General features: G+C 70.1%; 91 protein-coding genes, 2 tRNA genes and 2 pseudogenes (1 of these 95 cut by a window edge). 62 read left to right on the forward strand and 33 right to left on the reverse strand.

The features are described 5' to 3' along the window. Positions 1 to 266 carry the 5' end (the start) of an adenine deaminase C-terminal domain-containing protein gene (locus K338_RS0111655; protein ID WP_022918354.1) on the reverse strand. The gene continues 1,498 nt to the left of window position 1, outside the view, so only the first 266 of its 1,764 coding nucleotides appear in the window; the start codon lies at positions 264 to 266; the stop codon falls past the left edge of the window. Position 267: 1 nt separating this feature from the next. Continuing rightward, positions 268 to 1,680 (reverse strand): purine-cytosine permease family protein, encoded by a 1,413-nt coding sequence (locus K338_RS22220; protein WP_022918355.1) that lies wholly within the window; start codon positions 1,678 to 1,680, stop codon positions 268 to 270. A gap of 234 nt (positions 1,681 to 1,914) precedes the next feature. On the opposite strand from K338_RS22220, the gene K338_RS0111665 reads away from it, so the two are divergent. After that, complete coding sequence (locus tag K338_RS0111665; RefSeq protein ID WP_022918356.1) at positions 1,915 to 3,213, forward strand: uracil-xanthine permease family protein; 1,299 nt, start codon at positions 1,915 to 1,917, stop codon at positions 3,211 to 3,213. Positions 3,214 to 3,320: 107 nt separating this feature from the next. On the opposite strand, the gene K338_RS0111670 is transcribed toward K338_RS0111665, so the two are convergent. Then, positions 3,321 to 3,974 carry a response regulator gene (locus K338_RS0111670; RefSeq protein WP_027286752.1) on the reverse strand — a complete coding sequence of 218 codons (654 nt, stop codon included), beginning with the start codon at positions 3,972 to 3,974 and terminating at the stop codon, positions 3,321 to 3,323. Then, on the reverse strand, positions 3,971 to 5,137 hold the full coding sequence (locus K338_RS22225; RefSeq protein ID WP_022918358.1) for a sensor histidine kinase: 1,167 nt from the start codon (positions 5,135 to 5,137) through the stop codon (positions 3,971 to 3,973). Before K338_RS22225 ends, K338_RS0111670 begins: the two co-directional genes overlap by 4 nt. Positions 5,138 to 5,324: 187 nt before the next feature. On the opposite strand from K338_RS22225, the gene K338_RS0111680 reads away from it, so the two are divergent. Beyond that, the gene (locus K338_RS0111680; protein WP_022918359.1) at positions 5,325 to 5,741 is read left to right on the forward strand and encodes a DUF6069 family protein; all 417 of its coding nucleotides are present in this window, start codon (positions 5,325 to 5,327) and stop codon (positions 5,739 to 5,741) included. A gap of 89 nt (positions 5,742 to 5,830) precedes the next feature. On the opposite strand, the gene K338_RS0111685 is transcribed toward K338_RS0111680, so the two are convergent. The 3 genes from K338_RS0111685 to K338_RS22230 form a co-directional block, all read right to left on the reverse strand. Further along, a tRNA-Pro gene (locus K338_RS0111685) sits at positions 5,831 to 5,907 on the reverse strand. Between the two features lie 139 nt (positions 5,908 to 6,046). After that, complete coding sequence (locus tag K338_RS0111690) at positions 6,047 to 7,045, reverse strand: metallophosphoesterase (protein ID WP_027286754.1); 999 nt, start codon at positions 7,043 to 7,045, stop codon at positions 6,047 to 6,049. A gap of 15 nt (positions 7,046 to 7,060) precedes the next feature. After that, complete coding sequence (locus tag K338_RS22230; protein WP_022918360.1) at positions 7,061 to 9,550, reverse strand: transglycosylase domain-containing protein; 2,490 nt, start codon at positions 9,548 to 9,550, stop codon at positions 7,061 to 7,063. A 188-nt stretch (positions 9,551 to 9,738) separates the two neighbouring features. Here K338_RS22230 and K338_RS26615 point away from each other — a divergent pair, with 188 nt between their 5' ends. From K338_RS26615 to K338_RS0111710, 3 genes are read left to right on the forward strand one after another with little or no spacing between them, the layout of a single operon-like run. After that, positions 9,739 to 10,164 (forward strand): WhiB family transcriptional regulator, encoded by a 426-nt coding sequence (locus K338_RS26615; protein WP_022918361.1) that lies wholly within the window; start codon positions 9,739 to 9,741, stop codon positions 10,162 to 10,164. Positions 10,165 to 10,174: 10 nt separating this feature from the next. Further along, entirely contained in the window at positions 10,175 to 10,330 is a 156-nt protein-coding gene (gene sp36, locus K338_RS25570; protein WP_022918362.1) for a Sp36 family protein, read from the forward strand. Then, a complete protein-coding gene (locus K338_RS0111710) occupies positions 10,327 to 10,794 on the forward strand; it encodes a RidA family protein (protein ID WP_022918363.1) in 468 nt (155 codons plus the stop codon). The genes sp36 and K338_RS0111710 overlap by 4 nt, the downstream gene beginning before the upstream one ends. Before the next feature lie 21 nt (positions 10,795 to 10,815). Here K338_RS0111710 and K338_RS0111715 read toward each other — a convergent pair whose 3' ends face one another. The 4 genes from K338_RS0111715 to K338_RS0111730 all read right to left on the reverse strand — a co-directional run bounded on the left by K338_RS0111715 (position 10,816) and on the right by K338_RS0111730 (position 16,011). Continuing rightward, on the reverse strand, positions 10,816 to 11,493 hold the full coding sequence (locus K338_RS0111715; RefSeq protein ID WP_022918364.1) for a Crp/Fnr family transcriptional regulator: 678 nt from the start codon (positions 11,491 to 11,493) through the stop codon (positions 10,816 to 10,818). Between the two features lie 182 nt (positions 11,494 to 11,675). Then, positions 11,676 to 12,581 (reverse strand): alpha/beta fold hydrolase, encoded by a 906-nt coding sequence (locus tag K338_RS0111720; protein ID WP_051154796.1) that lies wholly within the window; start codon positions 12,579 to 12,581, stop codon positions 11,676 to 11,678. A gap of 140 nt (positions 12,582 to 12,721) precedes the next feature. Beyond that, positions 12,722 to 14,701: an acetate--CoA ligase gene (gene acs, locus K338_RS0111725; protein WP_022918366.1), complete on the reverse strand. Its 1,980-nt coding sequence runs from the start codon at positions 14,699 to 14,701 to the stop codon at positions 12,722 to 12,724. Positions 14,702 to 14,895: 194 nt separating this feature from the next. After that, entirely contained in the window at positions 14,896 to 16,011 is a 1,116-nt protein-coding gene (locus tag K338_RS0111730) for an ABC transporter permease (RefSeq protein WP_022918367.1), read from the reverse strand. Between the two features lie 500 nt (positions 16,012 to 16,511). Between K338_RS0111730 and ssd the strand changes: the two genes are divergently transcribed. The 8 genes from ssd to K338_RS0111765 all read left to right on the forward strand — a co-directional run bounded on the left by ssd (position 16,512) and on the right by K338_RS0111765 (position 23,788). Then, positions 16,512 to 17,510, forward strand: a complete 999-nt coding sequence (gene ssd, locus K338_RS22240; protein WP_022918368.1) for a septum site-determining protein Ssd — start codon at positions 16,512 to 16,514, stop codon at positions 17,508 to 17,510. Further along, positions 17,510 to 18,682, forward strand: a complete 1,173-nt coding sequence (locus K338_RS22245) for a TadA family conjugal transfer-associated ATPase (RefSeq protein WP_051154785.1) — start codon at positions 17,510 to 17,512, stop codon at positions 18,680 to 18,682. Before ssd ends, K338_RS22245 begins: the two co-directional genes overlap by 1 nt. Then, the gene (locus tag K338_RS22250; RefSeq protein WP_157612377.1) at positions 18,679 to 19,419 is read left to right on the forward strand and encodes a type II secretion protein F; all 741 of its coding nucleotides are present in this window, start codon (positions 18,679 to 18,681) and stop codon (positions 19,417 to 19,419) included. Before K338_RS22245 ends, K338_RS22250 begins: the two co-directional genes overlap by 4 nt. Beyond that, positions 19,419 to 19,973, forward strand: a complete 555-nt coding sequence (locus tag K338_RS22255) for a type II secretion system F family protein (protein WP_040653731.1) — start codon at positions 19,419 to 19,421, stop codon at positions 19,971 to 19,973. Before K338_RS22250 ends, K338_RS22255 begins: the two co-directional genes overlap by 1 nt. Before the next feature lie 187 nt (positions 19,974 to 20,160). Next, positions 20,161 to 20,394 carry a DUF4244 domain-containing protein gene (locus K338_RS0111750; protein ID WP_022918369.1) on the forward strand — a complete coding sequence of 78 codons (234 nt, stop codon included), beginning with the start codon at positions 20,161 to 20,163 and terminating at the stop codon, positions 20,392 to 20,394. 1 nt (position 20,395) lies between these two features. After that, complete coding sequence (locus K338_RS25990; RefSeq protein ID WP_022918370.1) at positions 20,396 to 20,812, forward strand: TadE family type IV pilus minor pilin; 417 nt, start codon at positions 20,396 to 20,398, stop codon at positions 20,810 to 20,812. 95 nt (positions 20,813 to 20,907) lie between these two features. Further along, positions 20,908 to 21,276, forward strand: a complete 369-nt coding sequence (locus tag K338_RS0111760) for an Rv3654c family TadE-like protein (RefSeq protein ID WP_022918371.1) — start codon at positions 20,908 to 20,910, stop codon at positions 21,274 to 21,276. Positions 21,277 to 21,370: 94 nt separating this feature from the next. After that, positions 21,371 to 23,788 (forward strand): DEAD/DEAH box helicase, encoded by a 2,418-nt coding sequence (locus K338_RS0111765; RefSeq protein ID WP_022918372.1) that lies wholly within the window; start codon positions 21,371 to 21,373, stop codon positions 23,786 to 23,788. An 82-nt stretch (positions 23,789 to 23,870) separates the two neighbouring features. On the opposite strand, the gene K338_RS0111770 is transcribed toward K338_RS0111765, so the two are convergent. The 3 genes from K338_RS0111770 to K338_RS22265 all read right to left on the reverse strand — a co-directional run bounded on the left by K338_RS0111770 (position 23,871) and on the right by K338_RS22265 (position 26,493). Beyond that, positions 23,871 to 24,620, reverse strand: a complete 750-nt coding sequence (locus tag K338_RS0111770; RefSeq protein ID WP_022918373.1) for a nucleotidyltransferase domain-containing protein — start codon at positions 24,618 to 24,620, stop codon at positions 23,871 to 23,873. 161 nt (positions 24,621 to 24,781) lie between these two features. After that, positions 24,782 to 25,990 carry a hypothetical protein gene (locus K338_RS0111775; RefSeq protein ID WP_022918374.1) on the reverse strand — a complete coding sequence of 403 codons (1,209 nt, stop codon included), beginning with the start codon at positions 25,988 to 25,990 and terminating at the stop codon, positions 24,782 to 24,784. Beyond that, entirely contained in the window at positions 25,987 to 26,493 is a 507-nt protein-coding gene (locus K338_RS22265) for a sigma-70 family RNA polymerase sigma factor (protein ID WP_022918375.1), read from the reverse strand. The genes K338_RS0111775 and K338_RS22265 overlap by 4 nt, the downstream gene beginning before the upstream one ends. A gap of 327 nt (positions 26,494 to 26,820) precedes the next feature. Here K338_RS22265 and K338_RS0111785 point away from each other — a divergent pair, with 327 nt between their 5' ends. Continuing rightward, positions 26,821 to 29,136, forward strand: a complete 2,316-nt coding sequence (locus K338_RS0111785) for a sodium-translocating pyrophosphatase (RefSeq protein WP_022918376.1) — start codon at positions 26,821 to 26,823, stop codon at positions 29,134 to 29,136. Between the two features lie 124 nt (positions 29,137 to 29,260). Beyond that, positions 29,261 to 30,064 (forward strand): SDR family NAD(P)-dependent oxidoreductase, encoded by an 804-nt coding sequence (locus tag K338_RS22270; RefSeq protein ID WP_022918377.1) that lies wholly within the window; start codon positions 29,261 to 29,263, stop codon positions 30,062 to 30,064. Here the strand turns inward: K338_RS22270 and K338_RS22275 are convergent. Next, positions 30,039 to 31,439: an MFS transporter gene (locus K338_RS22275; protein ID WP_022918378.1), complete on the reverse strand. Its 1,401-nt coding sequence runs from the start codon at positions 31,437 to 31,439 to the stop codon at positions 30,039 to 30,041. The genes K338_RS22270 and K338_RS22275 overlap by 26 nt on opposite strands. A 176-nt stretch (positions 31,440 to 31,615) precedes the next feature. On the opposite strand from K338_RS22275, the gene K338_RS0111800 reads away from it, so the two are divergent. The 3 genes from K338_RS0111800 to topA all read left to right on the forward strand — a co-directional run bounded on the left by K338_RS0111800 (position 31,616) and on the right by topA (position 36,762). Next, positions 31,616 to 33,184, forward strand: coding sequence for a DUF7059 domain-containing protein (locus tag K338_RS0111800; protein WP_027286757.1), 1,569 nt, complete (start codon positions 31,616 to 31,618; stop codon positions 33,182 to 33,184). Beyond that, entirely contained in the window at positions 33,181 to 33,858 is a 678-nt protein-coding gene (locus K338_RS22280) for a phosphatase PAP2 family protein (protein ID WP_051154787.1), read from the forward strand. The genes K338_RS0111800 and K338_RS22280 overlap by 4 nt, the downstream gene beginning before the upstream one ends. 231 nt (positions 33,859 to 34,089) lie before the next feature. Then, positions 34,090 to 36,762 carry a type I DNA topoisomerase gene (gene topA, locus K338_RS0111810; RefSeq protein WP_022918380.1) on the forward strand — a complete coding sequence of 891 codons (2,673 nt, stop codon included), beginning with the start codon at positions 34,090 to 34,092 and terminating at the stop codon, positions 36,760 to 36,762. Positions 36,763 to 37,243: 481 nt separating this feature from the next. On the opposite strand, the gene K338_RS0111815 is transcribed toward topA, so the two are convergent. Further along, entirely contained in the window at positions 37,244 to 37,717 is a 474-nt protein-coding gene (locus tag K338_RS0111815; RefSeq protein ID WP_022918381.1) for an SRPBCC family protein, read from the reverse strand. Further along, positions 37,714 to 38,049 carry an ArsR/SmtB family transcription factor gene (locus tag K338_RS0111820; RefSeq protein ID WP_051154798.1) on the reverse strand — a complete coding sequence of 112 codons (336 nt, stop codon included), beginning with the start codon at positions 38,047 to 38,049 and terminating at the stop codon, positions 37,714 to 37,716. The genes K338_RS0111815 and K338_RS0111820 overlap by 4 nt, the downstream gene beginning before the upstream one ends. A gap of 192 nt (positions 38,050 to 38,241) precedes the next feature. Here K338_RS0111820 and K338_RS0111825 point away from each other — a divergent pair, with 192 nt between their 5' ends. The 6 genes from K338_RS0111825 to K338_RS0111850 all read left to right on the forward strand — a co-directional run bounded on the left by K338_RS0111825 (position 38,242) and on the right by K338_RS0111850 (position 44,549). Beyond that, complete coding sequence (locus tag K338_RS0111825) at positions 38,242 to 39,264, forward strand: Gfo/Idh/MocA family protein (RefSeq protein ID WP_022918383.1); 1,023 nt, start codon at positions 38,242 to 38,244, stop codon at positions 39,262 to 39,264. Positions 39,265 to 39,316: 52 nt separating this feature from the next. Next, a complete protein-coding gene (gene tmk / locus K338_RS22285) occupies positions 39,317 to 40,009 on the forward strand; it encodes a dTMP kinase (protein WP_022918384.1) in 693 nt (230 codons plus the stop codon). Beyond that, positions 40,006 to 41,142 carry a DNA polymerase III subunit delta' gene (locus K338_RS0111835; protein WP_022918385.1) on the forward strand — a complete coding sequence of 379 codons (1,137 nt, stop codon included), beginning with the start codon at positions 40,006 to 40,008 and terminating at the stop codon, positions 41,140 to 41,142. Before tmk ends, K338_RS0111835 begins: the two co-directional genes overlap by 4 nt. A 37-nt stretch (positions 41,143 to 41,179) precedes the next feature. Further along, positions 41,180 to 42,691 carry an alpha/beta hydrolase gene (locus tag K338_RS0111840; RefSeq protein ID WP_022918386.1) on the forward strand — a complete coding sequence of 504 codons (1,512 nt, stop codon included), beginning with the start codon at positions 41,180 to 41,182 and terminating at the stop codon, positions 42,689 to 42,691. Between the two features lie 167 nt (positions 42,692 to 42,858). Beyond that, a tRNA-Thr gene (locus K338_RS0111845) sits at positions 42,859 to 42,934 on the forward strand. A gap of 412 nt (positions 42,935 to 43,346) precedes the next feature. Then, positions 43,347 to 44,549 carry an NAD(P)/FAD-dependent oxidoreductase gene (locus K338_RS0111850; RefSeq protein WP_022918387.1) on the forward strand — a complete coding sequence of 401 codons (1,203 nt, stop codon included), beginning with the start codon at positions 43,347 to 43,349 and terminating at the stop codon, positions 44,547 to 44,549. A 96-nt stretch (positions 44,550 to 44,645) separates the two neighbouring features. On the opposite strand, the gene K338_RS0111855 is transcribed toward K338_RS0111850, so the two are convergent. Further along, positions 44,646 to 47,054, reverse strand: a complete 2,409-nt coding sequence (locus K338_RS0111855) for a ligand-binding sensor domain-containing protein (RefSeq protein WP_022918388.1) — start codon at positions 47,052 to 47,054, stop codon at positions 44,646 to 44,648. A 516-nt stretch (positions 47,055 to 47,570) separates the two neighbouring features. Here K338_RS0111855 and K338_RS0111860 point away from each other — a divergent pair. Genes K338_RS0111860 through K338_RS0111880 form a run of 5 tightly spaced genes read left to right on the forward strand, consistent with a single transcriptional unit; the run spans position 47,571 to position 54,142 of the window. Next, entirely contained in the window at positions 47,571 to 49,166 is a 1,596-nt protein-coding gene (locus K338_RS0111860) for a peptide ABC transporter substrate-binding protein (protein ID WP_169579548.1), read from the forward strand. Between the two features lie 45 nt (positions 49,167 to 49,211). Further along, positions 49,212 to 50,264 (forward strand): ABC transporter permease, encoded by a 1,053-nt coding sequence (locus K338_RS22290; RefSeq protein ID WP_022918390.1) that lies wholly within the window; start codon positions 49,212 to 49,214, stop codon positions 50,262 to 50,264. Continuing rightward, on the forward strand, positions 50,261 to 51,148 hold the full coding sequence (locus tag K338_RS0111870; protein ID WP_022918391.1) for an ABC transporter permease: 888 nt from the start codon (positions 50,261 to 50,263) through the stop codon (positions 51,146 to 51,148). The genes K338_RS22290 and K338_RS0111870 overlap by 4 nt, the downstream gene beginning before the upstream one ends. A 43-nt stretch (positions 51,149 to 51,191) precedes the next feature. After that, positions 51,192 to 52,814: a dipeptide ABC transporter ATP-binding protein gene (locus K338_RS0111875; RefSeq protein WP_169579549.1), complete on the forward strand. Its 1,623-nt coding sequence runs from the start codon at positions 51,192 to 51,194 to the stop codon at positions 52,812 to 52,814. Beyond that, positions 52,811 to 54,142, forward strand: a complete 1,332-nt coding sequence (locus K338_RS0111880; protein WP_157612379.1) for an enolase C-terminal domain-like protein — start codon at positions 52,811 to 52,813, stop codon at positions 54,140 to 54,142. The genes K338_RS0111875 and K338_RS0111880 overlap by 4 nt, the downstream gene beginning before the upstream one ends. An 11-nt stretch (positions 54,143 to 54,153) precedes the next feature. Here K338_RS0111880 and K338_RS24515 read toward each other — a convergent pair whose 3' ends face one another. From K338_RS24515 to K338_RS0111900, 4 genes are all read right to left on the reverse strand, one after another. Further along, a complete protein-coding gene (locus K338_RS24515; protein ID WP_022918394.1) occupies positions 54,154 to 55,050 on the reverse strand; it encodes an alpha/beta hydrolase family protein in 897 nt (298 codons plus the stop codon). Between the two features lie 7 nt (positions 55,051 to 55,057). After that, complete coding sequence (locus K338_RS0111890) at positions 55,058 to 55,942, reverse strand: carbohydrate ABC transporter permease (protein ID WP_022918395.1); 885 nt, start codon at positions 55,940 to 55,942, stop codon at positions 55,058 to 55,060. Continuing rightward, entirely contained in the window at positions 55,942 to 56,865 is a 924-nt protein-coding gene (locus tag K338_RS22300) for a carbohydrate ABC transporter permease (RefSeq protein ID WP_022918396.1), read from the reverse strand. The genes K338_RS0111890 and K338_RS22300 overlap by 1 nt, the downstream gene beginning before the upstream one ends. Before the next feature lie 74 nt (positions 56,866 to 56,939). Further along, positions 56,940 to 58,193, reverse strand: a complete 1,254-nt coding sequence (locus K338_RS0111900; protein WP_022918397.1) for an ABC transporter substrate-binding protein — start codon at positions 58,191 to 58,193, stop codon at positions 56,940 to 56,942. Between the two features lie 382 nt (positions 58,194 to 58,575). On the opposite strand from K338_RS0111900, the gene K338_RS0111905 reads away from it, so the two are divergent. Further along, complete coding sequence (locus K338_RS0111905) at positions 58,576 to 59,568, forward strand: LacI family DNA-binding transcriptional regulator (RefSeq protein WP_027286762.1); 993 nt, start codon at positions 58,576 to 58,578, stop codon at positions 59,566 to 59,568. Positions 59,569 to 59,681: 113 nt separating this feature from the next. Here K338_RS0111905 and K338_RS0111910 read toward each other — a convergent pair whose 3' ends face one another. Genes K338_RS0111910 through K338_RS0111920 form a run of 3 tightly spaced genes read right to left on the reverse strand, consistent with a single transcriptional unit; the run spans position 59,682 to position 62,220 of the window. Next, the gene (locus K338_RS0111910; RefSeq protein WP_022918399.1) at positions 59,682 to 60,353 is read right to left on the reverse strand and encodes an SGNH/GDSL hydrolase family protein; all 672 of its coding nucleotides are present in this window, start codon (positions 60,351 to 60,353) and stop codon (positions 59,682 to 59,684) included. Beyond that, entirely contained in the window at positions 60,350 to 61,360 is a 1,011-nt protein-coding gene (locus K338_RS0111915) for a Gfo/Idh/MocA family protein (protein WP_022918400.1), read from the reverse strand. The genes K338_RS0111910 and K338_RS0111915 overlap by 4 nt, the downstream gene beginning before the upstream one ends. Next, positions 61,357 to 62,220 carry a Gfo/Idh/MocA family protein gene (locus tag K338_RS0111920; protein ID WP_022918401.1) on the reverse strand — a complete coding sequence of 288 codons (864 nt, stop codon included), beginning with the start codon at positions 62,218 to 62,220 and terminating at the stop codon, positions 61,357 to 61,359. Before K338_RS0111920 ends, K338_RS0111915 begins: the two co-directional genes overlap by 4 nt. Before the next feature lie 369 nt (positions 62,221 to 62,589). On the opposite strand from K338_RS0111920, the gene K338_RS0111925 reads away from it, so the two are divergent. From K338_RS0111925 to K338_RS0111935, 3 genes are all read left to right on the forward strand, one after another. Further along, positions 62,590 to 63,615, forward strand: a complete 1,026-nt coding sequence (locus K338_RS0111925; protein ID WP_022918402.1) for a Gfo/Idh/MocA family protein — start codon at positions 62,590 to 62,592, stop codon at positions 63,613 to 63,615. Continuing rightward, complete coding sequence (locus tag K338_RS22305) at positions 63,612 to 64,613, forward strand: Gfo/Idh/MocA family protein (RefSeq protein WP_040653735.1); 1,002 nt, start codon at positions 63,612 to 63,614, stop codon at positions 64,611 to 64,613. The genes K338_RS0111925 and K338_RS22305 overlap by 4 nt, the downstream gene beginning before the upstream one ends. A gap of 227 nt (positions 64,614 to 64,840) precedes the next feature. Next, complete coding sequence (locus K338_RS0111935; RefSeq protein ID WP_022918404.1) at positions 64,841 to 67,360, forward strand: NHL repeat-containing protein; 2,520 nt, start codon at positions 64,841 to 64,843, stop codon at positions 67,358 to 67,360. Between the two features lie 267 nt (positions 67,361 to 67,627). Here the strand turns inward: K338_RS0111935 and K338_RS0111940 are convergent, their stop codons facing one another. Next, positions 67,628 to 68,401 (reverse strand): 6-phosphogluconolactonase, encoded by a 774-nt coding sequence (locus K338_RS0111940; RefSeq protein WP_169579550.1) that lies wholly within the window; start codon positions 68,399 to 68,401, stop codon positions 67,628 to 67,630. A gap of 239 nt (positions 68,402 to 68,640) precedes the next feature. On the opposite strand from K338_RS0111940, the gene K338_RS0111945 reads away from it, so the two are divergent. Next, the gene (locus tag K338_RS0111945) at positions 68,641 to 69,879 is read left to right on the forward strand and encodes an AGE family epimerase/isomerase (protein ID WP_022918406.1); all 1,239 of its coding nucleotides are present in this window, start codon (positions 68,641 to 68,643) and stop codon (positions 69,877 to 69,879) included. A gap of 42 nt (positions 69,880 to 69,921) precedes the next feature. On the opposite strand, the gene K338_RS0111950 is transcribed toward K338_RS0111945, so the two are convergent. After that, complete coding sequence (locus K338_RS0111950; RefSeq protein ID WP_022918407.1) at positions 69,922 to 72,351, reverse strand: hypothetical protein; 2,430 nt, start codon at positions 72,349 to 72,351, stop codon at positions 69,922 to 69,924. 143 nt (positions 72,352 to 72,494) lie between these two features. Here K338_RS0111950 and K338_RS22310 point away from each other — a divergent pair, with 143 nt between their 5' ends. From K338_RS22310 to K338_RS0111975, 4 genes are all read left to right on the forward strand, one after another. Beyond that, positions 72,495 to 73,472, forward strand: a complete 978-nt coding sequence (locus K338_RS22310; RefSeq protein WP_022918408.1) for a hydroxyacid dehydrogenase — start codon at positions 72,495 to 72,497, stop codon at positions 73,470 to 73,472. A 176-nt stretch (positions 73,473 to 73,648) separates the two neighbouring features. Continuing rightward, positions 73,649 to 76,564 (forward strand): FAD-binding and (Fe-S)-binding domain-containing protein, encoded by a 2,916-nt coding sequence (locus tag K338_RS0111960; RefSeq protein ID WP_022918409.1) that lies wholly within the window; start codon positions 73,649 to 73,651, stop codon positions 76,562 to 76,564. A 55-nt stretch (positions 76,565 to 76,619) separates the two neighbouring features. After that, positions 76,620 to 77,687: a hypothetical protein gene (locus K338_RS24520; protein ID WP_022918410.1), complete on the forward strand. Its 1,068-nt coding sequence runs from the start codon at positions 76,620 to 76,622 to the stop codon at positions 77,685 to 77,687. A 268-nt stretch (positions 77,688 to 77,955) separates the two neighbouring features. Beyond that, entirely contained in the window at positions 77,956 to 78,951 is a 996-nt protein-coding gene (locus tag K338_RS0111975; protein WP_022918411.1) for a Gfo/Idh/MocA family protein, read from the forward strand. Between the two features lie 129 nt (positions 78,952 to 79,080). On the opposite strand, the gene metX is transcribed toward K338_RS0111975, so the two are convergent. Both metX and K338_RS0111985 read right to left on the reverse strand, forming a co-directional pair. Beyond that, positions 79,081 to 80,289 carry a homoserine O-acetyltransferase MetX gene (gene metX / locus K338_RS22320; RefSeq protein ID WP_211218226.1) on the reverse strand — a complete coding sequence of 403 codons (1,209 nt, stop codon included), beginning with the start codon at positions 80,287 to 80,289 and terminating at the stop codon, positions 79,081 to 79,083. A gap of 17 nt (positions 80,290 to 80,306) precedes the next feature. Next, entirely contained in the window at positions 80,307 to 81,662 is a 1,356-nt protein-coding gene (locus tag K338_RS0111985) for a bifunctional o-acetylhomoserine/o-acetylserine sulfhydrylase (RefSeq protein ID WP_022918413.1), read from the reverse strand. A 537-nt stretch (positions 81,663 to 82,199) separates the two neighbouring features. Between K338_RS0111985 and K338_RS0111990 the strand changes: the two genes are divergently transcribed. Next, a complete protein-coding gene (locus K338_RS0111990) occupies positions 82,200 to 83,735 on the forward strand; it encodes a C40 family peptidase (RefSeq protein ID WP_157612381.1) in 1,536 nt (511 codons plus the stop codon). A 184-nt stretch (positions 83,736 to 83,919) separates the two neighbouring features. Here the strand turns inward: K338_RS0111990 and K338_RS0111995 are convergent, their stop codons facing one another. After that, positions 83,920 to 84,435 carry an inorganic diphosphatase gene (locus K338_RS0111995; protein ID WP_022918415.1) on the reverse strand — a complete coding sequence of 172 codons (516 nt, stop codon included), beginning with the start codon at positions 84,433 to 84,435 and terminating at the stop codon, positions 83,920 to 83,922. 93 nt (positions 84,436 to 84,528) lie between these two features. Here K338_RS0111995 and dacB point away from each other — a divergent pair, with 93 nt between their 5' ends. The 20 genes and pseudogenes from dacB to K338_RS0112090 all read left to right on the forward strand — a co-directional run bounded on the left by dacB (position 84,529) and on the right by K338_RS0112090 (position 105,596). Further along, positions 84,529 to 85,989: a D-alanyl-D-alanine carboxypeptidase/D-alanyl-D-alanine endopeptidase gene (gene dacB, locus K338_RS0112000; protein WP_157612382.1), complete on the forward strand. Its 1,461-nt coding sequence runs from the start codon at positions 84,529 to 84,531 to the stop codon at positions 85,987 to 85,989. A gap of 251 nt (positions 85,990 to 86,240) precedes the next feature. Then, positions 86,241 to 87,707: a collagen-binding domain-containing protein gene (locus K338_RS25995; RefSeq protein ID WP_051154790.1), complete on the forward strand. Its 1,467-nt coding sequence runs from the start codon at positions 86,241 to 86,243 to the stop codon at positions 87,705 to 87,707. Positions 87,708 to 87,878: 171 nt separating this feature from the next. Next, positions 87,879 to 88,958: a zinc-dependent metalloprotease gene (locus K338_RS0112010; protein WP_022918418.1), complete on the forward strand. Its 1,080-nt coding sequence runs from the start codon at positions 87,879 to 87,881 to the stop codon at positions 88,956 to 88,958. Next, positions 88,958 to 90,070, forward strand: coding sequence for a tRNA lysidine(34) synthetase TilS (gene tilS, locus K338_RS0112015; RefSeq protein ID WP_027286766.1), 1,113 nt, complete (start codon positions 88,958 to 88,960; stop codon positions 90,068 to 90,070). The genes K338_RS0112010 and tilS overlap by 1 nt, the downstream gene beginning before the upstream one ends. Beyond that, the gene (gene hpt, locus K338_RS0112020; RefSeq protein WP_022918420.1) at positions 90,071 to 90,625 is read left to right on the forward strand and encodes a hypoxanthine phosphoribosyltransferase; all 555 of its coding nucleotides are present in this window, start codon (positions 90,071 to 90,073) and stop codon (positions 90,623 to 90,625) included. A 112-nt stretch (positions 90,626 to 90,737) separates the two neighbouring features. Beyond that, positions 90,738 to 93,032 (forward strand): ATP-dependent zinc metalloprotease FtsH, encoded by a 2,295-nt coding sequence (gene ftsH / locus K338_RS22330; protein ID WP_022918421.1) that lies wholly within the window; start codon positions 90,738 to 90,740, stop codon positions 93,030 to 93,032. 50 nt (positions 93,033 to 93,082) lie between these two features. Continuing rightward, positions 93,083 to 93,655 (forward strand): GTP cyclohydrolase I FolE, encoded by a 573-nt coding sequence (gene folE, locus K338_RS0112030; RefSeq protein WP_027286767.1) that lies wholly within the window; start codon positions 93,083 to 93,085, stop codon positions 93,653 to 93,655. A gap of 27 nt (positions 93,656 to 93,682) precedes the next feature. Beyond that, complete coding sequence (gene folP / locus K338_RS22335) at positions 93,683 to 94,507, forward strand: dihydropteroate synthase (protein ID WP_040653738.1); 825 nt, start codon at positions 93,683 to 93,685, stop codon at positions 94,505 to 94,507. Continuing rightward, positions 94,497 to 96,206 carry a 2-amino-4-hydroxy-6-hydroxymethyldihydropteridine diphosphokinase gene (gene folK, locus K338_RS25575; protein WP_022918424.1) on the forward strand — a complete coding sequence of 570 codons (1,710 nt, stop codon included), beginning with the start codon at positions 94,497 to 94,499 and terminating at the stop codon, positions 96,204 to 96,206. The genes folP and folK overlap by 11 nt, the downstream gene beginning before the upstream one ends. Beyond that, positions 96,206 to 96,691 (forward strand): DUF3180 domain-containing protein, encoded by a 486-nt coding sequence (locus tag K338_RS0112045; protein ID WP_157612384.1) that lies wholly within the window; start codon positions 96,206 to 96,208, stop codon positions 96,689 to 96,691. Before folK ends, K338_RS0112045 begins: the two co-directional genes overlap by 1 nt. A gap of 72 nt (positions 96,692 to 96,763) precedes the next feature. Further along, positions 96,764 to 97,252 carry a PH domain-containing protein gene (locus K338_RS0112050; RefSeq protein WP_022918426.1) on the forward strand — a complete coding sequence of 163 codons (489 nt, stop codon included), beginning with the start codon at positions 96,764 to 96,766 and terminating at the stop codon, positions 97,250 to 97,252. A gap of 119 nt (positions 97,253 to 97,371) precedes the next feature. Further along, entirely contained in the window at positions 97,372 to 98,967 is a 1,596-nt protein-coding gene (locus K338_RS22345) for a PH domain-containing protein (RefSeq protein WP_051154792.1), read from the forward strand. A 45-nt stretch (positions 98,968 to 99,012) separates the two neighbouring features. Beyond that, positions 99,013 to 99,918: pseudogene (locus K338_RS25845) on the forward strand (Rossmann-like and DUF2520 domain-containing protein); the annotation flags it as partial. A gap of 144 nt (positions 99,919 to 100,062) precedes the next feature. Continuing rightward, positions 100,063 to 101,001: pseudogene (gene panC, locus K338_RS25850) on the forward strand (pantoate--beta-alanine ligase); the annotation flags it as partial. Beyond that, the gene (panD, locus tag K338_RS22355) at positions 100,998 to 101,429 is read left to right on the forward strand and encodes an aspartate 1-decarboxylase (RefSeq protein WP_022918429.1); all 432 of its coding nucleotides are present in this window, start codon (positions 100,998 to 101,000) and stop codon (positions 101,427 to 101,429) included. The pseudogene panC and the gene panD, both read left to right, overlap by 4 nt. A gap of 35 nt (positions 101,430 to 101,464) precedes the next feature. Further along, complete coding sequence (gene lysS / locus K338_RS0112070; RefSeq protein WP_022918430.1) at positions 101,465 to 103,018, forward strand: lysine--tRNA ligase; 1,554 nt, start codon at positions 101,465 to 101,467, stop codon at positions 103,016 to 103,018. Further along, positions 103,018 to 103,191, forward strand: a complete 174-nt coding sequence (locus K338_RS25585; protein ID WP_022918431.1) for a hypothetical protein — start codon at positions 103,018 to 103,020, stop codon at positions 103,189 to 103,191. The genes lysS and K338_RS25585 overlap by 1 nt, the downstream gene beginning before the upstream one ends. 94 nt (positions 103,192 to 103,285) lie before the next feature. Next, positions 103,286 to 103,612, forward strand: a complete 327-nt coding sequence (locus K338_RS0112080; RefSeq protein ID WP_022918432.1) for a histone-like nucleoid-structuring protein Lsr2 — start codon at positions 103,286 to 103,288, stop codon at positions 103,610 to 103,612. Positions 103,613 to 103,702: 90 nt separating this feature from the next. Continuing rightward, a complete protein-coding gene (locus K338_RS22360; RefSeq protein WP_022918433.1) occupies positions 103,703 to 104,716 on the forward strand; it encodes a lactonase family protein in 1,014 nt (337 codons plus the stop codon). A gap of 142 nt (positions 104,717 to 104,858) precedes the next feature. Continuing rightward, a complete protein-coding gene (locus tag K338_RS0112090) occupies positions 104,859 to 105,596 on the forward strand; it encodes a phosphoglyceromutase (protein WP_027286768.1) in 738 nt (245 codons plus the stop codon). Positions 105,597 to 105,800: 204 nt separating this feature from the next. On the opposite strand, the gene phoU is transcribed toward K338_RS0112090, so the two are convergent. Then, complete coding sequence (gene phoU / locus K338_RS0112095) at positions 105,801 to 106,457, reverse strand: phosphate signaling complex protein PhoU (RefSeq protein ID WP_022918435.1); 657 nt, start codon at positions 106,455 to 106,457, stop codon at positions 105,801 to 105,803. A gap of 151 nt (positions 106,458 to 106,608) precedes the next feature. Here phoU and K338_RS22365 point away from each other — a divergent pair, with 151 nt between their 5' ends. Together K338_RS22365 and K338_RS0112105 are read left to right on the forward strand one after the other, a co-directional pair. After that, positions 106,609 to 107,829 carry a sensor histidine kinase gene (locus K338_RS22365; RefSeq protein ID WP_051154801.1) on the forward strand — a complete coding sequence of 407 codons (1,221 nt, stop codon included), beginning with the start codon at positions 106,609 to 106,611 and terminating at the stop codon, positions 107,827 to 107,829. Continuing rightward, positions 107,826 to 108,512: a response regulator transcription factor gene (locus tag K338_RS0112105; RefSeq protein ID WP_022918437.1), complete on the forward strand. Its 687-nt coding sequence runs from the start codon at positions 107,826 to 107,828 to the stop codon at positions 108,510 to 108,512. Before K338_RS22365 ends, K338_RS0112105 begins: the two co-directional genes overlap by 4 nt. Positions 108,513 to 108,594: 82 nt before the next feature. Here the strand turns inward: K338_RS0112105 and K338_RS22370 are convergent, their stop codons facing one another. Continuing rightward, a complete protein-coding gene (locus K338_RS22370) occupies positions 108,595 to 109,074 on the reverse strand; it encodes a hypothetical protein (RefSeq protein WP_022918438.1) in 480 nt (159 codons plus the stop codon). A gap of 252 nt (positions 109,075 to 109,326) precedes the next feature. On the opposite strand from K338_RS22370, the gene K338_RS0112115 reads away from it, so the two are divergent. Continuing rightward, positions 109,327 to 109,809: a CarD family transcriptional regulator gene (locus K338_RS0112115; protein ID WP_022918439.1), complete on the forward strand. Its 483-nt coding sequence runs from the start codon at positions 109,327 to 109,329 to the stop codon at positions 109,807 to 109,809. Positions 109,810 to 110,137: 328 nt separating this feature from the next. On the opposite strand, the gene K338_RS0112125 is transcribed toward K338_RS0112115, so the two are convergent. After that, positions 110,138 to 111,327, reverse strand: a 1,190-nt coding sequence (locus K338_RS0112125) for an IS4 family transposase (RefSeq protein ID WP_027286769.1), incomplete at its 5' end; no start/stop codon positions are given.

The raw sequence follows: 111,327 nt of genomic DNA on the forward strand, positions 1-111,327 counted from the left end.
ATGGTCACCGACAGCTTGCTGCACTCGATGTGCAGGTGCCCGTCGATGAGGCCGGGCACCAGGTACTGGCCGGAGGCGTCGATGATCTCGGTGTCCGGTCCGCGCCGGTCGGCCACGTCCCCGGTCGCGGCGATGCGGCCACCGGTGATCGCCACGTCCGCGGCGTAGATCTCCCCGCTGAGGACGTTGACGAGCTGGCCGCCGGTGATCAGCACGTCAGCTGGCGCGCGCCCGAACGCGGTGTCCAGGAGTGCGGTGTCGGTCATGTCAGTGTGCTCCTTCGGTCTGCAGGGCAGAGGGGTCGATGCTCGGCTGCTCGCGCTCGCGGCGGGCGAGCATCCCGTAGGTGAGGGCAGCGACGGCGATGCTGGCCGGGATGCTCAGGTCGGCACCGCCGGTGAGGGTGGCCAGCGGGCCCACGTAGGTGGTGGTGTTCACCCACAGCGCGGCCACCACCATGCCGAGCGCCTGGGCGACCAGGCCGGAGGTGCGGTAGCCGCCGCGGCCCCAGTACCGGCCGCCGGTCTCGCTCGCCAACGACGGCAGGTCGTAGCGGCCGCGGCGCATCAGCCAGTCGGTCACGTAGATCGCTACCCAGGGCGCCAGCCAGATCACCAGCAGGCTCAGGAACGCGTTCAGCAGGTCGTAGAAGGACTGGCCGACCACGGCGATGTAGGTGATGATCGCGCAGATCGCCGTGTCGATGACCACCATGGTCACTCGGGAGACCCGGATCCCGGCGGTCTGCAGGTTCAGCCCGGAGGAGTACAGGTTGGTGCTGTTCTGCACCAGCAGGGAGACCATCGCCAGCACCAGGTAGGGCACCACGAACCAGGCAGGCAGCACCGCCGGCAGCCCGGAGATCGGGTCGGCCACGTCCAGCGTGATCGACGCGGTGGCCGCACCGAGCACCTGCAGCAGCACGTAGGGGACGAAACCGCCGACCGCGGCGTAGGTCCCCACGGCCCGCTTGGAGGTACGCACCGGTAGGTACCGGGAGAAGTTCGACCCTGCCGGGGCCCAGGACAACCCACCGGAGGCCATGATCAGCGCGATGCCGATGATCATCGTGGAGGCCGAGGCGCCCGAGCCGGTCGTGGCGCTGAGGTCCACCTTCGGCAGCACCAGGATCGCCATCACCAGGAACGCCAGCGCGAAGAGTGCGGAGAAGTACTTCTGCGCCTTCATCATCACCGAGTGGCCGAACAGGGGGAGCAGCAGCTGGACCGCGGCGAGCACCACGATGGTGATGATCTGGACCGGTGCGGTGGAGGCCACCCCGGCACCGTCGAGCAGCGTGAGTGCGGCGAACACCACCAGGATCAGCCCGCCGGCCTCGAAGCCGACCAGCGTCAGCCAGGCGAAGACGCCCAGGATCCTGCCGCCGCGCGGACCGTAGGAGGAGCGGGAGATGGTCAGTGTCGTGGTGCCGGTGACCGGTCCCTGCACGCTGGCCAGACCCAGGAGCGGGTAGGCGAGCAGGTTCCCGAGCACGATGACGACCACGGACTGCACGAAGCTGAGCCCCAGGGCCACCACGAACGCGCCGTAGACCACGGTGAAGACCGTCGTCGTGGTGCCCGCCCACAGGAACATCAGGTCTCGAGGCTTGCCGTAGCGGGCGGACTCGGGGACGAGGTCGATGCCGCGCCGCTCGATGTGTCCTTGGGTATCGGTCATCCGGGCTCCCTTGCCGTGACTGGTTGCGGCGAGGCTAGGTGAAGAAACGTTTCGGCACAAGCGTAGACGACTGCCGGCCGGGCCGTGCTCCGCGCCCTCGCCGCAGCGTCAATCAGCGTCGATCAAGGTCGGGCACCGATGCCCGATCCTTCGCGACCTGACGGATGGCCGCTACGATGCCGGGCGGGTCACCAGGGAGTGGTCGACCTCTGCACACTTCGAGGAAGGTGAGCCGTGGCGCTCTGGACGCTGTACCGAGACGGCAGGACGATCGTTCCCGGTGAGGTGGTGGCGCCGGGGCAGCGGCTCTCCTGGCCGCGGACCATCGGGATCGGGGCCCAGCACGTGGTGGCGATGTTCGGTGCGACGTTCCTGGTGCCGCTGCTCACCGGTTTCCCACCGGCCACCACGCTGTTCTTCTCCGCGATCGGCACCGCCGGGTTCCTGCTCATCACCCGCGGCCGGGTACCCAGCTACCTGGGCTCCAGCTTCGCCTTCCTCGCCCCGATCGGGGTGGGCTCGGCGGCCGGGCAGCTGCCGATGCCGGTGGCGCTCGGCGGCATCCTGGTCACCGGTGTGCTGCTGGCGGTCGTCGGCCTGGTGGTGCACCTGGCCGGGGCGAGATGGATCGACATCGCCATGCCGCCGGCGGTCACCGGTACCATCGTCGCGCTGATCGGCCTGAACCTGGCCCCGACCGCCTGGGACAACGTGCAGGCCGCACCGGTGACGGCGCTGATCACCCTCGCTGCGATCGTCCTGATCACCGTGCTGTTCCGCGGCCTGATCGGCCGGCTGGCGATCCTGCTGGGCGTGCTGGTCGGCTACCTGGTGGCCGTGCTGCGCCACGAGGTGGACTTCACCCGGGTGAACGAGGCCGCCTGGGTGGGCCTGCCAGAGTTCACCACGCCGACCTTCGACGTGACCGTCCTCGGCCTGTTCCTGCCGGTGGTGATGGTGCTGATCGCCGAGAACGTGGGGCACGTGAAGTCGGTGGCTGCGATGACCGGTGAGAACCTGGACGACGTCACCGGCCGTGCGCTGATCGCCGACGGACTAGCCACCACGTTGGCGGGCTTCGGCGGCGGGTCCGGCACCACCACGTATGCGGAGAACATCGGAGTGATGGCCGCGACCCGGGTGTACTCCACCGCCGCCTACGCGGTGGCTGCGGCGTGCGCGTTCCTGCTCAGCCTGTCCCCGAAGTTCGGTGCGCTGATCGCCACCGTGCCGGCCGGGGTGCTCGGCGGTGCGGCTACCGTGCTGTACGGCATGATCGGCATCCTCGGTGCCCGGATCTGGGTGCAGAGCAAGGTGGACTTCTCCGACCCGGTCAACCTCACCACGGCAGCGATCGCCCTGGTGGTCGGGATCGCCAACTTCACCTGGGTGGCCGGTGACCTGCGTTTCGAGGGCATCGCGCTCGGCACCGCCGCGGCGTTCGGTGTCTACCACGTGATGCGGGCACTGGCCCGGTGGCGCGGCACCAGCATCGAGGCCGCCTCCCCGGCGTCCGTCCCCGACCCCCAGTAGCCACTCCTCTCCTCGCGAACGCTCGGTTTTACCGATTCACCGGCCGCCAGCGCCGCGAACCAGAGCGTTCGCGAACAGGGCGTGGGGGGGGGGGGGGGGGGGAGGGGTCAGTCCAGGCCGGCGTCGCGCACCAGCAGTGCCACCTGGGTGCGGTTGTTCAGGTCGAGCTTGGTCAGGATGCGGGAGATGTGCGCCTTGACCGTGGCCATGCTCATCAGCAGCGACGCCGCGATCTCCGCGTTCGACCGGCCCTGACCGACCGCCACCGCCACGTCGTGCTCCCGCGGCGACAGCCCCGCCAGCGCCGCCCGCGCATGGTCGGCGGACCCGGAGGAGACGATCGCGGCGTCCATCAGCCGGCGCAGCACCGCGGGGGAGAGGATCGGCTCCCCGGCCGCGGCCCGGTGCACCGCCGTCACGATCTGCTCCGGCGGTGCGTCCTTGACCAGGAACCCGCTCGCCCCGGCGCGCAGCGCACGCAGCACGTTGTCGTCGGAGTCGAACGTGGTCAGCACCACCACCTCCGGCGGGTTCGGCCGCGCCCGCAGCCGGGCAGTGGCCCGGATACCGTCCACCCCAGGCATCCGCAGGTCCATCAGCAGCACGTGCGGGTGGTGGGCGTCCACTGCGGCCGGAACCTCGGCGCCGTCCCCGACCTGGGCGACCACCTCGACCCCGGGCTCTCCACCGAGCAGCATCGCCAGCCCGGCCCGCACCAACGGGTCGTCGTCCACCAGCAGCAGCCGCACAGGTGTGCTCACGGTGTCCACGGTAGCCGCGCCTCCAGCTGGAAGCCGTCCGGGCCTGCCGCGTGCTCCAGGTGACCACCGACCAGGCGGGCGCGCTCGGCGAGCCCGACGAGACCGGTACCGCTGCTGGGCAGGTGAGCTCCGCCGTCGGCGGCACAAGGGTTCTTCGCGGTCACGGTGAGCCAGCCGGCCTCGGTACCCCCGGCCAGGGTGAGGGTCACGGGGGCTCCGGGGGCGTGCTTGCGGGCGTTCGTCAACGCCTCCTGCACGATCCGGTACGCGGCTCGTCCGATGCTCGACGGCGGAGCCTGCGTGGTCTGGTCCGTCACCGTGATGCTCATCCCGGCCCGGGTGCACTCGGCGACCAGGGTGGGTATGTCGGCGAGCGTGGGCTGCGGGCGGGTGCCGGTGCCGTGGTCGGCGTCGGCGGGGTCGTCGCGGAGCACGGCGATCACCTGCCGCAGCTCCTCCAGGGCTTCGTGCGCGCCGGTGCGGATCACGTCCGCCGCCTGGGTGCGCTGTGCCACAGGCGCGTCCGGCCGGTAGGCCATCGCACCGGCGTAGGTGGCCAGCAGGGACAGCCGGTGGGCGAGCACGTCGTGCATCTCCCGGGCGATCTGAGTCCGTTCGGCGATGCGGGCCTCGGCGACCCGCTGCTCCTGGTCGGCCTCGGCGCGACGGGCCCGCTCAGCCAGCGAGCCGATGAGCCGCTCCCGCGCGCGTGCCTGGGCGCCCCAGCCCAGCAGCGCTGCATACACGGCGAAGGCCACCACCACCCACCAGGAGAAGCTCAGACCCGGGAACGGCCGCCACAACCAGCGCAGCAGGTGCGCGCCGACCCCGGCAGCCGCCAGGACTGCAGCGGGAGTGAACCGCTCCCGCCAGGCCACCTGGATGGTGGCGATCGTCGACCCGGGGGTACCGGTGGGGGAGACGGCTGCCAGCACCGCCTGCAGTCCGGCGCCGAGCACCCGGTGCCGGCTGACCAGCGGCATCAGGCCCGCCGAGGCCGCCAGGGTGGCCACATCGACCACCAACCACGAGGTGGAGGTGTGCGGCCACTCGCCGACGAGGGTGAGCACACCGAGCAGCAGCGTGGCACCGGTGAGGATGAGCGCCCCGGCGCCGGGCTGGTGACGGGGACGACGCGCAGGTGGCAGGCGGGGTTCGGACATGACGGACCGAGAGTACGGCGGGTGCGCGCCGGCCACCACCGACCAAAGTCGGTACCGGCCCGGTCGACAGGCGCGCAGCCATCACCGGGCGGCCGATGCCGCCCACCCGCACCGCCGGGCACGGTGAGTCCTCGTCAGCACCGGACGGGCCGCCGTCGACGGTGCCCGAAGAGAGAGGAGAACATCGATGACTGCAGCGACGAACCCGTCGGTGGGTGCTGCCCGGAGGGCAGAGCGCGGCAGGCGCCGGCTGGCTGTGCTCGCCCTGGCTGTGCTGGCCGGGTTGGCGACCTGGGCGGTGGCGGTATTGCTGCTCGGTGTGCCGCTGGCGGCACGCACCGGTCCGACGGTGACCGCGATCGGCCCCGTCTCGGTGACCGTGGTGGCGGCCGTGGTCGGCGGTGCCGGATGGCTCGCTCGCGCCATGCTGGAGCGGGTCACAGTGCATGCGCGCCGGGTCTGGACGGTGCTGGCCAGCATGGTGCTGGTGCTCTCGCTGCTGGGGCCCCTCACCGGCGTGGGCGGTGCGGCGATCGGCAGCCTGGCGGCGTTGCACCTGGTGGTGGGCCTGACGATCCTCCTCGGGCTGCGCGGCCGTGGCTAGGTCCAGACCCCCGATGAGTCATGGCTCCTGGCCGCAGACAAGTGAGGTGTGTGGCCCGCCCTCGTTCCTCAGGCGGTCCACACACCTCATGGTCGGGGTGACAGGATTTGAACCTGCGACCTCTTCGTCCCGAACGAAGCGCGCTACCAAGCTGCGCCACACCCCGATGCAGCCTGGTCAGGATAGCGCCTTCACCGGCCCGGAGTGAAACTGGCGCTGTGGGCGCGGTCACACGACGATCTGGTGTGGAAGGTCGCTGGTGTTATAGCACCAGCAACCTTCCACACCAGAGGCTGCCGAGCAGGTCACCGCGGCGGGGTCAGCGTCAGCAGGGTCACGCTCGGGCGGCAGGCGAGCCGGACCGGGGTGTAAGGGTTGGTGCCCATCCCGTTGCTCACGTGCAGCCATAGGTTTCCCGGCCCGGGCGCATCGCCGGGCCACGGGTGCAGGCCGCTGGCCCGGCCGGTGTCCAGGTCGCAGTTGGTCACCAGCGCCCCGTAGCCGGGCAGGCACAGCTGCCCGCCGTGGGTGTGCCCGGCGAGCACCAGCTCACAACCCAGGCTCTGCATACCGCGCAGCACCCGCAGGTATGGTGCATGGGTGACACCGATGCGCACACCGGACCCAGCAGACGACACAGCACCCGAGGAGCCGGGAGCGCTCTGCTCGGCAGGTGACCCTGCGCCGTCGGCGACCTGGTGCTGAGCCGGCCAGGTCTCCGGCAGCTCGTCCCGGTCCAGGTGCGGATCCTCCACACCGACCAGGTCCAGCCGGGTGCCGCGCACCTCGAGGCTCGCAGTCTGGTTGGACAGGTCCCGCCAGCCGCAGGCGGCGAACGCGTAGCCGAGCTCGCGTCCGGGCAGGTCCTCCGGGCGCTCGTCGGGATCGTGGCGTCGAGCATCGGGGAGCAGGTAGCGGGCCGGGTTCCGCAGCAGCGGCGCGAAGTAGTCGTTCGAGCCCATCACGAACGCGCCGGGCACCTCCAGCAGCGGTTCCAGGGCTGCCAGCACGGCAGGCAGTGCCTCTCGGTGGGCCATGTTGTCGCCAGTGTTGACCACCAGGTCGGGGGCCAAGGCCGCCAGGTCACGTAGCCAGCCGATCTTGCGGCTCTGGCGGGGCAGCAGGTGCAGGTCGGACAGGTGCAGCAGGCGGATCGAGGCCGCGCCGGCCGGTAGTACGGGCGCCTCCACCCGGCGCACGGTGAAGGCTTGCGCCTCGGCCAGCGACCAGGCCAGGCCGGCCGCCCCTGCAGCACCCAGCAGGCGGGTGGCGCGGCGTAGCGGCCGCGTCGTGGTCTCGCTCACTCAGTCAGCCTGCGGCTAGTCATCATCGTCGTTGTTGCCGCCGCCGCGGTCGTTGTTGCCGCCGCCGCGGTCGTTGCGGTTGCCACGGTTGTCGTTGTCGTTGTCGTCGTTGTTGTCATCACCCTCGTCGTCATCGTCGTTGTTCGGCTCGGGACCGGAACTGAGGGTCATCGTGACAGTGCTGCCGGGCCGCACCTCGGATCCGGCCGACGGGGAGGTGGAGACTACGTCGCCTTCAGACACGCTGTCGCTGTGCGAGCTGCCGCCGGTCTGGGCGTTGAACCCGCGGCTCTCCAGCGCCTGCTCAGCATCGTCCTGCGACATCCCGTTCACGCTCGGGACGGAGACCCGTTCGCCGTAGATCTCCCGGTCCCGCGGCTCGTCGAAGTCCTGGACCTCCATGCCGTCGGTGGCGTGGCTCATGTAGTCCTGCCAGATCGGGGCAGCGATCCGGCCACCGTAGACCAGGCGGTAGTACTGCCCGTTGATCGTGGTGTTCATCATCGGCTTGGTGCCCTCGGAGTGGCCGACCCACACCGCGGTGGCCATCTGCGGCACGTACCCGACGAACCACGCCGCGGTGTCGTCGTTGGCGGTACCGGTCTTGCCCGCCACCGGCCGGTCGTCCAGCACCGCCTGCTCGCCGGTGGCGCCCGGGGAGGCCACGTGGTTCAGCGCATAGTTCATCGCGTTCGCGACCCGCTCGTCCAACGCCCGTTCACAGTTCGCGTCCGGGACCTCGAGCTCCTCACCATCAGCGGTGGTGATGGAGTCGATCGCGATCGGCGAGCAGTGGATGCCGCCGGAGGCGTAGGTGGCGAACGCTTCGGCCATGGTCAGCGGGGCGACCTCGTTGGCACCGAGCGTCATCGACGGCACGATCTGCATCGAGTAGTCACCGTAGGGCTGGTTGCCGTTGGCGTCGGTGTAGGGCTCGCCCGGGTTCACAGTGGCGTGGTGGTAGCCCATCGACTCCACGGTGTCGGCGATGTCGCACAGGTTCATCTGGTTCGCCATGTTCACGAACGCGGTGTTCACCGACTGCTCGGTGGCCCGCAGCACCGACATCCGCCCGCTGATCACGCTCTCCAGGTTGTTCGGCTCGTACGGCGGGCCGCCGATCCGCACACAGCTGTCCCAGGAGGAGGACGGGAAGCTCTGCCCGGTGGAACCGTTGACGCTGTCGTTCAACGAGTGCCCGTCGATCAGCCACTGGGTCAGCACGAACGCCTTGAACGTCGACCCGGTCTGGAACCCTCTCGACCCACCGTGCGCCTGGTCGCCGTTGAAGTTGACCATGGTCGCCCGTGGTTCGTCGTCCGTAGGTGAGCCGTAGCGGGTGTTCTGGGCCATCGCCAGGATCTTGCCCGTACCTGGCTCCACGGTGGACAGCGCGTTGGAGATCCCGGAGGAGTCGTCCACCGGGATGGCTCGCCGCAGGGCGTCCCAGGCGTCCTTCTGCTTCTCCGGGTCGAGCGTCGTGTGGATCTGCAGGCCACCGGTCTGCAGCAGCTGGACGCGGTCGGCTCGGGTCTCGCCGTAGATCGGGTTGGACAGGATCTCGGAGCGCACGTAGTCACAGAAGTACGCGGCGCTGCCGGCCATCGAGCAGCCCTCGGAGGCCGGGTTGACGTTGAGCATCTCGTCGATCGAGGTGTCGATCGCCTCGTCGTACTCCTCCTGGGTAATCATGTCCTGGTTGAGCATCAGCCCGAGCACGGTGTTCCGACGGTTCTCCGCATCCTCCGGATGGCGCACCGGATCCCACTTGCCCGGGGAGTTGGTGATGCCGGCGAGCATCGCCGACTCCGCGACCGACAGGCTCGCGGCCCGGTGGTGGAAGTAGTAGCGGGAGGCAGCCTCCACCCCATACTGGGACGGGCCGAACTGGGCCACATTCAGGTAGCCCTCCAGGATCTCGTCCTTGCTGCGGTGCTGCTCCAGTGCGATCGCCAGCTTGGCCTCGCGAAGCTTGCGCCCGAGCGTGTCTGCGGTGGCCTCGCGGATGGCCTCCGGGTCGTCGGCGCGGCGGCCTGCCTCGATGAGCACGTTCTTCACGTACTGCTGGGTGAGGGTGGAACCGCCCTGCTGGCTGGTGCCGATGAGGTTCAGCACCGCCGCGCGCATGATGCCCTCGGGGTCGACGCCACCGTGCTCGTAGAACCGCTTGTCCTCCACGGCGATCACTGCGTTGCGCATGTTCTCGGAGATCTCGTCCAGTGGCACCACGATGCGGTTCCAGGCCCAGATCCGAGCGAGCACGGAGTCGTCGGACGCGTAGATGACGGTCTGCTGGGACATGTCCTCGCTGCCCAGCTCGGTAGGCAGATCCTCGAAGAGCTGGTCACCGGCGTCAGTGGCCGCACCGAGAGTGGCTACAGCAGGCATCACGAACCCTGCAGAGAGCACACCGCCGATGCCTGCGACCAGCAGGAACGCGAGGAACATCGACACCAGCTGTGCGGCGTTGACCGTACGGGAGGTCGATCGGGACGGTGAGGGCATGGCTACCAGGGTACGGCGCAAAACCGGGTGAGACACCCACGACCTGACAAACTCGCCAAAGAGGTGTATAACGCAAAGACCATCACGGGGGCAGTTGCACGAAACGGCATCTCATCCCCTAGTATCGGTCAAGAAGTTGCCAAGGAGGGGCCTTGGCACAGAAGCCGCTCAGTGTAGAGAGGTGGGGAATGAACGCCAAGTTCGATGAGGAGTGGACCCTTCGGGCCGCGTGCGCCAAACGATCACCGGACGAGCTGTTCGTCCAGGGAGCAGCGCAACGGCAGGCTCGGGAGGTCTGTTTCGAGTGTCCGGTGAGGCTGGAGTGCCTCGTGGACGCCCTGGACAACCGCATCCAGTACGGTGTCTGGGGCGGGATGACGGAGCGGGAACGTCGGGCGCTGCTGCGCCGTGCGCCGTCGGTGGAGTCCTGGCGGACCACGCTGGACGATGTGGATCGCGACGAGATCACCGAGGAGATCGGCCGACGGTGGCCGGCGCCTCGACCACGGCGACGCACGAGCAGCCCAGCTGTGCTCCACACCTCTGCGCCGTCGGAACCAGCGGCTGCTCAGACGGGTGGCACTGCCCCGGCAGCCGTTGTGCGAGGTGCGTAGTATCAGTGCCATGACACGCTGGGAGTACGCAACGGTTCCGCTCATCGTCCACGCCACCAAGCAGATCCTCGACCAGTGGGGTGACGACGGGTGGGAGCTTGTGCAGGTCGTGCCGGGGCCCGACGGGCAGGGGCTGGTGGCCTACCTCAAGCGAGAGAAGCAGTGAGCGTCGCCCAGCGACTGGCCGAGCTGGGCCTGACGCTGCCTGATGTGGTGCCGCCGGTAGCGGCCTACGTGCCGGCAGTGCGTCAGGGTGACCTGGTCTACACCGCCGGGCAGCTGCCCATCATCGACGGGCAGCTGCCCGCGGTGGGCAAGGTCGGTGACGGACCCGGACTGGTGGACCCGGGCACCGCGCACGACCTGGCGCGGCAGGCGGCACTGAACGGTCTGGCCGCTGCGGTCTCGCTGGTCGGTGACGTGGAGAAGGTGCGCCGGGTGGTCAAGGTGGTCGGCTTCGTGGCCTCCGACCCGGCCTTCACCACCCAGCCGCAGGTGATCAACGGCGCCTCGCAGGTGCTGCAAGAGATCTTCGGCGACGCCGGCGTGCACGCGCGCTCCGCAGTGGGTGTGGCGGTGCTGCCGATGGACGCCCCGGTCGAGGTGGAGCTGATCCTCGAGGTCGCCTGACCGGGACGCACCGACGCAGGTTCAGCGGGCGCGGTGGGTGAGTCGGTCGATGTCGATCAGCACCACGGAACGGCCCTGCAGCTGCAGCCAGCCGCGGTTGGAGAACTCCGCCAGTGCCTTGTTCACCGTCTCCCGGGTGGCGCCGACCAGCTGGGCCAGCTCCTCCTGGGTCAGGTCATGGGTGACCCGCAGCCCGGACTCGGTGCGCTCGCCGAACCGTCGGCCCAGGTCGAGCAGCGCCTTGGCGACCCGGCCAGGTACGTCGGAGAAGATCAGGTCGGCGACCTTGTTGTTGGTGCGACGCAGGCGGAGCGCCAAGGACCGCAGCAGGTGCTGGGACACCTCTGGGCGGGCGTCCAGGATCTTCAGCAGGCCCTGGTGGGAGAGCTCGACCAGCTCGCTGGTCGCCAGGGCGGTGGCCGTCGCGGTGCGCTTGCCCGGATCGTAGAGGGACACCTCGCCCAGGATCTCCCCAGGCCCGAGGATCGCGAGCAGGTGCTCACGGCCGTCGGGCGCCATGTGGCCGAGCTTGACCTTCCCGGAGCCGATCACGAACAACCGGTCGCCCTGCGCGCCCTCGTGGAAGATCTCCTCGCCACGACGGAACGTGAGCTCAGTGGTGCGCTCCCGGACCGCGCGATAGCTCTCGTCACTGAGCTCGGCGAAGAGCGGAGCAGATCGGACCACGGCCTCGTCCATCGGGGGTTCCCTTCATCTCGGTGTGAGGTCAGCCACAGTCTGCCATTCTTCTGGCGGGCGGACCGTACGCAACGCGGCTCACGGTACAGGCCGGCCGAGAGTCCGTGGCTCGGTTTCTCAGCGTGGACAGGTTGGGCAGCAGCACAGTGGCCCAAGAGGCGGCGTGACCTGCCGCCGGGCCGCTACAGCTCGGCGAGCCACTCGGCGAGCAGCCCGGTGACCTCCTCCGGCGCCTCCTCCGGCAGGAAGTGCCCAGCACCGTCGATGCTCACCTGGGAGTAGCGGGCGCGCACGTAGTCCCTGTCCCGGCGGTAGGCGCCACGGTGATAGACCGGGTCGGCCGTCCCGGACAGGCTCAGCACCGGCACGGTGACGGGTCGGTTCACCCGGGCCAGGTAGCGGCGCCCGTCCAGCCGTGGCGTGGAGCGCACCGACCAGCGCAGCTGCTCCATGGCGCTGTGCGCCACGAACGGCAGCCGCATCGCGTCGGTGTACAGCGCCACGTGCGGACACTGCCAGCCCGGGGCGCTCCAGGAAGCTAGCAGCCGGGCCACCCGGTCCCCATGGGTGAACGAGCGCTCCGGGAACCACGGCACCTGGAAGTAGGCGAGGGTCTTCAACGTGTCGGTGGTGGCTACCCGTGTGGCCTGCCGGTGCAGCGGTACCGGGTGCGGGGCGGCCAGCACCGCCACAGCGCGGGTCACCTGCGGGGCGATCGCCGGCATCGACCAGGCCACCTGCCCGCCCAGGCCGTGCCCGACCACCACGGCCGAGGCCGCCCCCAAGGAGCGGATCACCCCCCGCACATCGGCAGCCATCGAGGGGACGGCGTACGCAGCAGGTGGCTTGTCGGAGCCGGCATACCCGCGCAGGTCCATCGCGGCGACCCGGAAGCCCAGGGCGGCCAGACCGTCCAGCTGGGCCCGCCATGCCCACCAGAACTGCGGAAACGCGTGCAGGAGCACCACGAGGGGAGCAGCGCCGTCGTCCGCACCGGAGATCGCGAGGTGGAACCGGCCCCCGTTCGCGGCCACCATGCGGTGCGTCCACGGACCTTCCTGCAGGATGATGGACGGATCGACTCTCACGCCCACCGAGGCTACCGGCGGCCCTGGCCGGGCGGATCAGCCGAGAGGTGGATCTGTCCTCGACCCTGCGCCCGACACAGCGACGGCCGGTGGCCGAGGCACCGCGCCCCGACCACCGGCCGTCCAGCTCTGCTCGCGGGTCAGTCGCCAGCGCTGGCCTGCATCCCGGCGGAGATGGAGTCCATCACCGAGGAGTCCGCCAGCGTGGTCACATCGCCCACGGGGCGGTTCTCGGCCACGTCCCGCAGCAGACGGCGCATGATCTTCCCGGACCGTGTCTTCGGCAGCTCGGAGACCACCAGGATGGAGCGCGGCTTGGCGATCGGGCCGATCTCGTGCGCTACGTGGTTGCGCAGCTCACCGACCACCTTCTCGCCCTCGGCCTCAGCGGCCTCCAGGGCATCGCTGCGCAGGATCACGAACGCCACCACGGCCTGACCGGTGGTGGCATCGCTCGCGCCGACCACAGCTGCCTCGGCCACCCAGTCGTGGGAGACCAGTGCGGACTCGATCTCCGTGGTGGACAGCCGATGGCCGGAGACGTTCATCACGTCGTCCACCCGGCCGAGCAGCCACACGTCGCCGTCCTCGTCGAACTTGGCGCCGTCACCGGCGAAGTAGGTGCCGGGGAAGCGTGCCCAGTAGGTGTCCTTGAACCGCTCGTGGTCACCCCAGATGGTGCGCAGCATCGCCGGCCACGGCTCGTTGATCACCAGGTAGCCGCCACCACCGGGACCCACCGGCTGGCCGGCGTCGTTCCACACGTCCACATGCACACCGGGGACAGCGACCTGCGCGGAGCCGGGTTTGGCGTCGGTCACCCCGGGCAGCGGGGAGATCATGATCGCGCCGGTCTCGGTCTGCCACCAGGTGTCCACCACGGGGGTGCGGTCGCCGCCGATCACCCGGCGGTACCAGATCCACGCCTCCGGGTTGATCGGCTCACCCACGCTGCCCAGCACGCGCAGGGAGGTCAGGTCGTACTCGCCCGGGATGTCCGCTCCCCACTTCATCATCGTGCGGATGGCGGTCGGTGCGGTGTACAGGATCGTCACGCCGTACTTCTGCACGATGTCCCACCAGCGGCCCTTGTGCGGGCTGTCCGGGGTGCCCTCGTAGAGCACCTGGGTGGCACCGTTGATCAGCGGGCCATAGGTCACGTAGGAGTGCCCGGTGACCCAACCGACGTCGGCGGTGCACCAGTACACGTCCGTCTCCGGCTTCAGGTCGAAGACGTACCAGTGCGTGTAGGCGGACTGCACCAGGTAGCCACCGGTGGTGTGCAGGATGCCCTTCGGCTTCCCGGTGGTGCCCGAGGTGTACAGGATGTACAGCGGGTGCTCGGCCTCCACCGGCACCGGGGTGTGCTCCTCGGAGGCGCCCTCGAGCGCCTCGTGCCACCACTGGTCCCGGCCGTCGGTCCAGGCGACGTCCTGACCGGTGCGGCGGACCACCAGCACAGTGGACACGTCCGTGTCGTCGTGGCTGAGGGCCTCGTCCACGGCCGGTTTGAGTGCGCTCGGCTTGCCGCGCCGGTAGCCGCCGTCGGCGGTGATGACCACCTTGGCGTCGGCGTCCAGGATCCGGGAGTGCAGCGCCTCGGCAGAGAATCCTCCGAAGACCACGGAGTGCGGTGCGCCGATCCGGGCGCAGGCGAGCATCGCGATCACCGCCTCCGGGATCATCGGCAGGTAGATCGCCACCCGGTCGCCGGTCCTCACCCCGAGGGACTCCAGGGTGTTGGCGGCCTTGGACACCTCACGCTTGAGGTCGGCGTAGGTGATCGTGCGGGTGTCACCGGGCTCACCCTCGAACAGCAGCGCGACGCGGTCGCCGTTGCCGGCCTCCACGTGCCGGTCGACGGCGTTGTAGGTGGCGTTCAGCTTCCCGTCCGCGAACCAGCGGGCGGTCGGGGCGCCGGAGTTGTCCAGCACCTCCTCGAACGGAGTGTCCCAGCTGAGGAATCGCCGGGCCTGCTCCGCCCAGAACGCCAACCGGTCCGCCTCCGCCTGCTCGTACAGCTCCGGCGAGGCGTTGGAGCTCGCGGCGAACTCCGGGCTGGGCTGGAACGAGCGGGTCTCGGTGAGCAGATTCTCCAGAGTCGTATCTTGGTCAGTCACAGTTCCTCCGAGCAGCTTCGGTGGTGCAGGTACGTTCTCAGCCTATGCCTCCGGGCGCAGTGACCGAAGCCCGTCCGGTCGGGCGGGGGCGAGACTGCGACCGGTGGCCCCGTGGCTGCGACCGACGGTAGTAGCCACGGGGCAGCGTCGCGAAACGTCTGCGGCCGGTGCGGTCTGACCGGCCAGCGGGATGGTCAGGCGCCGAGAGCGGCCTTGCGGCGTTCTTCCCGCCGTCCCTGACGTCGGGCACCGTGCGAGATCACCCCGATGAAGATGAAGGTGATCCCGTACAGGAGCAGCCGCCCGGAGTGACCATCGGAGACGAGGTGGTCGTGGACGTTCGTGCCGAACTGTCCGAGCCGGTCGAAGATCATCGACTGGGACGCAAGGAAGTCCGCGACGATCTGCGGCACAGCGAGGAAGGCCGCACCGATCAGGGTGGCGATCGAGCCGATGATGATCGACCCCACCGAGGACCACCGTGCGGCCATCAGCATGATGATCAGCGTGATCAGCCCACCGCCGAGCTCCACCAGCCCCATCACGTTGACCGCTTCCAGGTTCTGGCTCAGCGAGTAGGAGATGCGCTCACCACCATCGGCGACCAGGTACCAGGTGACCGGGCCGAACACGATGGCGATCAGGATGCCCCACCAGTGCGCCGCAGCGCGGGACGCCGGCCCCTCGTCGAAGTCGGCGAACGGGTCGTCCTCCACCGGAGGCGGGGCCGCACCGGTGGTGTCGGTGGCCGTCGTGGTGGTCGGCTGCGGCTCCGCGGGATCACCAGCGGCTGCTCCAGCGCCGACAGCGGCACCAGCGGCCCCGGCACCTGCTGCGGTGCCGTCCGGACCGGGCCGGCCAGGGTCCGCCGGCTCAGCCCCGGAGGAGGCGACCCGGCCGAACCGCCGGGCACGCTCGGCGCGCAGCGCCTCGTCCTCCTCCTCAGTGGGCAGCTGGCGGGTGGCTGGTTCTTCGCCCGTGCCGAATGTCTGGGTCGGTGGTGCAGGCTCCGCAGCCCCGTCAGCAGGCGGTTCGGCGGCCGGCGGCTCGGCCGCCGGCTCGTCGGGGGCGCCCGGAGCGGGCGGCGATGCCGCGCCGGCCAGCTCCTCCACCGGCACGTCGGAGCCGGTGGGTCCGGGGTCGCCACTCTCTGGGACCGGGGGAGCGGCGGGGGCGTCCGCGGGGCCTGCGTCGCCTGGCGCTGCGCCCGGAGGGGGCGTACCTGGGACGGCAGCCTGGTCGGCGGAAGGGGCCGGTGCGCCGGGCGTGGCGTCGCGGTCGTCGTTGCTGTTCGGCGGGACGGTGCTCACAGTGTCCTCCACGATGGGTGATGGATTCACGGTAGCGACGCATCCGCCCTGGACGTGGTGGGGCGCGCCGGTACTCCGGCAGGACGTCGGTGGCGCTGCGCACACGGCTTTGACGGCAGCGGACGGGTCCCGGAGGGCGATCCCAGGGGCAGACGCAACGACGGCGCCTCCGCAGAGGCGCCGTCGCCACCTTCACCGGTGTGGGGTATCAGGCGTGCATCCTCAGGTAGTCGCTGCGGGCAAGCCCGGTCGACCAGTCCTTCACGTGGACTAAACGCGCGTGGGTTCCCACTCCCGATGAAGTTGTTCTCTCTGTATACACCTTCTGTGCCGGGGGCGAAAGAGGAACGACCTGAGCGATGCGCCCGGTGCGGCGGGCACGCCCGGGTGCGCACCGCCGTCATGCCGCATTGTCCACAGCCCCCTCCCCGGGCGCCGGCAGCCCGATCGCCAGGGAGGGATGCTCAGTTGACCCGAACAGCGCACAGGACGGAGGCGTGATGGACCAGACGGTACGCGCGGTGGCGCTGCGCTCCGGAGACGCCGAGCTGATCGAGGAGGTGCGGGCGGTGCTCGCAGTGGCGGACCTGCCGCTGGTGATCCACCCGCCGGGGGCGTCCCCGCCGCGGGCCACCTTGCTGCTGGACAGCGCTGTGGAAGCGCAGGCGGACGACGTTCCCTGGGTTGCTCCGGGGCAGCGTGCCGTGTGGGTGGGGTGTGCGCCAGTGGCCACGCCCGACGGCGGTCGCTGCCTTGCGCTCCCGGCTCAGGCGGAGGAGCTGCTCACCCGGGCACGGACAGCCTGCCAGCCGCGTCGGGCGCGGGTCGTCGGGGTGGTCGGGGCGCGGGGCGGTGCCGGAGCGACGTCTCTTGCTGCGGTCCTCGCGCGAGCCTGTGCGAAGGAGAGCCTGGCGGTGGCGTTGGTGGACCTGGACGGTGCCGGGCCCGGTCTGGACCTGACGTTGGGTATCGAGCACGAGGGCGGGCTGCGCTGGGCCGACCTGGACGGTGCAGAGGGCACGGTGCCGGATCGGGCGCTGGAGGAGGCGCTGCCGAGCTGGTGCGGTGTGCACGTGCTCTCCGCGGACTGGCGAGGTGGGCCCGCCGGTTCGTTGGCACTCGGCGCCGTCGACGCTCTGGCCGTTGGGCACGACGTGGTGGTGCTCGACCTCCCCCGGGTGCACGCGCACTGGGCGATGCACTGCACGGTCGTGCTGATCGTCACGACCTGCGACGTGGTCGGCGCGGAGGCGGTCCGAGCCACCCGCAGCGCGTGGGAGGGGGTGGAGACGCGACTGGTGGTGCGCGGACCCGCACCGGGCGGCCTGACCCCGGAGGAGATCGCCGAGGCTGCCGGGCTGCCGCTGGCCGTCACCATGCGCTCCGAGCGGGGGCTCGGTGCAGGGGTGGAACGCGGTGTGGCACCGGGGGACAACCGGCGCGGGGCGCTGATCCGGGGTGCGCGCCGACTGGTCACCGACCTCGGGCTGGCGTCGTGATGTCTGCCGGTGTCGACGAGGTCCGTCGCGCTGTGGTCGAGGCGCGCCGGACGGGGAAGGGCGAGGAGATGGTGTCGCCGGGGCTGGTCAGCCGGGCGGTGCGCACCTCGCCAGGCGTACGCACCGATGCTGCTCGGCTGCGCCTGGAGCGGGCGGCCCGGTCCGAGCTGCTCGGTGCGGGTCCGGTGCTGCAGCCCTTGCTGGACGACCCGGCTGTCACCGACGTGCTGGTCAACGGTGATGGTTCGGTGTGGGTGGACCAGGGGCACGGGCTGGTCGTGCGCCGGGAACGGTTGCCGGACCCGCGGCGGCTGGCCACCCGGCTGGCCGCGGCAGCCGGTCAACGGCTGGACGATGGTGCCCCGGTGGCCGAAGGGCGGTTGCCGGACGGGACCCGGTTGCACGCGGTGCTCGGCCCGCTGAGCGCCGAGGGAGCGACGATCTCGCTGCGCACGGTGCGCCGGCGAGCGTTCGAGCTTGCCGAGCTGGCTGCTGCCGGGCTGACCGGCCCGCGTGGGGTGCAGGTGCTCGAGGCGCTGGTGGCGTCGCGGGCGAACGTGCTGGTCAGCGGCGCCACCGGGAGCGGGAAGACCACGCTGGTGGCGTCGATGCTCTCGCTCGTGCCGGCAACTGAACGGATCCTGTGCATCGAGGAGGCTACCGAGCTGGCCCCCACCCATCCGCACGTGCTGCACCTGCAGGTGCGCCGAGCCAACGTGCAGGGTGCCGGGGAGATCGACCTGGCCCAGCTGGTGCGTACAGCGATGCGGATGCGCCCCGACCGGCTGGTGCTCGGCGAGTGCCGTGGTGCCGAGGTGCGGGAGGTGCTGGCCGCGCTGAATACCGGGCACGACGGTGGCTGGGCCACTGTGCACGCGAACGCGGCTGCGGACGTACCCGCGCGGTTGATCGCGCTGGGAGCGATGGCCGGGATGCCCCCGTCGGCGGTCGCGGTGCAGGCGCTGGCCGCTGTGGACGCGATCGTGCACCTGGGCCGCGATGGCAGCGGCCGGTACGTGGCGCAGGTGGCGGTGCTTCGGGACGACGGCGCAGGCGGCATGCGTAGTGATCTTGCCCTGGTCCGGGGTGCTGGCGGCGACCTGGCGCCGGCCGAGGCCTGGCCGCACCTGGCCCGCCGGCTGGATGGCGCCGCCGGGGCGGGGCAGCCGTGAGCGCCTGGTTGTCCGTGCTGCTGCTGGTGGCGGCTGCGGCGCTGCTGGCCCAGCCTGGGCGGCGTCCGCGAGGCGCTCGCGGGAGGAGCGCAGCGGCGGGTGTGGCCACGGGCGCCTGGCGCGCTTCTGGTGCCGGGCTGCAGCAGAGCAGAGGCCGGCCCGTGCAGGCGGGTGGCGCTGCAGGTACGGCGCAGCGCAGCGCGCTGACGGGGCGCGGCCGGCGGCAGGCCGGGGCCGCTGCTCTGCCGCTGGGTGCGGCCCTGGTCGAGGTGGCCGCCCGGCTGCGCACCGGGATGGATGTGCCCCGCGCGTGGCGGGCCACCCTGGCCGGGCAGCCTGGTGCGCCGGCGACCCTGGCAGAGCTGGCCGCTTCCCTGCCCTCTGGGCCGCGGGCCGATGCTGTCGCCGGCGCCCGTGCCGCCGTGGCGGTGGCCGAACGGCTCGGCGCTCCGGTGGCGGATGTGCTGGAGTGCTGCGCCCAAGGGCTGGCCGAGGCGGAGGAAGGTGCCGGGCAGCGCCGCACGGCGATGGCGGCCCCGCGGGCCACAGCGCGGCTGCTGGCGTGGCTGCCGCTGGCCGGCCTGGGGCTGGGGGTACTGCTCGGGGTGGAGCCGCTGGTGGTGTTCACCGACGGTGGCGCCGGGACGGCGAGCCTGCTGCTCGGGCTCCTCCTGCTGCTGCTGGGCCGGCGCTGGTCGGCGCTGCTGGTCCGCCACGCACAGCGGGCCGGGTCCTGATGTCGCTCGCCGCTGCGGTGACGGTGCTGCTGCTCAGCGTCCTGGCGCCCCTGCCCTGGGCGCTCGGTCCCCGCCCCGTGCGCAGGTCGGGCAGCACACCGGACCAGGCGCAGGCGGCGGACCGCAGGGTCGACCCCGCTGTGCTGCTGGACATCACCCGTTCGGCGATCGTGGCAGGAGCGAGCGTCCCCAGCGCGCTCGGTGCGCTGGCCGCAGCGCTCCCTCGGGAGCAGGGCCGGCCGTTGCACCGGGCGGTGACGGCGTTGCGGCTGGGTGCCCCGTGGCGGGAGGCCTGGCAAGGCGCACCGGCCGAGTATGCGGACCTGCAGCGCGCGCTGGAGCCGGCCTGGGTGGACGGCGTCTCCCCGGTGCCGTTGCTGCAGCAGGCCGCCGAGACGATCCGCGCTCGCCGTACGGCCACGGCCCGGGAGGCTGCCGCACGGTTGGGCGTGCGCCTGGTGCTGCCGCTCGGGCTGTGCCTGCTGCCTGCGTTCGTGCTGCTCGGGCTGGTTCCGGTGCTGCTGTCCACCGGCACGGACCTGTTCGGCGGCTGAGCGTGGAGCGCGCGCCCGCCCTCGAGCCTGCGCGACCACCTGACCGCGTCGCACTGAACAATGCCGACGCTCCCGAGGTGCCCGGCTGTCCACACCCCGGGGGCGGGTGTCCCACGGCAGTGGTTCGGGTTGGTCGAGGCTCGAGTGACGGGGCCCGCACCGGGACCCGACGAGGAGAGGAGAGCAGATGAAAACCGATTGCGGACGTTCTGCGTGGCGTCGCCGGATCCGGGCGGCCACCCAGCAGCGGTGGGCGGCGGTACGCCGCACTGCCGAGGCCGGGATGGCCACTGCCGAATATGCGATCGCGACGTTGGCCGCAGTGGCGTTCGCCACGCTGCTGCTGACGATCCTGCGCAGCGACGAGGTCCGTGGACTACTGCTGGACCTCGTCCGCCAGGCGCTGTCGATCGGCGGCTGAGATGAGACCCGTCCGCGCACCGCACCCGCCCCTGCACCGGCACGGCACCGAGGCAGACCAGCAGCGAGGGTCGGTCACCGCCGAGCTCGCCGTGCTGCTGCCGGCGGTGGTGCTGGCGATCGTGGTCATCCTCGCGGTCGCCTCTGCCGGGGTGATGCAGGTGCGGTGCGCGGACGCGGCCCGTGCCGGTGCCCGAGCCGCCGCGCTCGGGCAGGACGACGCCCAGGTCGCAGCGGTCGTGCACCAGCTGGCGGGCGAGGATGCCACCGTGACGGTCACCCGCTCCGAAGAGTGGGTGGACGTGCGGGTCGCGGCCGAGGTGCCGCTCGGCCCGCTCAGCGGTGTGCTGCACACCGACGTCGTCTTCTCTGCGCTACCCGAGCCCACCGGTGCGGCCGAACCGGGGGAGGGGACGTGATCGGTCTGCGGTCGGCAGGCCGCCGCCCACGGTGCCCGGGCGGGCGTGCCGGCCGCATCCGAGGGCGCCGCGTCGTCCGGCGGCACCGTGCTGCGGTGCGGCGGCAGGGGTGGGGCGGCGACCGGGGCTCGATGACTGTGGTCATGCTCGGCGTGATCGCCGGGGCGCTCCTGCTGGCCGTGCTGGTCGGCGGGCTGGTGCGCGGGGTCACCGCGCGCGGGCACGCACAAGCCGCTGCCGACCTGGCAGCGCTCGCCGCGGGCGAGGTGGCAGCCGTCGGTGGGCCGGCGCCGTGCCAGACCGCCGATCAGGTGGCTCAGCGCAACGGCGCTGGCCTGGTCTCCTGTGAGACGAGCGACGGCGGTATGGTCGACCTGGCCACCGAGGTCGCCGTGCAGCTGCTACCGGGCTGGCAGCAGAGTGCCAGCGCCACAGCCCGAGCGGGCCCGGTGGGCCGGTCCTGATCGGTGCGTGCGCACGGCCGAACCGGCACATGCGCACCGGCCGCTCGGTAGCAGCGCACGGCCCGTTGACACTCCTGGCTGCCAGAATGTCGGTGTGGACGGCGGCAGCAGCACGAACGAGCGGGACACGCTCACCGCTCTGCTCACCCCGCAGCGCGTCCAGGACTGCTTGGTGCACACCCACCACATCCAGCCCAGGCCCGGCGAGCAGGGTGAATGGCCGGACTGGGCCGACCCGGATCTGGTGGCCGCCTACCGAGCCCGCGGCGTCGAGCGGCCCTGGCGGCACCAGGTCACCGCTGCTGAGGCCAGCTGGGCCGGGCGGCACGTGGTGCTGGCCACCGCCACCGGATCCGGCAAGTCCCTGGCCGCCTGGCTGCCCGCGATCACCGCCATCCGCACCGCCCAGCTGGGCACCAGCATCGCCACCCTGCAGCGCCGCCCCACGGTGCTCTACCTCAGCCCCACCAAGGCCCTTGCCGCCGACCAGCTGCACGGGCTGCAGACAGTGCTGACCTCCGGGGACATCACCGATGTGCGGGTAGCCACCTGCGACGGCGACACCCCCACCGACGAGCGCACCTGGGTGCGTGAGCACGCCGACGTGGTGCTGTCCAACCCCGACTTCCTGCACTTCTCCCTCCTGCCCGGCCACCGCAGGTGGCAACGCCTGCTGCGCGGCCTGCGCTACGTCGTCGTGGACGAGTGCCACGCCTACCGGGGCGTGCTCGGTGCGCACGTGGCCCTGGTGCTGCGCCGCCTGCTCCGCCTGGCCGAGCACTACGGTGCCACCCCGGTGGCCATCCTGGCCTCGGCCACCACGGGGGAGCCCGAGGCGAGCGCCGCCCGGCTGCTCGGGGTGGACCAGGCCGATGTGACCGCCGTCGGGCAGAGCAGCGCACCCCGCGGACACACCACGGTGGCGCTGTGGCAACCGGCGATCCTGCCCGGTAGCGAGGAGCAAGTGTGGGTGCAGGAGAGCGTCGACCACCAGCCGGCGTGGCGGCCCAGCGGCACCCCGCAGGACGCCCCGCGCCGGTCCGCGCTCGCCGAGACCTCCGAGCTGCTCACCGACCTGGTGCGGGCCGGTAAGCGCACGCTGGCGTTCGTGCGCTCCCGGGTGGGTGCCGAGGCGATCGCCGACCAGACCCGCTCCCGGCTCGCGGACCGAGACTCGACCGAGCTCGCCATACGGGTGGCCGCCTACCGGGGCGGATACCTGCCCGAGGAACGCCGCGAGCTGGAACGCGCCCTGCGCACCGGGGACCTGCTCGCCCTGTCCTCCACGAACGCGCTCGAGCTCGGTGTGGACATCTCCGGTCTGGACGCGGTGCTGATCGCCGGATGGCCCGGCACCCGGGTGTCCCTGTGGCAGCAGATCGGCCGGGCCGGGCGGGCCGGTGCCGATGGTCTCGCTGTGCTGGTCGCCAGCGACAACCCGTTGGACACCTACCTGGTGCACCACCCGGAGGCGATCTTCGAGGCCGGTGTGGAGGCCACGGCGTTCGACCCGGGCAACCCGTACGTGCTCGCCCCGCACCTGTGCGCCGCTGCGTCGGAGACCCCGCTGGTGCAGGCGGACGTGGACCGGTTCGGGCCGGGAACTCCGGCGCTGCTGCGAGACCTGGTCGCCCGCGGGTTCCTGCGGGAACGCCCGAACGGCTGGTACTGGAACTACTCCCGCCCGGAGTCGCCGCAGGACCTGACCGACCTGCGCGGCGGATCCGGGGCGCCGGTGCAGGTGGTGGAGGCCGGCACCGGCCGGGTGCTGGGCACCGTGGACGCCGCCCGGGCTGATGCCACTGTGCACACCGGTGCGATCTACGTGCACCAGGGCCGCACCTTCCGGGTGGAGTCGTACGAGGACGACGTCGCCGTGGTCACCGAGGCCTCGGTGGGCTACCGCACCCGCCCGCACGTGGACAAGCACGTGTCCATCGTGCGTACCGGCACCGAGTCCGCCTGGGGGCCTGTGACGTGGGGGTACGGGGTGGTGGACGTGACCGAGCAGGTCACCGGGTACGACCGGCGGCGCATCCCGGGCATGGACCTGATCGGCACCTACCCGCTGGACCTGCCCACGCACACGCTGCGCACCACCGCCTGCTGGTGGCACGCCGACGCTGCCGTGCTCGCCGAGGCGGGTGTCGCGCCCGGCGACCTGCCCGGGGCGCTGCACGCCGCCGAGCATGCGGCGATCGGGTTGCTCGGGCTGATCGCCACCTGCGACCGGTGGGACATCGGCGGGCTGTCCACCGCGGTGCACTCCGACACCCTGGAGCCGACCGTGTTCGTCTACGACGGGTACCCGGGCGGCGCCGGCTTTGCCCAGCGCGGCTACTCCGCAGCCGCCCGGTGGATGGCGGCCACCCGGGATGCGATCGCGTCCTGCCCGTGCGCCACCGGCTGCCCGAGCTGCGTGCAGTCACCCAAGTGCGGCAACAACAACTCCCCGCTGGACAAGGCCGGTGCCCTGCTGTTGCTGACCATGCTCACCGGCTTCGCCCCCTGAGTGTCGCGAACGCCCGGGTTCGCGGCCGCTGAATCGATCCAGGTCGCGAAGGCCAGCGTTCGCGATGAGGTGGGGGCGTGGGTCAGTGCTCGGGGAGGGCTGCCAGCTCGCGCAGCGGGGCGGCCAGGCGGGACGCCAGGGTCGGATCGTGCCCGGTGACCTCGTCGGCGAAGACCTCCAGGAGCGCGCGGTGCGAGCGGGCCAGCTCGGCGCCGTTGACCGCGCCGGCGCGAGCCTTGCCGAGCGCGTCGAGGAGGGGCTCAGCCAGGCGGTCCGCCTCGCGGCCGTGGTGCGGGTTCAGCCCGTGGCGTGCGCAGGCCAGCGCGAGCACCTGGTCGCGCAGCTGGTCGAGCATCATCACTGCCTGCCAGGGGCGGGAGCGGGCGATCGCCGAGCGCGCGTGCAGGGCGTGCAGCCAGCCCATGCCGATCAGGTGGCCGGTGTCCGGGTCCTTCGGCGTGGTGGCCGGCTGCGGAGTGCCGAACAGCAGCTCGAAGCCGGGTTCGGTGCCGCGAAAGGTGTCTTCCGGCCAGAAGGAAAGGTCGACCTGGAGGGTGGAGGCCAGCAGGAACACCCGGTACAGCACGCCACCGGCGATCACGTCCAGGTGGTCGACAGCCCCGCGCTCGTAGAGCCTCTCGGTCCACCGGGCAGCCACGGTGTCCGGGTCGACGTCCCGGGCGATCTGCAGCACCAGGTCGATGTCGGACCAGGCATCCTCGCGGCCGGTGGCCGCTGAGCCGACCAGTGCGGCCCCGACCACGTCATCGTCACAGCGGGCAGCGGCGATCAGCTCCTCGCGCAGCCTCGCTCGACCGGTGGGCGTGAACATGTCGGCAGACTACCGAGTCGCGCGTGCGGCGGACGCCCCTCCAGCGGCCGCCGCACGCGCCTTCATCCCCCTGGTCTGTGCCCCTTGACGCGAACGCTCGTCCTAGCGGCGCTCACCGCGTAGCGAGCCGCGGAAGCGGGCGTTCGCGATGGGGTGGTGGGCTACTCGCTCACCTCGATGGTCTGGCCGTCGCTGATCGCGAGCACCGCCCGCTCTCCGTTGGCCCAGTAGGGGCCGGCGTCCAGCACCAGCACGTAGGCGGTGTACTCGCCCGCCGGCACGCTCGGGCCGACGCCGGTCCAGGACTCGTCGCAGTAGTCCCAGATATGGTGCCCGGCAGTCTGTGTGGTCTCCTCCCCGGGCGCCAGCGTGGTCTCCCGCACGTCGTCGCTGCCGAGCAGCTCGGGGGAGACGATCGCGCCGTCCTGGACGAGCACCACCTGGGTGTAGGTGTCCGCGGTCAGCTCCTCATCGGAGGTGTTCGCCAGCGTGACGTCGGTGCTCAGTCCGCCGGTCGCCCCGTCCGGGGAAGCCTGGAACGGCCCGCCGCCGAAGTCGGCGCTCACCTGCCAACCGGTCTCGGCCGACGGCGGCTGCCACGGCTGCCCGCAGGTCGGCTCATACGCCTCCGGTGCAGACAGCTGCCCGTCCCCGTCCGGGGACTCCTCGTGGTCCTCTCCCTCCGGGTCGGTGGACTCCTGCCCGTCGGTGGCGTCCTGGTCCGGGGTGTCCTCCACGGGACCGATCGCGCCGTCGGTGACCTCCACGGCCGCCGGTTCGGTCAGCCAGGAGAGATCGTCTGCGCGGAAGTCGCCGGCGTAGGCCTCGGCCGGTCCGGTGAACGCAGCCGTGCACCACGTCACGCTCACCGAGCGGCCGGTGTCGGCCTCGCCACCGGCCGGGACGAACAAGTTCGCATCTTCCCGGTCGGCTTCCCGGTCGTCCTCGCTGTAGCCCACCACCTCCCCGGTGTCCGGGTCGGTGAACAGCACGTCCACCAGGGGAGAGAGCTCCAGGTCGGTCTCTGAGGAGATCGTCACGGACACGGTCAGCTGCTCGTCGGTGCTCTCCAGCTCAGCAACCCCCAGGTCGGGGTGCGCCACGCTGCCAGCCACCTCCTCCAGCGGTTGGCCGCACCACTGCTCGTCCGGTGGATCGGTGGCCGGTGGCGGAACCGGCCGGTCCCACGGCCCACCGACCTGCCAGACCACCAGCCCGGCCGCCACGGCGGTCACCACCCCAGCCACCTGCGCCCCGGCCCGGCGGCGGCGCCGCCGGCGTACCCGCTGCACCAGGCCACCCAGGTGCGGCTCCAACGGGTTGCCGGTGTGTCGGTGGGCGTCTGCTCGCAGCAGATCCTCGATGTTCATGCCCGTTCTCCTTCCGGCTGCAGCACGGCAGCCAGCCGCTGGTTGGCCTCGTGCAGGTACCGCTTCACGGTGCCGGTGGCCAGCCCCAGCTCGTCCCCTGTCTGCTCGATCGTCAGGTCCGCGTAGTACCGCAGCACCACGCAGGCCCGTTGCCGGGGCGGCAGCGTTGTCAGCGCCCGGGCCACATCCACACGCGCCGACGTGGACTCGTCGTGGTGCACCTGGGCCGGTTCGAACAGGTGCTGTACCGCGCGCCAGCGCCTGCCCCGGCGGTAGGAGTCCAGGTAGAGGGTGACGATCGTCCGCCGCACATAGGCCTCCGCGTACTCCGGCCCCTCCTCGCTGTGCGACCGGCGGAACCGGCTGAACACCTTGGTCAGGGCGTCCTGGACCAGGTCCTCACCGTCGCTGGCGTTCCCGCACAGCAGCGTGGCGTACCGGGCCAGCGCCGCCCCACGACTGCGCACCAGCTCGGTGAGCACTGCCTCCCACGGTGCCACCATCCCCCTCCTTCTCCTCCTCGACGGGGTTCTACCCATCTCAACGCTCGCCTCGTCGCGATGGTTGGGTACGAGTTTTCGACAAGTCTTCACCAGGTGCCTTGCAGGAGCCTTTCCGCCGCCGAGCCCAGCGTTCGCGAACGCCCCCTTCCGCGGCGACACGCCGGGCAGTGGCCGCGAAGGCGGGCGTTCGCGACCAGGTGGGCGGGTGGGCAGGTTCTGCGAGGTCTGTCGGTCAAGAGTGCCAGCACACCGGTCGCGGACAGATAGACTCACCGCGTTCGTCGGATACCCCGGCGGTAAACCCATCCTGTTCGTCGAGGAGGACGGATGCTCACGCTCGGAACCACGAGCCTCGTCATCGTGTCGGTCATCGCCGCCATCGCGGTCGCAGCCCTGGTCTTTGCCGTCGTTCTCCGCAGGCAGGTGCTCGCCGCCGGCGAGGGAACCAGTGCGATGCAGACGATCGCCACCGCCATCCAGGAGGGCGCATCCGCCTACCTGAACAGGCAGTTCCGCACCCTGGCGATCTTCGCCGTCGTGGTGTTCGGGCTGCTGTTCCTCCTGCCCGGCGACACCGGCATCCGGCTGGGCCGCTCCATCGCCTTCCTCTTCGGCGCCGCCTTCTCCGCTGCGATCGGCTACCTGGGCATGTCCTTGGCCACCCGGGCGAACCTGCGCGTGGCCGCGGCCGCCACCGCACACGACGGCCGGCCCGAAGGTGCGCGCATCGCGTTCCGCACCGGCGGTGTGGTCGGCATGTGCGTGGTCGGGCTGGGCCTGGTCGGTGCCGCCGCCGTGGTGCTGATCTTCCGCGGTGACGCTCCGGCCGTGCTGGAGGGCTTCGGCTTCGGCGCCGCCCTGCTGGCCATGTTCATGCGGGTCGGCGGCGGCATCTTCACCAAGGCCGCCGACGTGGGCGCCGACCTGGTCGGCAAGGTCGAGCAGGGCATCCCCGAGGACGACCCGCGCAACGCCGCCACCATCGCCGACAACGTCGGTGACAACGTCGGCGACTGCGCGGGTATGGCCGCCGACCTGTTCGAGTCCTACGCCGTCACCCTGGTGGCCGCACTCATCCTCGGCAAGGCCACGATGGGCGAAGCAGGGCTGGTGTTCCCGCTGATCGTCACCGCCATCGGCGCACTGGTCGCCGTCCTCGGCGTGTTCATCACCAAGGTCCGGGGCAACGAGGATGGTCTGACGGCGATCTACCGCGGCTTCTACATCTCGGCTCTCGTGGGTGCCGTGCTCGCCGCGGTCGCCGCCTTCGTCTACCTGCCCTCCAGCTTCGGGGCGCTCGAGGGAGTGGGTGAGGCGCTCACCGACCACGGCGGCGACCCCCGCCTGGTCTCCGCCCTGGCCGTGGTCGTCGGCGTGGTGCTCGCCGGGGTGATCCTGGCACTGACCGGGCACTTCACCGGCACCACCGCCAAGCCGACCCGCACCGTGGCCGCCACCTCCAAGACCGGAGCCGCGACCGTGGTGCTCTCCGGCATCGGCGTCGGATTCGAGTCCGCCGTGTACACCGCCGGCATCATCGCCGCCGCCCTCTGCGCGTTGTTCCTGCTCGCCGGCGGCTCGGTCTGGCTGGCGCTGTTCCTCATCGCACTGGCCGGCTGCGGCCTGCTCACCACGGTCGGGGTGATCGTGGCGATGGACACCTTCGGCCCGGTCAGCGACAACGCCCAGGGCATCGCCGAGATGTCCGGCGACGTGGACGAAGAAGGCGCACAGATCCTCACCGACCTGGACGCAGCCGGCAACACCACCAAGGCGATCACCAAGGGCATCGCGATCGCCACCGCCGTGCTGGCCGCCACCGCACTGTTCGGCTCCTATGGGGACGCCGTCTCCACCGCGATCGCCTCCGCAGGCGCGAACGTGGCCGACATGACCGACGGGGTCGTAGCGGCGATGGTCAACTACGAGATCATCTCCCCGGTCACCCTGGTGGGCGTGATCCTCGGCGCCGCTGTGGTGTTCCTGTTCTCCGGGCTGGCCGTGGACGCGGTCACCCGGGCCGCCGGTGCGATCGTGCTCGAGGTGCGCCGCCAGTTCCAGGAGCACCCCGGCATCATGACCGGCGAGACCCGCCCGGAGTACGGCCGCGTGGTGGACATCTGCACCAAGGACTCCCTGCGGGAGCTGATCACCCCCGGTCTGCTGGCCGCCTTCTCCCCGATCGCCGTGGGCTTCGGCCTCGGCGTGGGACCGCTGGCCGGGTTCCTCGGCGGCGCGATCGCTGCTGGGGTGCTGATGGCAGTGTTCCTGGCCAACTCCGGTGGTGCCTGGGACAACGCGAAGAAGATCGTCGAGGACGGCCACTACGGCGGCAAGAACTCCGAGGCACACGCGGCCACCGTCATCGGCGACACCATCGGCGACCCGTTCAAGGACACCGCCGGTCCGGCGATCAACCCGCTGATCAAGGTGATGAACCTGGTCTCGCTGCTGATCGCCCCCGCGGTGGTGGTGATGAGCGTGCCGGCCGACGCCAACCACACGCTGCGGATCGTGATCGCCGTGGTCGCCGGGCTGATCGCAGTGGGTGCGATCATCGCCTCGAAGTTCCGCTCCTCCTCGGTGGTGATCGAGGACGGCGAAACCCAGCCTGCCGAGCAGAAGGTCGACGCCCACCGCTGACCGATCCCCGCCCGCGGGGGTGCCCTGGTGGTTGTGATCCGGCCCGATCGCAACCACCAGGGCACCCCCGTGCCACCATCAGCGCACCCTCGTGTGGTTCGGGGACGTCGGGGAGACTAGGGGAATGAGCGCACCAGTTCCCGCTGCCCGTACCGCCCTGGTCACCGGCGCCTCCCGAGGTATCGGAGCCGGTCTGGCCACCGCACTGGCCGCTGCCGGTCTGGACGTGGCCCTGCTCGCCCGCGACGGGCAGCGGCTGACCGCCGTCGCCGAGCAGGTCGAGGCGCTCGGGCGCCGCGCCGTGGTGCTCGCCGCCGACGTCACCGACCAGGTCGCGGTCGACGCTGCCGCCCGGGAGGCCCAGCTCGCCCTCGGCTCGGTCGACCTGCTGGTGAACAATGCGGGCCTGGTGGACGCCGAGGTGCCGCTGTGGGAGGCGGATCCGGACCAGTTCGCCGAGGTGCTGACCACCAACGTGTACGGCCCGTTCCTGCTCGCCCGTGCCCTGGTCCCCGGCATGCTCGCCCGCGGTGGCGGCCGTGTGATCGACCTCAGCTCCGGGGCTGGGACCCGCGACTCGGACGTGATGGCTGCCTACAACACCGCCAAGACCGCGCTCTTCCGCATCGGCGGCGGGCTGCACGCGGCGGGGTTCCACCGCGGGCTGCGCGCCTTCGAGCTCGCCCCGGGGGTGGTGGCCACGGACATGGCCACTGGGATGCAGATGCATGCCGACCGCACCGACTGGACCCCGCTGGAGGCGGTCGCCGAGCTCGCCGTGGCAATCGCCGCCGGTGAGCTGGACGCGTTGTCCGGCTGCTACCTGCGCGCCGGCACCGACACCCTCGCAGGTCTTCGCGACCGGGCTGCGACCGGTCCTCCCGCCGGACGGCGCCTGGTGGTCACCGACTGGGATGGTCGGAGCTGACCCGTACGAAGAGCATCAGGGCGGCCCCCACGGCCAGCACCAGCACGATCCCCAGGATCCCCCAGTACTGCGCCTCTCGTGCCGTGGCCAGTCCGGTGACCGCCATCCCGGCCGTGATCGCCACCGACCACATACCCGGCGCCATGAAGCTCACTGCCCGGCCAGTGGTGGCGTACAGCCCGAACACCTCGCCCTCCCGGCCGGCCGGGATGAGCCGGGCGAGGAACGTACGGGAGGCGGACTGGGCGGGCCCCACACAGATCGCCATGACCAGGCCGAGGGACCAGAACACCGTCGCTCCGCCGTCGTGCAGGAAGAAGATCGCCGTACCCAGCGCCACCATGAGGAGCAGCGACACCAGGATCACCACGCGTGGTCCCAGCGCGTCGTCCAGCCGGCCGGCCAGGATCGTGGCGATCCCGGCCACCACGTTGGCCACCACCCCGAAGATGATCACGTCTCCCGGGCTGAACCCGAACGTGCTGGCAGCGATCACCCCGGCGAAGGTGAACACCCCGGCCAGGCCGTCGCGGAACACCGCCGAGGCGAGCAGGAAGTAGACCGTGTTCCGGTCCGCCCGCCACAGGTCGGCGATCGTGCGGCCCAGGTGCACGTACGCACCGCCCAGGCGCCGCAGCCAGCCGAGCAGCGTCGCCGGCACAGCGCGCAGGCCGCGCCCACCCGGTGCGTGCTCCCGCGCGCGGGACTTCTCCCGCACGTCCCGCACCACCCGCAGCACCGGGATGGAGAAGACCAGCGTCCAGGCCGCGCAGAACAGCATGCTCACGCGCACATCCAGCCCGTCCGCACCGGTCACCCCGAACAGCCCGACCTCGGGGTTGATGAAGCCGAAGTACACGAACAGCAGCAGCACGATGCCGCCGAGGTAACCCATGCCCCAGCCCAGGCCGGAGACCCGGCCCACGTTCTCCCGGGTGGAGACCTGGGAGAGCATCGCGTTGTAGTTCACCCCGGCGAACTCGAACGCGATGTTCCCACCGGCCAGCAGCACCAGGCCGAGCCACAGGTACTCCGGGGCAGGCAGCACGAAGAACAGCCCGGCGGAGGCGAGGATCACCAGCCCGGTGTTCACCCCCAGCCACAGGGTGCGCCGCCCGGCCCGGTCCGCGCTCTGCCCGGCCACCGGCGCGAACAGGGCGATCAGCAGCCCGGCGACGGCCAGCACCGAGCCGAGCCGGCGGCCGGCCTCCGGTCCGAATGCGTCCGAGGTGATGTACACGGTGAACACGAAGGTGGTGATCACCGCGTTGAACGCCGCCGAGCCCCAGTCCCACAGGGACCAGGCGAGCACCGGCACGGACAGCAGCCGGGTCGGCCGAGTCGCCTCGGCGCCGGCCGGAGAGGGGGTGGTCATGGCCTCACCGTAGGGACTCCCCGGCTGCTCAGGGCCGATATGCCCCGGTGCGGTGAAACTGCTCGTCGAAATGGCTACGCTCAGCGACCATATCGACGAACGATCTCCGGGTAGTGGGTGGTCACCAGGCGGCGGGCACCGACCGACCCGGTGGACAGCGGCAGAAAGGGGCGGTGATGACCGCCTGGCGCACCCGCCCCACCCGACAGGTGCAGGCCCTGCGGGAGGACCTGCACGCTGCCAGGTACACCGTGGACCATCTCACCGAGCTGCTCGGCCCGGAGGCGATCGCTGCGATGGGCCGCGAGCAGGTCGTGCCCGCCGTGCGCCGCGCCCGCACCTGCACCGCCCCGGCCGCCGTGCTGGCTCGGCTGTTCGTCCTCGGCGACCAGGTGACACCGGCCGAGGTCGCCGCGGCGCTGCCCCGCTGCGCCGAGGATGCCGCGGAGCTGGGCCTGCTCGCCGCGACGCCGGGCGGGACTGTGCGGGCACTGCTGGACCTGCGCCCCGTGGACCTGGGCACCGGCCCGCTGCACCTGGCTGCCGACCTGGGCGAGGCCACCACCGGTCGCGCGGTCCAGGCCGACCACGTGCTCGGCCTGGGCGGCGCTTCCCGCACGCTGGCCGAGCTCACCGTGCCCACCCCAGCGGCGCGTGCCCTGGACCTGGGCACCGGTTCCGGGGTGCAGGCGCTGGCCCTGGCCGGTCGGTGCGCCACGGTCACCGCCACCGACATCTCTACCCGCGCGCTGGAGTACGCAGCGCTGAACGCAGATCTGAACGGAGCCAGGCTGGACCTGCGTGCTGGGTCGATGCTGGAGCCGGTGGCGGGGGAGACGTTCGACCTGATCGTGTCCAACCCGCCGTTCGTGATCACCCCACGAGCCGAGGGCGCCCTGCCTGCCTACACCTACCGGGACGCCGGCGGCACCGGGGATGCGATGGCCGAGGCGCTGGTCACCGGCCTGGGTGCGCACCTGGCTCCTGGCGGTGTGGCACAGCTGCTGCTGAACTGGGAGGTCCACGACGTGGCCGACCCGTTCGCCCGCGTGCGGGACTGGTGCGCCCGCTCCGGCCTGGATGCCTGGGTGGTCGGCCGCGAGGTCGCCGACCCGTGCGAGTATGCCGAGACGTGGCTGCGCGACGGCGGCATCACCCCGGACCGGGACCGGCAGGCCTGGGACCGTGGCTACGCCGCCTGGCTCGAGGACTTCCAGATCCGCGGGGTGCACGGTGTCGGCTTCGGCTACCTCACCCTGCACCGCCCCGCAGGCCCGGGGGACCGCCCCGCAGGCCCGGGGGACCGCCCCGCAGGCCCGGCGGGGCAGTGGCTGCGCGCCGAGGAGGTGACCGGCCCCCTGCCCGGCCCGCTGGGCCCGGCGGTCGCCGCCACCCTGACTGCCAAGGACGCCCTCGCCGGTCTGGACGATGCTGCACTGGCCGCGCTGCCGCTGACTGTGGCCCCCGACGTCACCGAGGAGCGCCACTACCGGCCTGGCAGCGCGCACCCGGAGGTGATCGTGCTGCACCAGGGCGGTGGGTTCGGCCGTAGCGTTCGCGCGGACACGGCGCTGGCGGCAGTGGTCGGTGCCAGCGACGGCGAGCTCACCCCCGCTCAGGCCGCCGCCGGTGTGGCCGTGCTCACCGACACGGCGCCGGAGGCGGTGCTGGAGAGTGTGATTGCTGACATTCGCGGCCTGGTCCTTGACGGTTTCCTGCACCTACCGGGTTACCGTGAGGAATGACCACTGTGCTGCCGACCCAGTCGAATGCTGCGCCTCCGAGCCCCGAGCACCGCTCCACCTGGCCGGCGGTCGTGGCGCGCCTGTGCGCTGCTGTGGTCTGCGCCGCACTGGTGCTGGTGCTGCACCAGCTGTTCGTCGCCACCGGCCCCGGGCAGCGGTGGGACGAGTCGTTCGCGCTGTCGGTGAACGGCTCCGACGGGCCGTTGAGCCGACTGGGGCTGTTCTTCCTGCGGGAGGTGAGCCCGTTGGTGCTGCTCGGAGCGCTGGTGGTCGCGGTGCTGGTGGCGCTGGCTCGTCGCCGGGCCCGCGAGGCGGTGGGCGCCGTGCTGCTGATGCTCGTGGCCAACGTCTCCACCCAGGTGCTCAAGCACTTCCTGCTGGACCGGCCCGACCTGGGCGTGACCTACGACCTGGCGAACTCCTTCCCGTCCGGGCACACCACCGCTGCGACCACGGTGCTCGCCGTGCTCGTGCTGGCGGCGCCGCGCGGCTGGCGCCCGGTGGTGCTCGCCGTCGGCGGGCTGTACCCGGTGCTGTGCGGGTGGGGCACGCTGGTGGACGGGTGGCACCGCCCCTCGGACGTGCTCGCAGCGTTCGCAGTGGTCGCCACCTGGTACTTCCTGGTGCGCGCAGTGCTCCTGTGGAGCCACCCTGAGCCCGAGGCGCAGCGGTAGCAGGACGGCGTTGCGCACCGTGCGTGAGCTCGGTGGGCTGTGCTGGTGTAGAGCCCGGCCGGTGACGGCGTAGGGTGTGGGGTGCTCCCCGGAGGTCCCCGAGGTGCGCGGCGCGATTTTCCCGCAGCGGGTTACCATGCGCACCGGGACGGACGTTCAGCGGCAGGAGGTCGCCGCACGGAGTGCCCCACGTGCCGGTCCGGCACGTAGTCGTGGAGAAGGAAGGTTCGCGTGAGCACTGCCCGCAAGCTGGTGATCGTGGAGTCCCCGGCCAAGGCGCGCACCATCGCCGGCTATCTGGGGTCAGGCTTCGAGGTCGAGGCCAGCGTGGGCCACATCCGAGACCTGGCGCAACCCTCCGAGCTGCCTGCGGAGATGAAGAAGGGGCCGTACAAGAAGTTCGCGATCGACGTCGAGAACGGCTTCGAGCCCTACTACGTGGTGGACGCGGACAAGAAGAAGAAGGTCACCGAGCTGAAGAAGCTCCTCAAGGAAGCCGACGAGCTCTACCTCGCCACCGATGAGGACCGTGAGGGGGAAGCGATCGCGTGGCACCTGCTCGAGGTGCTCAAGCCGAAGGTCCCGGTCAAGCGGATGGTGTTCCACGAGATCACCCGGGAGGCGATCGACCGGGCACTGACCTCTACCCGGGACCTGGACACCCGGTTGGTGGACGCCCAGGAGACCCGTCGGCTGCTGGACCGGCTGTATGGCTACGAGGTGTCCCCGGTGCTCTGGCGCAAGGTCCGCCAGGGGCTGAGCGCCGGACGGGTGCAGTCCGTGGCCACCCGGATGGTGGTCGAGCGGGAGCGGGAGCGGATGGCCTTCCGCGCCGCCGAGTACTGGGACGTGCGCGGCGAGTTCACCGGCGGTCGCGGCAGCACTGCAGGCACCACCTTCGGCGCCCGGCTGGTGTCGGTGGACGGCACCCGGGTGGCCACCGGCAAAGACTTCCGAGACGACGCCACGCTGCGCACGAAGAACGTGCTGCACCTGGACGAGCAGGCCGCCCACGGACTGGTCAGCGCACTCGAGGACGCCCAGGTGGCGGTCACCTCGGTGGAGGAGAAGCCCTACACCCGCCGCCCGGCGGCCCCGTTCACCACCTCCACGCTGCAGCAGGAGGCATCCCGCAAGCTGCGGATGAACTCCCGGCAGACGATGCGCCTGGCGCAGGGACTGTACGAGAACGGTTACATCACCTACATGCGGACCGACTCTGCGGCGTTGTCCAGGCAGGCGATCGCCGCCGCCCGCAGGCAGGCGGGAGACCTGTACGGGCCGGAGTTCGTCCCGGACAAGCCACGCACCTACGCCGCCCGGTCCAAGGGTGCTCAGGAAGCGCACGAGGCGATCCGGCCCGCCGGTGACTCCTTCCGCACCCCGGCCCAGGTCTCCGGGGCGCTGCGCGGGGACGAGTTCCGGCTGTACGAGCTGATCTGGAAGCGTACGGTCGCCTCGCAGATGGCCGACGCCCGCGGCTCCACCGCCTCGGTGCGGCTGGCCGGCACGGCCGCCGACGGCCGTGTGGCGGAGTTCGCCGCCTCCGGCACGGTGATCACCTTCCGCGGCTTCCTCGCCGCCTACGAGGAGGGCAGGGACGCGGGCCGGTACGAGGAGGGCGACGGCAAGAGCGCCCGGCTGCCGGACCTGCAGTCGGGGGACGAGGTGGCTACCGAGTCGCTCACCGCCGACGGGCACGAGACCTCCCCGCCGCCGCGGTACACCGAGGCGAGCCTGGTCAAGGCGCTGGAGGAACGGGGCATCGGCCGCCCGTCCACCTATGCGGCCACCATCTCGGTGATCACCGACCGCGGCTACGTGCTGCGCCGCGGCCAGGCGCTGGTGCCCAGCTGGACGGCGTTCTCGGTGATCCGGTTGCTCGAGGAGCACTTCCCCCGGCTGATCGACTACGACTTCACTGCCGAGATGGAGTCCGACCTGGACCGCATCGCTGCCGGTGAGGCCGACCGGGTCGAATGGCTGGCCGGGTTCTACTTCGGACGGGACGGTGCCGAGGGCCTGCAGACGCTGGTGCAGGACCTGGGTGAGATCGACGCCCGGCAGATCAACTCCATCGAGCTCGGCGAGGGCATCACGCTGCGGGTGGGCCGGTACGGCCCCTACCTGGAGGGCCCACCGGAGAAGGAGGGCGGGCAGGCCCGACGCGCCTCGGTACCGGACGACATCGCCCCAGACGAGCTCACCCTGGAGCGCGCCGAGGAGCTGTTCGCCGCCAGCGCCGAGGACGGTCGCGAGCTCGGCGTCGACCCGGACACCGGGCACACCATCATCGCCAGGACTGGCCGGTTCGGCCCGTACGTGACCGAGGTGCTGCCGGAGGTTGACAGTGCTGCGGAGGCGTCCGCCAAGGGGAAGAAGAAGGCCGCCAGGCCCAAGCCCCGCACGGCTTCGCTGTTCAAGAGCATGGACCTGGCCACCGTGGACCTGCCCACTGCGCTGCGGTTGCTGTCTCTACCGCGGGTGGTAGGCACCGACCCGGAGTCCGGTGAGGAGATCACCGCCCAGAACGGCCGCTACGGCCCCTACCTGAAGAAGGGCACCGACTCTCGGTCGCTGACCGAGGAGGAGCAGATCTTCGACCTCACCCTGGAGCAGGCGCTGGAGATCTACGCCCAGCCCAAGCGGGGCCGCCGAGCCAGCAGCGCCAAGGCGCTCAAGGAGTTCGGCGAGGACCCGGTGTCCGGGAAGAAGGTGGTGGTCAAGGACGGCCGGTTCGGACCGTACGTCACCGACGGCACCACGAACGCCACCCTGCGCCAGGCCGACCCGGTGGAGACCCTGACCGCAGACCGAGCGTACGAGCTGATCGCGGAGAAGCGGGCCAAGGGGCCGGCGAAGAAGTCCAGGAGACCGGCCAGGAAGTCCACTGCGAAGAAGTAGTCGGGAGATCGACGGTCATACGGCACGCACCGGGCCCGCAGCCACCGGGCGACCCGCGTCTCGGAACCTGACTCGCTGAGACCGGAGGCCGGCAGCAACCTGGGAGTCGCGGTACGGGCCGTGCGGCACGAAGGTCGACGGCGCTACGCCGCGGCGCCCGCAAGCACGGGTGCCCGGTGTCGTTGGTGTCCACAGCCCTGCAGGGGTGCCACCGAGACGCAGGTGAGGCGCACCCCCGACCGGATCGCGCTGAGTGCGGAACGGTCAGCTGCTGCAGTAGCGAACCAGCGGTGTGGCAGGGGTGAGCCGCCCCTGCCGCACGAGCTGGGCACGGTGGCGACGATCCACGCCCCGGGCCTCCAGCTCTGCGATGGAGTAGAGGCCGACCTCGTGGCCAGCTGGGACGGTTCGACCATGCCGACCAGGGTGCCTGAGTCGGCGGGACCGCTGCCGGGGGGGGCTGTGGACAGACCAGCCGCGGCTACTGGTCCAGCAGCTCCTCGAGCTGGTCGAAACCGTCGGCCATGCCCTGCTCCATCCCGGAGGCGACCATGCCGTCCCGCGCCTCCAGGGACGGATAGACAGCGTGCCCGGTGAGCCGGCTGCGCCCGCCACCGAGGTCCTCGAAGTGCAGGGTCTCGATGCTCACCACGTCCGGGTAGCCGAGGAACTCGAAGGTCTGGATGGCGATCTCGTTCTCCCGGACGACATGCAGCGTCCCGCGGAAGCGGTACTCGTTGCCGTCTGGGTCGATGTGGGTGTAGGCGTAGGATCCGCCGGTGTAGAAGTCGTAGCGGTCCACCCGCATCTCATACCCTCGCGGGCCGAGCCACTGCACCACCAGGTCACGGTCGGCGTAGGCGCGGAAGAGGGTCGCCACCGGGTGGTCGAACTCCCGGGTGAAGTCGATGAACGGCAGCCCGTCGGGGGCGGTCACGGTCAGAGCGGTGCTCATGATGGTCTCCTTCGTGTGTCCGGGGCGCGGTCGCGCCCGGGGGTGGAGTCCTGGTCCAGGAGTCGGTCCAGGTTCCGGAACTGGCTCTCCTTGACCAGGCGGTAGCGGTCGATCCAGGCGGTCATCGCCTCCAGGCGTTCCGGGACGAGGTGCACGGGCCGGCGTTGCGCCTCCCGCGTGCGGGCGACCAGACCGGCCTGTTCCAGCACCTGGATGTGCTTGGAGATGGCCTGCGTGGAGATCGGGAACGGCTCGGCGAGCTCGTTGACTGTGGCGGGCCCTCGGCTCAGGCGGGCGATCAGGTGCCGCCGCACTGGGTCGGCCAGGGCCATGAACCCGCGGTTCAGGTCTGCCTCGGTCACTGCGCGCTCGGTCACGATCCGCTCCCCACTTGCCAACCATATGGTTGATAAACCTTATGGTTGAATAATGGTGTGGGATGTCGCTGTCGATGTCAAGGGTTCGGCAGCGCACGGCTGAGACAAGGCATCGGTGCCTGCTGCCGGACCTCTAGGCTGGGCGCCATGTCGAGCCATGACGCTTCCTTCGGACCTGACCCCGCTGCTGCTCCGCCGCTGCGCTGGGGCATCCTCGGCCCGGGCGGTATCGCCCGCCGCTTCGCCCGGGACGTCCCAGCGCACACCGCCTCGTCCGTGGTCGCGGTCGGCTCCCGCAGCGCGGCCCGTGCCCAGGCGTTCGCCAGCGAACATGCCATCCCGACGGCACATGCGAGCTATGCCGAGCTGGTCGCCGATCCGCAGGTCGAGGCGGTCTACATCGCCACCCCGCACTCGGAGCACCTGGAGCATGCGCTGCTCGCCCTGCAGGCGGGCAAGCCGGTGCTGGTGGAGAAGTCGCTCACTCGCAACGCGGCAGAGGCCCGTCAGCTGTTCGACACCGCCGCCGAGTGTGGGCTGTTCGCGATGGAGGCGATGTGGACCCGGTTCCTGCCGCACATGGTCGCCTTGCGTGAGCTGCTCGCCGCCGGTGAGATCGGACAGGTCCGCATGCTCACCGCCGAGCACGGGCAGGGGTTGGACCACGTCCCCGCCACGCACCGGCTGAAGAACCCGGACCTGGCCGGCGGGGCCATGCTCGACCTGACCGTCTACCCCATCTCCTTCGCCCACGACGTGCTCGGGGTCCCCGACGAGGTGTGCGCCCTGGGTACGTTGACCGAGACTGGTGTGGACGCCAGCGAGTCGATCACGCTGCGCTACGGCGGGCATGCGCTGGCCATCCTCGGTGCCAGCATGACCGCAGCCACCCCGAACGCGGCGGTGGTGACTGGCAGCCAGGGGCGGGTGGAGATCGCCGGGACCTTCTACGCCCCGTCCACACTGACCATCCGACCCCGCGAGGGGCAGGTGCGCCAGGTGAGTCCCGCCGTCGGCAGCGGGTTCGAGTACCAGGCCGCGGAGGTGGCCCGGCGCGTGCACGCGGGGGAGCGGGAGTCGCCGGTGCACTCCTGGGCGGGCACGGTCGAGGTGATGGCGACCATGGACGAGGCGCGCCGTCAGCTCGGCGTACGCCTGCCGGGAGAGTGAGGGGCTGGGGACGGCGCCGCCTGCTGTGGGTGGTCCCGGTTAGGGTGCTCGGGTGAGCGGACTCTTCATCTCCTTCGAGGGTGGCGACGGCGCGGGCAAGACCACCCAGCTGGCCCACCTGGCCGAGTGGGTCGCCCAGGCGACTGGCCGGGAGGTGGTGCGCACCTTCGAGCCGGGCGGCACCGAGCTGGGCCGCACGCTGCGCCAGGTGCTGCTGCACGGGTCGGACATCGACGCCCGCACCGAGGCGCTGCTATTCGCCGCCGACCGCGCCCACCACGTGGCCTCGCTGGTCCGTCCGGCGCTGGAGCGGGGCGCCGTGGTGCTCACCGACCGGTATCTGGACTCCTCGGTGGCCTACCAGGGCGGGGGCCGGGAGCTGTCCGCCGAGCAGGTGGAGGAGCTGTCCCTGTTCGCCACCGACCACCTGCTGCCGGACGTGACCGTGCTGCTCGACCTGGACCCGGCGCACCTGCCGCAGCGCCTGACGCACGACCCGGACCGGTTGGAGCGCGCCGGCGGGGAGTTCCACACTCGTACCCGGCAGGCGTTCCTGGACCGGGCTGCCCAGGATCCGCAGCGCTGGCTGGTGCTGGACGCGTCCCGCAGCGTGGAGGAGCTGGCCGCCGCGACCCGGGCCCGGGTCGCCCCGCTGCTCGGAATCTCCCCCGAAGCGGGCCGTCATGCTGAGAGTGCGCCAGAGCGCACCCGTGGCACGACGACCCGGGGGGAGGGGGACCGGTGAGCGTCTGGGGCGGCCTGGTCGGGCAGGAGCAGGCGATCGAGACGCTCGCCACTGCCGTGGCCAGCCCGACAGCGATGACGCACGCCTGGCTGATCACCGGGCCGCCTGGATCGGGACGGTCCGTAGCCGCCCGGGCGTTCGCCGCCGCCCTGCAGGACCCGGCGGACACGGCCGGCGAGGGGCACCAGGTACGTACTGTGCTTGCCGGCACGCACGCCGACGTGACCGTGCTGAGCACCGACAAACCGAGCTTCGCCATCGACGAGGTACGCGACTGGGTGCTGCTCGCCCAGCGGTCCCCCTCCCAGGGTCGCTACCGGGTGCTGATCGTCGAGGACGCCGATCGGATGCTGGAGCGCACCTCGAACGTGCTGCTGAAGGCGATCGAGGAGCCGCCGGAACGTACGGTGTGGATCCTGTGCGCACCGAGCCCGGTGGACGTGCTGCCCACGATCCGCTCCCGGTGCCGGCTGGTGAACCTGCGGGTGCCGCCGGTGCAGGCGGTCGCGGACCTGCTGCACACCCGTGACGGCGTGCCGCCCGAGCTCGCGCTGGAGTGTGCGCGGGCGGCGCAGTCGCACATCGGCGTGGCCCGCCGGCTCGCGCTGTACCCGGAGGAACGAGCCTATCGGCGCAAGGTGTTGCACCTGGCTACCGGGATCCGGGGTGTGGGTGATGCTGTCCTGGCCGCCCAGGAGCTGGTCGAGGACGCCACCGAGCAGTCCAAGGCCGCCACGGCTGAGCGAGACGGTGCGGAGCGAGCTGCGCTGCTGCGTGCCCTCGGTGTGGAGGAGGGTGCGCGGGTGCCGCCGGCGCTGCGCGCACAGGTGCGGGCCCTGGAGGAGGACCAGAAGCGCCGTGCGAAGCGGGCGTTGACCGACCTGCTGGACCGATCGATGGTCGACCTGCTCTCCTTCTACCGGGACGTGCTGGTCACCCAGCTGCAGACCGGCTCCGAGCTGGTGAACACTGCCGAGGCCGAGGCGGTGGCCGAGCAGGCCCGCAGCACCACCCCGGAGCAGTCGCTGCGCCGGATGGCGGCCGTCGGGCTCGCTCGGGACCGGCTCGCTACCAACGCCGCTCCGCTGCTGACTGTCGAGGCGCTCGCGGTGGCGCTGCGACCGCAGGGCTGAGGATGCAGGCGCCATGCATAGACTGCGGCCTGTGGTCATGAGAACAACGCGACCGGTCGCCGCTGCGCTGGCAACGCTCGCCGCAGCAGCCCTGCTCGCCGGGTGCGCCGCCGCTGCGCCGATGGTCCAGCCCGCCGCCGGAGCCGCACCGTTCCCAGAAGAGCTGGAGACCTACTACACCCAGGAGCTCGACTGGAGCGAGTGCGGTGACGGCTTCGAGTGCGCCGACGTCACCGTGCCGATGGACTACGACGAACCGGACGGGGAGACGATCTCCATCGCCGTCAAGGTGTTGCAGGCCGGTGGGGAGTCGCTCGGCGCGCTGTTCATCAACCCCGGCGGTCCCGGCGGCTCCGGGATCGAGCTGGTGGAGAACGCGTCCTCCACCTTCGGCGACCCACTGCTGGAGAGCTACGACATCGTCGGGTTCGACCCGCGCGGTGTGGGCGCCTCCACTGCGGTCCGCTGCTACGACAGCGCTCAGCTGGACGACCTGTTCTCGCGCACCTACGACCTGACCACCGACCGCGGTTTCGATCGGTACCTGTCCGACCTGACCGCCTACGGCGAGGCATGCGAGGCGAACACCGGCGAGCTCGTCCACCACCTGGACACGGTCACAGCGGCACGGGACCTGGACGTGCTCCGGGCCGCGCTGCACCAGCCCCAGCTCACCTACCTGGGCTACTCCTACGGCACGTTCCTCGGCGCCATCTACGCCGAGCACTTCCCGGACAGCGTGGGCCGGCTGGTGCTGGACGGTGCCGTCGACCCGTCGCTGAACTATGCCGAGATCACCCAGGGGCAGATTGCCGGGTTCGATGTGGCCTACCGGTCCTACCTCGAGGACTGCCTGAGCTCGGCCGACTGCCCGTTCACCGGAGACGTCGACGCCGCGGTGCACCAGACGACCCAGCTGGTCCACCAGCTCGCCGACACGCCCGCACCTAGCGGTGACCCGGAGCGACCGGTCACCGACTCCGACCTGTACAACGCGATCGTAATCGCCTTGTACAGCCCGGACTCCTGGCCGGTGCTGACCAGCGCGATGGCCGCCCTGATCAACAACGACGACGGCGCTCAGATCCGATTCTTGGCCGACGTCGCCATGGAGCGTGACGACAACGGTGAGTACCCCGAGGACGAGGGCGCCTTCCGGCTCATCGACTGCTCGGACTACCCGGTGGAGCTGGACCAGCAGCGCTCCCGCGAGCTCGCGGAGGAGAACGCGGAGATCTCCGAGCTGTTCGGTGAGGCGTTCAGCTATGGAGAGGTCGGCTGCGCTGCGATGCCGATCACCTCGGACGCGGTGCGGGAGCCGATCCACGCCGAAGGCACCCCGCCGATCGTGGTGATCGGCACCACGCGCGACCCCGCCACCCCGTATGACTGGGCTGAGTCGCTGGCCGAGCAGCTCGACTCCGGTGTGCTGATCGGCTACGAGGGTGACGGCCACACCGCCTACGGTGGGGTCAGCAGCTGTGTGGACACTGCCGTGGAGTCGTTCCTGATCGACGGTGTGGTGCCCGAGGACGGGCTGAGGTGCTGACCTGCTTCTTCGTGGGTCGCGAACGCTCTGGTTCGCGGATCCCGGCCGGGTTCTCGCCGCGAAGGCGGGCGTTCGCGACCCAGGGCCGGGGCGAGGTATGCTCCAGACCACCGCGTTTTGCTCGCCGGTCCGGGCGCCGGGTACAGTAGGCCCGCCGTTCCTGGCACGCCGCCTTAGCTCAGTCGGCAGAGCGTCTCACTCGTAATGAGAAGGTCGTGAGTTCGATTCTCACAGGCGGCTCCATAGTCCCAGGCCAGGGCGCTGCTCGGACCTGGGACCTTGTCTGCCCAGGGCCAGCAGCAGAACGGTCGGCGCCCACCAACCGCGGCCAGCGTGCTCGCTCACCAAGATGTCCGCGCAATCAAGGGGCGGCAGGTCAGCGCCGGTGCTAGCGTCGGGTGCTCCGGGGGTACACCAGGCGTCCCTCCCGACCGGAGCAGGCGGCCGGGAGGGACGCCGTCCTACGTGTGACGGCGGCATCGTTCCGGCTAGCGGCGACCTGCCGCTGGCTCGCTTCGGCTGCCGTATTCTGCGGAAGAAGCGTGCGCACTCGTGCATCCCGCCTCGAAGTGTCAAAGTGGAATCAGCGCGCACCCGGTTCTGGTCCGATCGCGGGTCCAGGGGGAGCGGGTCGCTCGATCCCTAGGAGGAGATCATGACGCACACTGACCTGCTGATCGTGGGGGCCGGACTGGCCGCTGCCTCGCTGGTGGACGAGCTTCGGGACGCCGGGGACGAGCGAAGTGTGCTGGTAGTCGGGGACGAGAACGAGCGGCCCTACGAACGCCCTGGCCTGTCCAAGGGTGTGCTCCTCGGGAACGATCCGATGGAGTCGGTCTACGTGCACGAGGCCGACCACTACGACAGCCGCAGCGTGCAGACCAGCTGGGATGACGCCGTCGAGAGCATCGACCCGGACAACCGCACCGCACGCCTGGCCTCCGGGACCGAGGTGAGCTATACGGACCTCGTGCTGGCCACCGGTGCCACACCGCGCCGCCTGCCGATCGAGGGGATGGACCTGCCCGGGGTGCACACGCTGCGCCGTATGCCGGACTCAGCGGCGATCAAGGCCACCTTCGGTGAGGGCAAGCACCTGGTGATCATCGGTGCCGGCTGGATCGGCCTGGAGGTGGCGGCCGCGGCGCGGCAGGCGGGTACCGAGGTGACCGTGCTGGAGATGGCCACAGTTCCGCTGGCGGGACCGCTCGGCCCACAGCTGGGGGAGTACTTCGGCCGGCTGCACACCGACCATGGTGTGGACCTGCGCACCGGCATGTCTGCCGCCGCGATCGAGGGCACCGATGCCGTCACCGGTGTGCGGGTGGGGATGGAGACCGTGCCGGCCGATGCGGTGGTGGTGGCCGTCGGGGCGGCGCCGAACACGAAGCTTGCCGAGTCTGCAGAGCTGGACGTCGACAACGGGATCCTGGTCGACGAGCGGCTGCGCGCCGGGGACAACATCTACGCGATCGGGGACGTGGCCAATGCGGTGAACACTGCGCTCGGTGAACGGATCCGGGTGGAGCACTGGGACAACGCCATTCGGCAGGGCAAGCTGGCCGCCCGGGTGCTGGTCGGCTCCGACGACGTCTACGACTGGCAGCCCTACTTCTTCACCGACCAGTACGACCTGGGCATGGAGTACGTGGGCCGCAGCACCCCGGCGGACGAGGTAGTGACCCGCGGTGACATCGACTCCGGGGAGTTCCTCGCGTTCTGGCTGCGCTCCGGGGTGCTCACCGCGGCGATGAACGTGAACATCTGGGACGTCTCGGACCAGCTGCGTGAGCACATCGGCCGGGAGATCGACCCGGCCCGGCTCGCCGACCCGCAGGTGCCGATCGAGGACCTCTGACCGGTCAGCCAGGGACGTCGGGTCGCACGGCTGGATGGTCTTCTCCAACCGCGCGACCTCGCGCTCGCGGTACAACCTGCCGCGCCCCCGTCCTGGTTACAGATCAGCGCACTGGCCGGACTGAGGCCCGGCCACCCGGTTGGCGGCTCCCAGGTCGGTCGGGCTCGGTGTGTTGCCCGAGCAGGACAGCGGTCCGGTGATCCGGTTGTCCGAGATCACGGTGGTCCCGTTCGTGCCGGTGATCTGCACCGGCCCGGTGATCGTGGAGGACAGCAGCTGGACTGTCGCAGCGCCGGCTGCATGTACCGGTCCGACGACGTTTGCCTCCTCGACGATCAGGCCCGCGCCCTTATCCACTGTGACCGGACCGAACTGGCCGGCGCCGGTGAGGCAGGTGGTGCCTTCGCTCACGTGCAGCGGGCCGGCGTGCCGGCTGTCGATGGTCTGGGTGCACTCCGGTGTCTCCCCGCTGACATGGATTTCGTAGTACTCGGTTTCACTCAGTGCGTAGATGGTGCCGTCCGCGGCGATGTCCATCCGTTTGTAGTCGACGTCGTCGGCCAGGATCTGCGACTCGTGGGTCTGCGGATCGAACGCGAAGATGGCGCCACCGGATATCCCGTAGAGCAGGCCGTCGTTGGGATGCGCCTCGAGCGTGCTGGCTCGGCCCCAGGGGGAGGTGGAGGCTGGCGTCTCCAGCGGGTAGGTGCCGTTCACCTCACCGGTCGTGGTGTCGTACTCGAACACGTCGGCACTGTTGGTCACGCCCCAGATGCTGTCCCCGACAGCGGCTACGTCGGCCACGACGTCGTTACCCGGCACGGGCACGACGGTGTCCAGCACGTGTCCATCCTGCGGATCGACGACCACGAGGTGGGCGTCCAGCGGGCTGTTCTCACTGGACAGGCCGCCTCGGATCGAGGTGCCGGCGTAGACCAGGCCGTCCTCGCCGAAGGTGACCGAGGCGGTGCTCTGGTGCTCGACCAGGTCCCGGTAGGTGTCCCGCCGGTCGGCCATGTCGGTGATGGTCAGGCCACCGCCCTGCATGCCGTAGTCTGCGACGGTGGCGATCGCGACGAGCTCATCGTCGGTGGCCATCGCCACCGGCCGGTCCTGGTCCTCGCTGATGAGCCGGAACTGCTCCGACGGGTTGGTACCCCAGTCCCAGTCGGCGAACGGATCGCCCTCATGGATGACGGCGTTACCGTACGTGCCGATCAGCAGCTGATCGTCGTAGGTGAGCCAGGAGTCCGCCTGGCTGGGGCCGCTGAGCTGCTCGTGCTCGCCGGTGGCCGGGTCATAGCGGCCCAGCACCAGCGGACTGAGGTAGATGCCCATGTAGACGCGGCCGTCCGGGCCGACGTGGATGGAGTGGGACGTCAACGGAGAACCCTCGACCGTCCCCTCGAACACCTGCTGGTCACCGGTTGCCGGGTCGAAGGTCCAGAACGAGCTGTCCCGGTTCAGGCCGAGCAGCCGGTACTCGGTCTCCTCGCCAGTGCCGAGGGTGAGCAGGTTCAGTGCCCGGTGGTCGCCGGTGTCGGCGAGGCCGGTGTCGATCCAGCCGGTGGGTGATGTCGAGCAGTCGGTGGAGTCGAACTCCCAGATCTCGTCGTTGGCCTTGTAGTAGAACCGGCCGTCCTGGGTGGGCTCGGTGTAGGGGTTGTTCAAGCTCACGAATGAGTCGATCGCGCCGTCGCAGGCCCACTCGTCGTTGGCGGTGTCCCAGAACAGGGTGTTTGTCCCACCGGAGATGCCGGGGGAGAAGCCCATCGCGACCAGGTCTCCGACCTGCTGGAACCGATAGAAGCGACTGATGTCCTGATAGCCCTCCGGCAGCTGCATCTCGGTCGTCTCCCCGCTGTCCAGATCAACGCTCACCGCGTGGCCGTTCTGCATGCCGGTGCCCACGTAGGCGGTGTCGCCGACCACGGAGAAACCTTCGGCGTAGGTGTCCCCGTCGTTCTCGTCGAGCACGGAACCGTAGTCGCGTACCTCGCCAGTGTCCGGGTCGTAGGAGAAGACCTTCGTGTTCGGGTAGGTGGCCCCGTAGAGCATTCCGTCGTCACCGACCTGGAACTCGCGGATCAGCCGCCCGCCGACCGGATTCTCCAGGACCTCTTCGCTCTGGCGGGTCTGCGGGTCCCAGTGGTAGATGATGATTCCCTTGCCATCTCGCATCCCGAAGTAGGCACTGCCGTCGGCCATCGGCTGGACCTGGCTCCCGATGCTCTTCGGCGGGAGGTCCTCCGAGGAGATCAGCTCACCGGTCTCGGCGTTGACCACCGTGAAGGTGGCCGGTTCGCCGGATCCGGAGATGTACAGCACCGGGGTGCCGTCCGGCAGCATGCCGGTCTCGGAGATGCTGGCGTTGGTCTCGGTGGCGATGTGGCCGTGGTCGATCACCTCGACCGACAATCCGAGACCGTCCTCGCTCGTCTCGTCCGCGGCAGCGGTGGTCGCCGCCCCAAGACAGGTGAGAGCGGCGACGGCGGCGGTGGCCACCAGTCGGGTACGTGCTCTTGGTGGTGAGGAAACCACGAGTAGTCCTCCAAGGGTGTAGTCGCGCAGCACGCAGTGCTGATGCCTCCTCGACAGCGCCGGGGAGGTTCTCAGGTCCTCGACCTCGGGGACCATGGTGCAACCGGTTGTAGGAGACCATAGAGGTGCAGGAATGGGTGCGTCAAGGGTGTGCGCATCAGGGGCACGGCGCGTAGTCCCAGCGATCGTCGCAGTCCGGTCCTGGGCGGGGGTTGACCATGTGAGGGAGCGTGGTTACTGTGGCTGCAAGCGATTGCATGAACGGCTACCGCACGCACAACGAGGTCATGGGACGCAGAGGTCCCGGAGGAGTGGGTCATGGAGCACAGCGACTTGAGGATCACGCGGCGTCTCTTTCTCGGCGGGGGCGCCACCGCCGGTGCACTACTTCTGTCCGGGTGCAACTTCGACAGTGGACCTGCCCCTGCCGATGACGGCGACTCCGACGGCACGGGTCCGTCCGGAACCGTCCGTATGACCATGAGCTCCATCGACTCGCTGGACCCGCACTACGTGAACAACGCGATGCTCGTGGTTCCTGCTGGGCTGCTCGAAGGACTGACGTTCTCCAACGAGGAGGGCACCGAGGCGATCCCGGCCGCTGCAGAGTCCTGGGAGGTTTCTGACGATGGTCTGGTCTACACCTTCACCATGCGGGAGGGTGCCACCTGGTCCAACGGAGACCCGGTCACCGGCCCGGACGCCGAATGGAGCTTCAAACGGCTGCTCACCCCGACCGGTGCCGGATCGAACTATGCTGCTGGAGCGTCGAGCTACCTGAACGGACTCAACATCAAGGGTGCCTCGGAGTTCCTCTCCGGCGAGAACGACGACTGGGCGAGCGTGGGCGTATCAGCCCCCGACGACTCCACCGTGGTGATCGAGCTCGCTTCACCCAATGACGACTTCCTGCTGCTGATGTCCCACTACTCGATGGTGCTGGTGCACCCGCCGAGCCTCGAGGGCGGCGGCCAGGAGTGGATGCAGCCGGAGAACTGGGTGGGCAACGGCGCATACCTGCCCGAGCACTGGGAGCCGACCACCTCCCTGCGGATGGTTGCCAACGACGCGTACTGGGACTACGCGAACGTGCACGTGCAGAGCATCGAGCTGGTCATCGGTATGGACAGCTCCGCCCAGTTGGCTTCCTTCGACGCGGGCGAGATCGACATCACCGGTGCCAACGCGACCACCATCGACGAACGCGACGATCTCCAGGACAACGTGGTGCAGGTGGACGGATACACCGTGCGGTACCTGCAGCGGATGTGGGGAGGGCACGAGGCCTCCGAAGATGTGCGGGTGCGCCGCGCGTTGTCCATGGCGATCGACCGGGAGGCGATCGCCGCCGTCAAGTCGACCGATGAGCCGGGCCTGTCGCTCATCCCCGGCAACGTGGTACCGGGCTGGGAGGACTCCCTCGCCCGCGCCTACGATGTCGACGGGGCTCGCGCCCTGATGGCCGAGGCGGGGCTGGAGACGGTGCCGAAGCTGCGCATCCAGTACAACTTCGAGGACCCCTGGCTATCCGTGCTGGCAGACCAGTGGCAGGAGGCGTTCGACACCGAGGTCACCATCGACATCCTGGAGAGCGGTGTACACAGTGACACCCGGTGGAAGCCGTACGAGGACGAGAACGTGATCAGCCTCTACGGTGGCACGTTCTCCGGGCTCCCGACCATGACCAACTGGGTGAACAACATCTTCCCACCGTCGTACGTGATGCAGTTCAGCATGTCCACGTCTGACTGGCAGGAGTTCCAGCAGATCCAGGCGGACGAAGGGCTCAGTGACTCCGAGCGCGCCGTCGCCCTGGACGAGAAGCTGCGCAGCAGCGCCGACCCCGAGGCGGTGGAGTTCGCCGACCGGGCCGCTGAGGCAATGGGAATCCTGGATGATGAGGAACGCCTGGCCGCCTACATCGAGGCGGCCAGCATCCGCGAGGGTCTCAGCTACACCATTCCGCTCACCTGGAGTGGACGGACCATGCTGGTCGCCGACAAGGTCTCCGGATTCCAGCTGCGTCCCTCACCGGAGTACGCGTACTACAAGTACCTCACTGTCGATGAAGCGTAGTCCTACCGACGTGCGGGTCGAGATGGCGAAGAGGGGAGGGCGCCGGTGAAGGTCGCCATGTTCATCGGACGGCGCATCGCACGGATGATCCTGTGCCTGATCGCCGTCTCGCTGCTGACCTGGATCCTGCTGCAGCTCGCACCGGGAGACTTCGCCGGCATCCAGGAGGTGGGTGGGGGTACGGTCGGTCTCGCCCAGCAGGCCTCTGCCGAGCAGCAGTCCGGCCTGGCGGCGCGGTACGGCGCAGACATCCCGGGCTGGCAGCAGTACCTGACGTTCATGGTCGGCGCCGTGACCGGGGACATGGGCCCCAGCTACCGGTACACGCACATGACCGTGGAGCAGATCATCGCCCATGCGTTCCCGATCTCGGCGGGGCTGGCCATCGGTGCCGTGGTGATCGCCGTAGTGGTCGCCGTCCCGCTGGGGATCCTCGCCGCGGTACGGCGCAAGTCGATCTGGGACACCGGCACGATGTTCGTGGCTACCCTCGGCCACGGCTTGCCGAACTACCTTGCTGGCCTGGTCCTCGTGCTGATCTTCTCCTCCGCGCTGAACCTGCTTCCGCCGTTCGGCTGGCGGGGGCCGGAGAACATGATCCTGCCGATGATCGCGCTGGCCGTATCGCCGATCGCGATGCTTGCGCGCTACGTCCGCAACTCGGTGCTGGAGAACCTGCGCGAAGAGTACGTCGTGGCCGCGAAGGCCAAAGGAGGACGATTCAGGACCATCATGGCCCGGCACGTGCTGCGGAACTCGATGATGCCCCTGGTGACCGTGATCGGGCCGATGTTCGCCGGACTCGCCACCGGGACGATCTTCGTGGAGTCCATCTTTGGTATCCCCGGCCTGGGCCGGTACTTCACCGAGGCTGCCGCACAACGGGACATGCCGTTGCTGATGGGGTCGACATTGTTCTTCGCAGCCCTGCTGATGGTGATGAACCTGCTGGTGGACCTGGTCTACGCCCTGCTGGATCCCCGGGTGCGGGCCAGCCTGAACCTCACCGCATCGGAGTCGGACGTCGCGGCCAAGGCCGGCATCACCGCAGGTCCAGTGAGCCGCGCGCAGACACCACAGAGCGAGGCGGCACTATGACGACGGTGGAGACGAACGAGGACGCGGCTCTCCCGAGCAGGCCGCGCTCGGAGTGGTCCCGGCGGTGGGGACGGTTCCTGCGCAACCGGCTCGCGGTGCTTGGACTGGTGATCGTGGTCGTTGCCTGCCTGGCAGCAGTCACCGCACCGTGGATCGCGCCCTACCACTATGCGACGCTCGGTCCCGGGGACGAGTTCCTGAGAACCGGCTCACCCGGCCACCCGATGGGCACCGACATCCTGGGCCGGGACATCCTCTCCCGCCTGTTGTACAGCCTCCGGACCGCGCTGTTCATCGCGATCGTGGCGGAGCTGCTCTCGCTGATCCTCTCGTTCGCGGTCGGACTGCTGGCCGGGTACAAGGGCGGCAAGATCGACCAGTGGCTGATGGCCGGCACCGATGTCATGTTCGCCTTCCCCGGCTACCTGTTCGCCGTGCTGCTGGTCGCGGTGCTCGGGCGCAGCACCTGGGCTGTCATCCTGGCGCTGACAGTGGGCAGCTGGGTGGGGCTGTCCCGCTTGCTTCGGGCACAGATCCTGAAGATGAAGAGCCTGGAGTTCGTCGAGGCAGGTCGCGCGATGGGCGCGACCGGCTGGACGCTGGTGATCCGGTACATGGTCCCCGGCGCGATGGGACCGGTCCTGGTCAGCTCGAGCTTCGGCATCCCGGCGAACATGCTCGCTGAGTCGGGCTTGGCGATTCTCGGGCTCGGGGTCGCTCCGCCCATGCCCAGCGTGGGCACGATGATCAACGACGGCTATCAGTTCGTGCAGTCCTACCCGCACCTGATCGCTTGGCCGGTAGCGGTGTTCGTGCTCATCATGCTGGCCTTCACCTGGGTAGGAGATGGGGTGCGGGATGCCTTCGACGTCGACGAGAGCTGAGTCGGAACTGCGCGGGCACACAGATCCGCAGCCGCTGCTGCAGGTGAATGATCTGAACGTGGGCTTCGCCCTTCCGCACGGCATCACGCAGGTGGTGCACAGTCTGAACCTGGCCGTGCCGCACCAGGGCGCGTTGGCCGTGGTCGGTGAGTCCGGCAGCGGCAAGAGCGTCTCAATGCGATCGCTGCTGGGGCTGCTCCCGGGAACAGCCCAGGTGAGCGGCTCGGCGGTACTGACGACCGGGCGCGGCCAGGGGCGTGACCTGCTGGCGATGAACGAGTCCACGTTGCGGCAGGTGCGCGGGCGTCAGGTCGGGATGGTGTTCCAGAACGCCATGGAGGCGTTCAACCCTTCGGTCCCGCTGGGCCGCCAGCTCACCCAGGCACTGCTGTGGCACGACCTGTGCGACCGGAAGACGGCGCAGCAGAGGGCGATCCAGACGCTCGCGGACGTGGGCATACCGGAGCCAGAGCGGCGGATGAAGATGTATCCGTTCCAGCTCTCCGGCGGGATGCGCCAGCGTGCCATGATCGCGATGGCGACCATCGCCCGGCCGCAGCTGATCATCGCCGACGAGCCCACAACGGCGCTGGACGTGACCGTGCAGAAGCAGATCCTGGACCTGCTCGTCCAGCTGCGCGAGGCGGGCATGGCCATGATCATGATCACCCACGACCTGGGCGTGGCCCGACATGTGTGTGACGAGGCGGTGGTGCTCCGCCACGGCACGCTGATCGAGCGCTCGGGCATCATGGACCTGCTCACCGGAGCCCGGGATCCCTACAGCCGGACGCTGGTCGATGCGGCCCTCGACGTCGGCGTCGAGCCGCCCACCGCTGAGGCGTCTGCAGCCCATGCCGGGGCCGGGGACGGCGGGCCGCTGCTTCGGGTGCAGAACCTCACCAAGGTGTTCGGCAGCAGGGGCGGGCACGTGCTCGCAGTGGACGACGTGTCCTTCACCCTGCGGCAGGGGCGGACTCTCGGTGTGGTGGGTGAGTCCGGCTCGGGCAAATCCACCCTGGCCCGGATGGTGCTGCACCTGATCGAACCGACGTCCGGGACAGTCCACGTCAACGGCAGCTGCCTGGCCGAGGTCGGCACCAGGACGCTCCGGCGGATGCGCAAGGACATGCAGATGGTGTTCCAGTCGCCGTACGGCTCGCTGCTGCCGTCCGCCACGGTCTCGGAGAACATCGGCGAACCACTGCGCATCAACAGGCTCGGCGACAAGAACGAGCGGCGTACGAGAGCGTCCGAGCTGCTCCGGCTCGTGGAGCTGGACGCCGCCTACCTGGACATGTATCCCCGACAGCTCTCCGGCGGCCAGCAGCAGCGCGTGGCAATCGCGCGGGCACTCGCTCTTGAGCCGACCTTGTTGGTGGCCGACGAGCCGACCTCGGCCCTGGACGCGTCCGTGCAGGTGCAGGTGCTGGACCTGTTGCACGGGCTGCAGGAGCGGCTCGGGTTCGCGATGGTGCTGATCACGCACAACCTTGCCGTCGCAGAGCGGCTGGCGCACGAGGTCATGGTGATGCAGCACGGCGCCGTGCGCGAGTACGCGCCTACAGCACAGTTGTTTCGTAGTCCGCAGGACGACTACACCCGCAACTTGCTCGCAGCAGTGCTCCCGGTCCGTACCGGCCTCGACGGGGGACCGGACGAGTGAACCACGCCATGCGGGTCACCCACGTACGTGTGCTGCACACAGAGACGCGGTTCCAGGACGTGCGGCTGGACCGACCGTTCACCATCAGCGGGCGGCCGATCACGCACTTCACCACCGCTGAGGTGCGGGTCGAGGTGGTCACCTGCGCTGGCGCCCGTGTGCAGGGTCGGGGAACGAGCACGCTGTCGGTGCCCTGGGCGTGGCCGAGCGCACCGATCGATGTCGATGAGCGCGACGGTGCACTGCGCAGCCTGGTCCGCCAGCTTGCTGCCGCTGTCACCGAAGCCGGACCCGGTGATCCGATCCAGATCTGGCATCGCCTCTATGCGGACCTGGACCGGCGGTTGGCCGAGCTCGCCGGTGATGTCGGCTGCCCGGAGGTACCCCGGCTCGCAGGTCTTCTGGCACTCGGTGCTGTGGACAATGCGGTGCACGATGCCTGGGGCAGGGCGCAGACCCTGCCCAGCTATGCCATGTACACCAGCGAGTATCTGGGCGAGTGCCTGGGCAGGTTCGATCCGCAGCTCGCCGGCGTCTACCCCGGTGACTACCTGGGCGCAGCCCGCCACGAGCTTCCGGTCCAGCACGTCCTCGGTGTCGGCGACCCCTTGGCACCCCACGGCGCACGCTCCGGGGTGGACTCGCTGTCCGAGTGGATCGCCCGGGAGCGGCTCACCCACCTGAAGATCAAGCTCGCCGGGGACCCGGTTGCCGATGGTCGGCGGGTGGTGTCGGCCTTCCAGGTGACTCGCGAGCACGGGCCCGTGCTCGCCATCTCCATAGACCCGAACGAGAGCTACCACAGCGTCGCGGACGTGCATCGTATGCTGGACACGGTCGCTGAGCTCTCCGAGGCGGCCTACCGGGCGCTGACCTACCTGGAGCAGCCGTTCCCCCGTGGGACGAACCAGGACGGCGAGTCGATGCGCGGGCTGTCTGATCGAGTGCCGACCGTGATGGACGAGGGCTTCACCCGGCTGTCCCAGCTGGACGACCTGCTGGAGCAGGGCTGGTCCGGGGTCGTGATCAAGGCGGCCAAGGGGCAGAGCCCCGCCATTCTCGCCTACGGCATCGCCAGGGCTCGCGGGATGCACGTGGTCGCCCAGGACCTGACTGCCGTGTGCCTCGGGCTGGAACACTCAGCGGCGCTGGTGGCCGCGCTCGAGCTCAGCTGGCCACACCTGGAGTACAACTCCCGGCAGTATGCACCCGGCGCCAACGCCGAGCTGGGCGCGCGGCATCCGGAGCTTGTGGGCGTGCGGGACGGGATGGTCACGCTGCCCGAGGGCGGTACTGGGCTGTACCCCGGTCGAGCCTGTGCCGGCTGAGGGCAGCGCCGCTAGGCAAGCTGCCCCTCTAGCCAGGCCGCGACGGCGGCAGTGACGTGCTCGGGCAGCGGGTGGCCGCCGTCGTGGTAGAGCACTGACAGCCCCGTACGCTCGGGCCACCACGCAGCTGCCCGTTGCACCAGGTTCCGGTTGTGCTCGCCGTCCCCGTCCTGCCCACCGAGCAGCAGGAACGGCCGAGGCGCCACCAGTCCGAGCAGTTCGTCCTGATCTCGGTCGGTGGGCACGTGCGAGCCTAGGTACCAAGGGTCGTCCCAGTTGGAGTGGGCGAACCCCAGACCGGGTTCGTGTGCTGCGGCAGCGTCGACGCGGGGGTCGAGCGCGGCCAGGTGCAGGCTCAGCTTCCCGCCCAGAGAGTGTCCGAACGCACCGAGCCGTCCGGGGCTGACCAGACCCTCCTCGAGCACGGCGGTGACGGCCAGCATCAGGTCCGAGATGCTGCGGCCCAGACCGGTGACGCTCAGCTGTCGGCGGTGCAGTTCGGCTGCGGGTCCATAACGGTCAGCCAGCGTTCGGCCGGACCGGTTCGCCACGGCGACCTGCTCGAACCACCAGGGCACGGCCAGGACACTGAGCCCGCGCTGAGCCAGATGAAGTCCCTGGGCGCGTGACCGCCGTTGTTCCGGCCTGTTCTGGGTGCGCTCGCTCGGTTCGCCGAGAAGTACGGCGGTCTCGTAGAAGGGCACGATCACCATGGCCGAAGATCCCCCGTCGGGGGCGAACAGCCGCGCTGTCAGAGTGCTGCCATAAGAGTGCAGTGCCAGGTCGCGGATGGTGCCGCTCGGGTGCGACGTGCTGGCCGGCCCGGTCTCGCCGAGCGTCCAGCTTCCGGCGGGATCTTCGACGGCGCCCAGCCAGTGGTGCCACCAGGCGCGTGGGCTCTCGCTCATCAGCGGGCTACTTCAGACCGGACATCATCACGCCACGCACGAAGTAGCGCTGCAGGACGATGAACACCAGCAGTGCGGGGACGAAGGTGATGACGGCGGCGGCCATCACGGTCGCCAGCGGCACCTCCTGCTGTTGCAGGCTGTTGATGCCCACGGTGAGCACGTAGTTGGCGGGGGACTGCTGAGCTACCAACGGCCAGAGGAAGTCGTTCCAGTGCCACAGGAACACGAATGTGCCCAGAGTTGCCAAGATCGGCTTGGTCTGAGGAAGCACGATGGACCAGTACACCCGGAACTCCCCAGCGCCGTCGATGCGAGCGGCATCAATGAGCTCATCCGGTACGTCCTGGATGAACTGGCGCATCAGGAACATCGCCTGGGCGTTCGCGATCGTGGGCACGATCATTCCCCACATGGTGTTCAGCCCACCGAGCTGACCGACGATGATGTACTGCGGGATGATCGTGAGGTGGTAGGGGATCATCAGCATCGCCACGAACACCCAGAAGAGCAGCTCTCGTCCGAAGAACCGCTTCTTGGCGAACGCATAGCCCGCCATCGAGGCGAACAGCAGCACCAGGACGACCGAAACCACCGAATATATGGTGGAGTTGGCGATCCACCGGGGGATGTTCTGGCTACCGACGGCTTGTTCGTAGGACGAGAAGGAGATGTCGCTCGGGAAGAGCGCGTCCGGGAACTTGATCGCCTCACCGGGCTGGAGGGAGATGACGATCATCGCGTAGAACGGAAAGATCGTCACCACGGAAGCGATGATCAGCAGGACGTGCATCCGTACGTCGGACCGCCGGCGTGCGCCCTTGCCTCCAGGGGCGGCGGGCCCGTACGAGGGGCGGGCATCGAGACTGGTCTCGGTCAGGGTGGCAACCATCAGGCGTTCCTCCCGATCAGGCGGCGCTGGATGAGCGAGAAGACCAGCGTGATCACCAGCAGCACCACTCCGGTAGCGCTCGCATAGCCGAAGTCGAAGTACCCGAAGCCCTGGTCGTAGATCATGTAGGTCAACGTGTAGCTGGAGCGCACCGGGCCGCCGGAGGTCATCACATAGATCGTGTCGAATGCCTGGAACGACTTGACCGTCTCGAGGACCAGCACGAAGAACAGCGCGGGTTTGAGCAGCGGCAAGGTCACGCTGCGGAACCGGCGCCACGGTGAGGCGCCATCCAGCTGCGCCGCCTCGTAGTACTCCTGTGGGATCGCCAGCATCCCGGCCAGCAGGATCAGCATGTTGTAGCCGAAGTTCATCCAGGCGCTGACCAGTGCAAGGGCCGGTAGCACCAGCACGCTGCTCTGCAGCCAGCTCCCGGTGGGTAGACCGATGGCTGACAGCGCCGTGTTGATCGGCCCATCGGTGCTGAACAGCCAGATGAAGATGATCCCGGACAGTACGGGCGAGGTGACGACCGGCAGGAAGAAGATCGACCGGTAGAAGGACATGCCCCGCAGCACACGGTTGCACAGCTGAGCCATCCCGAGGGAGATGGCCACTGTCAGCGGGATGGCGATCAGAGCGTAGATGCCGGTGACTCGCAGCGCGTTCCAGAACAGCGGATCGGCGAACAGGCGGACATAGTTGTCCAGCCCGAGCAGCTCGAAGGTGCCGGACAGGCTGTAGTCCCCGAAGCTGAGCGCAACGCCGTACAACGCCGGCAGAATCCGGAAGGCGACGAAGAAGATGACGTACGGCAGGATGAAGATGTAGGCGGCGACCGCCCCAGGCGAGCGCCACATCGGCTGCTTCCGGCGTGGTGGAGCCAGTGCGGGCTGGTCCGCGGGCGCGATGGTGCTGACCATGGCGTATCCCCTTTCTGGTGAACGGTCCGGTGGTCGGGGCCAGCACTGCCCGCCCCGACCACCAAGGGGGTCTCTCAGCCGCGCTCGAGCAACGCGTTGACTTCCTGTTCCGCTGCGTCCAGGGCTGCCTGCGGATCGGTGTCTTCGAGGAGCACCGACTGGATGTGCGGCCGGATGACGTCGATGAGCTCCCGCGCTTGCGGGTGCATCACGCCAGTGCGTACCTGGTCGAGGTACTCCATACCGTCGGCCAGCTGCGGGTCGTCGGCAAACAGGCCCTCGATGTCTTCCCGCGGGGGAAGGTACCCGGATGCCTCGATGAAGTCGGCGATGAAGTCGGAATCGGAAAGGTAGTGCACCCAGGCCTGTGCGGCCTCCGGAGAGTCGGTGGTGTTGAAGATCGACCAGGCGCCCACGGAGCCGGAGGCGACCTGCTCCATGTTCTGCATCGGTGGGACGGTCTCGAGGATGTCGGGGTCCACCAACGTGCGGGTCTGCACCAGGTTCGCACCGACCATGTATCCGACATTGCCCTGACCTGCTTCGGACTGCTCAAATTCCTGGGAAACGCTCAGCGGCTCCCTGGGTACCCACTCGTTGTCCACCATCTCCTTGATGAACTCCAGGGCTTCCAGACCCTCTGGGCTGTTGAAGGCTGCAGCAGTCAGGTCCTCGTTGAGGACCTCGCCGCCCGCCTGCCACAGGTAGAGGTAGAACGTGTGGTTCAGCGTGCTGGTCCCGGAGTACTCGGTGGCGAAGTAGCCGGCGTCCACGAAGGCCGGTGCTGCCTCTCTGAACTCGTCCCACGTGGTCGGGCAGTCAACGCCGGCGGCCTCGAGCGCCTCGGTGTTGCAGTACGAAGTCTGCATCTGCATCAGCAGAGGGGCGCCGTACAGAGCGCCGTCCCAGGTCATCGACTCCAGGGAGGAGTCGACGAACGAGTCCCAGTCGTCGCGCAGCTCATCCAACGGGAGCAGCAGGTCTTCGTCGGCGTACTGTGGGATGAAGTCAGGGTTGAAGTAGACCACGTCGGGGGCGTTCTGTCCGGCGATAGCGGTCACCAATGCTTCCTCGCGGTTGGAAAAGGACTGCATCACCACCTCGACGTCGACGTTGGGATACTCCTCGTTGAAGTCGTCGACATACGGCTGCCACCAGTTGACGCTGTCGACCACACCTAGTGGGTAGGTCCAGAAGGTGACGGTTCCGGAGACGTCGTCCGGATTGTCCGGCACGCCCACCTCGGGGTCGTTGCCGCCGCAGGCAGCCAGCAGCAGGGCTGCGCCTCCCGTGACAGCGGCAATCTTGGCTTGTGTGGTGCGTTTCATCAGCCCTCCATCGGGTGCCAGCAAGTGCCGTAGGCACTGTCCGACCTGACCTGGTGCCCTCCACTACTTGCAATCGCTTGCAGACTAGGCAGCCCTATCCCGGGCTGTCAAGCCGGTATGAGCGTCATCGCCCGGCGTCTGCCCGGACGGAAAGACCTGTCTGTTTGGGTGGTGCTGGACCGCGCGTCGATCCCGTGCGGCGATGTCAGGTTTCCCTCGGCAGAGAAGGTCTATCGGATCGTGGCACCGATTGCAGCACGCGGGTACCATGGCCACTACGCGGATGAGGGGGCCGCTCCGCGCAGGTGCCGCATTCAGCGCAGAGGCACGGGTCAGCCCACCGGAATGGGGCATGTTGTCGGTCACCGAGAAAGGCGAATCAATGGAGCGCGCAACTATCTACTCGATAGCCTCGTCGCTGGGCATCTCCGCCTCCACCGTCTCGCGGGCCTTCTCTCGCCCGGACATGGTCAAGAGCAGCGTGCGGGAGGCCGTGCTCGCGAAGGCGGAGGAGGTCGGCTATCAGCCCAACCGGGCTGCCCGCGGCCTGGCCACCGGCCAGACCGGAGTGTTCGGTCTGTTGATCCCGGACATCACCAACCCGTTCTTCCCGCCCTTCGTACGTGCTGTGCAGCACGCTGCAGGCCAGTACGACAGCGAGATCCTGCTGATCGACTCCGGCCGTAGTCAGAACGCGGAGGAAGACCTGGTACGCCGGATCCGGCCACAGGTGGACGGTCTGATCATCGCCTCTCCTCGGTTGCCCAGCGGTCGGTTGAAGAAGTTGCTGACCGGGATACCGAGCGTTGTCGTCAACCGTGCCGTTCGCGGCCTGCCGGCTGTGCTGTGCGACAACTCCACGGCGCTGCGCCAGGCCGCTGACCACCTTTATCAGCTCCGGCACCGCAAGTTCGCGCTGCTCCGCGGCCCGAGCACGGCGTGGGCTGCTGTCCAGCGTGCCCGAGCCGTGCGGGAGTGGGCCGAGGGTCGGACTGACATCGAGTTCACTGAGCTCGGACCGATCGAAGCGCAGTTCGCCGACGGCCGGGCCGCGGCGACCGGAGTGGTCGACTCCGGAGCGACCGCGATCCTCGCATTCGACGACCTGATGGCTGCCGGTGTGATCGCAGGGCTCAGCGATCTTGGCGAGACGGTACCTCGTGATCGCAGCATTGTCGGTTGTGACGACGTGCTCTTGGCCCAGACGATGACACCGAGCCTGACCACTGTCACCGCTCCGTTGACAGATCTGGGTCAGCAGGCGGTGACCACGCTCCGGGCGGTGCTCGCCGGCCAGCCCGTCCGGGACCTGCGGCTCCAAGGAGAGCTGGCGCTGCGCGGCACAGTGGCGCCCCCGCGGCGCAGACGTCGCTGATCCCCGCTCGAGGTCTCGGTGTGATGGTCGTGGTCGCAGACGGGTCGGGACGCCAGTGCATCAGCACCATGACCACCGCGTGCGAGCCGGCTGGGCAGGCAGTCTTCGGTCACTTACGGGATCAACAGCCGCCCGGAGCGGCAGGCCGGATCCCACAGGCCGCAGGCCTGCTGCAGCGTGCGGGCCAGCGCGCGGTGACCGTAGGCGTTCGGGTGACAGCCGTGGCCGAGCCAGTGGTAGGTGCTGTTCGCCGGGGTGGCCTGCCAGACCGCATAGTGGTCGACCAGCGCCGTACCTGTCTCCGCGGCGACCTCGCGGATGGCTGCCACATACTCGGGGAGGTGCGCCACCACGTGGTCCGGGCCGGTCGGTAGCGTGTCGTTCGGGGTCTGGAGGACGACCGTTGCGCCCGTTGCTTCGCGGATCCGGGTGATCAGGTTGCGATAGCTGGCGGTGAAGGGCTCGACACCGGTGGTCCGCCCCCGGGTGTCGTTCAACCCGGTCCCGATCACCACCACATCCGGGCGATAGCGCAGGCACACTTGTGCCAGCTCGGTGTGCAGGTCGTCAACGCGCCAGCCGCTGACTGCGGTCGTGATCACCGCATCCCGCGTGCGTCCGGCCTCCCGTAGCCGCTCATGGAACAGCTCCGAGTACCCGCGTGCGCCCCAGGTGTGCCAGCTCGCGGCGGTGACGCTGTCGCCGATGAAGGACCAGGCCAACGGGTCCTCGACGGACAGCGCCCGGACCAGCTCGTCGAGGGCCTCGACCGCCGGTGCACTCACCGGGGACGGACTGGCTGCCCGGTGCGGGCGGAGGTGTACGCGGCCTCGATGAACGCCACGGCCGCCCGCGCCTGTGTGGAGGTGACAAGTGGGCGGGTGCCGGTGCTGGCTGCTGTGACGAAGTCAGTCAGCTGCCCCAGCTGCTGGTCGGCGGGCTCGAACTCGGGAACGTCCTGACCGTCGTGGGAATGGAAGTGGGTGAGCTTCTCCGAGAGTGTGATCGCAGCACCGCCGTCACCCATCACGGCCACGCGCAGCGGAAGGTTCCCGAACGCCGTCGTGGTGGCTAGGAACGTCAGCAGGGCGCCGCTGGTGAACTTCGCGGTGATCGTGATGGTGTCCTCCACCTCGATGCGTTCGTGCGCGAGCAGTCCGCTGTGCGCGTACACCTCCTCGACGTCTCCGAGCAGCCACAGAGCGAGGTCCACGAGGTGGACGCCCTGGTTCATCAGCGCCCCACCGCCGTCGAGCGCCCAGGTGCCGCGCCACGCGCCGGAGTCGTAGTACTCCTGGGTGCGCCACAGCGCGATCTCGATGTTCGCCGCGGTGACGTTGCCCAGGCGGCCGGAGGAGATGGCGCCGTGCAGGAACTCGTTCTCCGGGGCGAACCGTCGCTGGCTGACCACGGACAGGGTCTTGCCCGAGCGCTGCTCGGCGGCGATGATCCGGTCTGCGGCATCGACGGTGACATCGATCGGCTTCTCCAGGAGCACGTGCTTGCCCGCATCCAGAGCAGCTATCGTCACGTCGGCGTGCAGACCGGACGGGATGGCGATGATCACGCCGTCGACGTCTGGACGTGCGAGCAGGTCCGCGACCGAGGCCTCGACGGGTGCACCGAGGTCGGCGCCCACAGTGGTGGCCGCCTCGGCGTCGGCGTCGGCGATGGCGACCAGGCGGGCGGGGGAGGTGTCAGCCAGGAGTCGCTTGATGTGCGCCTTGCCGACCACCCCCACGCCGATCACGCCGAGATGCATCGGTTCGGTGGTGGATGTGCTGGCGGTCATGACTGGCCCTTGGTCTCGAGTGCGGCGGTGATGGCACTCAGCACCGCGATCGGGCTGAGCAGATCGTCCGGGGAGGTGGGGGAGGAGCCGGCATCGACGGCGGCGACGAACCGGGCCAGCGCGGGGGCGTTGTAGTCCGGTCCCAGAGTGAGCTCGCGAGCAGTGACCGCGTCGGTCCGGGTGGCACTGGCGTGGAACGGTACCCGGTGGCCGTCGCCGGGTACCACGAAGGTCAGCGTGACCTGCACTCCCGCGATCTGTGTGTGCGCCACCGTGGTATCGCCCTCCCGGTGCACGTGCACCTGCACCGAGCCGGGCGCCACCGTGGGGTTGCCGAGGATCTCCAGCGCCGCTTCCACGTGGTGGATGCCGTAGAAGAACAACCCGGAATAGGGGCTCTCCGGATCTGCCGGACCGGTCACGCTGACGTGACGCAGGCTGTTGGTACCGGCCTCGGTCAGCTCGGCGACCTGCGGGACGAACCGCAGCGCCGAGCAGGAGACCAGCGGCGCGCCGGATGCCTGGGCGGCAGCCAGGATAGCCTCGGCGTCCGCCACGCTGGTGGCGAGGGGCTTGTCGACCAGTACCGGCATGCCGGCCCGAAGCAGGGGCTCGGCCTGCTCCCGGTGGCGCGCCCCGTCCCGGGTGGAGATGATCGCGGCATCGACCGTGCCGAGCAGGTCCTCAGGGCCTTCGACGATGCGGAGGTCGCTACCGGCGGCGAGCGTGGCGTTGCGCTCGGAAGCGCCGCCGACCAGCGCCGCGGCGCGGAAACCAGGATGGCGTTCCTCCGCGTTCAGAAACCGGATGAAGTGGTCGGTGTGGGAGTTCTCGGTGCCGATGAAGCCGATGCTGGTCACAGGCGAGCGATCCAATCACGTTCGGGGGCAGGTACCTCCCACCCTGACGTGCAAGCGGTTGCATGTCAAGGTTCTCCCGGTGCGACTCCATGCATCGAGTGATGCCCGTCCTGATGTCGGGTGATAGGCGAGATCGGCGGAGACGAGCGGTTCGCGCTTGCCCAGCCGGAGAGGTTGAGAGTGGAGCCTGGGGGTGCAGGACCTCTCCGCCGTGGCTTCGACGGTCGGCATCGGGGCTCGGGCTGGCATGGGCACAATTGACCGATCGGTGCATCATGGCTAGCGTGGGATGCAATCGGTTGCGCAATGGGCGATAGGCCGCACGAGCCACCGGTGAGGATGCCTCGTACGCGATGATGAGGAGAGTGCATGAGCGCGGAGGTCGGAGTTGCGATCCTGGGGCTGGGAGGCATCGGGCTCAGTCACGCACGGGCGCTGCGCGAGCTGGCGCCAGCGGTCCGGCTCTCCGCCTATAGCGGTGGTACGCCTGCACGGGCGGCTGAAGCAGGCTGGCCGGACGCGGTGCGCGTAGAACCGGAGGCCCTGGTGCACACGGCCGGGGTGGACGTGGTCGCCGTGTGTTCCCCGAGCGCCGTGCACGCGGAGCATGCCGTGGCCGCGCTGACCGCTGGCCGCCATGTGGTGGTGGAGAAGCCGCTGGCGCTGCGCGTTTCGGACGCGGAGCAGATCCTTCGCCTGGCAGTCGAGCGCGACCGCCTCGCGGCGGTGATCTCGCAGCGCCGGCTGGAGCCGGAATATGCGGCCGTCAAGCGGCTCCTGGACGAGGGAGCGCTCGGCAGCGTGCGTCTGGCCAGCACCCACGTGCACTGGTGGCGCGATGACGGGTACTACCAAGCCGCCCAGTGGCGTGGCTCGATGGCGGCTGGTGGTGGGTCCCTGATGAACCAAGGGGTGCACAACGTCGACCTGCTGCGCTGGTTGTGTGGTCCAGTGGTCGAGGTGACTGCCCAGTACGGCACTGTGGCGCACTCGATCGATGCTGAGGACACCACCGTGGCGACCCTGCGGTTCGCCAGTGGGGCACTGGGGATGATCAGCACCTCGACGGCCACGCCACCCGGTTCCCCCGCCACCCTGACCCTGCACCTGGACCGCGGAGTGGTCGAGTTGGGACAAGGGTCGATCGTGCGCTGGGAGATCGACGGCGTACCTGCTCCCAAAGCCGCCAGTCAGATCGCGAGCGGCGCGGCGGATCCGACCGCGATCGGGATCGCCGGGCACGTGGAGCAGTGGCGCGACGTCCTCGAGGCGATCGGCACCGGCCGGCCGGCCGCGATCACCGCTTCCGACGGAGCGGAGACCGTCCGGCTGCTGTGCGCCATCTACCGTGCCGCCGAGCTCGGCCGGGCCGTGCGACCCGAGGAGCTGACATGAAGGTTGCCATCGTGGGTGCAGCCCACCCGCACGTGAACTACGCCCTGGACGAGGTCACCGCGCGGCCGGCAGTCGAACTCGTCGCCGCGTGCGAGGCAGACGAGCAGATGCGCGCTGCCTACCTCTCCGGGCTTGCCGACGTTCCGGTCTACGCCAGTGCGGCCGAGCTCTTCGATCGGCACCAGGTGGATGTGGCCCTGGTGGCGGGGGTGTACTCCCAGCGTGCGGGGGCCGCACTGGTAGCGCTCGAGGCGGGAGCGCACGTGCTGGCGGACAAGCCGTTGTGCACGAGCCTCGCTGACCTGGACCGGATCGCCGAGGCGGCCGATCGTGCCGACCGGCACGTGTCGGTGGTCTTCGAGAAGCGGTTCTATCCGCCGACGACCGCGGCTCGTGAGCTGCTGGACTCCGGCCTGCTGGGCGACCTTGCGCTGGTAGCCAGCACCGGACCGCACAAGCTCAACCAGCCCTCGCGGCCCGCCTGGTTCCTCTCCCGTGAGGGGTACGGCGGGATCGCCGGCGACCTTCCGGTGCACGACATCGACCTCGTCCTCTCGCTCACCGGAGCCAAGAGAGGCGAGGTCAGCGCCGTCACCGGCAATGCGCGACGATCGGATCATCCCGAGTTCGACGACCACGTCGCGGTCCTGCTCCAAGCTGATGGCGTAGTCGCCACGATCGAAGCCAACTGGCTGTCACCGCAGGCGGCGCAGATCCACGGGCACTACCGGATGCGTTTGACCGGCTCCGAGGGCACCGCCGAGCTGGACTGGGCATACAACACTCTCACAGTCGCAACCCACGACCGGGCACCGTGGCAGCAAGAGCTCGGCCCTGCGCATCGGCCCGCGGCCTACTTCTTCGACGCGCTGGCCGACGGCGCCGAGCCATCGATCGGCACGTTGGCGAGCCTGCTGGCCACCCGGGTGGCGTTGCTGGCCCAGCGCAGCGCAGCCCACGGCGGCCGGCCGGAACCGTTCGGCGCATGGGACGGTTGACGGCGGGACACATCAGCGCCCGCGCTGCCCGGTCCTGAGCTACCCGGCACCTGAGCGCTGGGGCATGGTTGGGCGGGCTGGAGCTGTTCGGCGCGCGGTGCTGGGCACGTGGTCTGGGCGCAGTGGCCTGGTCTCGAGATGGGGTCTGCAACCGGATGCTGGACGGGTCGGTAACGACCTGCTACGTTTTTTGCGACCGGTTGCACAGGTCGGCCCCAGGAGGAGCAATGAAGCCCAACATCGGACGAAACCGCGGACGGCGGACCGCCATGGTCGCCGCTGCGCTGGCAGCGGCCCTCTCGCTGCTGGTCGCGCCCACCCAGGCAGCACCGGCACCACCAGCAGCCGCGCAGGACGCTACCCCTGCGCCCGTCGTCGAGGACCTGGGCCCGGCGGTGATGTCGGTGAACGTGCGCTCGGCCGCATTCGGCGAGCTGGCCGACGGTACCCCTGTGGCCTATGCCGTCTCCAACGGGAACCCGGCCACCTTCACCATGGTGGACGTGACCACCGGCGAGAGTCTGTTCGCCGCCGAGCTGGAGGGTGCCACCCTCGGCGGCTGGATGCTCGTCGATGATGACGACGGCATGGTGTACTTCACCGCCCGGCACCCGATGCCCGGCGGCCTGTTCTCCTTCGATCCGGCCACCAGCGAGCTGACCAACATCACCGAGCGGGTCGCGGGCGAGTCGGTCCTGTACAGCGGCAGCTGGGGGCCGGACGGTCGGATCTACTTCGGCACGTATCCGCACGCGAAGGTGGTGGCTTTCGACCCGGCCACCGGCGAGTTCGAGGACTACGGCACCCAGACCGAGGACGCCGCGTACGTCTTCTCCCTGAGCGTCGTTGACGGCGAGATCTGGGCGGGCACCGGCCCGGTGCCGCACCTGTACGCCCTCGACCCGGCCAGCGGGGACCGGCGGGAGATCCAGCCGCCGGAGGACGTGATGGAGAACACGCAGTGGTTCATCGGTATTGAGCAGCGCGCGGAGAAGGTGCTCGTCCGGCTCTCCCCGCGGGGCAACTACGACACCGCTGTCTTCGACCTGGGTACAGGCCGGTGGTCGGAGGAGATCATCCCAGCCGTATTCGGGTCCGCACCAACCAACGTGGACGCCGACGGTCGGACGTACATGTTCTCCGAGGGGGCGGTGATTGGCTACGACGTCACCACTGGTGAGCTCGTGCCCACCGGCTGGGCCGACACCGAGCTGCCGGACCTCCTCGCGGACCAGGTGGGCACCTACGACATGACGGTGATGTCCCTTCCTGGTACCGAGGGCGAGACGCTCGTCGGGCTGAGCACCGACGGTGACCTGTGGACCTACCACCTGAGCAGCGAGGAGACCACCTTCCGCCATGCGGAGATCGAGCCGGCCCCAGCAGAGGCGCATGGCCTAGGGGTGGGTCCGGACGGCAATGCCTATATCGGTGCGTATCTGTCCAGCGGCTCGATGACCCGGGTGGATGCCCAGACCCTGGAGTTGACCCCGCTGCGTGGGCCGAAGCAGGCCGATGCGATCGCCACCCACGGCGACGAGATCATCGTCACCTCCTACCCCGGTGCGGTGGTGCACGCGGGCGACCTTGGCCAGGAGTGGGACTGGGGCACGAATCCGCGCCACGTGCTCACCCTGGACCGTGGCGCCCCCTACTTCCAGGACCGGATCAACGGGGTCGTCTCCATCGGCGACCGGGTGGCACTGGGCACCGTGCCCGACTACGGAGAGCTCGGTGGTGCGCTCACCCTGCTCGACACCGAGACGGGTGAGTTCGAGTTCCACCGGGACGTCGTTCCTGACCAGAGCATCATCTCCCTCGCTTATGCCGACGGGCTGATCTACGGAGGCACCTCCATCAACGGGGGGCTCTCGACCACTCCGACCGCACAGTCCGCCGAGCTGTTCGTCTGGGACGTCGAGTCGCAGGAGGTGCTGTGGTCAGAGTCGCTTACCGATCATGCCGGCTACCTGGCCGGCCTGTCCTGGGGTGCAGGCGGACAGCTGGTCGGTGCCACATCGGACGGCGTGCTGTTCGAGTTCGATCCACAGCAGCGCGAGGTGACGTGGTCGGTCCGGCTCTTCGAGGCCGACGAGGGCAACCACGGGGGCTGGGGCTACTCCACGAAGACCATCTGGGACGAGCGGACCGACTCCTACCTGGTCACCCTGGACGGCACGCTGTACCAGGTGCATCGCAGCTCCGGTGAGTTCGAGGTGGTGGCAGAGGAGATGGACCAGATCGCCCGGGACGGAACCGGTCACATCATCGGCGTGGACCTCACGCACGCCTACCGCATCGACCTCGATGGCCAGGACGTCACCTGTGACCGGACGATCACCAGCGACCGCAACGGGCCGCTGCGGGTCGCCGACGGTATCACCTGTGTGGACGATGCTCTGTTGCGCGGACCGGTGACCGTTGCTGAAGGTGCCGGTCTGGTGCTGACCGATGCGCAGCTGCGTGGGCCACTGCGTGCTGGTGCCCCGACTGTGGTGCACCTGGTCGATTCCGACGTGGCCGGCCCGGTGCGCATCGACGGCGCTACCGAGGACGTCGTGCTGCAGAACAGCACGATCAGCGGCCCGGTGCGGCTGACCAACGGTGCAACCAAGCTAGCGCCGCTGATCGGCGGCAACGCCGTGAACGGGCCGCTGTCCTGCTCAGACAACGACCCGGCTCCTGTGGACTCCGGTCTCGACAACGAGGTCCGCGGTCCCCAGCGCGGGCAGTGTGCTGCGCTCTAGCTGTACCAGCCGGGAGGCGGGTGGCACTCGGCGAGTCTGGTTGATGCAGCGAGAGCCTCCGGGTGGGGGTGTGGTTGCTCGAAGGCCGCACCCCCACCAGGGGCGTCCTTCTGTTCTGCGGCCGTACAGGACACCTGCCAGTACGAGCTGTCAGCGGAGCACTCTGGCGGCTCGTCAGGAGCGTCGCGACGGGGCCGACGTGCTCGTCTGAGGACCGGGGTGGCAGTCGGCAGCGGCTGCCCGGGACGGCGGGAGGCCGATCTTGCGCTACCTGTCAGCGCGCTCGAGCTGGGCTGCTGCCGCCGTGTCGAGGAACAGCGTGGCATCTGGATGGGTGCGCAGCACGGTGGCTGGCACAGCCGAGCTCACCGGTTCCATCAGCGCCGCCCGGACCGCGTCGGCCTTGATCGTGCCGAGCACGGTGGCCACCATCGACTTTCCACGCAACAGCGCCGGAACGGTAAGGGTGAGCGCTCGCTCAGGCACCTCACCGATAGTGGAGAACAGGCCCTCGTCGACCTGTTGCTGGCGGGAGGTGGTGGTCAGCGGGACCTCCCGCAGGAGCGCGGGGTCGTCGAAGCTCGCCTCGTGCGGCTCGTTGAACGCCACGTGCCCGTTCACGCCCATGCCCAGACAGACCACGTCGATGTCGGCCCGGGCGACCAGGTCGCTATACCGGCGGATCTCCCCTTGCGCGTCCCCCTCAGTCTGGATGCGCTGCAGCCCGGGCAACGCAGCGGCCGGAAGCCGCTCGGCGAGCCACTGGCCGAAGGCCGCCGGATGATCGGGGTGCAGACCGAAGTACTCGTCCATGTGCAACGACTCCACAGCGGACCAGTCGATGCGCTGGTCGGCGCCGAGCGTGCGCAGCATGACTTCCTGAGAGGGGGCGCTGGCGAAGATCACCCGTGCACGGCCCTTCTCGGTCAGCGCTCGGTGGAGGAGATCCGCCGCGAGCGCTCCCGCCTGTGCGCCCGCCCGCTCCGCGGTGTCAGCGATGACAACACCCCCAGAGAGGGTGCCCTGTTCAGACTTGATCATCATTCCCCATCTTCTACCTGGACCAGTGCAATCGGTTGCACCGATATAGTAACCAGACCATACTGAGAGAAGCAACCGATTGCGGCATCGATGGTGTCGAGTGCGCCTTGACCCATCACCCCTCCGCCATCCGGCCGCGACCATGCCACCAGATCACTGCTTGACCCGATTGCCCCCAGCGACAACTCGCGCAGCACCCGACCACCCGGGACTGTCTCCCTCCGACCGAAGGAGTACCGATGGACCTCACTGCAATGGCAGGCCAGGCACGCCACCAGCTCACCGAGGTGGTGCTGCCATTCTGGCTGTCCTACGGCATCGATACCGAGAACGGGGGGTTTCATACCACCTTCGACAACCGCGGTCGCCGCCAGGGAGGTGCTGGCAAGTTCGTCTGGTCCCAGGGCCGGTTTGTCTGGCTGTTGGCCCGGGCTGCCGATCTCTCCCGTCGTGGAGTGCTCGACCTGGAGCCGGAGCAGCTGCTTGTCCCGGCGCGGGCGGGCGCGCAGTTCCTGCGGGATCATGCGGTGCACCCGGACGGCACGTGCTCCTTCGTGCTCACCGACGAGGGCCGACCCTGGCAGGGTAGTGGGCAGAGCGGGCACAGCGTCTATGCGGACTGCTTCTTTGTGATGGGGTTGGCCGAGCTCGCCCGCGCCGATCGGGACCAGCATTGGCTCCAGCTCGCCCGACCGGTGCTGGCCACGGCGCGGCGCAGCGTCCTGGCCGGCACCGCCGACACACCGCCGTACGAGGTGCCGGCCGGATACAGGGCCTTTGGTCCGCCGATGATCCTGCTGAACACGATGCTGGTGGTCGGGCAAGCGCAGACCGAGCTTGAGGGTGGTCTGGATCCCGAGCTGCGTGCTCAGCTGGCCGAGCTCGTGGACGTGGTGACTTCGCACCGGCTCGCCGACGGGACCGTCCAGGAGATGATCGGGCCGGCGGAAGACACGCTGGTGGCCCGCCATCGCGTGCCTGGGCACGCGATCGAGGGGATGTGGGTGCTGCTCGAGACCCTCGACCTGATCGGTGACGACCGGGATCGCACGCCTTTGCTGGAGACTATCGTGGCCTCTTGCGAGCTGGGCTGGGACCGCGAGTACGGCGGGCTGCTGCGCTACACGGATGCCTCCGGACCGCTAGCTCCGCAGGGGGTGGACACCGGCACGGGCTATGAGGGTCTGGTGAAGCGTACATGGTCCACCAAGCTCTGGTGGGTGCACTCGGAGGCGTTCGCGGCAGCGGCCATCGCCGCCTATGGCTACCGGTATACCCCGGCCGCGCCCTGGGTCGAGCGGGTCTGGGCCTACACCATGGACGTCTTCCCCGGCGGGGACGAGGGGGCGGAGTGGATCCAGATCCGGGATCGCAGCGGTGCGCCGCTGGATGAGGTGGTTGCCCTCCCGGTCAAGGATCCGTTCCACATCAGCCGGAACCTGATGCAGATCATCGAGCTGACACACCGAAGGAGTTGAACGGACCACGGCTACGCGCTGGTCCAACGGCAGCCGGTCGCGCTAGTCCAGCAGCACCCGGCACTGGCCGCTGACCGGACCCGTCAGCTCGTTGGGTATGCCACCGTCGTCGGGCTCCTGCTGGTTCCGGTGACAGGCCAGTGCGCCGGTGATCGTGCTACCGGATATGAGGATCTCACCCTCGGTGCCGCTCAGGTGCGCCGAACCGGTGATGGTGGACGATCGCAGCTCGATGCGTGCGGCGCGATGGGCCAGCAGCGATCCCGTCATGGTGCTGTCCTGCATCTGCAGCGTGGCTCCTGCTCCGAGGATGACCGATCCGGACAGCTCGGCGTCGTGGACGCACCACACGCCCGCCTCCGCGCGGACGGCGCCGCGATGGGTGCCGGTGATCGTCTCGGTGCAGTGGTCGCCGGGAAGGTCGTAGCGGTAGACGTTCGTGGTGTCGGCGTAGTAGAGGTCTCCGGCAGCCAGGGCGGCTTCCTGGATCCCGCCGCTTTGGAGGACCTCGGGCTCCGGGACCTCCGGATCAAATCGGAACAACGTTCCGCCGGCCAGGCCATAGATCAGTCCGTCGGTCTCGCGGTAGCTCAGCATGCTCCGGCTGCCCCAGACGTTGGTGTTGCGCAGGTCGGTCTCGATCACCTGCTGCACCGACCTGGTGACGGTGTCGTAGCTGAACAGTTCTCCGGAATCGGCCATCCCCCACAGCGTCCCGGTCCCGTCGATCGCCACGGCGTGGATCACCTCGGCACCTGGAATCACTACCTCGCTGTGCACTACCTCGGCGGCGGCGATGTCCCACGTGAACAGCTCGGCCTCGGTCGCGACCGGGTCAGAGTCCAGCGCGCCATGGACGGAGCTGCCGCCGTAGATCATGCCGCCGGCGTAGGCCAGGTCGGTCACGCTCTGGTCGGGCACGACGTCCCGGTAGGTCTCGTGTGCACCGGTGACCGGATCGAAGAGGGTGAGCGCCCCGCCCAGCTGACCATAGGTCGCGATCGTGCCTGCTGCCACGAGGTCGCCAGCCGAGACCAGGTGCCGGGGCCGGTCCTGGCCCGCTTCGGCGAGCGAGAACAGCTGGTGCGGATCCTCGCCCCAGTCCCATCCGCCGTCGTGCCCGGTAGCAAAGAACGACGCGCCCGGGTACGTGCCCACCACGGTCATCCCTTGATGGGCAACGATCGCATCGGCCTGGGTGGGCCCATCGAGCTGGGCGACTTGCCCGGTAGCCGGGTCCACTCTGGCCATCACACCAGGACTGAGGTACCCACCCAGGTAGACCTCCCCGTCACCACCAGCGGCCAGGGACATGACGGTCACCGCTGATCCGAACGGGTCCGGATGCACCAGGTCCGCGGCGCCGGTGCGCAAGCTGTATCGCCAGATCGTGCCGTCGGTGCGCACACCGACCAGCGACTGGCCGGGAAAGTCGTCGGTGCCCAGCTCGATCAGGAACAGCTGACTGGTCCCCTCGGTCGCACCCTCGATCGCGCTGCCGTCGATGTCGATCGGTGTGGCGGTGCGCTCAGCGAGGTCGTAGCCGGCGGGGGTGCCCTCCGGGTCCAGGTAGTAGAAGGAGCCGTCCACTGCGTCTTCGGTGTACAACCACAGCCCACCCACCGCGATCTGGTCCACCCAGCCGCTCTCGTCGCGCAGGGACAGGTTCACATCGTCGACCATGCGGTGCGAGACTGCGGTCACGCCACGGTAGCTCTCGACCCGCTGGACGAAGTCGCCTGCCGCGGTGACGTTCTCCGGAAGCTCGATCGGGGTCATGGCACCGTTGCCAGGATCGACCTGGACGAGCTGAGCGGGCGTTCCGGCGCCGACCCACACTCCCTCGTCCGTGACGTCCAGACCCCAGGCGTAGTCGCTGCCCTCAGCCACGGTGCCGTACTCGGTGAACTCCGCGGTAGCCAGGTCCATCGCGTACAGCTCGGCGTTCGGGTAGGTGGTGCCGTACAGGGTGTCACCGACGATGTCGATGGTGCGCAGCATCTCTTCTCCGGCGACCCCGACAGCCAGCTCGGTGAGCTCTCCGGCTCCCGGGTCATACCGCCACATGGTGCCGTCGTTCGGGCTGCGGACGCTCAGGTACACCTGGTGGTCCTCGGCCACATCGATCGAGGCCGCCACCGAGTAGGGGGCCATGTCATGGCTGTCCAGCACCTCTCCGGTGCGCAGGTCCAATACGGTGAGGCTGACAGGTTCGCCATCGGAGAAGACATAAGCCACCGGTGTTCCGTCCGCGAGTACGTCCACGGCGGAGAGGCGCACGTTCGGTGCCACCATGGCCACGCCCAGGTCAGTGACCGGATCGTCGGACACGTCGTTGCCGTCCGGTCCCGCCCAGGCGGCGGTCGTCGCGCCGCTCAGGCCGAGCGCGCCGAGCAGGACGGTGGTGAGGCAGGCTGCTGCCCGCTGGCGGATGGTGTCGTGACGAGTGTGCGTTGGGGGCTGGTGCCGCATGAGCTCGGTCTCCGGTCGTCGGACTTCACTGTCGTCGTCAACGTATTGCAATCGCTTGCAATCTTCAACAGCGCGTCGGTAGGGTGCGAGGCACCTTCGGATCAGGACGGACGATGACTGATAGCACCAGAATCTATGTCGCTATGCGATCCCAGGAGTTCCAGCGGTTGTTCGATGAGTCCGCACAGGCCGCGCTGCACCGCCTCGGCACAGTGGAGTTCGCACCCGACGCCGACCGTACGGTGGTGCCGCACACCGCCGGCGACCGGTACGACGTGCTGGTCACCTCCTGGAGCACCGCGCCCTTCTCCGCTACGGCGGTACGTGGTGGGCGGCTCAGGCTTGCGGTGCACGCCGCCGGCTCAGTACGTAAGCTGTTCCCACCGGAGCTGCTCGACGGCGACCTTCGACTGTGCCAGGGAGGTGCGGCGCCGATGGCGGTGGCGGTGGCAGAGATGTCCGTCACGCTCACCCTGATGCTGCTGCGTAACGTGCAGATCCACGACCGGGGCCTGCAGACCACGCGCGACTGGCAGCGCAGCGGGCACGGCATGCTTGGCCACGGTGTGCACGGCCGGCGGATCGGGGTGGTAGGCCTGTCTCGGGTGGGACAAGCCTACGTCCGGATGATCACCGGGCTCGGCGGGCAGGGTGTGCGCGCGTACGACCCGTATGCCAGTGCCGGCTCTGCCGCCGACCTCGGTGTGGAGCTGACGGGTTTGGACGACCTGTGCCGCACCAGCGACGTGCTGGCTGTCTGCGCCCCAGCCACTCCACAGACCCATCACCTCGTGGGCGCGGACCAGCTGCGCCTGCTCCCGACTGACGCGGTGCTGGTCAATGCCGGCCGGTCAGCCCTGGTGGACCAGGAGGCACTCACCGCCGAGCTGGTGTCCGGGCGCATCCGTGCGGGACTGGACGTTTTTGACGCCGAGCCGTTGCCCGCAGAGCACCCGCTGTACGGGTTGGAGAACGTGGTCCTCACCCCGCACGTCGCAGGAGGCACTGTCGAGGCTCGGTTCGGCCAGGGTGCCGAGGTGGTGGCCGAGATCAGTCGTTTCCTGCGCGGAGAGGACCTCGAGCACGAGGTCACGCAGGCGATCTACAACCGGTTGGCCTGAGCCCGGGGTCTGGTCAAGGTGCAGGTGCGAGCACCCGTCCAGCGCAGCACTGCCGAACTGTCCTGGGACGGTAGGACGTCGAGCCAGTGAGGTTCTGCAAGTGAGTGCGGCAGGTGCCGCGGTCTGCACTGCGGTCGGAGGTTCGCACCCGATGTCGTGCGTGGCAGACTGCAAGGGTGTCGAGCGTAACCACCGAGACCGAAGCCAGCACCGCACTGATCACCGCGCTGCGCTCCGCGGTCCGGGGCGAGGTGGACGCGAGCACCCGGCGGCGGGCGGAGTACTCCACCGACGCCTCGAACTACCGGGTCGTGCCGCAGGTGGTCGTCTTTCCCCGCACCACCGAGGACGTGGTGGCCGCCCTGGAGGTGGCCCGCGCCCACGGTGTCCCTGTCACCTCCCGCGGCGGCGGCACCTCGATCGCGGGCAACGCGGTGGGGCCGGGCGTGGTGATCGAGTTCTCTCGGCACCTGAACGCCATCCTGGAGCTTGACCCGGAAGCCCGCACCGCCCGGGTGCAGCCCGGTGTGATCCTCACCGACCTGCAGAAGGCCGCTGCTGCACACGGGCTGCGGTTCGGGCCCGACCCCTCCAGCCAGGCTCGCGCCACGCTCGGCGGGCTCATCGGCAACAATGCGTGCGGCCCGCACGCTGTGGCCTACGGGCACACCGCCCACCAGGTGATCTCCCTCGACGTGGTCGACGGCCACGGCCGACGCTTCACCGCCCAGGCCGGTGACCTGAGCCCGGTCCCCGGCCTGGCTGACCTGGTGCAGGCCAACCTGGCCACCATCCGCACCGAGTTCGCCCGGTTCTCTCGCCAGCTCTCCGGCTACTCCCTGGAACACCTGCTGCCGGAGAACGGTGCAGACCTGCCGAAGTTCCTCGTCGGCACCGAGGGCACCCTGGTGACCGTGCTGGAGGCGACCGTGCGGCTGGTGCCGCTGGCCACCTCCCCGGTGCTTCTTGCCCTCGGCTACCCGGACATGCCGGCAGCCGCCGATGCGGTCCCGGCGATGCTGCGCCACGACGTGCTCGCCGTGGAGGGGCTGGACGCCGAGCTGGTGGACGTGGTCCGCCAGCACAAGGGAGACCACGCCGTCCCGGACCTGCCCGAGGGTGCCGGCTGGCTGCTGATCGAGGTCGGTGGCGACAGCCCCCAGGACGCCCTCGACCGGGCCCACGCAGTGGCCGCCGATGCCGGCACCGAGGCGGTACAGGTCATCCCGGCGGGGCCGGAGGCTACCGCCATGTGGCGGATCCGGGCCGACGGCGCCGGCCTGGCGGGCCGCACGGCCACCGGTGCCCAGGCCTGGCCCGGCTGGGAGGATGCCGCTGTACCACCGGACAACCTGGGCAACTACCTGCGCGAGTTCCAGTCGCTGATGAGCTCCTACGGTGTGACCGGCCTGCCGTACGGGCACTTCGGCGACGGCTGCATCCACATCCGGATCGACTTCCCGCTCACCGACGAGCCCGGGGCCCAAGCCTTCCGGTCCTTCATGCTCGACGCCGCCGACCTGGTCGCCCGGCACGGCGGCTCGGTCTCCGGGGAGCACGGCGACGGGCGGGCCCGAGGCGAGCTGCTGCCGGCCATCTACTCACCGGATGCGATCCGTGCCTTCGAGCAGGTCAAGGGTCTGTTCGACCCGGCCGACCTGCTCAACCCCGGTGTGGTGGTCCGGCCCCGCCCGGTCGAGGCAGACCTGCGCCGGCCTCAGGCCAGGCCGCTGCCGCTGCTGTCCGGGTCCGGATTCTCCTTCGCCCACGACGGTGGCGACTTCACTACTGCCGTGCACCGGTGCGTGGGCATCGGCAAGTGCCGGGCGGACCTGCCCGACTCGTTCATGTGCCCCTCCTACCTGGCCACCCGGGACGAGCGGAACTCCACCCGCGGCCGGGCCCGGGTGCTGCAGGAGATGGCCACCGGCACCCTCGTCGACGGTTGGGACTCCGCAGAGGTGCACGAGTCGTTGGACCTGTGCCTGTCCTGCAAGGCCTGTGCCTCAGACTGCCCGGCGGGCGTGGACATGGCCCAGTACAAGTCCGAGGTGCTGCACCGCACCTACAAGGGCAAGCGCCGTCCGATCGCCCACTACGCGCTCGGCTGGCTGCCGCGCTGGGCCCGGGCGATCACCGCTGTTCCGGCCGTGGGCCGGCTGGTGAACGCAGTGCTGGGCGTCCGCCCGATCGCCAAGCTGGTGCTCAATGCCGGCGGGATGGACCCCCGCCGAAAGATGGTCTCCTTCGCCGAGGAGTCCTTCGGGCACTGGTGGCGCCACCGGCCCACGGCGAGTATCAGTACGGCCGGGCACCCGGCCGCCCAGGGTGACCCGGCCACACCGGCGGACCAGACCGGGCACGGTGAGCTCCGCCGTCGGGACGTGCTGCTGTGGGCTGACTCCTTCTCCTCCTACATGGACACCGGCGGCGCTCGCGCCATGGTGGAGCTGCTCGAGGAAGCAGGGTTCACCGTGCGGGTACCCGCGGGGCACGCGTGCTGCGGCCTCACCTGGATCTCCACCGGACAGCTCGACGGCGCTCGGTCCCGGTTGCGGCAGACGATGGACGTGCTCAGTCCTTACGCCCGGGCCGGGATCCCGATCGTGGGGGTAGAACCGTCCTGCACCGCGGTGCTGCGGTCCGACCTGCTGGACCTGTTCCCGGACGACCCGCGTGCCCGGTTGCTGGCCGAGCACACCCAGACCCTCGCCGAGCTGCTCACCGGGCCACAAGCACCTGAGGGTTGGCAGCCCCCAGACCTGACCGGCACCACGATCATCGCCCAGCCGCACTGCCACCAGCACGCAGTGATCGGCTACCAGGCGGACCTGGACCTGCTGCGGCAGGCGGGGGCCGAGGTCACCACGATCACCACCTGTTGTGGACTGGCCGGAAACTTCGGCATGGAGAAGGGGCACTACGACGTCTCGGTCGGCGTCGCGGAGCAGTCGTTGCTGCCCACCCTGCGCAGTGCACCCGAGGGAGCGGTGTACCTCGCGGACGGGTTCTCCTGCCGCACCCAGGCCGAGCAGCTGGCCGGGATAGATGGCGTACACTTGGCGCAGTTGCTCAGGCGGGCAGGGGCGTAGTTGGGCATCTGTTGACGTTCCCTTCACATCACGGTCCTAGGAGAGGCGCCCGTCGATGCCGTCTTTCGCCTTCGAGTCCGGGTATCTGGTGCCCGCTACGATCGGAGCCCCGAGCACCAGTCCGCTGACCCCGCAGATCCGTCAGGCGCTGCGCGACTACCTGTTGGACGTGATCGAGGCGGACCTGTTCCCGGTGGAGTGGAGCGAGGAGAGCGACCCGGTGCTCACCGCGATGGACCGCGCTGGCCAGGTGGTCACCGCAGTGGTCACCGACCGACTCGACGGTGCGGAGCTGATGCGTGCGCTCGCTCGCGCTGGTGAGGCCACGGCCACCCCGTGGCTGACCATCGCCGGACGCTACCGCAGCGGGGTGGCCGGCTTCCGCCGGGACTGGAACGCTTTCCGGGAGTCCCGCCCACCCGGTGCCACCCCAGGTCCGCAGCTGTACGTGGTCGCCGGCGAGATAGACCGGGAGGTGCTCGAGGCCACCCGGGTGCTGCACGGTGTCCAGGTGTTCGCGGTCGACGCCCGGCAGACCACGAACGGCCAACAGCTGTTGGACGTGACCGCAGTGCAACCTGCCACCATCCGCGTGCTCGACGGCCAGGTGGTGCACGAGATCGACCCGGCACTGACCGCGCCGAGCGCGAGCAGCCCACCGGCAGGCGGGGGACACCCCACCGAACCGGAGCCTCCAGCACCGGTGGATACCGTGCCGACCCCGGCGGACGCTGAGCCGGTGGCAGCGCCGGAGAGGGCGCGGCCCGAACCGGCGAGTGCCGTGCCGACCGCCCCGACGCCGCGGTCCCAAGAGACGCCGGAGACCTCGCCGGATCCGCACCTACGGGCCGTGGCGCAGCTGGTCGGTGCACCCATGCCGATCGAGCTGCGCCACGGAGGCCGGGTGGAGCACGCGGTGCTCACCGCTGAGGGGGCGCTGCAGCTGGGCGGGCGCACGGTCAGCACGATCGAGCGCGCCACTGAGCTGCTCGGCGGTGAACCGCAGCAGGCCTGGACCTCCTGGCACGTGGCCGGATTCCCGATGGCAGACGCCCGCGCGGAGGCGACCGGCACCACCGCCCCGGTCCGCGCCTCCCGCTGTAGGCGGCACCGGAACCACTGACCTGCGCAGCGCCCTGCGCGGCAGGCTCCGAGCAGCGGCAGGACTCCGCTCAGGTCTGGAGACGCCGCTGCGTAGCAGCGCTGCGGTCACCAGGTGCCGAGCGCCGGTAGTCGGTGAGCTCCAGAGCCAGGTCGACGGTGTGCACCCGGCCAGGCTGAGCTCTAGGTGCGCGGGGCGCGGGGTCCATCATCGCGGACCGGAGCGGGCTGATCTTGCCCAGCGCCGGCTCGGCTAACCTCGAGGGGACGACGAGAGGCAGGGTGGGTAGATGCTGCGCTGGGGATTGATCGGACCGGGACGGATCGCGGCGAAGGTCGCGGCCGACTTTCCGAACGTGACCAATGGGCGGCTGGTGGCGGTCGCCTCGCGCGACCAGGCACGGGCGGAGGCGTTTGCCGCGGAGCACGCAGCCCTTGCCGGTCACCCGGTACGGCCTCTGCAGGGTTACCAGGCACTGCTGGACGATCCGGACGTCGACGCCGTCTACATCGCCACTCCGCACAGCGACCACGCCCGGCATGCGATCGCGGCCATCGAGGCCGGCAAGGCGGTGCTGCTGGAGAAGTCGTTCACCGCCACCCTGGACGGCGCCCGGCAGGTCGTCGAGGCGGCACGGGCGCACCGGGTGTTCGTGATGGAAGCGATGTGGACCCGGTTCCAGCCGGCGATACGACGCGCCCAGCAGCTGGTCGCGGACGGCGCGATCGGACCGGTCCGGGCCGTCACCGCTGATCTGGGCGTGCGCCGGGAGCTAGATGTGACCGACCGGATGTTCGCCCTCGAGCTCGGCGGCGGCGCCCTGCTCGACCTGGGCGTGTACGTGGTCTCGTTCGCCCAGCACGTGCTCGGCGCCCCGGACCGGGTGCTGGCCCACGGGTCGCTGGTGCCGGAGACCGGGGTGGATGCCGAGGCCGGCATCCTGCTCGGATATGACGACGGCCGCAGCGCCACCCTGCAGATCTCCTTCCGGCTGCCACTTCCCGGTAACGCCCGGATCTACGGCACCGAAGGTTGGATCGACATCCCACCTCGGTTCCACCACCCGGACCGCCTCGTGCTGCACCGCACCGGGGCGGACCCGATCACCGAGGAGCTGCCACCTCGCGGCGCCGGCTACGCTCTGGAGTTCATCGAGGTGGCGGAGTGCCTGCGGGCGGGGCGGCAGGAGAGTCCCACCATGCCGCTGGCTGACAGCCTGGCGGTACAAGGGGTGCTGCAGCAGGCTGCCGACCAGCTGGGAGTCGCCCTGCACGACCGCTGGTAGGTGCTCACCGTGTCGGCACGGGGCCCGCAGGAGCGATACCCGCGAGCACGATCTGGCGCGCCAGGTATCGAATGAATCGATTCGCACGACGAGGCGGGGAGGGCGGGGAGAGGCGTGCCCGGGCCTGGGTCAGCCGGCCAGGAACTCCGAAAGGATCGCGCCCACCTGGTCGTGCTCGATGAGGAAGCCGTCGTGCCCGTGGTCGGAGCGGAGCTCCCGGTAGATCCCGTTCGGCACTCCCGCGGCGATCCGCTGGGACTGCGACGGCGGGAACAGCCGGTCGGTGTCCACCGCCAGGGCGAGCGTGCGGGCCCGGATGGTGGCCAGCGCCGACTCCACCCCGCCCCGGTCGCGGCCCAGGTCGTGGGTGAGCATCGACTCGGTGAGCGCCACATAGGAGTTCGCGTCGAACCGACGGGCGAGCTTGTCCGCGTGATGGTCCAGATAAGACTGCACAGCGAACCGACCGCCGCCGCCGAGGGGGTTCTCTCCGCCCTGCGGCAGCCGCCCGAACCGTTCGTCCAGCTCGTGCGCGCTGCGGTAGGTGGTGTGCGCGATCTGCCGGGCGATCCCCAGGCCGACGTGCGGCCCGTCGCCGTCCGCGGCGTCGTAGTAGTCTCCGCCGCGGAACTTCGGGTCGGCGCGGATCGCGCCGAGCTGAGCGTGCGCCCACGCGATCTGGTCCGCGGAGGTCTGCGCGCTGGTGGCGATCGCCGCGATCGCGGCGACACGATCTGGGGCGGTCACCGCCCACTCCAGCACTCGGTGCCCACCCATCGAGGCGCCGATCACCAGCTGCCAGGCGCCGATACCGAGGAAGTCGGCGAGCTCAAGCTCCGCGGCCACCTGGTCCCGCACGGTGACGTACGGGAACCGGCTGCCCCATGGCGTCCCGTTCGGCGCGTTGGACGAGGGACCGGTGCTGCCCTGACAGCCACCGAGCACGTTCGGTGCTACGACGAAGTACCGGTTGGTGTCCAGGGGACGGCCCGGGCCGATCTGGTCGGCCCACCAGCCGGCGGAGGCGTGCCCCGCTCCTGCCTCACCCACGACGTGGCTGTCTCCGGTGAGCGCGTGCAGCACCAGGATCGCATTGTCCCCTGCGGGGCTGAGCTCGCCCCAAGTCTCGTAGGCGAGCGTGACCTCGGGCAGCTGCCCACCGGCTTCGAGCGGCAACGGGCCGAGTTCGACGAACTGTCGGTTGCCCACTGGCTGGTCCTCCCGCCAGGCGCCGCTGGCCGGTATGGGAGTGGTCGGGACGTGGCGCCGCCGGGCAGGCCGGGGCGGCCGGACGACTCGTCCGGCCGGCCCGATCGGACGGCTTGTCACGGGGTACACGGTAGTTCCTCCAGCGCTCAGGCGCCGACCGGTGCGTCCACCGAGTCCGCGGCGGTGGCCGCTGCTGCCGCGGCGAAACCCTTCTCCAGGTCGGCGAGGATGTCGTCGATGTGCTCCAGCCCGACAGACAGACGCACCAGCCCCGGGGTGACGCTGCTGGCAGCCTGCTCCTCCGGAGTGAGCTGGGAATGGGTGGTGGACGCCGGGTGGATCACCAGCGAGCGCACGTCCCCGATGTTCGCCACCAGAGAGTGCAGCTCGAGGCCGTCGACGAACGCCCGGCCGGCCTCCAGACCGCCAGCGATCTCGAAGGCGAGCACGGCGCCGGGTCCCTTCGGCGTGTACTTCTGCGCGAGCGCATAGTATGGGCTGGAGGGCAGACCGGCGTAGTTGACGGTGAGCACGTCGGACCGAGCCTCCAGCCACTCGGCGACCTTCTGGGCGTTCTCCACGTGCCGCTCCACGCGCAGGCTGAGTGTCTCCAGGCCCTGGATGAGCAGGAACGAGTTGAACGGGGAGGCCGCCGGGCCCAGATCGCGCAGCGCCTGCGCTCGTGCCTTGAGGATGAAGGCGAGGTTGGCGCCGAGAGCGCTGCCCACACCCAGGTCCCGGGCGTAGACGAGGCCGTGGTAGCTCGGGTCGGGCTCGTTGAAGTTCGGGAAACGCTCGGGGTGCTGTGCGTAGTCGAAGGTGCCACCATCGACGATCACGCCACCGATCGAGGTGCCGTGACCACCGAGGAACTTGGTGGTGGAGTGGACCACCACGTCCGCGCCGTGCTCGATCGGGCGCACCAGGTACGGGGTGCCGACCGTGTTGTCCACGATCAGCGGCACACCGATCTCGTGCGCGACGGTGGCGACGGCTTCGATGTCCAGGATGTCGCCCTTGGGGTTGGGGATCGTTTCCCCGTAGAAGAGCTTGGTGTTCTCCTGCGCAGCTGCTCGCCAGGAGGCCGGGTCGTCCGGGTTGTCCACGAACGTGACCGTCAGGCCCAGCTTGGGCAGCGTGTGGTGCAGCAGGTTGTAGGTGCCGCCATACAGGGACGGGCTGGCCACGAGGTGGTCCCCGGCCTCGGCGACGTTCAGGATGGCGACCAGCTCGGCTGCTTGCCCCGAAGCGACCACGAGGCCGCCCACGCCGCCCTCCAGCGAGGCGATCCGGTCCTCGGCGACGCCGTTCGTCGGGTTGGTCAACCGGGTGTAGATCGGTCCCAGCTCAGCGAGCGAGAACCGTTTGCCGGCGTGCTCGGTGTCCTTGAACACGTACGAGGTGGTCTGGTAGATCGGGACAGCCCGGGATCCGGTGTCGCTGTCCGGGGTGTGGCCGACATGGATCTGCCGGGTCTCGAAGCTCCAGCTGCTCTCGCTCATCTCGGTCTCCTTCTCGTTCGGGGTAGGCCGGGATGCAAGCATCGACGCGCGTCGAGGCGACCATCCCGGGCGGGGTGGTCGTACACGTCGGGCTGGTCAGCGCGTTGCTCCAGAGCGGAGACTCATCGCGCAGAGGGCATGCCGAACGTGCGCATCAGCGACACATTCGGCGGAACATGCTGGACAGCGTACGTGCTCGACGTGCGCTCCGGACAGTGCGTCTCGAATGGCGGACAGCGGGGGCTCAGAAGTGCGAGATCCTGCGGCGCGCGGTGCAGACGGGCGCGCGGTGGCGAGTCTCGATCGCTGAGCGCTTGGTGTGCAGGCACGTGTGGTGTGATGGGTGTGAAAGTTGTGAATAAAGGGGCTTGTGTTCACAAATCCTTCGAGATCCAGTACGTTAGAGCGCGTTCCCGTCGTCAACGTCAATGCGACACGCCGTGTTGTCTTGAAGTTTCGATGGGGCTTGCGGCGCCGCAGGTTGCGCGCTGTGAAGGGTGAAGCCGCTCCAGCGGCAGGTGAGGAGCAACTTCGGTGGTGACCGGGACCAAGTGGCGTGGCGCTGCTGCCGCGCTGGCGGCAGGTGCACTCGTGGGCGCTCTCTGGGTGGCACCGGCACAGGCGACGCCGGACTACCCGAGCGAGGACGACATCGCTGAGGCCCAGCAGGCCGAGCGGTCCACTGCGGAGCAGATCCAGGCGATCGAGGTGCAGCTCGCGGCCAACAACGCCGCACTGGAGCAGGCCAACATCGATGCCGAGCTCGCAGCCGAGGCCTACAACGAGGCCGCTGTGGAGCGGGACGAGGCCGAGGAGGCCGCTGATGACGCCGCAGCCGCGGCCGAGGAAGCCGACGCCGACGTGCTCGCCGCCCAGCAGCACGTCGCACAGATCGCGATGGCCTCCTACCGCAACAGCGGCGAGGTCCAGCAGCTGTCCATGTTCGTCTCCGCGGACAACTTCGAGCAGGCCATGGACCGGGCCACGATGTTCCAGGCCATCGGCTCCGACGCGGACCAGGCCTACCAGCGCCTGGACGCTGCCGAGCGGGTCGCCGACGTCATGCACCGTCGCGCTGACGAAGCCCTGGTCGAGGCCGAGGAGGCCGCCGCTGCGCTCGAGGAGGCTGCCCAGCACGCCGACGCGGCGGCGCTGGCCGCGGAGACTGCAGTGGAGACCACCGCCGGGGAACGGGACTCGATGCTCAGCCAGCTGGCTGAGCTGCGCGAGACCACTGTCGCCCTGGAGCGGGAACGTCAGGAGGGGATCGAGGCAGAGCGTCGCGAGCGGGAGAGCGCAGCAGCAGCCCGCGCGCTGGAGGTGCAGGCGGAGCAGGACGCCGCCGAAGAAGAAGCCCAGGCACAGAGCGCAGCAGCGGACGAGTCGGCCGCGGAGCAGGACGCCGCGGACCGGTCCAGCGACCGTGCCGACCGGCCCAGCCGAGACCGCGACCGGACCTCCCGAGAGGGCTCGGGCTCTTCCGGGGGGAACGGCTCGTCCGGCTCCAGCTCGTCGGGTTCCAGCTCGTCCGGTTCCAGCTCGTCGGGTTCCAGCTCGTCCGGTTCCAGCTCGTCGGGTTCCGGCTCGAGCAGCGGCTCCTCCGGTGGTGGCTCGTCCGACTCTGGTTCCTCCGGCGGCAGCTCCTCCGGCAGAGGTTCCTCGGGCGGCAGCGGCGGCTCCTCCGGAGGCGGTGGCGCGACGGCACCGGCCAGCGTGGGCCAGGCGGCGCTCGACTGGGCGATGACCCAGCTCGGCAAGCCCTACGTCTGGGGTGCTCAGGGCCCGAACAGCTACGACTGCTCCGGTCTGACGATGCAGGCCTTCCAGCACGCTGGGGCCTCCCTGCCACGCACCACCGGTGCCCAGTACGCGGCCACCACGCACGTGCCGGTGGGCCAGATGCGCCCCGGTGACCTGATCTTCTACTCCAGCAACGGATCCACGTCCGGGATCTACCACGTGGCCATCTATGCCGGGAACGGGATGCGGGTGCACGCCCCGGCGCCCGGCCAGACCGTGGAGTACGTGCCGGTCTGGTGGACCAACGTGCTGCCCTACGCCGGCCGCGTCTGACCATCGCGTGAGCGCCTGTGGTTCTGCGTGTCGACGGCGGAGCTCACCGGTCCAGCGCGGCGGCGCCGGGGTGAGCCGGTCACCGAGGGCGACCGGGCGGCGCCGACGGCGCCCCGTGCCCGAGCACCTCAGCCCGTGGTGAGGTGGCAGGCCAGGCCGGGCGGCGCCGTCGGGTAGGTGGTGCTCAGTGGCCGATGTGCGGCTGCGGGTGGGTGTACCCGGTCTCCTCGGCGCGGCCGAAGGACCGCCGGATCTCCTCTTCGGCCGCCTCCCGGTCCACCCAGTGCGCGCCCTCTACCGACTTGCCTGGCTCCAGGTCCTTGTACACCTCGAAGAAGTGCTGGATCTCCAACCGGTGGAACTCGGAGACGTCGTCGATGTCGCTGCGCCAGCTCGCCCGCTGGTCCCCGACCGGTACGCAGAGCACCTTGTCGTCACCGCCGGCCTCGTCGCGCATCCGGAACATCCCGAGCGCACGGCAGCGGATCAGGCACCCGGGGAACGTGGGCTCCTCCAGCAGCACCAGCGCATCCAACGGATCCCCGTCCTCGCCCAGCGTGCCCTCGATGTAGCCGTAGTCGTCCGGGTAGCGCGTGGAGGTGAACAGCATCCGGTCCAGCCGGATCCGGCCGGTCTCGTGGTCCACCTCGTACTTGTTGCGCTGCCCCTTGGGGATCTCGATGGTGACGTCGAATTCCACAGCCTGTCTCTTCCGCCTGGTGGGATGTGCTTGTCCTAGTGTGGCCTACGGCAGGCCGTTCCGGGTGTGCGCGACGAGGACGAAGGGCAAAGTGTGGCCAAGACGGCAGGTGGGGGCGCGCGCCGCCCGCCGCAGCGGACGAGCACGCGGCGGCGGATGTACCGGCGCCGCCGGCTCGTGGCCGGGTTCCTCGTGCTGCTGGTGCTGGGTGCTGGGTACGGCACGCTGGACGCCTTCGACCTGGCCCCCGGCGTCCTCACCCGCACCGACCCGTGGCCGGAGGCCCAGCCGTTCCCGTCCCCAGCGCTGCCGGCGCCGGTCGCCGAGGCGGAGGTCCCCGCACTCGCCGACGATGCACCACTGCCCAGCGGCGACGCGCTGGCCGAGCTGAGCCAGGACCTGCTCTCCGACGACCGCGTCGGTCCTGACCCCGGGGTGATGGTGGTGGACGTGACCACCGGGGAAGCGCTGCTCGCCCAGCACGTCGGCCAGGAGTATGTACCGGCGTCCAGCCTCAAGGTGCTCGTTGCGGTCGCGGTAGTGGCGTCCTACGGCGACCAGCACCGCTTCACCACCACCGCCGTCACCGGCGGCGACGACCAGGTCACCCTGGTCGCCGGCGGTGACCTCACCCTGGCGGAGGGTGCGGGCGACCCGGAGGCCATCATCGGCCACGGCGGGCTCGGCGACCTGGCCGAGCAGACCGCCGCCGCACTCACCGAGGCGGGCACGACCAGCGTGCACCTGAACCTGGACGACACCCTGTTCACCGGGCCCACGCTCGCCCCGCGCTGGGGAGATGTCGACCTGTCTGGTGGGTGGGGTATGCACATGGCACCGATCGCCGTGGACATCGGCCGGATCGACGGGCAGCAGGCCCGCTCCACCGACGCCGCGATGGACGCTGCGCAGATCTTCGCCGACCACCTCGCCGACGCCGGCATCACCGTAGACCCGCAGATCGACCGCGCCGCAGCCCCGGAGGAGGCGACCGAGCTCGGCGCCGTGCAGTCGGCCACGCTCGATGAGATCGTCGCCTACACGCTGCAGCACTCCGAGAACATCCTCTCCGAGGCGCTCGGTCGGATGACGGCGGTCGCCACCGGGCACGAGGCCAGCTTCGCCGGGGCAGGGGAGGCGGTGCTGGAGGTGCTCGCCGACCTCGGCCTGGACACCTCAGGTGCGCAGCTGGTGGACACCTCCGGTCTCTCCTCGGCCAGCAAGCTCACTCCGCAGCTGCTCACCGGTGCGCTCCGGCTGACGGCCGACGGTAGCCATCCCGAGCTGCTCGCCGTGGCCGATGGTATGCCGATCGCAGGCCTGGAGGGCACGCTCGGCTCCCGCCTCACCGACGGGGCGGCCACCGGCACCCTGCGGGCGAAGACCGGGACGCTGCCGCAGGTGGTGGCACTCACCGGGCTGGTCACCACTGCCGACGGGCGACTGGTCGCCTTCACCGTGCTGGCCAACGACTTCGACCGTGGTGGTGCGCACAGCGCCCGCTCCGCCGTAGACGCCTGGGCGCGAGACCTGGCCGGCTGCGGCTGCTCCTAGACCCACACGTGCGAGCCGGCGCCGACGCGCTGTCGTTGCTGCTGGGAGTGGACGTTGCCGCCCAGGTGCACGGACACCCGTTTCGCTAGGTGGACGGTTGTCGAGGTTTCTTGATCGCTCGGCTAGTCTGAGCAAGACGCTCGACTATGCGGTGGGGGAGCCCTGCGTCTAGGCGTCGCCTGATGATGCGTCACGTGGATGAGAGGATCGTTGTGGAAAGTTCAGTTCGCCAGCTCCCGCACCGGGCAGCGGTGAAGCAGGGGATCGCTGTCGTTGGGGTGGTCGGGCTGGCCGCCGGCGCGTTGCTTCTCAGCGCGTCTGCTGCCCCGGCAGCGCCTACTGCGTTCAACCCGTTCGCGGTGAACAACGGGTTCACCATCGTCGCCCAAGGCGATGCCACGCTCGGCAACGCCGAGCTGGAAGGATCGATCGCAGCCTTCGGTTCGATCGCCTCCGGAAGACCGGACGGTTTTCCGGTGATCCACCACGCTGCAGGCAACGCCGACTACTCGGTGCCGACCATCGACGAGAGCCCGGTGCGCATCCTTGCCGGGGAGTTCGTCGGAGACGGTGCCTTCGACGTCGCCAACCGGGACGACTCCGAGACCATCGACCCCGCGTCCCCCGAGGCCAACGCGACCGTACGCCTCACCAGTGTCGATGGTCTGACGCTCGAATCCCGGAGCGGCGGCGCAGGGAGCAACGACACGGGCACCTTTGCCCGAGCCAACAGCTCCGCCGGTGGCTACCTCGACCTGAAGGCCGTGCCGTTCGAGGGTGCCGACGTCGACGACCTGCTCACGGAGCAGCCGACCGTCCCCTCCTACTTCCCCGACCTGGACGCCCAGGTGGCCCAGGCCAACCAGTGCCTGGCGGACATGTATGACCCGGAGACCGGGCTTGCCAACCCGGTCACCGTCAGTGCAGAGGGTGGGCTGGTCTACGTCGAGGACTTCGCCACCGACCAGCCGAACGTGATCGACTACGACGCGATCGCGGGCCAGACCATCAAGCTGGACCGCGCCGACGGCTACCGGCCCACGGCCGAGGCACCGCTGGTGATCCGGGTCCCTGCCGGGACCACCGAGCTGAACCAGGTCAACTTCGAGGGCTGGTCTGCCCAGGCTGGCGCTGACCAGGACCTCGCCCGGTACATCATGTTCGACCTGTCCGAGGTCACCGGTGAGGTGACGGTCGACGGTCTCGAGCTCGGCGCCCTCTGGGCACCGGAGGCCGACCTGACCTTCGGCTCGGGAATCACCACCAACGGGCAGTGGTTCGCCCAGGACGTGACCACCAGCGGCGGAGGCGAGATCCACCACCACACCTTCGGTGGTCAGCTGGTCTGCGACACCGAGGACCCCACGGAGGAGCCGACCGAGGAGCCGACCGAGGACCCCACGGAGGAGCCGACCGAGGAGCCGACCGAGGACCCCACGGAGGAGCCGACCACGGAGGAGCCGGCCGAGGACCCCACGGAGGAGCCGGCCGAGGACCCGACCACGGAAGAGCCGGCCGAGGACCCCACCACGGTGGGCCCGGACACGGACGACCCAGGCACGGATGACCCCTCCGGCGCCGACCCGGCCGGTCCTGCGGACGACGGCGGCCTCGCCGTCACCGGTGCGGACGCGGGCGGAGTGCTCGCCGTCGCTGCTGGGCTGTTGCTTGCCGGCGCGATGACTGTGCTGCTGGTCCGTCGCCGCACGCACGGCTGATGAGCAGACCAGCCCCGCGGCGCACGTGCCACGTGCGCCGCGGGGCTGGCGCCTGCACCGGGGGTCCGCGTCCGGCCGGTGCCCGCAGTCGCGGCACTGGAAGGTCGGGTAGGACCCCAGCTGGCTCGGCAGGTGTGTCGGCGGGCGTCAGGAGTCCGTAGGCTGAGTCCTATGGCCACCGACTCCGCAGCTGCAGCCACGGCCCCGCCCGAGCGCGCGGCGGTGGACTGGGACCTCGCCGCGCGCCGCGCCCGTCAGCTCACCCGCCCAGGCCCAGCGGTCCCGGTCGCCGAGGCCGGCGAGTACGTCGCCGAGCTGCGCGCCAGCGCGCATGCGGCACCTGCACACGTCGGTACCGTCACCGGCCTGCTGGACGCGGCGCAGCAGGCCAGCGCCGGCCCGGTGTACGTGCTCGACCGGCCCCGGTGGGCGGAGGCAAACCTGACCATGCTGCGAGGGTTGATCGGGGACGTGCTGCCGGCACCCACGCTGCCGTGGGGTGCGCAGGCCACCGGGGTGGAGCTCGGTGCCGTGCTGGCGCTGCTGTCCACGCGGGTGCTGGGCCAGTACGACCCGTACACCACCACCTCCGCCGGCACCGGACGCCTGGTGCTGGTGGCGCCCACGATCCTGACCATCCAGCGAGAGCTCGGGCTACGCCGCCACGACTTCGGGCTGTGGGTGTGCCTGCACGAGCAGACGCACGCGCTGCAGTTCGCCGCCGCGGACTGGCTGGCCGAGCACATGCGCACCCGGATGCGGGAGCTGATGCGGGCGCTCACCGCCTCCGGTGACGGGGCCGACCGGCTGCAGCAGCTGGTCCGCGCCGTGCCGCGGGTGCTGCGCGGCCAGCAACCCGACGGCGCCACCTCTTCGATCCTGGACGCTGTGCTCCACGAACCGGAACGGGACCTGATGGCCGAAGCGATGGCCACCATGTCCCTGCTCGAAGGACACGCGGACGTGGTGATGGACGAGGTCGGCCCACAGGTGGTGCCCACTGTGCGCAAGATCCGCCGGGCGTTCGAGCGGCGCCGCTCGGGCACCTCGCCGCTGGACCTGTTGCTGCGCAAGCTGCTCGGTCTGGACGCCAAGCTCGCCCAGTACCGCAACGGGGCGAAGTTCGTGCGCGGTGTGGTGGAGCAGGTCGGGCACCAGGGCTTCAACGCCGTCTGGACAGCCCCGGAGCACCTGCCTCGACCTGCGGAGCTCGCTGACCCGGGTGCGTGGGTGCGGCGCGTGCACGGCTGATGGCAGGTCCGCCGGTGCCGGTGGCGCAGCTGCGCCACGCAGTGCGCACCTTCCTCACCGACCGGATCCGCGACGGCCAGGCCGCTCCTGGCGACCTGGTGCTCATCGCCTGCTCCGGCGGCGCCGACTCGCTCGCCCTGGCGGCAGCTGCGGCGTTCGCGACCCCGAAGGTGGGGCTGCGCGCGGGGGCTGTGGTGGTGGACCACCGGCTGCAGCCGGGTAGCACCGCAGCCGCCGAACGTGCCGCTGCGGTGTGCACGGAGCTCGGCCTGATGCCCAGCATCGTCGTGCCGGCAACTCTCGACAGCGCCGCAGCGCCGGAAAGCGACTCTGCCCAGGGTGGCCCGGAGGCCCGGGCGCGCGCGCTGCGGTACCACGCGCTCGAGGCGACCCGGCAGCAGCAGCGAGCCTGCGCCGTCCTGCTCGGCCACACCCGGGACGACCAGGCCGAGACCGTGCTGCTCGCTCTGGCGCGCGGCTCCGGGACCCGCGCCCTGGCGGGGATGGCACCGGTGCGCGAGCGCTGGTGGCGACCGCTGCTGGGCAGCACCCGCGCCGACACCGAGGGGGTCTGCACGGCACTGGGGCTGCCGGTGTGGTACGACCCGACCAACGCCGTCGACGGCCCCTGGCAGAAGGCCGCCGGGGGGCCGTTGCCCCGTGCCGCACTCCGGCACCGGGTGCTACCAGCGTTGACCGAGGCGCTCGGGCCCGGAGTGCCCGCAGCCCTGGCACGTACTGCCCAGCTCGCCCGGGACGATGCCGACCTGCTCGACGTCCTGGCAGACGAGCTCCGCCAGCGCGCCCAGGTGGTCCACGGGCCAGACCAGGTACAGCTGAGCATCACCGCCCTCACCGACCAGCCACCGGCGCTGCGCCGCCGGGTGCTGCACCAGGCGGCCCTGACCGCCGGCAGCCCGCCCGGCGCGCTCGCGGCCGTGCACGTGTGCAGCCTGGACCAGCTGGTCACCGACTGGCGCGGGCAGGGCCCGATCCACCTGCCCGGAGCGCTCGAGGCGGTGCGAGAGTATGGCAGGCTTGTGCTGCGCGCGGCTCCGTCGGCCCGGACCGGTGGCGGGCGCCCGGATCCGACCGTCGAGCAGGAGAAGTGAGTGGACGCCACCGATATGGGCTCGGACCTGGAGAAGATCCTGCTCACCGAGGAGCAGGTCGCCACCCGCGTGGCGGAGATGGCTGCGCAGATCGATGCCGACTACACCGGCCGCGAGGTGCTGCTCGTCGGGGTGCTCAAAGGTGCCGTGATGATCATGGCCGACCTGTCCCGGCAGATGCACACCGAGCTGACGATGGACTGGATGGCGGTCTCCTCCTACGGGTCGGGTACGAAGTCCTCCGGCGTGGTGCGCATCCTCAAGGACCTGGACACCGACATCGACGGTCGGCACGTGCTCGTCGTGGAGGACATCATCGACTCCGGGCTGACCCTGTCCTGGCTGGTGGCCAACCTGCGCAGCCGCAACCCCGCCTCGGTGGAGGTGGCCACGCTGCTGCGCAAGCCGGAGTCGGCGAAGGTGGACGTGGACGTGCGCTACGTCGGCTTCGACGTGCCCAGCGAGTTCGTGGTCGGCTACGGCCTGGACTACGCCGGCCGGTACCGCAACCTGCCGTTCGTGGGCACGCTCGCCCCGCACGTGTACCAGCGCTGAGAGGTGGTGTGCTCATGCCCTGCGCGAACACGTGCAGGAATTCCCTGCCGCGTCGTATAGCGTCACCGGAGGAACTGCTAGCAGGAGGGACCCCGGCCACCGGGATCAGGCGATGAATCTGAAGAAGTTGCTGCGTGGTCCGCTGATCTGGATCCTCATCCCGATCATCGTGATCATCGTGAGTTTCCAGCTCATGAGCGGCGGCGGTGTGCGCGAGATCGACACCTCTGCCGGTCTGGAGCTGCTCCGCGGGGACACTGTGGAGCAGGCGGAGATCACCGACGGCTACCAGAGGGTGAACCTCACCCTCACCGAGGACTACGTCGCCGAGGACGGCACGAACTACGGCCAGCAGGTCGAGTTCTACTACGTGGCGCCGCAGGCCAGCACCGTGGCCGATGCCATCGCCGAGAACGACCCCTCCGGCGGCTTCAACTCGGTGGTGCCGCAGACCCCGTGGTGGTCCAGCCTGCTGATGACCATGCTCACCGTGCTGCTGCTGGTGGGCGTGTTCTGGTTCATCATGTCGCGGATGCAGGGCGGCAACTCCCGCATGATGAACTTCGGCAAGTCGAAGGCCAAGCAGGTCACCAAGGAGACGCCGAAGGTCACCTTCGCCGACGTCGCCGGTGTGGACGAGGCGGTCGAGGAGCTGGAGGAGATCAAGGACTTCCTCTCCGACCCCTCCCGGTTCCAGGCGGTCGGGGCGAAGATCCCCAAGGGTGTGCTGCTCTACGGCCCGCCCGGCACCGGCAAGACCCTGATGGCCCGTTCGGTGGCCGGTGAGGCTGGTGTGCCGTTCTACTCCATCTCCGGCTCGGACTTCGTGGAGATGTTCGTCGGTGTGGGCGCCTCCCGGGTGCGCGACCTGTTCGAGCAGGCGAAGAACAACGCCCCAGCGATCATCTTCGTCGACGAGATCGACGCGGTCGGCCGCCAGCGTGGTGCCGGCCTGGGCGGCGGGCACGACGAGCGCGAACAGACGCTGAACCAGCTGCTGGTGGAGATGGACGGGTTCGACGCGAACACCAACGTGATCCTCATCGCCGCCACCAACCGGCCGGACATCCTCGACCCCGCGTTGCTGCGCCCAGGCCGGTTCGACCGGCAGATCGCCGTGGAGTCCCCGGACCTGAAGGGCCGCGAGGCGATCCTCAAGGTGCACTCCCAGGGCAAGCCGATGGCCCCGGACGTGGACCTGCACGCGATCGCCAAGCGCACCCCGGGGTTCACCGGCGCCGACCTGGCGAACGCGTTGAACGAGGCGGCGTTGCTCACCGCCCGGCAGAACGGCACGGTGATCGGCAACTGGGAGCTGGACGAAGCCATCGACCGGGTGATCGCCGGACCGCAGAAGAAGACCCGGGTGATGAACGAGAAGGAGCGCAAGCTCACCGCCTACCACGAGGGCGGGCACGCGCTGGTGGCTGCAGCGCTGCGGTACACCGACCCGGTCACCAAGGTGACGATCCTGCCGCGTGGGCGGGCGCTGGGGTACACGATGGTGATGCCCGCCGAGGACAAGTACTCCACCACCCGCAACGAGCTGCTCGACCAGCTCGCCTACGCCATGGGCGGACGGGTTGCCGAGGAGATCGTCTTCCACGACCCGACCACCGGTGCCTCGAACGACATCGAGAAGGCCACTGCCACCGCTCGGAAGATGGTCAAGGAGTTCGGGATGAGCGAACGGGTCGGTGCCATCCGGCTCGGTACCCCAGACTCCGAGGTGTTCCTCGGCCGGGACATGGGCCACCCGCGAGAATACTCCGAGGACGTCGCTGGGCTGGTGGACGAGGAGGTGCGCCGGCTGATCGACTCCGCGCACGACGAGGCCTGGCAGATCCTCAACGAGTACCGGCAGGTGCTGGACGACCTGGCCGCCGAGCTGCTGGAGCGGGAGACGCTGAACCAGGCCGAGCTGGCCGAGGTGTTCGCCTCAGTGGTCAAGCGTGACCCGCGACCGGTGTGGCTGTCCAGCGAGGACCGGCCGGTCAGCGACATCCCGCCGGTGCAGACCCCGGTGGAGCGCGCCCAGGGTCAGGGCCAGATGGCGCCGCAGGACGAGGCCGCCGCGGCTGGTGACGACACGGTGCCCGGGCCGGTGGCCCCGGGAGGGGAGCCGGCACCAGGCACGCAGCGACCGCAGGAAGAGCCGGTCGTCGGCCCGTACGACCAGGCCACCAGTCCGCACACCCAGGGCACGGGTCTGTACGACCAGACCGCCGACGGCGGGGCGCACCCTGGTCAGGTTCCGCACGACGGCGGGGCTCACCCTGGTAGCACCCCCACCCAGGGCTGGCCTCACCCGGGCGGTGCGAATGCGGGTGAGCCGCACCCGGGTGCGGCGGGACGGGACGAGCCAGGAACCCAGCCGGACGAGCCAGGCTCCCAGGAGCGACCGTGACCGACCACGTGCCCACGAGGGAACGAGACGCAGGCGCCCCGGACGGTGCCGTGGAGCGCGCGTACGACTCCGCCGGGGTCGAGCGGGCCGTGCGCGAGCTGCTCCGGGCCGTGGGGGAGGACCCGGACCGGCCCGGGCTGCGGGACACCCCGGCACGGATGGCACGTTCCTACGCGGAGATCTTCTCCGGGTTGCGCCAGGACCCCGAGGACGTGGTGCAGACCTTCTTCGACATCGACCACGAAGAGATGGTGATCGTCCGGGACATCGAGGTCTACTCCACCTGCGAGCACCACCTGCTGCCGTTCCACGGGGTCGCGCACGTGGGCTACATCCCCTCCGAGGCCGGTACGGTCACCGGGCTGAGCAAGCTCGCCCGGCTGGTCGACGTCTACGCCAAGCGCCCCCAGGTGCAGGAGCGGCTCACCACCCAGGTCGCCGATGCCCTCGTGCGGCTGCTGGACGCCCGCGGGGTGATCGTGGTGGTCGAGTGCGAGCACCTGTGCATGTCGATGCGCGGAGTGCGCAAACCGGGTTCTCGCACGGTGACCTCCGCCGTCCGCGGCATGATGCGCAACAGTGCCACCCGCGCCGAGGCGATGAGCCTCATCGCCCGGAGCTGAGCGAACCGACGCGGATAGGGTGGTCGGGTGACCTCGAGGACGCTGGTGATGGGGGTGGTCAACGTGACCCCCGACTCCTTCAGCGACGGCGGTCAGTGGTTCGAGACCGACGTCGCCATCGCCCATGGACGCACCCTGTTGGAACAGGGGGCAGACATCGTCGACGTCGGCGGTGAGTCCACCCGGCCCGGCGCCCAGCGGGTCGCCCAGGACGAGGAGATCGACCGGGTGCTGCCGGTGGTGCAGGCGCTGGTCGCCGGTGGTGCTCAGGTGAGCGTGGACACGATGCGCGCAGCGGTCGCGGATGCGGCGCTGCAGGCCGGGGCGACGGTCATCAACGACGTCTCCGGTGGGCTGGCCGATCCGGACCTGCCCGCGGTGGTCGCCGAGCGGGGCAGCCGGTACGTGGTCTCGCACTGGCGCGGTCACTCCGATGTGATGACCGACCGTGCGGTGTACGCCGACGTCACCGGTGAGGTGCTCGCCGAGCTGGGCGACCGGGTGGCGGCGCTGCGGGCGGACGGGGTGCGCGCCGAGCAGATCGTGCTCGACCCGGGACTGGGCTTTGCGAAGGACGCCGAGCACAACTGGCGACTGCTCGCCGACCTGGACCAGCTGGTCGCCCTCGGCCACCCGGTGCTGATCGGAGCGTCCCGGAAGCGGTTCCTGGGCCAGCTGCTGGCCGAGGCCGGCTCGGAGTCCATGCCGGCGTTCCGAGACCGAGCCACCGCAGCGGTGAGCGCACTGGCCGCAGCCAAGGGCGTGTGGGCGGTGCGCGTGCACGACGTGGCCGGTAGCGTCGACGCCATCAGGGTGGCCCAGGCATGGCGGGAGGCTGAGAATGAACGATGACACATCCACGGCAGACGGCTCGGCGAGCCTCGACCAGATCCGGCTCACCGGGCTGGGCGGGATCGGCTACCACGGTGTGCTCCCCGACGAACGGCGCGACGGTCAACCGTTCCTCGCCGACCTGGTGCTGGCGGTGGACACCCGGGCGGCAGCCCTCGGTGACGACCTGACCCGTACCGTCAACTACGCCGAGGTCGCCCAGCAGGTGGTGGCGGTGATCGAGGGGGAGCCGGTGAACCTCCTCGAGACCCTCGCCGGCCGGATCGCCGCGGTCGCGCTCGCCTACGAGCCCGTGCACGCCGTCACGGTCACCGTGCACAAGCCCGAGGCACCGGTCGGGGTGCCGTTCACCGACGTGGAGGTGACCGTCACCCGCACCCGCGCCGACGAGCTGCCCGCCCTGGGTGCGGCGGCACCGGAGGAACCAGTGGGCGCCGAGGCCGCCCCGGCTGTGCTGCCCGCCGCCGTGCCACCGGCACCGGTGCCCGAGCACGTCGAGCCCGAGCCCGCTGAACCGGAGCCGGCAGCCGCCGCAGGAACGGACCTGCACGCCGCACCGGACCAGCCGGTGCCGGTGGTCATCGCCCTCGGCGGGAACATCGGCGACGTGCGCGCCACGCTCCGGGCGGTCGTCTCCGACCTTCGCGCCATGCCGGGCCTGACCGTCCAGGAGGTCTCCCCGCTGGCGCGCACCGCGCCGGTGCTGGCCCCGGACGCGGTCGCCCAGCCGGACTTCCTGAACGCCGTGGTGCTCGCCACCACCACGATGGCCCCGATGGCGCTGCTGCAGGCGCTGCAGGAGCTGGAGAACGCCTACGGCCGGCGCCGGACGGTGACCTGGGGGGAACGTACCCTCGACCTGGACCTGATCGTCTACGACGGCGTCACCTCCACCGACCCCGACCTCTCCCTGCCGCACCCGCGCGCCAGTGAGCGCGCCTTCGTCCTGGTGCCCTGGGCGCAGGCGGACCCGGACGCGTTCCTGCCCGGTCTGGGGGGCGGGCCGGTGGCCTCGCTCGCAGAGACGGCACCGGACCGAGGTGGGGTGCGCTGGTTGGCCTTGGACTGGCTGGAGGAGCCCGTCCGGCCTGCCCCCGCCCCCGGGCCGCCTGCTGTGCCACCGGCTGACCAGAGCGTTGCGGATCCCGCTGACAGCGGCGCCGGGGCGGGGGAAGCAGCCCCCGACGTCTCGGGCGAGGCCGCGGACCCGGCGGGTGCGGACCCGGCGGCCGCTGCCGCTGCGGAGCAGGCCGGACCAGTCGGTGCGCACACCGGCACTGCCGCCAGCCAGGAGAGCCTCGAGGACCTCGAGCTGCTCGCCCACGGTGACGCCGAACCGGAGCACGCAGAGCCTGCTGCGCCGCCGGTCCGACCCGGGCGCGCCAGCTTCCCACCTGCTGTGCCCCCCGAGCCGGCTGCGGCCCAGGACCCGGACCGCGAGGACCAGGCGCCCACCCACGACCCGGACGTAGATCCCGCAGGGGCCGGCGGTCCCGACCCCGCGGACGCCGGGTCGGACCCGCAGGAGGCCGATCCCCACCCGGCCGAAGAGGACTGGTTCGACTCCGCGCCCGGCGGTGGGCAGGACCCGTCCGAGCCGGGGGAGCCGGACCTGCCCTGGGCTGTTCCGCAGGAGGAGAGCGAGACCCCCCGCATGGCGCCGAAGTGGCAGCCGCTGCGCCGACACACCGACACCTGATGGCACGGCTGCGCTGGTCGACGCTCGGTGCGGTGACCATCGTCGTCGGCACCCTCTCCGCGGTCGGTCTGCGCTGGTGGACCACCCGCGGACATGTGCCGGTCACGGTCCCGCTGCTGCTCGCCGGGGTGCTGCTCGCCCTCGCTGCACTGGTGCTCGTCTTCGGCCTGCGGGTGCGGCGGGACGTGCGCGACCAGACGCTCGACGACCCCGTGGGTGCCAGCCGCGTGCTGGTCCTCGGGCAGGCTGCCGCCATCACCGCTGCGATCCACGTGGGCTACCTGCTCGCCCAGCTCGGCCTGGCGCTGCCCCGGTGGGACGCACCGGAGCCGCGGGCACAGGTCCTGCGGGTGCTGACCTGCCTGGTCGCGGCCGGCGCGCTCGGTGCGGCGGGCATGCTCACCCAACACTTCTGCCGGGTGCCGCCGGACGACGAGGACGAGGACCAGGACTCCGGCGACCACCGGCCGGGCGCCACAGCCTGACCGGAGGTTCGCCGCAGGGGACGTCGCTGCACAGTTGACGCGGACCACGGGGCTGTCCGTCAGAATGGGGGTATGGACTCCGACGCAGCGTTCGACCTGGACGGGATCACCTGGCGGCCTGTCTCACCCAAGCTCGCCCCGGTGCGGGTGACGATCGCCGTGATCGCGCTCGGTCTGCCGCTGCTGGCGGGCCTGGTGCTGGCGATCATCTTCGGCGGCTGGGTGTGGACCGCGCCCGCGGTGGTGGCTCTGCTGCTGGTGTGGGTGCTCTGGCTGGTGCCCCGCCAGGTCCGGGCGATCGGGTATGTCGAGCTGGACGAGGACCTGCTGATCCGCAAGGGGGTGATGTTCCGCTCGCTGGTGGTGGTGCCCTACGGGCGGATGCAGTACGTGGAGGTGCAGGCCGGCCCGGTGGCCCGCTCCCGCGGGATCGCCCACGTACAGCTGCACACCGCCTCCGCCCAGTCCGACGCCTCGATCCCCGGTCTGCCGGAGGCCGAGGCGGCCCGGTTGCGGGACCAGCTCTCCGCCCAGGGTGAAGCACGGCTGGCCGGCCTGTGAGCACGCCCCACCCCGGGCCCGGCGAACACCCGGCCGACCCGCCCCCACCCCCACCCGGGGCGCCACCCCCGCGTCCGGGCACGGGCACTGTGGATGCCGATGGGGTCCAGTGGCACCGCGTGCACCGGGTCACGCCGGTGCTGAATGCCTGGAAGGTCGCCGCCGCGTTGTTCGCGATCTTCGTCTGGCAGTACAGCGACACCGTCGGCCAGCTGGACCTGCCGGTCGCCCAGGTCCTGCTCATCATCCTCGGGGTGCTCGTCGTCGGGTCGCTGATCGGTCTCGGCTTCTCCACGCTCGCCTGGTCACGGACCAAGTACGGACTCTCCGACGAGAGCGTGTTCCTGCACTCGGGCATCCTGTTCCGTCAGCAGCGGCACGTACGCCTGGACCGGATGCAGACCGTGGACGTGACCCAGCCGCTGCTCGCCCGCATCACCGGCTTCGCGGCGCTGAAGATCGAGAGTGCCGGCGGAGCCGGATCCAACCTCACCCTGCAGTTCCTGCGGGAAGAGACTGCGCAGCAGCTGCGCAACGACCTGCTCGCGCGTGCGGCCGGGCTGCGGCTCGGGCGCGCACCGGCGGGCCCCGTAGCAGCCTCCACCGCCGCCGGGGCGGGTCCGGGTGCAGCGGCAGCAGGGGCGCCTGGCGGACCCGCCGCCCCGGAGGCACCCGAGCGTGCCGTGCTCGGGCTCACTGCTGCCCGGCTGCTCGGCTCGCTCGCGCTGTCCTTCGGGATCGTCCTGATCAGCCTGTTCTTCCTCGGGCTGCTGGTGGTGGTCATCGTCACCCAGAACATCGGACCGTTGTTCGCCGTCGGTGCCCCGGTCCTGGGTGCCGCCGCGTACTGGTGGGGCCGGTTCGCCGGCGAGTTCTCCTTCCGGGTGGCCACCTCGCCGGACGGTATCCGGGTACGCCAGGGGCTGTTGGAGACCAAGGCCCGCACCATTCCCCCGGGCCGGGTGCAGGCCGTCCGGTTCGCCCAGCCGCTGATGTGGCGGATCAAGGGCTGGTGGCGGATCAGCGTGAACATCGCCGGTTACGGACCGGAGGAGACCACCGGTACGGTGCTCTACCCGGTCGCGACCGAGGCAGAGGCTGCACAGCTGCTCTACCTGGTCCAGCCCGACCTGGGCACCGACCGCCCGCTGGACCTGCTGCACACCGGTCTGGTGGGTACCGCAGACGCCGAGGGGTTCGTCACCACCCCGCGCCGTGCCCGGTGGCTCGACCCACTGATCTGGCGCCGCAACGGCTATCGGCTCACCGACACCGCCACCTTGCTGCGCACCGGCCGTTGGTGGCGCTCGCTGATCGTGGTGCCGCACGAACGCGTGCAGTCCCTCGGCATGGAGCAGGGGCCGCTCGCCCGCAGGCTCCACCTGGCCGACATCGCCCTGCACTCCACACCCGGCCCGATCATGCCCCGGGTCGGCCACCTCGACCTGGGCGTGGCACGCGACCTGCTGCGCGACCTGACCGAGCGCGCCCGACGTGCCCGGCACAGCGCCGGTCCGGAACGCTGGATGGAGAGCAGCCAGCCCCCGGCCGCCGCGGCCGGGCCGTCAGATGCGGCCGCGCTCCGGGCGAGCTACGGCGGCATCCTGCCCTCCCCGGGCCTCCCGGAGGCACCGGCCTCCCGGGAGGAAGGATCCCGGTCAGGACCACCGGCGGAGCCGCAGGCGACGGAGCACCCGCAGGCACGGGACGACTAGGCACCCGACCCGGCCCTTGCCAGGACGTGCGTCGAGTGCGCCACAATAGCCCCCGTGTCTTCCCGCCCAGGCCGCCTCGGAGTTGGTGTCGTCGGCGCCGGCCGTGTCGGTGCCGTGCTCGCCAACGCCCTGCGCTCCACCGGTCACGCGATCGTCGGTGTCAGTGCCACCTCGCAGGACTCCCGGGACCGGGCCGATGCGCTGCTGCCCGGGGTACCGGTGCTCGAGGTTCCCGAGGTCGTCGAACGTAGCGAGCTGGTGCTGCTCACCGTGCCGGACGACGTGCTCGGCGAGCTGGTCGCCGGCCTGGCCACCCTCGGTGCCTTCCAACCCGGCCAGCTGCTGGTGCACACCGCCGGGCGCTACGGCGTGCAGGTGCTCGCCCCGGCCCGCGCCCGCGGTGCTATCCCGCTGGCGATCCACCCCGCGATGACCTTCACCGGGACCAGCGTGGACCTGGGCCGTCTGGTCGGTGCCCCGTTCGCGGTCACCGCTGACGCGCCGGTGCTGCCCATCGCCCAGGCGCTCGTCGTGGAGATCGGCGGAGAACCGGTGGTGCTCGAGGAGTCCGGCCGCGGCCTCTACCATGCCGCCCTCGCTCACGGCGCGAACCACCTGGTCACCCTCACCAGCCAGGCGATCCGGGTGCTCGAGACCGCCGGCGTCCCCGACGGCGGCAGCCTCCTGACCCCACTGCTCACCGCAGCCCTGGACGGTGCGCTGCGCGGCGGGGAGACCAACCTCACCGGCCCGATCGTGCGCGGGGACGCAGGCACCGTCGCCGAGCACGTCACGACGCTGGCCCAGCTCGCCTCCGCCCACCCCGAGCTCGCGGACGTGCCGACCAGCTACCACGCCCTGGCACGAGCGACTGTGCAGCGTGCACTGGCCCGGCAGCGGATCCACGAGACCCAGGCGGCCGCGCTGCTGGACGTGCTCACCAGCTCCGCCCAGCCGGGCCCGACCGCGCCGCACCCCCACGCAGCGGCCAGCGCCGCCCTGCCCGCCCCGGCGGGCAGCGACCAGGCCGGTGCTGGCCTGACCGCTACGGCCGGTGCGGAAGCAGAGGAGGGGAGGCCCGCCGTCGTGCACACCACCAGCGAGCTACGCACGGTGCGCTCGAGCTGGCAGGGGAGCACCGCCGTCGTGATGACCATGGGTGCCCTGCACGCCGGGCACCTCGCCCTGGTGCGCCATGCGCGCACCGTGGCCGACCACGTGGTCGTGACCATCTTCGTCAACCCGTTGCAGTTCGGAGCGGGGGAGGACCTGGACCGCTATCCGCGCACCCTCGAGGCCGACGTGCGCGACCTCACCGGAGAAGGGGTGGACCTGGTCTTCGCACCCACTGCGGCACAGATGTACCCCGACGGCGAACCGCAGGTCTGGGTGCGTGCCGGCACCATGGGCTCCGTGCTGGAGGGGGCGCAGCGCCCAGGTCACTTCGACGGCATGCTCACCGTGGTGAACAAGCTGCTGCACCTCACCGGCCCGGACGTGGCGGTGTTCGGCCAGAAGGACGCCCAACAGCTCGCCCTGGTCCGGCGGATGGTGGCCGATACCAACCTGCCGGTGCGCATCGAGGCGGTGCCGACCGTGCGCGAGGCGGACGGTCTGGCACTGTCCAGCCGGAACGTCTACCTCGACGACGTGGAGCGAGAAGCCGCGCTGGTGCTCTCCCGTACCGTGGCCGCCGCCGAACGCGCCGGCGCCCAGGGGCTGGACGCCGACCAGGTGCGCACCGCCGCCCGGGCGGTGATGGCCGAGGCCGACCCGGCGGTGGCAGCTGCGCCCGGCCTCGACGGGAACATCGAGGCCGCCGACGCCGTTGTACCAGGGTCGGATGGGGTGAGCATGGTCACCTGTGACTACCTCGAGCTCGTCGATGAGGGCACTATGGAACCAGTACCAGCACAGCGCCGCAGCGGCACCGCGCTGCTCGTGACCGCCGCACACGTGGGCCGCACCCGGCTGCTGGACAATGCGATCGTGCGCTGGCCGGAGGCCGGCGAGCCAGTGGGAGAGAAGTCATGACCAGCCTGATGCGCCCGATGATGGTGGGCAAGATCCACCGCGCCACGGTGACGCAGGCCGACCTGCACTACGTCGGCTCGATCACCATCGACGCCGACCTGCTCGCCGCCGCCGACCTGCTCGAGGGTCAGCAGGTGGACGTCGTGGACATCACCAACGGCTCCCGGCTGACCACCTATGCCATCGCCGGGGAAGCAGGCTCGGGTGAGGTGTGCATCAACGGAGCCGCCGCGCACCTGGTGCACCCCGGCGACCTGGTGATCATCATCGCCTACGGGTTGATGTCCGACGCCGAAGCACGCAGCTACGACCCGCACGTGGTGCACGTGGACGCCGAGAACCGGATCCGCGAGCTCGGTACCGACCCGGGCGCCGTGCCCACCGGGAGCGGGCTGGCCAGTGCAGCGGTCGGCTGGCACAGCGCCTGAAGCGACCTGCGCTGCGGTGATCGTACGATTGAGGGGTGACCGAGACCGCCCAGAGCACCCGACCGACCGCCCCGAACCAGTCTGACGCCGACCACGCCGACGGTGTGGACGTCCCCGAGCAGGTTCGGGTGCGCCGGGCCAAGCGGGAGCGGATGCTGGCCGCCGGCACCGAGCCCTATCCCGTGGCGGTGCCGGTCACGCACACCATCGGCGAGGTGCGCAGCAGCTACGCCGACGCCCTCGAACCCGGCGAGGAGACCCAGGACGAGGTCGGCGTGGCCGGCCGCGTGGTGCACCTGCGGAACACGGGCAAGCTGTGCTTCGCCACCGTCCAGGACGGCGCCGGCCAGACCCTGCAGTACATGCTCTCCCAGCGCGAGGTGGGCCAGGAGGAGCTGGACCGGTTCAAGGCCGACGTGGACCTGGGGGACCACCTGTTCGTGCACGGCCGGGTGATCGCCTCCCGACGCGGGGAGCTGTCCGTCTTCGCCGACTCCTGGCAGCTGGCCGCCAAGTCGCTGCGGCCGCTGCCGGCGCTGCACAAGGAGTCCTCGGAGGAGAACCGGGTGCGGCGCCGGCACGTGGACCTGATCACCCGCCAGCGCGCCCGGGACGTGGTACGGCTGCGGGCAGCGGTGGTGCGCTCCCTGCGGGAGACCTTCCACTCCCGTGACTTCGTGGAGCTGGAGACCCCGATGCTGCAGACCATGCACGGGGGTGCGGCCGCACGCCCGTTCAGCACCCATATGAATGCCTTTGACATCGAGCTGTACCTACGGATCGCGCCCGAGCTGTTCCTCAAGCGGGCTGTGGTCGGCGGAATCGAGCGCGTCTTCGAGATCAACCGGAACTTCCGCAACGAAGGTGCCGATTCTACTCATTCGCCGGAATTCGCGATGCTCGAAGCGTATGAGGCTTACGGCGACTACAACACGATGGCTACCCTGACCCGGGACCTTGTGGTCACCGCCGCCCAGGATGCGCTCGGCACCACTGTCATCACCCTGGGCGACGGGAGTTCTTATGACCTCGGCGGAGAATGGGCCGACATCCAGCTCTATCCCTCCCTGTCCGCAGCATGTGGGGAGGAAATCACCCCGGAGACCGGGCTAGATCGCCTCCTCGCCCTGGCTGATCAGGTGGGCCTGTCGATCGACCCGAAGACCGCCATCAGCGGAAAGGTCGTCGAAGAGCTGTGGGAGCACTTCGTCGGGGATCACCTGTATGCGCCGACGTTTGTCCGTGATTTCCCGATCGACACCTCCCCGCTGACTCGCGCGCACCGGTCTATCCCGGGCGTGGCGGAGAAGTGGGACCTGTACGTGCGTGGCTTCGAGCTGGCCACCGCCTACTCCGAGCTGGTGGACCCGGTGGTGCAGCGGGAACGATTCGAGGCGCAGGCCCGGCTCGCGGCGCGCGGTGACGAGGAAGCCATGCAGGTGGACGAGGAGTTTCTCCAGGCGATGGAATATGGCATGCCCCCCTCGGGTGGAATGGGAATGGGCATCGACCGGTTGTTGATGGCAATGACTGGGCTCGGAATCCGCGAGACGATCCCGTTCCCGCTCGTGAAACCGTTGGAGCACTGATGGCCAGCTTCACCGACATCGTCGTGGCACTCGCGCCACCATTGGGTCTTGCGACGCTCTTCATCATCGCTATTCGGGCGATGATCACCGCAGACCGCAGAGAACGGCGCGCGCAGGCCCGAGTAGAGGCGCAAGTGCGGGAGAACGCAAAGAGCGCCGAGGATTCGGACTGACGTTGCACAGTTTTGACACAGTTCCTACAGCCGTGCCAATCTTGCTTCTCGGCGTGGTATTCGCCACGACAAGTCAGCGACGAAGGAATGTGCAATGGCCCAGAAGGTTCGCGTCCTGCTCATCGACGATGTCGATGGTTCGGACGCCGAAGAGACGGTGACGTTTGCGCTGGATGGCGTCACCTACGAGATCGATCTGAATGCCAAGAATGCGGGTAAGCTACGGGACGCATTTGCGCCGTGGGTCGGCGCGGCACGGCGCAGTGGTGGTCGAAAGATCGCCGGCCGCCGGGGTTCTGCACGCAGCGGACCCTCGGAGTCGCAGAAGATCCGCGAGTGGGCCAAGAAGAACGGATACCAGGTGAGCGACCGCGGTCGCGTCTCTGCCGAGATCCGTGAGGCCTACGCGAAGGCCCACTGAAGCCCCAGGGGCACGCTCAGCTGAGCAGCACCCCCGGCTCTTCTCGAGCCGGCTCCCAGGTCATGGCACTCCATCGTAGGGTGGGGTGCCATGACCATGGTGAGGCAGTTCTGGATCGGAACCAAGGCCCAGGACTCATCCAGCGGAATCTGGCGGTTCTACAAGGGCGCAGGGAGCCCGTGGAGCGACGTCACGGCTGTGCTGATGGCCGTGGCGCCGATGCCCACGTTCCTGGCGGTGCATCCGCACGCGGAGCGGCTGTACGCCGTCGGTGAGGGCACCCGGGGTGGGGTGGCCTCCTATGACGTGGGCACCGACTGCTCCCTGCGTCGCACCGGCACAGTGGGGAGCGGGGGTCATGGTCCGTGCCACCTGCTCGTGCACCCGCAGGGACAGTGGCTGTACGTCGCGAACTACGGTGACGGAGTCCTCGGTGCGATCGAGCTGACAGAGGCCGGCGACGTCGGTGAGCACGTGCGCACCTACACCCACAGCGGCTCGGGTCCGGTGGTCGATCGACAGGACGGTCCGCACGCGCACTTCTGCGCGCTCAGCCCGGGAGGAGACTGGCTGATCGTCACCGACCTGGGTACCGACCAGCTGCGGGCCTATCCGCTGGACGAGGGGCTGCCGGAGGACGAACCTGTGCTCACCTCGCTGCCGGCGGGCTCCGGCCCCCGGCACGTGGCGATGCTCGGCAACCACCTCTACGTCGCCGGAGAGCTCAGCGGCGAGATCGTCACGGTGGACTGGGACGAGGGCACCGGACAGGGGGAGGTGGTGCACACCGAGGCGGCCTCCACTGCCGACGGGCGGCACCAGCTCTCCCACATCGAACGCGCCGGTGACCGGCTGTTCGTCGGCGTGCGCGGCGCAGACACCCTGGCCACGCTGGCGATCGCCGAGGACGGTGCGAGCACCCGGTTGCTCGGTGAGGTGCCGACCGCGACCTGGCCGCGGCACCTGACCATGGCCGGTGAGTCCGTGCTGGTCGCAGGGGAGAACGCCGACCAGGTCGCCGTGCACCCGGTCTCCGACGGGCAGGCGGGGGAGATCACCGACCGGATCGCGGTCCCCGCGCCGATGTGCGTGCTGCCGATGTGACACCGGCGCACCGGTTCGACACATGCTCCGCCGGGGCGACACCGGGGAGCACGACTCCACGTGCCAGGTATCGCCTGAACCGATTCAGCATGGGCGGCTGGGCGTGCATCGAGCAGTCCCTGCGATGCGGCACACTGGAACCATGACCTACACGCTGGTACTGCTCCGTCACGGCGAGAGCGAATGGAACGCGAAGAACCTGTTCACCGGCTGGGTGGACGTACCGCTGTCGGAGAAGGGGGTGGCCGAGGCCGAGCGTGGCGGCCACCTGCTCACCGAGGCCGGTGTGCTGCCGGAGGTGGTGCACACCTCGCTGCTGCGCCGGGCGATCACCACGGCGAACCTCGCGCTGGACGCCGCCGACCGGCACTGGATCGACGTCAAGCGGTCCTGGCGGCTGAACGAGCGGCACTACGGTGCGCTGCAGGGTAAGGACAAGAAGCAGATCCGCGAGGAGTTCGGCGAGGAGCAGTTCATGACCTGGCGGCGCTCCTACGACGTGCCGCCGCCGGCGATCGAGCCGGGCAGCGAGTTCTCCCAGGACGCCGACCCGCGCTACGCCGGTGAGCCGATCCCGGCGACCGAGTGCCTCAAGGACGTGCTGGCCCGTGCCCTGCCGTACTGGGAAGGCGAGGTGGTGCCCGACCTGCGCGCCGGCAAGGTGGTGCTCGTGGCCGCGCACGGCAACTCGCTGCGCGCCATCATCAAGCACCTGGACGGCATCGACGACGCCACGATCGCCGGGCTGAACGTGCCCACCGGCATCCCGCTGGTCTACGACCTGGACTCCGAGCTCAAGCCCACGCTCCCCGGTGGGCGCTACCTCGACCCGGAAGCCGCCAAGGACGCGATCGCAGCAGTGGCCAACCAGGGCCGCTGACCCCGCCCGCTGTCGACTGCCGCACCCACCCCCGCTCGCCCCACCCGCCCCTCCTCCGATGTGAATCGACTCAGGCGATACCTGCTGCGCGGAGTCGTGCTCCCGGGTGTCGCCCGGGCGCAGGAAGTATCGACCCCGCTGGGCGGGTGGTCGGCGCTGCCGGGGTGCCGGGGCCGGTGTGGTCTCGCCGTCGACGGCGGAGGGTCAGTCCGCGGTGTCGGGCTCCAGGTCTCCGGTCACCAGGTAGGCGATCCGCTGGGCCACGGACACGGCGTGGTCGCCGAAGCGCTCGTAGAAGCGGGCGAGCAGGGTGACGTCCACGGTCTGCGGAACGCTGCCGGCCCAGTCCTCGGCCAACGTGGTGGTGAACGTGCGCTGGTGCAGGGCGTCCAGCACGTCGTCATCGGCCTCCACCTGGGCGGCCAGCGCCACGTCATGGGTCTCCAGCAGCCGCACCACGTTTCCGGCCACAGTGTCGGCAGCCTCGGCGAGCTCGGCGAACACCGGCGCCGCCTGCTCCGGCAGCACCTGTGCCGGGTACCGCAACCGGGTCACCTGGGCGATGTGCCGCGCCAGGTCACCCATCCGCTCGATCGAGGCACTGATCCGCAGGCCGGAGACGATCACCCGCAGGTCGGTGGCGACCGGCTGCTGCCGGGCCAGCAGCGTGATGCAACGCTCGTCCAGGTCGCGCTCGATGGCGTCGATCGCGTCGTCGGCGGCGATCACCTGTTCCGCCAGGTGCAGGTCTGCAGTGGCGAGCGAGGTGGACGCCTCCCGCACCCCCTTCTGCACCTGCTTCGCCATCTGCAGCAGCCCCTCGCCGACCTGGCTGAGCTCCTGCTCGAAGATCGCCCGCATTCTCTGATCCGTCCTCTCCTCGGACACCGGGTGGTGCCGCACTGCGACCATCTCACGCCTGTGTGAACAACGACGGACGCTCAGGTGAACATCGGCTGTCGGTTCCGGACCGGCGCGAGAGCGGGCGAGCCCCGGCGCTAGTGTGACCGGTGTGGAGGACATCTGGGTGATCGTCGGGGTCGGGCTGCTGGGCCTGTTCGTCGGCGTCAGTGCGGCCTTCGCGTTCCGGTTCTCCGAGGCGGAGCAGCGGCAGGAGGGCGCCACCGACTCCCCGCCGACAGCGGTCTCGGAGGAGGTGGCGGCGCTGCTGTCGGCACTCCGGTCGACCTCGGTGCTGCTCGGGCCGGACGACGAGGTGCTGCGCGCTAGCGCGGACGCCTACGGTGCCGGCTTGGTCCGTGCCGGACAGCTCACCCACCCGGCACTGTCCGAGCTTGTCGCCCGGGTCCGCCGCACCGGCACCAGTGCTGAGGAGCAGATGCTCGTGCCCCGCTCCAGCGTGCCGGGTTCGGACCGGCTCGCCTTCGACCTGCGGGTGACACCGATGAGCGGAGGCCGGGTCCTCGTGCTCGCCGAGGACCGCACCGCCGAGCGTCGGGTGGAGGAGGTGCGGCGCGACTTCGTCGCGAACGTCTCGCACGAGCTGAAGACCCCGGTAGGGGCGATCGCCCTGCTCGCGGAGACCGCCGCAGACGCTGCCGAGGATCCCGAGGCGGTACGGCACTTCGCCGCCAGCATGCAGCGGGAGACCTCCCGGCTGTCGGCACTCGTACAGGAGATCATCGAGCTGTCCCGGCTGCAGGCGCCAGAGAGCGAGGTCGACTTCGTGGACGTTGCCCTGGGCGAGGTCATCGACGAGGCAGTGGACCGGGTACGGGTGGAAGCGGACGCACGCCAGGTGAGCATCGCCGTCGGCGGGCGCACGGACCTGCACGTGCTCGGTGACCACTCCTTGCTGGTCACCGCACTGCGCAACCTGCTGGACAACGCGCTGCGGTACTCCCCGGAGGACACCCAGGTGAGCATCGGCGTGCGCACCACCGCCGACATCGCCGAGATCGCGGTCGTGGACCAGGGCGTGGGGCTGACCCCGGAGCAGCAGAAGCGTGTGTTCGAGCGCTTCTACCGGGTGGACGCCGCCCGCTCCCGCGCGACCGGCGGCACCGGGCTGGGCCTGAGCATCGTCAAGCACGTGGCCGCCAACCACGGCGGCGAGGTGCGGCTGTGGTCTGCCCCGGGCCGTGGCTCCACCTTCACCCTGCGCATCCCGGTGGCCGATGTGGACGCGGCGCCGGTACCGACCGAAGGCGGTCCCGCCCCCACCGGTGCCCAGCACTCGGCACCGACCAACACCGAAAGAGAGGACCAGTGACCCGCATCCTGCTCGTCGAGGACGAAGAGTCCTACTCCGACCCCCTCACCTACCAGCTCACCCGGGAAGGGTTCGAGGTCCGGGCGGTCGCCGACGGGGCCCAGGCCCTGGTGGAGTTCGAGCGCGCCGAACCGGACCTGGTGCTGCTGGACCTGATGCTGCCGGGGATGTCCGGGGTGGAGGTGTGCCGCGAGCTGCGCCGGACCTCCTCGGTACCGGTGATCATGCTCACCGCCAAGGACAGCGAGATCGACAAGGTCGTCGGCCTGGAGATCGGTGCCGACGACTACGTCACCAAACCGTACTCGTTCCGGGAGCTGCTCGCCCGGATCCGCGCGGTGCTGCGCCGGCGGGTGGACCCGGTGGACGAGGACCCGACCGTGCTCACCGTCGGGCGGATCCGGATGGATGTCGACCGGCACGAGGTGCACGTAGACGGTGCGGACGTGGCGCTGCCGCTGCGGGAGTTCGAGCTGCTCGAGATGTTCTTGCGCAACCCCGACCGGGTGCTCACCCGCGGACAGCTGATCGACCGGATCTGGGGTTCCGACTATGTCGGGGACACCAAGACCCTGGACGTGCACGTGAAGCGGCTGCGCGCCAAGATCGAGGAGGATCCGGTCCGACCGACGGTGCTGGTCACCGTGCGCGGACTGGGGTACAAGATGGTCGCCCCGGACTGATCGAAGCGTTCTGCGGTTCGCCCGGCGACCGGCCCTGCTCACCCGACCGTCCCGGGCGGCACGTGCACCAGCCGCGCGCCGGCTACTCGCCCGGAGTCGTGGGGACCTTGTCCTCGTAGTACGGCAGCGTCCCGTCCAGCACCGGCACGTCCAGGGTGACCGACCCGGACTGCGACGTGGAGACCTGCACCGGAACGGTGGCCCCCGGCGCCGCCGGCACAGTGGAGAGGGCCACCTCGTGGTGCTCCGGCCCGAGCAGCAACGTCCCACCAGCGGGCACCTCGAGCTGCTGACCACCACTGACACCGTCGATCGCGAGCGTGACGTCGGCAGCACTGGTGCTCTCGTTCACCAGAGCACCGAGCACTGTGCCCTCAGCACCCTCGGCGGAGGTGAGGACGAGCAGGTTCTCCACCCTCAGCTGCGTTCCCAGCTCGGCGCGCACCCCATCGCTGGGGGCGTAGGCCTGCATCGTGGTGATCGGGCTGCACGCGCCCACTCCCAGGGCCGTCACACCGGTGAGCAACAGAGCGGCCGCGAGACGGCGGGAACTGCGAGCCACGGGGCTCTCCTTTCGGATTCAGACCTGGGCGGGCGGAGTGCTCGCCTGCCGGCTCCACCTTAGTGCCTGTCGTCAGCCCGACGTGCCGCTGTACGGGACCGCCTTCACCTCACCTGCACATCGTCGACCCGAGCGCGAGCCGACTCGGGCGCGGTGCCGTATCGGATGAACCGTGCAAATGCAAGGAACCCGGCGGCTGGGGCGGTCGATGGCCGTGGTAAAGTAGAGGCCGCGAAAGGGGAGTGCGAGCACATGACCTTCACAGTCGGCGAGACCGTCGTCTACCCGCACCACGGTGCAGCTCTCATCGAGGAGATCTCGAAAAGGATCATTCGAGGGGAGGAGAAGCTCTACCTCCGGCTCAAGGTGGCACAGGGTGACCTGACCATCGAGGTCCCCGCCGAGAACGTCGACCTCGTCGGTGTCCGCGACGTCGTGGGCAAAGAAGGTCTCGAAGAGGTGTTCGAGGTGCTGCGAGCGCCCTATACCGAAGAGCCGACGAACTGGTCCCGCCGCTACAAGGCGAACGTGGAGAAGATCGCCTCCGGTGACGTCATCAAGGTGGCTGAGGTCGTGCGCGACCTGTCCCGCCGGGACGCCGACCGTGGCCTGTCCGCCGGCGAGAAGCGGATGCTGGCCCGAGCCCGGCAGATCTTGGTCTCCGAGCTCGCCCTGGCCGAGAAGACCGAGGAAGAGCAGGCCGAAGCGCGCCTCGACGAGGTCCTCGCGTCCTGAACCCGCAGACAGTCCTGCGGTCATGACGGCGGTGGTCGCCGTGCGCACCGCTGGTGGCAGCGCAGCACGTCCAGGTGCCGACCTGCCTGAGAGGGTGCTGCGCAACATCGCGATCCGGGTGATCGGCAACCGGCCGCGTCTCGGGCCCGCCGGGAGGAGGCGCAGCGGCTGCTCAGCCAGGCGGCCGGCGCCCAGGTCACCATCTCGGCCACCACCACCGACATGCTCGGCTGCACCGGTCGCGACGAGGGGCTGGCGGCCATCGCCACGGCGCTGATCGTGCCTCGTGACGATCTGATCGAGCCGATCTAGGCCCAACGCCGTTCGGTTAGCCGTCGGGTCCGGTCGTCAAGATCTTCGTGTGGAGTGTCGCTGGATAGGTTCGTCGGTCGATGGTGTCTCGGCCTTTGGCGCGGTATTTCGAGATCGCGCGTTTGATGACTCGCTGCCGGGTGCGGGTCCGGCGTGCTGGCATGACCTCGTCCAGGAGGGCGGCGCCGATGCGCCCGATGAGATCGATCGTGGTGCCGGTGATGGTGCCCGCGGCTTGGATGATCTGATCGCGTGCTGTCCGCAGTGCGGTGGTGAACGAGAGCCGGTCAGGATCGAGGTCTGGACGGGCCAGAGCGGTGTCGCTGATCGCGATGCGCAGCACCTGGTAGGCGGCCAGCAGTGCCCAGACCTCTTGGGTGACGGCGGCCGGGTGCTTGCCGCGCAGCACCCGGCCGGCAAGGATCGTGGACTTCAGCTCGCAGTAGGCCGTCTCGATCTCCCAGCGTTCGTGATAGAGCCGGAGCAGTGCCTGTGCCGGTGCTTGCTCGGGATCCAGCAGCGTGGTGATCAGCCGGTAGTTGCCAGTGCGGGTCCCGGACTCGGTGATGATGGCGATCTGGGCGTTGATCACTCGAACGCTCACGCCTCGTGCTTGGGCGAGGTAGGAGCCGTCGGGAAGCCGTTCCTGCGGCACCAGAGCCATTGCCCCGTTCCCGGTCTTGGCCCGGATGAGGAAATCGGCGCCCGCGCCGTCATGAACGTCGCTGAAGACCTGGTAGGTGGCGAAGTTCCGATCCCCGAGCAGCAGCATCCCAGGGCGCAATGCACCGGTCAGCTGCCGGGCATAGCCGAGCTCACCGACCCGGTCGGACCCGAACACGGCCTCGATGACGGTCCTGGTCCCGCAGGCCAGCAACGCGACCAAGCGCAGGAACGGGTAGCCGGCTTCCCCGTTCGGGCCGCCGCGGGGTTTGGGGAAGGCCACCTGATTCGCCTCGGTGTCCGCGACCGGGATCTGGGTGCCGTCGATCGCTACCACCAGGCGGCCCGCGAACCTCACCGAATCCTCGGCGTGGGTGGCCGCGGAGCCAGCGAGCAGCGTGAACAACTCACGCAACGGCCCGGGCCCCACCCGCCGCATCGCCTGCACGATCGAGGACTTCGCCGGTCTCGGCACCAGCACGGACAACCCGCTGCTCAACCGCCCCCAGACCTGCTGCCACCCCTGCTCAGCGAACAAGGCAC

Source organism: Ruania albidiflava DSM 18029 (assembly GCF_000421225.1).
Taxonomy (GTDB): domain Bacteria; phylum Actinomycetota; class Actinomycetes; order Actinomycetales; family Beutenbergiaceae; genus Ruania; species Ruania albidiflava.

Excerpts from the sequence above, each read along its gene's own strand:
- K338_RS22220 (WP_022918355.1), bottom strand. The coding sequence starts at position 1,680 with ATGACCGATACCCAAGGACACATCGAGCGGCGCGGCATCGACCTCGTC.
- K338_RS22225 (WP_022918358.1), bottom strand. The coding sequence starts at position 5,137 with ATGTCCGAACCCCGCCTGCCACCTGCGCGTCGTCCCCGTCACCAGCCC.
- K338_RS0111680 (WP_022918359.1), top strand. The coding sequence starts at position 5,325 with ATGACTGCAGCGACGAACCCGTCGGTGGGTGCTGCCCGGAGGGCAGAG.
- K338_RS22230 (WP_022918360.1), bottom strand. The coding sequence starts at position 9,550 with ATGCCCTCACCGTCCCGATCGACCTCCCGTACGGTCAACGCCGCACAG.
- K338_RS26615 (WP_022918361.1), top strand. The coding sequence starts at position 9,739 with ATGAACGCCAAGTTCGATGAGGAGTGGACCCTTCGGGCCGCGTGCGCC.
- sp36 (WP_022918362.1), top strand. The coding sequence starts at position 10,175 with ATGACACGCTGGGAGTACGCAACGGTTCCGCTCATCGTCCACGCCACC.
- K338_RS0111715 (WP_022918364.1), bottom strand. The coding sequence starts at position 11,493 with ATGGACGAGGCCGTGGTCCGATCTGCTCCGCTCTTCGCCGAGCTCAGT.
- ssd (WP_022918368.1), top strand. The coding sequence starts at position 16,512 with ATGGACCAGACGGTACGCGCGGTGGCGCTGCGCTCCGGAGACGCCGAG.
- K338_RS22245 (WP_051154785.1), top strand. The coding sequence starts at position 17,510 with ATGTCTGCCGGTGTCGACGAGGTCCGTCGCGCTGTGGTCGAGGCGCGC.
- K338_RS22255 (WP_040653731.1), top strand. The coding sequence starts at position 19,419 with ATGTCGCTCGCCGCTGCGGTGACGGTGCTGCTGCTCAGCGTCCTGGCG.
- K338_RS0111750 (WP_022918369.1), top strand. The coding sequence starts at position 20,161 with ATGAAAACCGATTGCGGACGTTCTGCGTGGCGTCGCCGGATCCGGGCG.
- K338_RS25990 (WP_022918370.1), top strand. The coding sequence starts at position 20,396 with ATGAGACCCGTCCGCGCACCGCACCCGCCCCTGCACCGGCACGGCACC.
- K338_RS0111770 (WP_022918373.1), bottom strand. The coding sequence starts at position 24,620 with ATGTTCACGCCCACCGGTCGAGCGAGGCTGCGCGAGGAGCTGATCGCC.
- K338_RS0111775 (WP_022918374.1), bottom strand. The coding sequence starts at position 25,990 with ATGAACATCGAGGATCTGCTGCGAGCAGACGCCCACCGACACACCGGC.
- K338_RS22265 (WP_022918375.1), bottom strand. The coding sequence starts at position 26,493 with ATGGTGGCACCGTGGGAGGCAGTGCTCACCGAGCTGGTGCGCAGTCGT.
- K338_RS0111785 (WP_022918376.1), top strand. The coding sequence starts at position 26,821 with ATGCTCACGCTCGGAACCACGAGCCTCGTCATCGTGTCGGTCATCGCC.
- K338_RS22270 (WP_022918377.1), top strand. The coding sequence starts at position 29,261 with ATGAGCGCACCAGTTCCCGCTGCCCGTACCGCCCTGGTCACCGGCGCC.
- K338_RS22275 (WP_022918378.1), bottom strand. The coding sequence starts at position 31,439 with ATGACCACCCCCTCTCCGGCCGGCGCCGAGGCGACTCGGCCGACCCGG.
- K338_RS0111800 (WP_027286757.1), top strand. The coding sequence starts at position 31,616 with ATGACCGCCTGGCGCACCCGCCCCACCCGACAGGTGCAGGCCCTGCGG.
- K338_RS22280 (WP_051154787.1), top strand. The coding sequence starts at position 33,181 with ATGACCACTGTGCTGCCGACCCAGTCGAATGCTGCGCCTCCGAGCCCC.
- K338_RS0111815 (WP_022918381.1), bottom strand. The coding sequence starts at position 37,717 with ATGAGCACCGCTCTGACCGTGACCGCCCCCGACGGGCTGCCGTTCATC.
- K338_RS0111820 (WP_051154798.1), bottom strand. The coding sequence starts at position 38,049 with ATGGCCCTGGCCGACCCAGTGCGGCGGCACCTGATCGCCCGCCTGAGC.
- K338_RS0111825 (WP_022918383.1), top strand. The coding sequence starts at position 38,242 with ATGTCGAGCCATGACGCTTCCTTCGGACCTGACCCCGCTGCTGCTCCG.
- K338_RS0111840 (WP_022918386.1), top strand. The coding sequence starts at position 41,180 with ATGAGAACAACGCGACCGGTCGCCGCTGCGCTGGCAACGCTCGCCGCA.
- K338_RS0111850 (WP_022918387.1), top strand. The coding sequence starts at position 43,347 with ATGACGCACACTGACCTGCTGATCGTGGGGGCCGGACTGGCCGCTGCC.
- K338_RS0111860 (WP_169579548.1), top strand. The coding sequence starts at position 47,571 with ATGAGCTCCATCGACTCGCTGGACCCGCACTACGTGAACAACGCGATG.
- K338_RS0111870 (WP_022918391.1), top strand. The coding sequence starts at position 50,261 with ATGACGACGGTGGAGACGAACGAGGACGCGGCTCTCCCGAGCAGGCCG.
- K338_RS24515 (WP_022918394.1), bottom strand. The coding sequence starts at position 55,050 with ATGAGCGAGAGCCCACGCGCCTGGTGGCACCACTGGCTGGGCGCCGTC.
- K338_RS0111890 (WP_022918395.1), bottom strand. The coding sequence starts at position 55,942 with ATGGTTGCCACCCTGACCGAGACCAGTCTCGATGCCCGCCCCTCGTAC.
- K338_RS22300 (WP_022918396.1), bottom strand. The coding sequence starts at position 56,865 with ATGGTCAGCACCATCGCGCCCGCGGACCAGCCCGCACTGGCTCCACCA.
- K338_RS0111900 (WP_022918397.1), bottom strand. The coding sequence starts at position 58,193 with ATGAAACGCACCACACAAGCCAAGATTGCCGCTGTCACGGGAGGCGCA.
- K338_RS0111905 (WP_027286762.1), top strand. The coding sequence starts at position 58,576 with ATGGAGCGCGCAACTATCTACTCGATAGCCTCGTCGCTGGGCATCTCC.
- K338_RS0111915 (WP_022918400.1), bottom strand. The coding sequence starts at position 61,360 with ATGACCGCCAGCACATCCACCACCGAACCGATGCATCTCGGCGTGATC.
- K338_RS0111925 (WP_022918402.1), top strand. The coding sequence starts at position 62,590 with ATGAGCGCGGAGGTCGGAGTTGCGATCCTGGGGCTGGGAGGCATCGGG.
- K338_RS22305 (WP_040653735.1), top strand. The coding sequence starts at position 63,612 with ATGAAGGTTGCCATCGTGGGTGCAGCCCACCCGCACGTGAACTACGCC.
- K338_RS0111935 (WP_022918404.1), top strand. The coding sequence starts at position 64,841 with ATGAAGCCCAACATCGGACGAAACCGCGGACGGCGGACCGCCATGGTC.
- K338_RS0111940 (WP_169579550.1), bottom strand. The coding sequence starts at position 68,401 with ATGATCAAGTCTGAACAGGGCACCCTCTCTGGGGGTGTTGTCATCGCT.
- K338_RS0111945 (WP_022918406.1), top strand. The coding sequence starts at position 68,641 with ATGGACCTCACTGCAATGGCAGGCCAGGCACGCCACCAGCTCACCGAG.
- K338_RS0111950 (WP_022918407.1), bottom strand. The coding sequence starts at position 72,351 with ATGCGGCACCAGCCCCCAACGCACACTCGTCACGACACCATCCGCCAG.
- K338_RS22310 (WP_022918408.1), top strand. The coding sequence starts at position 72,495 with ATGCGATCCCAGGAGTTCCAGCGGTTGTTCGATGAGTCCGCACAGGCC.
- K338_RS24520 (WP_022918410.1), top strand. The coding sequence starts at position 76,620 with ATGCCGTCTTTCGCCTTCGAGTCCGGGTATCTGGTGCCCGCTACGATC.
- K338_RS0111975 (WP_022918411.1), top strand. The coding sequence starts at position 77,956 with ATGCTGCGCTGGGGATTGATCGGACCGGGACGGATCGCGGCGAAGGTC.
- K338_RS0111985 (WP_022918413.1), bottom strand. The coding sequence starts at position 81,662 with ATGAGCGAGAGCAGCTGGAGCTTCGAGACCCGGCAGATCCATGTCGGC.
- K338_RS0112010 (WP_022918418.1), top strand. The coding sequence starts at position 87,879 with ATGGCCACCGACTCCGCAGCTGCAGCCACGGCCCCGCCCGAGCGCGCG.
- tilS (WP_027286766.1), top strand. The coding sequence starts at position 88,958 with ATGGCAGGTCCGCCGGTGCCGGTGGCGCAGCTGCGCCACGCAGTGCGC.
- ftsH (WP_022918421.1), top strand. The coding sequence starts at position 90,738 with ATGAATCTGAAGAAGTTGCTGCGTGGTCCGCTGATCTGGATCCTCATC.
- folK (WP_022918424.1), top strand. The coding sequence starts at position 94,497 with ATGAACGATGACACATCCACGGCAGACGGCTCGGCGAGCCTCGACCAG.
- K338_RS0112045 (WP_157612384.1), top strand. The coding sequence starts at position 96,206 with ATGGCACGGCTGCGCTGGTCGACGCTCGGTGCGGTGACCATCGTCGTC.
- K338_RS0112050 (WP_022918426.1), top strand. The coding sequence starts at position 96,764 with ATGGACTCCGACGCAGCGTTCGACCTGGACGGGATCACCTGGCGGCCT.
- panD (WP_022918429.1), top strand. The coding sequence starts at position 100,998 with ATGACCAGCCTGATGCGCCCGATGATGGTGGGCAAGATCCACCGCGCC.
- K338_RS25585 (WP_022918431.1), top strand. The coding sequence starts at position 103,018 with ATGGCCAGCTTCACCGACATCGTCGTGGCACTCGCGCCACCATTGGGT.
- K338_RS0112080 (WP_022918432.1), top strand. The coding sequence starts at position 103,286 with ATGGCCCAGAAGGTTCGCGTCCTGCTCATCGACGATGTCGATGGTTCG.
- K338_RS22360 (WP_022918433.1), top strand. The coding sequence starts at position 103,703 with ATGACCATGGTGAGGCAGTTCTGGATCGGAACCAAGGCCCAGGACTCA.
- K338_RS0112090 (WP_027286768.1), top strand. The coding sequence starts at position 104,859 with ATGACCTACACGCTGGTACTGCTCCGTCACGGCGAGAGCGAATGGAAC.
- phoU (WP_022918435.1), bottom strand. The coding sequence starts at position 106,457 with ATGCGGGCGATCTTCGAGCAGGAGCTCAGCCAGGTCGGCGAGGGGCTG.
- K338_RS0112115 (WP_022918439.1), top strand. The coding sequence starts at position 109,327 with ATGACCTTCACAGTCGGCGAGACCGTCGTCTACCCGCACCACGGTGCA.